The 88645-nt window shown below is 60.2% G+C and carries 72 protein-coding genes, 1 tRNA gene and 1 rRNA gene (1 of these 74 running past the window's edge); 28 read left to right on the top strand and 46 right to left on the bottom strand.

Annotation, left to right across the window (positions count from 1 at the left end):
* The 11 genes from ACESWY_RS03925 to recJ form a co-directional block, all read right to left on the bottom strand.
* Positions 1-65 (bottom strand): 16S ribosomal RNA (locus ACESWY_RS03925); the annotation flags it as partial.
* Between the two features lie 446 nt (positions 66-511).
* Complete coding sequence (locus ACESWY_RS03920) at positions 512-1120, bottom strand: helix-turn-helix transcriptional regulator (protein WP_373093096.1); 609 nt, start codon at positions 1118-1120, stop codon at positions 512-514.
* Between the two features lie 272 nt (positions 1121-1392).
* A complete protein-coding gene (rplT, locus tag ACESWY_RS03915) occupies positions 1393-1752 on the bottom strand; it encodes a 50S ribosomal protein L20 (protein ID WP_022094123.1) in 360 nt (119 codons plus the stop codon).
* A 46-nt stretch (positions 1753-1798) separates the two neighbouring features.
* Entirely contained in the window at positions 1799-1990 is a 192-nt protein-coding gene (rpmI, locus tag ACESWY_RS03910; protein ID WP_006234422.1) for a 50S ribosomal protein L35, read from the bottom strand.
* Positions 1991-2022: 32 nt separating this feature from the next.
* A complete protein-coding gene (gene infC / locus ACESWY_RS03905) occupies positions 2023-2592 on the bottom strand; it encodes a translation initiation factor IF-3 (protein ID WP_006234423.1) in 570 nt (189 codons plus the stop codon).
* Between the two features lie 431 nt (positions 2593-3023).
* Positions 3024-3110 (bottom strand) — tRNA-Leu (locus ACESWY_RS03900).
* A 39-nt stretch (positions 3111-3149) separates the two neighbouring features.
* Positions 3150-4583: a transglutaminase-like domain-containing protein gene (locus ACESWY_RS03895; protein ID WP_373093094.1), complete on the bottom strand. Its 1434-nt coding sequence runs from the start codon at positions 4581-4583 to the stop codon at positions 3150-3152.
* Between the two features lie 250 nt (positions 4584-4833).
* Positions 4834-5700 (bottom strand): class II fructose-1,6-bisphosphate aldolase, encoded by an 867-nt coding sequence (fba, locus tag ACESWY_RS03890; RefSeq protein WP_006234429.1) that lies wholly within the window; start codon positions 5698-5700, stop codon positions 4834-4836.
* A 194-nt stretch (positions 5701-5894) separates the two neighbouring features.
* The gene (locus ACESWY_RS03885; RefSeq protein ID WP_373093089.1) at positions 5895-6578 is read right to left on the bottom strand and encodes an MBL fold metallo-hydrolase; all 684 of its coding nucleotides are present in this window, start codon (positions 6576-6578) and stop codon (positions 5895-5897) included.
* 84 nt (positions 6579-6662) lie between these two features.
* Positions 6663-9023 carry a RelA/SpoT family protein gene (locus tag ACESWY_RS03880; protein ID WP_346981435.1) on the bottom strand — a complete coding sequence of 787 codons (2361 nt, stop codon included), beginning with the start codon at positions 9021-9023 and terminating at the stop codon, positions 6663-6665.
* Positions 9024-9038: 15 nt separating this feature from the next.
* Entirely contained in the window at positions 9039-12326 is a 3288-nt protein-coding gene (recJ, locus tag ACESWY_RS03875; RefSeq protein WP_373093087.1) for a single-stranded-DNA-specific exonuclease RecJ, read from the bottom strand.
* 276 nt (positions 12327-12602) lie between these two features.
* Here recJ and ACESWY_RS03870 point away from each other — a divergent pair, with 276 nt between their 5' ends.
* On the top strand, positions 12603-13601 hold the full coding sequence (locus tag ACESWY_RS03870; protein ID WP_373093085.1) for a bile acid:sodium symporter family protein: 999 nt from the start codon (positions 12603-12605) through the stop codon (positions 13599-13601).
* A gap of 30 nt (positions 13602-13631) precedes the next feature.
* Here the strand turns inward: ACESWY_RS03870 and ACESWY_RS03865 are convergent, their stop codons facing one another.
* From ACESWY_RS03865 to ACESWY_RS03830, 8 genes are all read right to left on the bottom strand, one after another.
* Complete coding sequence (locus tag ACESWY_RS03865) at positions 13632-14429, bottom strand: DUF4931 domain-containing protein (RefSeq protein WP_260699352.1); 798 nt, start codon at positions 14427-14429, stop codon at positions 13632-13634.
* A 3-nt stretch (positions 14430-14432) separates the two neighbouring features.
* A complete protein-coding gene (locus ACESWY_RS03860; RefSeq protein ID WP_196032236.1) occupies positions 14433-15110 on the bottom strand; it encodes a copper homeostasis protein CutC in 678 nt (225 codons plus the stop codon).
* Positions 15111-15285: 175 nt separating this feature from the next.
* Positions 15286-15999 carry an ABC transporter ATP-binding protein gene (locus tag ACESWY_RS03855; RefSeq protein ID WP_443984546.1) on the bottom strand — a complete coding sequence of 238 codons (714 nt, stop codon included), beginning with the start codon at positions 15997-15999 and terminating at the stop codon, positions 15286-15288.
* Positions 16000-16860, bottom strand: coding sequence for an ABC transporter ATP-binding protein (locus ACESWY_RS03850; protein WP_373093082.1), 861 nt, complete (start codon positions 16858-16860; stop codon positions 16000-16002).
* Positions 16850-17929 (bottom strand): branched-chain amino acid ABC transporter permease, encoded by a 1080-nt coding sequence (locus ACESWY_RS03845; protein ID WP_373093080.1) that lies wholly within the window; start codon positions 17927-17929, stop codon positions 16850-16852. Before ACESWY_RS03845 ends, ACESWY_RS03850 begins: the two co-directional genes overlap by 11 nt.
* A gap of 9 nt (positions 17930-17938) precedes the next feature.
* Entirely contained in the window at positions 17939-18820 is an 882-nt protein-coding gene (locus ACESWY_RS03840) for a branched-chain amino acid ABC transporter permease (protein WP_035137220.1), read from the bottom strand.
* 139 nt (positions 18821-18959) lie between these two features.
* The gene (locus tag ACESWY_RS03835; RefSeq protein ID WP_117758807.1) at positions 18960-20147 is read right to left on the bottom strand and encodes an ABC transporter substrate-binding protein; all 1188 of its coding nucleotides are present in this window, start codon (positions 20145-20147) and stop codon (positions 18960-18962) included.
* A 271-nt stretch (positions 20148-20418) separates the two neighbouring features.
* Positions 20419-21585, bottom strand: coding sequence for an ABC transporter substrate-binding protein (locus ACESWY_RS03830; RefSeq protein ID WP_373093077.1), 1167 nt, complete (start codon positions 21583-21585; stop codon positions 20419-20421).
* A gap of 250 nt (positions 21586-21835) precedes the next feature.
* On the opposite strand from ACESWY_RS03830, the gene ACESWY_RS03825 reads away from it, so the two are divergent.
* Complete coding sequence (locus tag ACESWY_RS03825) at positions 21836-23179, top strand: homoserine dehydrogenase (RefSeq protein WP_195192932.1); 1344 nt, start codon at positions 21836-21838, stop codon at positions 23177-23179.
* A 209-nt stretch (positions 23180-23388) separates the two neighbouring features.
* Here ACESWY_RS03825 and ACESWY_RS03820 read toward each other — a convergent pair whose 3' ends face one another.
* On the bottom strand, positions 23389-24951 hold the full coding sequence (locus ACESWY_RS03820; protein ID WP_373093075.1) for a cation:proton antiporter domain-containing protein: 1563 nt from the start codon (positions 24949-24951) through the stop codon (positions 23389-23391).
* Between the two features lie 184 nt (positions 24952-25135).
* Here ACESWY_RS03820 and ACESWY_RS03815 point away from each other — a divergent pair, with 184 nt between their 5' ends.
* A complete protein-coding gene (locus ACESWY_RS03815) occupies positions 25136-28882 on the top strand; it encodes a phosphoribosylformylglycinamidine synthase (protein ID WP_316364677.1) in 3747 nt (1248 codons plus the stop codon).
* A gap of 99 nt (positions 28883-28981) precedes the next feature.
* The gene (locus ACESWY_RS03810) at positions 28982-29917 is read left to right on the top strand and encodes a DMT family transporter (protein WP_373093072.1); all 936 of its coding nucleotides are present in this window, start codon (positions 28982-28984) and stop codon (positions 29915-29917) included.
* Between the two features lie 190 nt (positions 29918-30107).
* Here the strand turns inward: ACESWY_RS03810 and ACESWY_RS03805 are convergent, their stop codons facing one another.
* The 4 genes from ACESWY_RS03805 to ACESWY_RS03790 all read right to left on the bottom strand — a co-directional run bounded on the left by ACESWY_RS03805 (position 30108) and on the right by ACESWY_RS03790 (position 33581).
* A complete protein-coding gene (locus ACESWY_RS03805; protein ID WP_316364674.1) occupies positions 30108-31250 on the bottom strand; it encodes a GGDEF domain-containing protein in 1143 nt (380 codons plus the stop codon).
* Between the two features lie 189 nt (positions 31251-31439).
* A complete protein-coding gene (locus ACESWY_RS03800) occupies positions 31440-32462 on the bottom strand; it encodes a 2-keto-3-deoxygluconate permease (RefSeq protein ID WP_316364673.1) in 1023 nt (340 codons plus the stop codon).
* A 149-nt stretch (positions 32463-32611) separates the two neighbouring features.
* A complete protein-coding gene (locus ACESWY_RS03795) occupies positions 32612-32935 on the bottom strand; it encodes an AzlD domain-containing protein (protein ID WP_035137063.1) in 324 nt (107 codons plus the stop codon).
* Entirely contained in the window at positions 32925-33581 is a 657-nt protein-coding gene (locus ACESWY_RS03790) for an AzlC family ABC transporter permease (RefSeq protein WP_316364710.1), read from the bottom strand. The genes ACESWY_RS03795 and ACESWY_RS03790 overlap by 11 nt, the downstream gene beginning before the upstream one ends.
* Before the next feature lie 162 nt (positions 33582-33743).
* Here ACESWY_RS03790 and ACESWY_RS03785 point away from each other — a divergent pair, with 162 nt between their 5' ends.
* Complete coding sequence (locus ACESWY_RS03785) at positions 33744-34556, top strand: HD domain-containing protein (protein WP_373093069.1); 813 nt, start codon at positions 33744-33746, stop codon at positions 34554-34556.
* On the opposite strand, the gene ACESWY_RS03780 is transcribed toward ACESWY_RS03785, so the two are convergent.
* The 3 genes from ACESWY_RS03780 to ACESWY_RS03770 are packed head-to-tail and all read right to left on the bottom strand — an operon-like array spanning position 34553 to position 38178.
* Positions 34553-35758: an FAD-binding protein gene (locus ACESWY_RS03780; RefSeq protein WP_373093067.1), complete on the bottom strand. Its 1206-nt coding sequence runs from the start codon at positions 35756-35758 to the stop codon at positions 34553-34555. The genes ACESWY_RS03785 and ACESWY_RS03780 overlap by 4 nt on opposite strands.
* Complete coding sequence (locus ACESWY_RS03775) at positions 35759-36574, bottom strand: electron transfer flavoprotein subunit beta/FixA family protein (protein ID WP_316364667.1); 816 nt, start codon at positions 36572-36574, stop codon at positions 35759-35761.
* 2 nt (positions 36575-36576) lie between these two features.
* Positions 36577-38178: an FAD-binding oxidoreductase gene (locus ACESWY_RS03770; protein ID WP_373093064.1), complete on the bottom strand. Its 1602-nt coding sequence runs from the start codon at positions 38176-38178 to the stop codon at positions 36577-36579.
* A 345-nt stretch (positions 38179-38523) separates the two neighbouring features.
* Between ACESWY_RS03770 and ACESWY_RS03765 the strand changes: the two genes are divergently transcribed.
* From ACESWY_RS03765 to ACESWY_RS03725, 9 genes are all read left to right on the top strand, one after another.
* Positions 38524-38820, top strand: a complete 297-nt coding sequence (locus tag ACESWY_RS03765) for a hypothetical protein (protein WP_316364664.1) — start codon at positions 38524-38526, stop codon at positions 38818-38820.
* The gene (locus ACESWY_RS03760) at positions 38817-39326 is read left to right on the top strand and encodes a hypothetical protein (protein ID WP_316364663.1); all 510 of its coding nucleotides are present in this window, start codon (positions 38817-38819) and stop codon (positions 39324-39326) included. Before ACESWY_RS03765 ends, ACESWY_RS03760 begins: the two co-directional genes overlap by 4 nt.
* An 89-nt stretch (positions 39327-39415) precedes the next feature.
* A complete protein-coding gene (locus ACESWY_RS03755) occupies positions 39416-40015 on the top strand; it encodes a hypothetical protein (protein ID WP_117763713.1) in 600 nt (199 codons plus the stop codon).
* 49 nt (positions 40016-40064) lie between these two features.
* Positions 40065-40280: a hypothetical protein gene (locus tag ACESWY_RS03750; RefSeq protein ID WP_138111941.1), complete on the top strand. Its 216-nt coding sequence runs from the start codon at positions 40065-40067 to the stop codon at positions 40278-40280.
* Between the two features lie 18 nt (positions 40281-40298).
* On the top strand, positions 40299-41729 hold the full coding sequence (locus ACESWY_RS03745) for a hypothetical protein (protein ID WP_373093061.1): 1431 nt from the start codon (positions 40299-40301) through the stop codon (positions 41727-41729).
* 49 nt (positions 41730-41778) lie between these two features.
* The gene (locus ACESWY_RS03740) at positions 41779-42564 is read left to right on the top strand and encodes a DUF554 domain-containing protein (RefSeq protein WP_233540345.1); all 786 of its coding nucleotides are present in this window, start codon (positions 41779-41781) and stop codon (positions 42562-42564) included.
* Between the two features lie 88 nt (positions 42565-42652).
* Complete coding sequence (locus ACESWY_RS03735; RefSeq protein WP_373093059.1) at positions 42653-44413, top strand: TerB N-terminal domain-containing protein; 1761 nt, start codon at positions 42653-42655, stop codon at positions 44411-44413.
* Positions 44406-45710 (top strand): ATP-binding protein, encoded by a 1305-nt coding sequence (locus ACESWY_RS03730; RefSeq protein WP_052044044.1) that lies wholly within the window; start codon positions 44406-44408, stop codon positions 45708-45710. The genes ACESWY_RS03735 and ACESWY_RS03730 overlap by 8 nt, the downstream gene beginning before the upstream one ends.
* A gap of 116 nt (positions 45711-45826) precedes the next feature.
* Positions 45827-48271 (top strand): DEAD/DEAH box helicase, encoded by a 2445-nt coding sequence (locus ACESWY_RS03725; protein WP_373093056.1) that lies wholly within the window; start codon positions 45827-45829, stop codon positions 48269-48271.
* Between the two features lie 26 nt (positions 48272-48297).
* Here the strand turns inward: ACESWY_RS03725 and ACESWY_RS03720 are convergent, their stop codons facing one another.
* The 4 genes from ACESWY_RS03720 to ACESWY_RS03705 all read right to left on the bottom strand — a co-directional run bounded on the left by ACESWY_RS03720 (position 48298) and on the right by ACESWY_RS03705 (position 52796).
* A complete protein-coding gene (locus ACESWY_RS03720) occupies positions 48298-49176 on the bottom strand; it encodes a spermidine synthase (RefSeq protein WP_373093054.1) in 879 nt (292 codons plus the stop codon).
* Positions 49177-51084, bottom strand: coding sequence for an elongator complex protein 3 (locus ACESWY_RS03715; protein WP_373093052.1), 1908 nt, complete (start codon positions 51082-51084; stop codon positions 49177-49179).
* A gap of 99 nt (positions 51085-51183) precedes the next feature.
* On the bottom strand, positions 51184-52083 hold the full coding sequence (locus tag ACESWY_RS03710; protein WP_373202139.1) for a DUF4097 family beta strand repeat-containing protein: 900 nt from the start codon (positions 52081-52083) through the stop codon (positions 51184-51186).
* Positions 52080-52796, bottom strand: a complete 717-nt coding sequence (locus ACESWY_RS03705) for a helix-turn-helix domain-containing protein (RefSeq protein ID WP_373093048.1) — start codon at positions 52794-52796, stop codon at positions 52080-52082. The genes ACESWY_RS03710 and ACESWY_RS03705 overlap by 4 nt, the downstream gene beginning before the upstream one ends.
* A 267-nt stretch (positions 52797-53063) precedes the next feature.
* On the opposite strand from ACESWY_RS03705, the gene ACESWY_RS03700 reads away from it, so the two are divergent.
* The 3 genes from ACESWY_RS03700 (at position 53064) to ACESWY_RS03690 (ending at position 57879) form a co-directional block, all read left to right on the top strand.
* The gene (locus ACESWY_RS03700; protein ID WP_022094355.1) at positions 53064-53936 is read left to right on the top strand and encodes a class I SAM-dependent methyltransferase; all 873 of its coding nucleotides are present in this window, start codon (positions 53064-53066) and stop codon (positions 53934-53936) included.
* Between the two features lie 118 nt (positions 53937-54054).
* Positions 54055-54894, top strand: a complete 840-nt coding sequence (gene trmB, locus ACESWY_RS03695) for a tRNA (guanine(46)-N(7))-methyltransferase TrmB (protein ID WP_373093046.1) — start codon at positions 54055-54057, stop codon at positions 54892-54894.
* A gap of 303 nt (positions 54895-55197) precedes the next feature.
* Entirely contained in the window at positions 55198-57879 is a 2682-nt protein-coding gene (locus tag ACESWY_RS03690) for a DEAD/DEAH box helicase (RefSeq protein WP_373093044.1), read from the top strand.
* A gap of 78 nt (positions 57880-57957) precedes the next feature.
* On the opposite strand, the gene ACESWY_RS03685 is transcribed toward ACESWY_RS03690, so the two are convergent.
* From ACESWY_RS03685 to ACESWY_RS03660, 6 genes are all read right to left on the bottom strand, one after another.
* Complete coding sequence (locus ACESWY_RS03685; protein WP_373093042.1) at positions 57958-59715, bottom strand: DUF2130 domain-containing protein; 1758 nt, start codon at positions 59713-59715, stop codon at positions 57958-57960.
* 150 nt (positions 59716-59865) lie between these two features.
* Positions 59866-60411 (bottom strand): metallophosphoesterase, encoded by a 546-nt coding sequence (locus ACESWY_RS03680; protein ID WP_373093040.1) that lies wholly within the window; start codon positions 60409-60411, stop codon positions 59866-59868.
* A 66-nt stretch (positions 60412-60477) separates the two neighbouring features.
* Complete coding sequence (locus ACESWY_RS03675) at positions 60478-60657, bottom strand: hypothetical protein (RefSeq protein WP_035137042.1); 180 nt, start codon at positions 60655-60657, stop codon at positions 60478-60480.
* Positions 60658-60675: 18 nt separating this feature from the next.
* The gene (locus ACESWY_RS03670; RefSeq protein ID WP_161145005.1) at positions 60676-61002 is read right to left on the bottom strand and encodes an HIRAN domain-containing protein; all 327 of its coding nucleotides are present in this window, start codon (positions 61000-61002) and stop codon (positions 60676-60678) included.
* Between the two features lie 425 nt (positions 61003-61427).
* The gene (locus ACESWY_RS03665) at positions 61428-62807 is read right to left on the bottom strand and encodes an aldehyde dehydrogenase (protein ID WP_195246468.1); all 1380 of its coding nucleotides are present in this window, start codon (positions 62805-62807) and stop codon (positions 61428-61430) included.
* Between the two features lie 9 nt (positions 62808-62816).
* Complete coding sequence (locus ACESWY_RS03660; protein ID WP_373093037.1) at positions 62817-64037, bottom strand: iron-containing alcohol dehydrogenase; 1221 nt, start codon at positions 64035-64037, stop codon at positions 62817-62819.
* A 256-nt stretch (positions 64038-64293) separates the two neighbouring features.
* Here ACESWY_RS03660 and ACESWY_RS03655 point away from each other — a divergent pair, with 256 nt between their 5' ends.
* Positions 64294-64854 (top strand): ferritin family protein, encoded by a 561-nt coding sequence (locus tag ACESWY_RS03655; RefSeq protein WP_022094328.1) that lies wholly within the window; start codon positions 64294-64296, stop codon positions 64852-64854.
* Between the two features lie 241 nt (positions 64855-65095).
* On the opposite strand, the gene ACESWY_RS03650 is transcribed toward ACESWY_RS03655, so the two are convergent.
* Together ACESWY_RS03650 and pdxR are read right to left on the bottom strand one after the other, a co-directional pair.
* Positions 65096-65977, bottom strand: coding sequence for a putative endonuclease domain-containing protein (locus ACESWY_RS03650; protein WP_138111895.1), 882 nt, complete (start codon positions 65975-65977; stop codon positions 65096-65098).
* A gap of 545 nt (positions 65978-66522) precedes the next feature.
* Positions 66523-67956 (bottom strand): MocR-like pyridoxine biosynthesis transcription factor PdxR, encoded by a 1434-nt coding sequence (gene pdxR / locus ACESWY_RS03645; RefSeq protein WP_195569137.1) that lies wholly within the window; start codon positions 67954-67956, stop codon positions 66523-66525.
* 145 nt (positions 67957-68101) lie between these two features.
* Between pdxR and pdxS the strand changes: the two genes are divergently transcribed.
* The 3 genes from pdxS to ACESWY_RS03630 all read left to right on the top strand — a co-directional run bounded on the left by pdxS (position 68102) and on the right by ACESWY_RS03630 (position 71124).
* Positions 68102-68992 carry a pyridoxal 5'-phosphate synthase lyase subunit PdxS gene (gene pdxS / locus ACESWY_RS03640; RefSeq protein WP_138111889.1) on the top strand — a complete coding sequence of 297 codons (891 nt, stop codon included), beginning with the start codon at positions 68102-68104 and terminating at the stop codon, positions 68990-68992.
* Between the two features lie 20 nt (positions 68993-69012).
* Entirely contained in the window at positions 69013-69600 is a 588-nt protein-coding gene (pdxT, locus tag ACESWY_RS03635) for a pyridoxal 5'-phosphate synthase glutaminase subunit PdxT (RefSeq protein WP_195569138.1), read from the top strand.
* A gap of 336 nt (positions 69601-69936) precedes the next feature.
* Positions 69937-71124 (top strand): IS110 family RNA-guided transposase, encoded by a 1188-nt coding sequence (locus tag ACESWY_RS03630; protein WP_254668721.1) that lies wholly within the window; start codon positions 69937-69939, stop codon positions 71122-71124.
* A 238-nt stretch (positions 71125-71362) separates the two neighbouring features.
* Here the strand turns inward: ACESWY_RS03630 and ACESWY_RS03625 are convergent, their stop codons facing one another.
* Positions 71363-72274: a hypothetical protein gene (locus tag ACESWY_RS03625; protein WP_035137032.1), complete on the bottom strand. Its 912-nt coding sequence runs from the start codon at positions 72272-72274 to the stop codon at positions 71363-71365.
* Between the two features lie 152 nt (positions 72275-72426).
* Positions 72427-73776, bottom strand: coding sequence for an MFS transporter (locus ACESWY_RS03620; protein ID WP_229066824.1), 1350 nt, complete (start codon positions 73774-73776; stop codon positions 72427-72429).
* 270 nt (positions 73777-74046) lie between these two features.
* Between ACESWY_RS03620 and ACESWY_RS03615 the strand changes: the two genes are divergently transcribed.
* Positions 74047-74457, top strand: a complete 411-nt coding sequence (locus ACESWY_RS03615) for a peptide deformylase (protein WP_138111874.1) — start codon at positions 74047-74049, stop codon at positions 74455-74457.
* A 75-nt stretch (positions 74458-74532) separates the two neighbouring features.
* Here ACESWY_RS03615 and ACESWY_RS03610 read toward each other — a convergent pair whose 3' ends face one another.
* Positions 74533-76014, bottom strand: a complete 1482-nt coding sequence (locus tag ACESWY_RS03610; protein WP_138114232.1) for an aminotransferase class I/II-fold pyridoxal phosphate-dependent enzyme — start codon at positions 76012-76014, stop codon at positions 74533-74535.
* A 201-nt stretch (positions 76015-76215) separates the two neighbouring features.
* Complete coding sequence (locus tag ACESWY_RS03605) at positions 76216-77073, bottom strand: LysR family transcriptional regulator (protein ID WP_238057535.1); 858 nt, start codon at positions 77071-77073, stop codon at positions 76216-76218.
* 118 nt (positions 77074-77191) lie between these two features.
* On the opposite strand from ACESWY_RS03605, the gene ACESWY_RS03600 reads away from it, so the two are divergent.
* Together ACESWY_RS03600 and ACESWY_RS03595 are read left to right on the top strand one after the other, a co-directional pair.
* On the top strand, positions 77192-78103 hold the full coding sequence (locus ACESWY_RS03600; protein WP_373093031.1) for a DMT family transporter: 912 nt from the start codon (positions 77192-77194) through the stop codon (positions 78101-78103).
* 141 nt (positions 78104-78244) lie between these two features.
* Positions 78245-80494, top strand: coding sequence for a KUP/HAK/KT family potassium transporter (locus ACESWY_RS03595; protein WP_138111865.1), 2250 nt, complete (start codon positions 78245-78247; stop codon positions 80492-80494).
* A gap of 79 nt (positions 80495-80573) precedes the next feature.
* On the opposite strand, the gene bsh is transcribed toward ACESWY_RS03595, so the two are convergent.
* Together bsh and ACESWY_RS03585 are read right to left on the bottom strand one after the other, a co-directional pair.
* Positions 80574-81539: a choloylglycine hydrolase gene (gene bsh, locus ACESWY_RS03590; RefSeq protein ID WP_138111862.1), complete on the bottom strand. Its 966-nt coding sequence runs from the start codon at positions 81537-81539 to the stop codon at positions 80574-80576.
* 131 nt (positions 81540-81670) lie between these two features.
* Positions 81671-82090: a peptide deformylase gene (locus ACESWY_RS03585; protein WP_117746174.1), complete on the bottom strand. Its 420-nt coding sequence runs from the start codon at positions 82088-82090 to the stop codon at positions 81671-81673.
* A gap of 193 nt (positions 82091-82283) precedes the next feature.
* Here ACESWY_RS03585 and ACESWY_RS03580 point away from each other — a divergent pair, with 193 nt between their 5' ends.
* The 4 genes from ACESWY_RS03580 (at position 82284) to ACESWY_RS03565 (ending at position 88507) form a co-directional block, all read left to right on the top strand.
* Complete coding sequence (locus tag ACESWY_RS03580; RefSeq protein WP_138111859.1) at positions 82284-83594, top strand: NCS2 family permease; 1311 nt, start codon at positions 82284-82286, stop codon at positions 83592-83594.
* Between the two features lie 208 nt (positions 83595-83802).
* Positions 83803-85578 (top strand): carbohydrate-binding domain-containing protein, encoded by a 1776-nt coding sequence (locus tag ACESWY_RS03575; RefSeq protein ID WP_161145036.1) that lies wholly within the window; start codon positions 83803-83805, stop codon positions 85576-85578.
* 271 nt (positions 85579-85849) lie between these two features.
* Complete coding sequence (locus ACESWY_RS03570; protein ID WP_161115311.1) at positions 85850-87634, top strand: carbohydrate-binding domain-containing protein; 1785 nt, start codon at positions 85850-85852, stop codon at positions 87632-87634.
* Positions 87635-87841: 207 nt separating this feature from the next.
* On the top strand, positions 87842-88507 hold the full coding sequence (locus tag ACESWY_RS03565) for an alpha/beta hydrolase (RefSeq protein ID WP_117716506.1): 666 nt from the start codon (positions 87842-87844) through the stop codon (positions 88505-88507).
* 61 nt (positions 88508-88568) lie between these two features.
* Here the strand turns inward: ACESWY_RS03565 and ACESWY_RS03560 are convergent, their stop codons facing one another.
* A protein-coding gene (locus tag ACESWY_RS03560; protein ID WP_138111850.1) for a uracil-xanthine permease family protein crosses the window boundary here: on the bottom strand, positions 88569-88645 show its final stretch. 1258 nt of this gene lie beyond the right edge of the window; only the last 77 of its 1335 coding nucleotides appear in the window; its start codon lies beyond the right edge, outside the window; the stop codon is at positions 88569-88571.

The following is an 88645-nucleotide window of genomic DNA, read 5'->3' as shown; positions in this document are numbered from 1 at the left end:
TCGACTTGCATGTGTTAGGCGCGCCGCCAGCGTTCATCCTGAGCCAGGATCGAACTCTCCGTCCAAAATATATGGGCCTCGAGCCCGTCCGGTCCTCTCAGTCCATCGCTGATCGGTTCCGTTCGATTCATATGGTTTTAGTATAGGAAAAGGAATTTCTCGGGGCCGCCTCTCGGCGGCCTTGCGAAAAACAAATCCAAGTTAGACCATTTCAAATGGTTCGATGTCTGCCCGGATGCGACACTCGGAAGTGTCCATCCTCGCAGTATCCGGTTCTCAAGGTGCACGCTCTGCGGCTGATCCGGTTCGACCGGGCCGCGCGGCAAGGAGATATATTGCCAGACCGGAGGGGCCCCGGGGGCGGGAATCTGGGACTCCACGGTTCCTACACAAATGAGGATGGGACCCTCTCTGTGAGAGCCTAGAAAGAACAGGGCCGCGGCCCCCTATTAGAGCGGCCCTTCGGTTTTCCAACGGTTAAGCTTCGGCCGCATTAATGGCTGTATACCCATTAGAAATGGGACATAGCAGCGTTAACGAGTTCAAAAACGATTAGTCCAATAAGAGCCGCTGCGGCAAACTTGATGGCATTCGCAAGCTGTGGATGCTCATAAGCCCAGCCCGTCCTCGTCTCTTCGCTGCCCGCCTTCTTTCCGTCCAAGAAGTCGGATATCTCTTGATACGTCACCAAATCATTCTTCTTCTTGATATGTTCCGCTGCAAGCGCGCAGCACATTGCGCCAGCACCAAAGACGCCTGCCAACACCATCGTCGGAACGCACTGGACCATCCCCCACCCGTGGTTTTGTTGCCACATGAGCCAGGCCATAGAGACGGTAAACGCAAGAAGCCCAGCCAACATCCCCGCACCCAAGCGATAGAGCGTGCCCCTATCGCGTTCAACCCTTTCTCTAATTATTGAAATGTCGCCTTTAACAAGCTCGTCAATCGTTACATCCAGTTGTTCAGACAGCAGTAGGAGACTCTGGATGTCGGGGTACGTTTTACCGCGCTCCCAATTACTGATGGTCTGACGTGTTACAAAAATGCGCCTTGCAAGATCCTCCTGGGACAAACCAGCATCGAGTCGATACTGTTTAAGGTGTTTTGGCAGCTGCATGGCGTTCCCTTCGAATGCATCTCAACTCTTATTGGGCGGCTACACAACAGAAGCCGGCAAGCAAAGCGTAATCCCAAAATCAAACCCATACGGATGGCTGCGCGCAGATTAGAGTGTCAAAAATCTTTGACACATACGCTACCTGCTCTTTCTTGCAACTCGGACACTATCGAATTGATCGGTTTGGCTACGTCCCAAATCGATCACATCCCTAATCAATCAAAAAGGGGCGCTTCCGGATTGGAAGCGCCCCTTTAAGATGCAAGAAGCAATTAAGCCTCGAGAGCCTTCTTGGCAATGGCAGCCAGCTCGTTGAAGGACTCGATGTCCTCGTAAGCCATCTGAGCCAGGACCTTACGGTCGAGCTCGATGCCGGCAACCTTCAGGCCGTGCATGAACTGAGAGTAAGAGATGTCGTTCAGGCGAGCGGCAGCGTTGATACGGGTGATCCAGAGAGAGCGAATCTCGCGCTTCTTGTTGCGGCGATCACGATACTGATACTGCAGGGAGTGCTGGACCTGCTCTTTAGCATGCTTGTAAGTACGCGAAGCGGCACCGTAGTAACCCTTCGCACGGTGCATAACGGTACGGCGCTTCTTCTTGGCGGCAACAGCGCGCTTAATACGTGCCATGTTCTATCAACTCCTAGACGGTAAAACGAAAAACGGGAACGCGAACTTAGGCGAGACGCGACTTGATGACCTTGCGGTCGGCAGCGGCGATCTCGGTCTCCTGACGGAAGCCACGCTTACGCTTGGTGGACTTCTTGCTCAGGATGTGGCTCTTGAAAGCCTTGGCGCGCATAAGCTTGCCGGTACCAGTCTTGCGGAAACGCTTCTTGGTGCCGCTGTGGGACTTCATCTTAGGCATGAAATACTCCTTAATCGGTTACAGAACACTAGTTACTTGGTATCGCTTGCCGCTTTATCCTCATCGAAGGCGCCCTTAATCGGGGCGAGCAGCATAAGCATGTTACGGCCTTCCATCTTAGGCTTGGACTCGACCGTAGCGTAAGGCTTGAGATCCTCGGCGAGACGCTCGAGAACGTTAAGACCCTGCTCCGGGTGAGCCATCTCACGGCCGCGGAACATGATGGTGATCTTAACGCGTGCGCCCTTCTTGAGGAAACGCAGAACGTGGCCCTTCTTGGTCTCGTAATCGCCAACGTCAATCTTGGGTCGGAACTTCATTTCCTTGACCTCGACCTTAGACTGGTTCTTACGAGCGGCCTTGGCCTTCATGGCCTGCTGGTACTTGAACTTACCGTAGTCCATGACCTTGCAGACCGGCGGCTCCGCGTTGGGAGCGATCTCGACCAGGTCGAGACCCTGATCGTCAGCGACGCGCTGGGCATCGCGGATGGCGAACAGGCCGAGCTGAGAGCCATCGACGCCAATCAAACGGCACGAAGATGCAGTGATCTCGTCGTTGATGCGGGTGTCATCAGACTTAGCTATTTTCCCTACCTCCATTCATAAAAAAATAACCCGGCGCTTCTTTGCAACCAGGTCGTACACATAGACATCCTCGATACGAGGAAGGGAATCTAAGTTGTATGACCAGTCAGCTGCTCGTTGGCGCCAAAAGGTGGGAACCCTCGGGTTCCTCTTTAGGGCATTGCGGGAACAACGCCTTGGGCATAATAACACGTACAGCGCGCTATCACATTACGTACACGAAAAAGGGGCCTTGACCCCCTTGAAGCGCAGGTGCATGTATGGTGCCCGAGACGAGACTCGAAGGGCCTTCGCTTCGCGAAGCCCCGGGCTTCGGGCGCATGGCGTCCTCACCACGCTCCGTTACAAACAGGCCACAGGCCTGTTTGCTTAACGCTCCGCGCGCTCACGCGAGTTCGGCACGAAAAAAGGGGGCATCGACCCCCTTGAACGCTCACTTGCATGTATGGTGCCCGAGGCGAGACTCGAACTCGCACGTTGTTGCCAACGGTGGATTTTGAGTCCACTGCGTCTGCCAATTCCGCCACTCGGGCACGTAATGCGTGAGTTAGTTTATCACAGCTTTCTGTTGATTAGTCCGAAAATGGAACTTCGAGCATTTCGATAAGCTCAACCTTGCGCAACATCTCCCGCTTACGACATCCACGCCCATCAACCGAGGCCTCGCCCATCTGGTTGTCATAGGGATCCTCGCGCATGCCATCGAAAGCAGGCACAAATTCAGCCTGGAATCGATTGTTGGCCACCATACGCCACGGGTCGAGATTGCCAAAGTAGTGACGACGACGCCACTCCTCCCCCATCCTGCGTGCCGAGGAACCAAACGATACGTCGGCGTTAAGCCAACCGGTCTGGGGTGTGAAGAACTCGGCCCAGTCGTGCGGTCCCACCGAATCGGGCGCAACATATAGGCCGCTCTGCCAACGAGCAGGCACGCCCGCGATACGGCACATGGTGATAAACGTGAGCGCCATAACGCCGCAATCGCCGCGGAGCGAGTGTGCACAGTCGTCGGCAATAGATTCCAAAAGCAGGTACGGTGGCTGATAGCGATAGTCGATATGCTGTGTCAGGTAATCATAGATTGCACGAGCGCGATCGAGCGGATCCTCGAGCCCGTCAATGACACGCTCCGTCAACTGTCGCAGATACGGCGTAAACGCAATATGCGGACGGTCCTCGGAAGTGTCCTCGGGCAGCGGCGTGTCCATGCACGCATGCGATGGGAGCGCGCCACCATAGATATCGCAATAGGCAGCATCGATGTGATAGCGATAGGTCACCGAGAATGAATGTTCAGTCGAAGATATCCAAGAGGCAGTACGAGCCGAAACGTTTTCAGAGGCAACGGTACCCTCCGACGTCATATCGAGAACCTCGATTTGAGACTGTTGACGACAGGCGGCGGCAACGGGAAGCCACGCGCGAACGGCCTCTCCCTCCAGAGCCCCGGGGACAGACACGGATGCCTTAAGCGTGATGACGCGAGTCAACCCGTTTTGCGACTCCATCTCCCTGAGCATCTGGTTACGCAGCGCAATGCCGTCCGTAGAATCGGGACGCAGGCCCGGAACCTCCTTAGGGTACACGCGAAGCGAATCGAGGAAGTTGTCGAGAACGAACAGCTCGCCATCGATAAAGCGCCAGTCAATACGCTTACGATTAATCAGGTCATCAAACTGCTCTTCGGTAAACTTTGGCCACTCCTCGCGAATCATCGCAATAGCCTGATCGCGCGACACCGAAAAATGAAGCGGCGTCTCGAGCATGCGATACCGCTCGGCACGAATACAAGCAGCCAGCGAAGGCTCAGGATTCTGCTCCAAAAGGCGATCGCAAGCAGCAACAGCCTGCGTCAAATAGCCGGCATCCTTAAGACGAAGAATCTCGGGCGGCAGTCCAATATCGAGATGACGAAAATCATCACAGCAAACATCAACAGAGCAACCAACAGGACCTTCGTCAATAACCTTCCCATCCGAAGGCAGCACATCAATAACAGCCATACCAAACTCCAAGTCACTAGAACGCTTGAAGCCCATTGTAGCGAGATAAAAAGAAAGCCCCAACAAGGGAGCCATCAACGCCGCCGAACGGTAGTCAATAAATAAATTCAGCCCAGTAACCCTGCGGCGTTAAACGAAGGAAGCCCCGTCCCCCGGAACTGTTTCCTTGGCGCGACTTCTGGCGAAGCCAGGTGAGCGCAAAGGAAACAGTGTAGGGGGACGGGGCTTCCGACGGGAAGTTTAGCGACGCTTACGCCTTGTTGACGGAGCCAAACTCCTCCATGAGCTCCTTGGTGCGGGCAACGATGTTGTCGCGACCAGGCTTGAGGAGCTTGCGGGGGTCAAAGCCCTTGCCCTGCTGATCCTTGCCAGCCTCGATGTACTCGCGGACGCCCTTGGCGAAGACGAGCTGCAGGTCGGTGTTGACGTTGATCTTGGAGATGCCCAGGGAGATGGCCTTCTTGATCTGATCCTCGGGGATGCCGGTACCACCGTGCAGAACGAGGGGCAGGTCGCCGGTCTGAGCCTTAATCTCGCCCAAACGCTCGAAGGAAAGGCCAGCCCAGTCGGCGGGATACACGCCGTGGATGTTGCCGATGCCGCAGGCGAGGAAGTCGACGCCCAGGTCAGCAATCTGCTTGCACTCAGCGGGGTCAGCGAGCTCGCCGTTGGAGGTCACGCCGTCCTCGGTGCCGCCGATGCCGCCGACCTCGGCCTCAATGGACATGCCCTTGGAGTGGGCAAGCTCAACGAGCTCCTTGGTGCGGTCGAGGTTAAGCTGGAAGGTCTCCTCGTGAGAGCCGTCATACATGATGGACGTGAAGCCGGCCTCGATGCACTTGAAGCAGTCCTCGTAAGAACCGTGATCGAGGTGAAGGGCGACGGGAACGGTAACGCCCGTGGCCTCGACGGCAGCCTTGACCATGTCGGCGCAGACCTTGAAACCGCCCATCCACTTAGCGGCACCAGCGGTGCACTGAAGGATCAGCGGAGACTTGGCCTCCTCGGCGGCCTGGAGAATAGCCAGGGTCCACTCGAGGTTGTTGGTGTTGAAGGCACCGAGAGCGTACTTGCCGGCCTCGGCCTTCTTGAGCATGTCTGCTGCGTTGACGAGCATAAAAGAAACCTCCTGTAAGGTTGCTCCGATAACGCCTGAGATTTTACCACGGCGCACCCGAGCATAAACGTTCGTTTGTTCACGAATATCGTCCAAACAGACTTTTTTGACCGTTTGCCCTACGGAATCGACCCGTTGGGGAAAAATAGCTTGACGTTTGGACGCTTCTCGTGCTTTAGAAGCTGACTATAAAGCTACACCTGCATGAAAGGGTTCTGCATGAGCTCGCGTGCCATGGTGGTCGAATCACCATGGCCGGTTAAGCAAACGGTATCGGGTGGAAGAAGCCGGGCGAGCTTGGAGAGCGAGCGCAGAATCGCCGCCTCGTCGCCACCGGCAAGATCGGTGCGGCCGTGGCTGCCCGGGAACAGGGTGTCGCCAACAAAGGCGATGCTTCCCTGCTCGGTGGCGGCGAACAAGACGATCCCGCCCGGCGTATGCCCTGGTGTCTCGATCACCTGCAGGCAGATATCGCCCACCTCGATAGCATCGCCCTCGGCGAGCAGGCACGTCGGCTCCCCGGGGTCGGGCGTCTCAATGCCCCACATAGCTCGCTGTTCCTCGATATTCGCATGCGGCACCGCCGCATCCTTAGCACACAGCTCATACTGACAACCCTCGCCAACGGTGGTTCGCACGCCGGCAACACCACCAACATGATCGGCATGGCCATGAGTGCATACGGCGCCAAGCACGCGTACGCCGGGATGTTCGGCTCGAATATGCTCCACCAGGCGCTCGCCTTCCCACGCAGGGTCGATAATCACGCACTCATTGCCCGAAATAAAAGCATAGCTATTGGTCTGAATGGGACCGTTTACGAGCGTCTCAATCTCGACCGATCCCTTGGGAGTTACATCCAAGGACACAGCACTCATGTCCCTCTCCTCTCTATAGAACTCGAGGCATCAAACGATGCCTCGAGTGTAGCGAATATTGATAATGTGGCGCGTTCGTCGCGACTAAACGCGGCGCTTAAGCTGGGCTCCACCCTCGCCGGGCATCAGGCGGCGTGCGTCGTAGACCGAGTCAACGCTGCTGATAGAGGCCAGCAGCGGATCCAGACCACTCGCATCCGAGATCTCGACCATAAAGCGCAGGGTTGCAATACCCTCGCGGTTGGTCGACGTGGCGGCAGAAAGGATATTGCCGCCCGCATCGCCAATGGCAATGGTGACATCCTTGAGCAGGCCCATGCGGTCCAGGCACTCGACCACGATCTCGACCTGGAAGAGGGTGTCGGCTGCGCCGTCCCACTCCACTTCGATCATGCGCTCGGGATGCTCCATAAGACCCTTGACGTTGGGGCAGTTGGCGCGATGCACCGAAACGCCACGACCGCGCGTGATGAAGCCGACGATATCGTCGCCCGTCACCGGATTGCAGCAATGCGCCAGACGGACCAGCAGGCCGCTGTTGCTCTCGCCCTTGACGATAATGCCGTTGCTGGCGCTCTTGCCACGCTTTTGCGGCTTGCGGTTGGAGCCTCGGGCCGGCTGTTTCACGACCTCGGCGATAGCCTCGGCTTTGGTGAGCTGTTCCTCGGGCTTGGGGTCCAAGATTTGCTCGACCTTGTTACCCACAGCGCGCGGGGCAACCTTGCCGGCGCCGACGGCGGCAAACAGGTCCTCGAGCTGCTTGTAGTTAAACTGCTCCGCCACGGCGTTGAGCGCACGCGTGGATCGCGGCGTAGAGATGCCATACCCGCGCTTGCGCAGGTCCTTGGCCAGTATATCGCGGCCGGCAGCAGCGTCATCGTCTTTGGTCGCGGCGGCGAAATAACGGCGAATCTTTGACTTGGCGGAAGGTGTCTTAACGATCTTGAGCCAATCACGCGACGGCTTGGAACTCTTGTTGGTCAGGATTTCAACGCGGTCGCCCGTCTTGATCTCGTGCGTGAGCGGGGCCACCGCACCGTTGATCTTGGCGCCGACGCAGTGGTTGCCCACCTCGGTGTGAACGGCATAGGCAAAGTCGAGCGGCGTGGAGCCGGCACGAAGCGCCATGACCTCGCCCTTGGGCGTAAAGACGAAGATCTCTTGATCGAAGAGGTCGACCTTCAGCGAATGCAGGTATTCCTTGGCGTCGGTGATCTCATCAGACGCAGCCCAATCGAGCGAATGCTTAAGCCAGTTGATCTGATCGTCCAAACGTTGAGCGTCATTGGTCTTGGAAGCAGACGATCCGCCCGATTTCTTATAGAGCCAGTGGGCGGCAATGCCGTACTCGGCCTGCTCATGCATCTCATAGGTTCGAATCTGAATCTCGAGCGGACGAGCCGTGGGACCGATAACCGTCGTGTGGAGCGACTGGTAGTTATTGACCTTGGGCATGGCGATATAGTCTTTAAAGCGACCGGGCATGGGGTGCCACAGCGTATGCACCGCGCCGAGCGTGGAGTAGCAATCGCGCACCGAATGGGTGATGACGCGCAGCGCCACCAGGTCGTAGATCTCGGAGAATTCCTTGCCCTTGCGCTTCATCTTTTGGTAGATGGACCAATAGTGCTTGGAGCGGCCATTAATCTGGAAGCCCTCCAGGCCAATGCGGTTGAGCTCGTCGGTGAGCGTCTTGATGGTCTCGGCCAGATAGCGCTCGCGAACCTCGCGCGACTCAGCCACCATGCGCGCAATGCGCTGGTAGGCATCGGGCTCCAGATAGAAGAAGGACAGGTCCTCGAGCTCCCACTTAATAGAGCTCATGCCCAGACGGTCGGCCAGGGGCGCATACACGTCCATGGTCTCGCGGGCCTTAAACAGGCGACGGTCCTCGCGCAGAGCTGCAAGGGTGCGCATGTTGTGCAGACGGTCGGCAAGCTTAACGATAATGACGCGGATGTCCTTGGACATGGCGAGGAACATCTTGCGCAGCGTAAGCGCCTGCTTCTCGTCCATGCTATCGACTTCGATGTTGGTGAGCTTGGTCACGCCATCGACGAGCTCGGCCACCGTATCGCCAAACAGACCGGAAACATCGGCGAGCGAGGTCTCGGTATCCTCGACGGTATCGTGCAGCAGCGCGGCGCACACCACATCGCAGTCCATCTTGAGGTCGGCCAGAATGATAGCCACCTCGACGGGATGGTTGATGTACATCTCACCCGAGCGCCGCTTTTGGTTGCAGTGCTTCTCGGCAGCAAAGCAATAGGCCTGCTCCACCTTAGAGAAGTCGTCCTCATTCATATATTTGAGGCACAGGCGCTCCAGCTTGTCGTAGCTGTCCGCCATAATCTCGGGCGGCAGCTCATCGGCATGCTTATAGTGCTCCATCTCCGAGAACGGTTGGAGGGTGGAATCATGGGCGGTACGGGCTGCGGCATCCATCGAGGTCCCCTTCCCCTAGGCCCGCGGTACGATCGGGCGGTTAACTTTGGCTAGCATATCAGAAGCGCACGAATCAAGCGCCCAACTCCGGAAAGCCGAGAACTCCATACGCGAGCGCAAGCCCTCCAAATAGCGGATTGACCTGCTCAATTGCACACGGCCGGGGTTTTCGGCCATCGCAATGCGACGGGTGTCATCAAACCCCGAAACGCGACAGAAGCCAAGCTCTTCGAAGATTCCCAGACCGCTTGCCACCGAGCGCTCGTCAACCGGCGTGCGGGCATCGATGGCAAGGCACATCTGCGCGATGTCGATATCGCTCGCACTAAATGAGTCGGCTCCGGTCTTGCCGCGGTTGGAGCGCCACATAGTCTGCAGCGCGCGATAGAGCGTGACGAGCTCGTCGCGCTCGGGCGCGTAGCAGTCGAGCAGGCGCTCGTTAATGCGAGCGTCACGCGACGAATAGAGCAGGTGAATCACGGCAGGTTGCCCGTCGCGACCGGCGCGTCCGCTCATCTGGTTGAACTCGATGGCGCCAAACGGCATGTGGTAGAGCACGACATGGCGGATATCGGGCAGGTTCACGCCCTCACCGAAGGCAGAGGTCGAAACGATGCAACTGAGGCTTCCGTCACGAAACGCTTCCTCGACACGGCGACGATCGGAGCGCGCAAGCCCCGCGTTATAGAACGCGATGCGGGTCGCGCAATCGGGCACCCGCTTGCGCAGCGTCTTAGCAAGCGCCACGGACTGGTCGCGCGAGTTGACGTAGATGACGGTCTTCTCCCCCGTCGCCACGATTGACACCAGGCGGTTCTCGCGGCTCGCAAGATCTCGGTCATCCTCGAGCTGCAAGTTCTCGCGCACCGTCTCGTCGACCACCGTGCGGGTAATCGGTAGCACGCGGGCGAGCTCGGCCACAACCGGAGCCGTTGCGGTGGCAGTCGCGGCCAGAACGACCGGGTCGCCCAGGGCCTTGAGGATATCAGGCATGTCGAGATAGGCGCTGCGGTCGCCGCCCTTGGCAAGACCGGCATGATGTGCCTCATCGATAACGACAAAACCGATGCGCCCCGAACGCGCAAAGCGGTCGCGGTGAATGGACAGGAACTCGGGCGTCGTGAGCACGATGCCGGTGCGGCCCGAAGCCAAGCCGGCAAACACGTCATCGCGCGCCGCCTCCACGGTCTCGCCAGTCAACACGCCTACGCCAATACCGAGTGCGGCCATCGTCGACGAGAGGTGATAGGCCTGGTCGGCAACGAGCGCGCGCAGCGGATAGACAAAGATGCTCGCACGCCCGCGAAGGACCGCCTCGCGCGCGGCATGCACATGGAAGATAAGAGACTTGCCGCGCCCCGTTCCCATAACGGCCAGAACACTTTGGTGATCGGCCAGGGCATCGAGCGCCTCGACCTGCGCGCGGTGCGGCCGGTTCGAGCCGATAAAGCTATGGATAAGCGAGCGCGTCAGCTCGGTATAGGAAAGCTGGGCGAGCGTTTGGCGCTTTCGGGACTCCAGACGAAGACCGGCGTCCGCAGGCTCCACGCCGCGGCGAAGCTCACATGCCGGGTCGTCAACGCTGGGCGCTGTGGTATCGCGGACCAAGACATCCTTGATCATGAGCTTTGGCTTTACGCGACCTTGCCAATGCTCGGCCACGGCCTCGAACACCAAATCGACGGCGCTATCGCAATTGATGAGCTTATCGATCTGCGGCACGCGGAACATAATGGCCGGCACACTCGCGGCGCCATCGGTCGCCACGAAGCGCATGTGCTCGCCGGTTTTGCCCACCACGGCGCGATCGCACATTGTCACGCCCTCGGCCGCCAACAGCGGCACCTTGTTGCCCTGGCCAAACGGCTCAAGACGGGAGATCTGCTCGATGGTCTCGATATTTAGCTCGGAGAGGTCAACGATGGCGGCGACCTCGTCAGTGTCCTCAAAGTCCTCGGCGGGAAGCTCCGATAGCACGGCCGAAAGGCGACGGCGGAACTCATCGAGCTTGGACGCCTCGATGGTCACGCCCACCGCACCGGCATGCCCGCCGCGACGAATCAGCAGGTCGGAGCAGCGTTCTACGGCGTCGAACAGGTTGACTTTGCCCACCGAACGACCCGAACCGCGAGCGATACCGTCTTCGATCGAGAACAGCAGCGCCGGCACGTGATAACGGTTGGTCAGACGGCTCGCCACGATGCCCTTGACGCCCTCGTGCCAGCCCTCGCCACCCACGACGATTGCGCGCCCACCGTCATAAGTCTCCTCGACCTTTGCCATGGCATCGCGCGTAAGCTCGGCCTCAATCTCGCGGCGTTGGCGATTGATTTCCTCGAGCTCGGCGGCAAGCGCGCTCGCTTCGATGGGGTCGCGGGCAAGCAGCAGGTCGAGCGCCAGCTTGGGATCGGCCATGCGGCCGGCAGCATTCAGACGAGGGATGAGCGAAAACGACAGGCCGTCGGCCGTAATGGTAGAAAGGTCGGCCTTGGCAAGTGCGGCAAGCGCGATATAGCCGGGGCGGGCCGTCACGCGCATCTGCTGGATGCCCTCGGCGACCAGTGCGCGATTCTCGGGCGTGAGCGGCATCATGTCGGACACGGTGCCCAACGCCGCGACCTCTATCAGCGAACGCCAATACGACGGCTTGCCCAAACGCTCGCCCAGGACTTGCACCAGCTTGAGCGCCACGCCGGCACCGGCAAGCTCGCGCGAGGGACCCTCGTCCTCGAGCTTGGGGTCGGTCAGGGGCACGCCCTGCGGCACCTGGTCGGACGGCTCGTGATGGTCCGTGACCACCAAATCGATCCCCAGGCTCTCCAGATAGGAGACCTCTTCCTTGGCGGCAATACCGTTATCGACGGTCACGATCAGGTTGGGTTGGGCGAGCTCGTTGACGCGGTCGAGCGCCGCACGCGACAGGCCGTAGCCCTCGTCAAAGCGATGCGGAATAAACGGTGTGACATCGGCGCCAAACGAACGTAGCGCCTCGGTCAACAGACAAGTCGACGTAATGCCGTCGACGTCAAAATCGCCAAAGACGGCGATGCGCTCGTGGCTGCGAATAGCACGCTCAACGCGGTCGGCGACGGCCGCCATGCCCGGAATAACGAGCGGGTCCGCCCAGTCGCGATCGAGCGAAGGCGTCAAAAACAGCTGGCCTTCCTCGATGGATGTAATGCCGTGCGCAACCATAATGCGCGCCACCAGCCCGGGTATGCCCAGGTCAGCCGAAAGCTCCTTTTCGAGCTCGGGGTTTTGCTGAGCGACCGCCCAGCGATGCGTCGTCTTAAGCGATGACATAGGCGCCCACCCCCGATAGGGGCAGGTCGCCGCGATACCTCTCACGGTTCATAGCGATGAGTCCTCTGTGTATGCCCGCTTCGGCAGGCAGATCTGTTGAACGGATTTATTATACCGTGCAGCGCGGACGCAAATCGCCGCAGCACGCCGCGGTTTCGGTAAACGATGCCGGTAATCGCCTCGAAATATTCGAGCGTTTCTGACGCGCGGACGCATGCGAGCGTCTAGCATATCCATTCAAAACGAATTCACGAGCAAAGGGAGTCACAAGAGTATATGAAACAATGGGTTGGACTGGGCAAGTTTCTCGCGGGGCACATGCAGGCCATCGTTCCGATTTGTGTGGCGCTCGGCGTGCTCTTTCCCCAGCAGATCGGCGTTCTCAAGCCCATCGTTCCCACCTTGTTTGCTTTCATGACGTTTCAGGGTGCGCTCAGCAACACCTTTCATCAGGTGGCTGAGGTGTTCCATCGTCCCCTGCATCTGATTTTGGCGTTATTTGTCTCGGCTGTGATCATCCCCATCGCAGCGTATGCCATGGGCTCACTGTTCTTTGGCTCCAATCCCAACCTTGTCTGTGGCATCGTGCTCGAGTACAGCGTACCCGTGGCAGTCACTGCCTTTATGTGGATTAGCATGTTCGGCGGCAACGGCCCGCTCGCGCTCACCATCATCCTGACGTCCTCGGTCATCTCACCTGTGACGATTCCTCTTACGCTCAAGCTCCTGCTGGGCGCCACCGTCTCGATCGACGTGCCGAGCATGATGCAGAATATGGCCTTTATGATCGCCATACCCGCCGTGCTCGGTATCGTCATTAACGAACTCACGCGCGGCTGGGGTCATGAGAAACTCTCCCCCGCGCTTTCGCCCGCCTGCAAGTTCATGATGATGGGCGTCATCGCGTCCAACTCCACCGCCATGAGCGAGTACGTGCTGCACATGAACATGGTACGCCTGGAAGTCGCCCTCTTTATCCTGGCGTTCGCCATCAGTGGCTTTATCATCGGCATCCTGGTCGCACGTGTCCTGCATCTGCCGTATAGCGAGACGACCACCATGTGCTTTACCTGTGGCATGCGCAATATCTCTTCGGGCGCCGTCATCGCCACACAGTATTTTCCCGGCGAGGTCGTGTTCCCCGTCATGTGCGGCACGATGTTTCAGCAGGTACTCGCCTCGCTTATCGGACATCTCTTTGAACGTCTGACCGGCGAGGAGCGCGCCAAACAGCGCAAGCGGGTCGAGGCCGGGCGCGACGCGATGGCACGCTAAGCAGCACTCTTTTCGCAGGCGCTCGCCTTGCTACGCGAGCGTTTCCAGATGCGCACGCAGGCGCTCAGCATCGATATCGAGCGTGGTCTCGGCATTGACCTGGGCCAGACGATAGCCCACAAAGTAGGGCGAAACCACCCAACGTGGCAGAGCCTTGGCAATGGTCCGGCCGTCCATGTGGTAGAAGAACAAGTTGTACGACTCCGCGCGACCGCCATGGTGCTCGTGCAGGATATAGCGCAGGGCCACCTGAATCGCATCGGCAAACAGGTCCGCTTCGGCTTGGTCGCGGGCGTCGTCGCTGGCGGCGATTCCCTGTGGAGCCGAGACGTTGACCTCAAAGAACCCCATGATCGGTTCGGTTGAGATGTCGACCGAGATTCTCCCCTGTTGCCAGACACTGATGCCTTCAAAGTTGGCTGAGGTCAGCGCCGCATAGCCGTCCTCCTGTTCCAGGCCCACAATCTGCATGTGTGGATGGACGAGGCTGCCGCCCGAAAGCGGGCCTTTGTTCTTGTACATGAGCACACTGCGGTACTGTTGGGAATCGATCATCTGCTGCCAACAGCCCAGGGCAAACCGCATCACATGATGCAGCTCATCCGGTTCATAGGTCACCAGGTCGGCGTCGTGATTGGCAGACTCGATCAATACGGTCTGACGTGTGGCCCGCAAGGTCTTGAACTTATTCTCGAGCCAGATACAGTCACCATCGCGCTGGATGATGTTGGCAAGTCCCTCCGTGTCGCAAAAGGGGCACGCGGTGCCAGGGCGACGATTATCGTCGGGCTTACCGCTCGCCTGCTGAACGTCAAATACCAGCGCCACGGGTTATACCTCCAGCGGCACGATCTTGGTGCCATGGAGCTCGGAGACGCCTAGCGCCGCCGCGACCGCGTCGCGATTTGCCGTAGTGATGCCGCCGCCGGGAAGGATGGTCAAACGATCGCCCGCATACTCGATTAAACGAGCCAGGTAATCGAAATTATCCTCGATCGACGTACCGGCAGCGCCGCCATGCGTGAGGATGCGCGTAACGCCGCAGTCGGCAAGTGTATCAATCGCATCGAGCTGAGCCTCGGGCGAGAGCTGGTCAAATGACATGTGGAAGGTGATGTCGATGGGATCACGCTTACATTCCTCGGTCGCGCAGCCCGCAGCCATCACGAGGGCGCCAAGCGTAAGCTCGTCGAGCGCCCATCCGCCAGCGCAGGGTTTGCAGCAGCCAAAGACCAAGCCGTCAACGCCCGCACTCACGGCAAGGCCCAAGTCCATCTCCATCATGCGCAGCTCATCCTGGTTGTAGTGAAAGTCGCCGCCACGCGGACGGATCATGCACATCACCCGTGCATCGTGTTCGTGGGCATAGTTGGTTGTAGCGCTGATAACGCCGGCCGAAGGCGTGGTGCCACCGACGGCGAGGTTGTCACACAGCTCAATGCGCCTCGCACCGGCCTCGATGGCCGCTGGCACTCGCTCAAAGTTCTCGGCACAAAACTCGTACAGCATAGATGGACCCCCAAAGACAACAGACGTTTTCCGACGGGCATTGTCACACATCCCCATGAAGTTGCGGTGGAATAGGGACTGTTTTGGCCTCTGAGACTCCCATTTAGTCCCTATTCCACCGCAACTTAAAAGGGGGCGCTGACCGGGTTGGTCAGCGCCCCCTTTGTTGAATGGATTAACCACCCAGGTAGGCTTTGCGGACGTTGTCGTCGTGCAGGAGCTCTTGGCCGGTGCCGGCCATGGTGATCTTGCCGGTCTCGAGCACGTAGCCGCGTGTGGCGATGGAAAGAGCCATCTGTGCGTTTTGCTCGACCAGAAGCACCGTGGTGCCGGCCTTGTGCAGGTCCTCGACAATCTGGAAGATCTGCTCAATCAGAATCGGCGCCAGGCCCATGGAGGGTTCGTCGAGCATGAGCAGCTTGGGGTTACTCATAAGGGCGCGGCCCATAACGAGCATCTGCTGCTCGCCGCCCGAAAGGGTGCCGGCGACCTGGCGACGGCGCTCCTTAAGACGCGGGAACTGTTCGTAGACACGCTCAAGGCCCGGAGCCACCGTGGACTTGGGCTGCGTATAGGCGCCCATTTCCAGGTTCTCCTCAACCGTCATCTGCAAAAAGGCGCGACGTCCCTCGGGCACCTGGGCCAGGCCCTTGCTTACCAGCTTATCAGCGGGCGTATGAGTAATGTCCTCGCCCATAAACTTGATGGAGCCGGTCTTGGAACGCAGCAGGCCCGAGACAGTCTTGAGCGTTGTGGACTTGCCGGCACCGTTCGCACCGATCAGGGCCACGATCTCGCCCTCGTTAACGTTAAAGGAGATGTCCTTGATGGCGTGGATGGCGCCGTACCAGACGTTGATGTTGTAGACGGAAAGCATCGGCTCTGCCATTTAGTTCTCCCCCTTATCCTGCTTGCCCAGATATGCCTCGATAACGGCGTCGTTGTTCTGGATTTCCTCGGCCGTGCCCTTGGCGATGACCTTACCAAAGTTGAGCACGCAGATACCCTCGCAAATATTCATGACGAGCGACATGTCGTGCTCGATAAGCATGATGGCAATGCCGAAGGTGTCGCGAATCTTGACGATGTTCTCCATGAGCTCCGCGGTCTCGGACGGGTTCATGCCGGCGGCAGGCTCGTCGAGCAACAGCAGTTTGGGGTTGGTGGCAAGCGCGCGGACGATCTCCAGACGACGCTGGGCGCCGTAAGGCAGCGAGCCGGCCTGCTCGTTTGCCAGATGCTCCATATCAAAGATGGACAGCAGCTCCATGGCGCGCTCGTGAGCAGCCTTCTCGTGCTTCCAATACGTCGGCAGGCGCAGCACGCCCTCAAAGCCGGAGTAACGCTCCTGGTTATGCAGGCCGACCTTAACGTTATCCTCCACCGTCATGGTATTAAACAGGCGAATGTTCTGGAAGGTACGGGCAATACCCATGCGGTTGACCTGGTAGACCGACTTGCCCGAGGTGTCCTCACCGTCGAGCAGGATGGTGCCGTGCGTGGGCTGATACACCTTGGTGAGCAGGTTGAAGACCGTGGTCTTACCGGCGCCGTTGGGGCCGATCAGACCGGCAATCTCGGTCTTGCCGATAGTCAGGCTAAAGTCGTCGACTGCCTTAAGGCCACCGAACTCAATGCCCAGGTGGATGCACTCGAGTGCCGGGCGCTCGCCTAGGTCACGGTCGGGAACGATGGCGCCAGAAGGATACGGGACCATCTTGCCCTTGTTGAACTCAAATTTACCGGGCATCGGCTGCCACCTCCTTCTTGGAAGCAAAGCGGTCCTTGACGCGACCGAAGAACGCCTTGAGCTGCGGGTTGTTGGTAAAGATCATGACCAGGATCAGCACGATGGCGTAGATGAGCATGCGGTAGTCCGAGAACTGACGGAGCAGCTCGGGAAGCACCGTGAGCAACGCCGCCGCGATGACGGAACCGCGCATGTTGCCCAGGCCGCCCAGAACCACGAACACCAGGATGAGGATCGACGTGTTGAAGTCGAACTTGGTGGCGGAGAGCTGCGAGAAGTTACCGCCGAAGAGAGCTCCGGCAGCACCGGCGAGGGCAGCGGAAACCACGAAGGCGATCATGCGGTACTCGGTGACGGAGATGCCTACGGACTCGGCTGCAATCTTGTTATCGCGCACGGCCATAATGGCACGGCCGGTACGGCTGCGAACCAAGTTGAGCACGATCACGAGTGCGACCATGACCAGGATGGCACCGGCGAGGAAGGTCGAGTACGTCGACACGCCCGAGGCACCCTGGGCGCCCTTGATGATGGCGGTGCCGTCCTCGAGCAGGTGCAGGTCGTCGATTGTAGAGTTGCCCGTGATGTTAAAGATCACGTGCAGGCCGCGGGAGTCGACGCCCACAATGAGGCAGGTGACGATCTCTTTGATGATCTCGCCAAAGGCCAGCGTCACGATAGCCAGGTAATCGCCGCTCAGGCGCAGGACCGGGATACCAATCAAGAAGCCCAAGATGGCAGCGGCGATGGCGCCGACCACGATACTGATGATAAGGCGCACCGGATCGGAGGGAACGGCGCTCTCCAGCGCGACCGCGGTGACGATGCCCGTGTAGGCACCGACACTCATAAAGCCCGCATGGCCCAGCGACAGGTCGCCCGCGATGCCGACGACGAGGTTGAGGGAAATGGCCATGACGATGTAGGCCGTAATAGGAACCAACTGACCGGCGATCATGCGCGGAATCATGTGGTTCGACTGCATAAAGAACACGATGGCGAAGGCCACGATACACATGGCGTACGTGACAAAGTCGTGACGCGTCTGCTTGTCTTTAAGAAACTTCATAACGCTCACCTACACCTTCTCGGGGACGTACTTGCCCAAGAGGCCGGCAGGCTTGACGAGCAGGACGATGATCAAAACACCAAAGACGATGGAGTTGGCAAGGCTCGTGGAAATGTAGGCCTGCGCCATCGCCTCGATGATGCCGATGAGAATGCCACCGACAAAGGCACCGGGAATGGAGCCGATGCCGCCGAAGACGGCGGCGTCGAAGGCCTTGATGCCAGGCATGGCACCCGTCGTGGGCTGCAGCACCGGCGAGTAGGAGCACAGGAGCACGCCGGCGATGGCGGCAAGCGCCGAGCCGATGGCAAACGTCATCGAGATGGTGCGGTTGACGTTGATGCCCATGAGCTGAGCGGCGGCCTTGTCCTCGGACACGGCGCGCATGGCCTTGCCCATCTTGGTCTTACCTGTAAAGAACATCAGGCCGGCCATGATAACCAGGCAGGCGACGATGGTGACGAGCGAGACGGCGCTTACGTTGAACTTGGCCAAGAACTCCGGCACCTGGAAGGTGACGAGCGAAGTGAAGTTCTTGGGCGTGGCGCCCCACAGAAGCTGCGCGGCGTTCTGCAGGAAGTAAGACACGCCGATAGCCGTGATCAGAACGGCCAGCGGGCCTGCTTGGCGCAGCGGCTTATAGGCCAGACCCTCGATGAGAACGCCGAGAACCGTGCAGACCACACAAGAAAGAATTACAGATACCCAGCCCGGGAGGCCGAGATACGACGTGGCGCAGAACGAGACATAGGCACCGACCATGATGACGTCGCCGTGAGCGAAGTTCAGCATCTTGGCGATACCGTAGACCATGGTGTAGCCCAACGCGATGATGGCGTAGACGCTGCCCATGGACAGGCCGTTGACCAGGTATTGGATAAAGACCGTCATGTTCCACATCCCCCTTTCGAATAGGTTTCCAGTTGATGTATGAAACAGGGACGTTACATCGTCCCTAGATACCAAGCAAGCAGGGAAGGCCAAAACCTCCCCTGCTTGGGATCAAAACCGCTCTATGTAAGGCGGCCAATTAGGCCTGTACGTACTTGCCGTCGGTGATGACGTACGCCGTGGGCTCCTTCTGGACCTGGCCCTTATCGTTCCAGGTGAGCTTGCCGGTCAGACCGTCAACGGTAATCTTGAGCATAGCCTTGGACAGCTTCTCGGCGGCCTCGGTCGGGTCGGCGTCGACACCAAGACCGGCCTCCTTGAGGGCCTCGGCCACCGCGTGCACGCCGTCGTAGGCGTCGGCGGCAAACTGGTCGGGGGTATCGCCGTACTTATCCTTGTAAGCGTTGACAAAGTCGGCGTTCTTCTCGTCGTCGGCGGAGAACGGGGTCATGAGCAGCAGACCCTCAGCAAGAGAGGTATCGAAGCCCTCAACGCCCAGGATACCGTCCATGCCGTCGCAGCCCATCATCTTGACGTCGTAGCCCATGTCCTTGGCGTTCTTGAGCAGGACGGACGCCGGCGTATAGTAGATCGGCGCAAAGATCATGGTGGCGCCGGCCTGCTTGGCCTTGGTCAGCTGGTTCGTAAAGCTCGTGGCGGAGTCGTCCTTAAAGGTCTCCTCGTCAACAATCTCGAGCTTGGACTCAGCGGCCTGGGCCTTAAAGGAATCTGCGATGCCCGAAGAATAGGCGTCGCCGGAGTTATAGAACAGCACGAACTTCTCGTCCGCATACTTCTGCGCCAGGAACTTGGCAGCGTTGACACCCTGGTTGGGGTCGGTGAAGCAAACCTGGAAGACGCAATCCTTGCCGTCGGTGACGTCCTCGGAGGACGCGGACGGGGTGATCATGAACGTCTTGGGGTCGTTACCGCACTCGGCGGCAACGGCAACCGACGCACCCGTGGTGGTCGGGCCGACGAGGGCCTGCATGCCCCAGTCGAGCAGGGTGTTGAAGGCGTTGACGGCCTTCTCGCCGTCGGCCTGGTCATCCTCGGCCTTGCTGGCAAGCGGCAGCTCCTTGGTCGAGAAATCCTTGCAGCCAAGCTCGACACCCTGGGTAACGGACTTGCCGTAGGACGCGTTGGCGCCGGTCAGCGGGCCGATGGTGCCGATCTTAAACGAAGCGTCGCCCGAAGCGGAACCACTGTCGCCGCCGTTGGAGGAGCAGCCAGCTAGAATGGACATCGCCCCCAGACCTGCTGCGCTCGCGATAACGCTCCTGCGATTCATAACAGGGTTCAATGACTTACCGGTGAGGCTCGACATGCGGCTCTCCTCTCAAATCTCGTCGGGTTTCGGTTACCCGACAGGCCATCCTTCGCCGTGTTCGGCGTTCGCAAAATACTAGACGCTTTAGTTAAGGAAAGTGGCGATTATTTCAACTTTTCTTTGGATTTGTTCATTTATCCATAATTCTGCGTATTTCTATTACTTTATGCAGTAATGCCACTTTATTGTGTGAAAGTAATGTTTCCGTTCTGTTACAGGCGTCCCTGCCCTGAATAAAACGGCCTCACCGGTCGCGCTTTATGCGCACTTAGGCGGCGATGTACTTGCCGTCCTGAATCACATAGGCTGTGGCGGGCTTTTCGACCTGGCCCTCGTCATTCCACGTCAGCTCGCCTGTCAGGCCCTCGATCTTGATCTTGCGCATGGCCTTGGCAAGGTCGCCGGCAATGTCGGCACCGTCGGCCGTAATGTCAATCCCCGCCTTGTCGATGGCCTCGACAATGGCGTGGACGCAATCGTAGGCGTCGGCGGCAAACTGGTTGGGTGTCTCGTCGTAGGCATCCTTATAGGCTTTGACGAAGTCGGCATTCTTCTCATCGTCAGCCGAAAACGGGGTCATGAGCAGTACGCCCTCGGCAAGAGAGGTATCGAAGCCTTCCACAGAGAGTAGGCCGTCCATGCCGTCGGTACCCATGAGGGTCATGTCGTAGCCCATGTCCTTGGCGTTCTTGAGCAAAACGGACGCCGGCGTGTAGTAGATCGGCGCAAAGATGAGCGTGGCGCCGGCCTCCTTGGCCTTGGTGAGCTGGTTGGTAAAGCTCGTGGAGGAATCGTCCTTAAAGGTCTCGGTATCGACGATATCAAGTTTGGACTCCTTGGCCTGCTCGGCAAAGGCATCGGCAACACCCGAGCTGTACGTATCGCCGGAGTTGTAGAACAGGGCAATCTTGGCATCCGCGTACTTCTCGGCCAAGAACTTCGCGGCGCTGGCGCCCATGGTGGGATCGGTGAAGCAAACCTGAAAGACCGTGGTCTTATCCTTGGTGACGTCGAGAGACGAGGCCGAGGGCGTGACCATGAGCATGTCGTCGGCAATCTCGCCCGAGACAGCGACGGCAGCACCGGTGGTGACCGGACCGACGAGCGCCTGCATGCCCCAGTCGCACAGGGTATTGAAGGCGTTGATAGCCTTCTCGCCGTCAGCGACGTCATCCTCGGACTTAAGCGAGAGTTTGAGGTCCTTGGTCGAGAAATCTTTGGCGGCGAGCTTGGCACCCTTCTCGGCCGAAACGCCATAGGTTGCCGCGGCGCCGGTCAGAGGTCCGATGACACCGATCTTGAAGGTCTTGCCGTCATCGGCGGAGCCGCCATCCGAGCCACCCGACGAGCAACCAGCGAGTGCCACGGTGCTGCCGAGCGCCGCGGCACCGGCGAGAAAGTTCCTACGGCTGAGCGTGCTGTTGATGTTGAACATGGTGTCCCCCTTTTCGCTGACCGCAGTGCGGCCGTCTTGCGGTACGGGGCAAACCTTATGGCGCAAACGTTGACAGTTTGTTACGGAGTTTCGTTTGTAGCGAGCATGTTTCCAATGTTTCCGCAGCGTTTCGGGGGTGCCGTTTTGTGCGACTCCCGCTGCCAGGCAAGCACGCGCCCGCACTTCACGCTAGAATGCACTCAACCTTTAAGCGGTTAATCCATCCATAAGATGCACGAAGGAGCTATCTATGAGCGAACCCATGCGCACCGTGAACGTCGGTCTGATCGGTCTGGGAACCGTCGGCGGCGGCGTGGCCCGTCTGATCAAGAGCCACCACGATGAGTACCTGGCCGCCTACGGCATCGACCTTAAGCTGACCCGCGCCTGCGCGCTTGCCTGGGAGCAGGCCGAGGCAGCCGGTATTGAGCGCGAGGCCTTTACGAGCGACTGGCACGACGTCGTCACCGACCCCGCCGTCGACATCGTCGTCGAGCTGATCGGTGGCGAGCATCCCGCAACCGAGATCTTTACCACTGCTTTCGAGAACGGCAAGCACGTCGTCTCTGCCAACAAGGCCCTGCTGGGCCGTCATGTCGAGACGCTCGCCGAGAAGGCGCGCGCGTGTGGCGTGCAGATTAAGTGCGAGGCCAGCTGCGGCGGCGGCATCCCCATCGTGAGCACGCTCGAGCACGACCTGGTGGGCAACAAGATCCTGACCATCGCCGGCATTCTCAACGGCACCACCAACTATATCCTGTCGCGCATGGACGCCGAGGGCGCCGATTACGCCGACGTCCTTGCCGACGCGCAGGCCAAGGGCTATGCCGAGGCCGACCCATCCGCCGACGTTGACGGCTTCGATGCCGCCAGCAAGACGGCGATCCTCGCCTCCATCGGCTTTGGCACCCGCGTGACCACCGACGATGTGTACCAGCAGGGTATCCGCACCATCGGTGCCGAGGACATCGCCCAAGCCCGCGAGCTCGGCTACACCATTAAGCTGCTGGGCATCGCCCGCAACACCGACGCCGGCGTCGACGTTCGTGTGCACCCCACGCTCATTCCGGCAGACCATATGCTCGCCAAGGTCAACGGCGCCATGAACGCCGTCTACGTGGTGGGTGACGCCGTGGGCGAGACCATGTTCTACGGCGCGGGTGCAGGCTCCTTCCCCACCGCGAGCGCCGTCGTGGGCGATATCCTGTCGCTCTCCGAGCAGATCAGCCGCGGCGTGGCTCCGCTGCCCGAGATTGAGCCCTATGGTCACAACCTCGCCTTTAAGCCCATGGACGAGCTCCAGACCAAGTACTATGTGCGCCTGAAGGTCGCCGACCGCGTGGGCGCCCTGTCCGAGACGGTCGATATCTTTGCCAAACACAACATCTCGATCTCGCTCATCAACCAGGTCGAGGACGGCAAGTCGGGCGTCAGCGATGCCTGCTCGGTCATCTTCCTGACGCACCGCGCGCTCGAGAAGGACGTCCAGGCTGCCGCCGCCGAGCTTGCCAGCGTCGACTGCGTGGCCGAGGTCGCCAACGTCCTGCGCATCGAGGACGTTGAGGCTTGGACCGAAGGCGTCATGGCCAACTAGTCCACCACTTCGAACCTCAACGAAGCTCAACGCAAAAGGCGCGCTGCCTGCATCAACCACAGGCAGCGCGCCTTCCTCTGTTTGCAGGGGAAGCTGCGTCCCGGTATTTCAGCTTAGAACGGGGCGAAGCTTCCCTCAGGGCCTTCTTTCAGAAACTATGTCCCATTCTGGGCGCGGATTCTGGGATGCATTTTCCGCGGCGGCGTTGGCTACCTGCCGTCGTCGTCCTGGGCTTCATCGCGCGTATAGAGCTCCAACATGCGGCGGCGGTATTCGCGCACGGCGAGCTTGGCGCGCTCCAGGCGGCGACGCTCGCGCGGAGTCAGCTCGGACGGGTCGACCTCGTCTCCATAGGTCTTATCGGCAAGAAGATGTGCCGCGTCCACAATACGGGCATCGATATGGCCGCTCGCCGCCTCGGCGGAAAGACGCTCGGCAATCGTATCGAGCGTAGGCAAGCCCTCGAATACGCGACCATGGCCATGCGAAGTCAGCAGCTCGTGCTCACGTGCGAGCAGGCTCGCCAAATCGTGATGGGCGCGCAGGATGTCGAGCGCATCGGATGGATGCTCGGCAACTTCTGCCACGGCGGCGACCGGCGCGGCGTCGACCACGCGGTAGAAGAGCTGCGCGAGCAACGGCATCAAGAACACCGTGATGGCACCGGCGGCAACCATGACCGACGCAATATCTTGCGACAGCGCGCCCGCGTTGACGGCAACGCTTGTCACGGCAACGATGATCGGCAGGGCCGTGGTGCAGTACAGGGCCACGGTAATGCGACCATACGCCGACACATCGCGCGTCGCAGGACAAATGCTCATAGAGATGAGAATGGGAACGGCACGAATAATCAACAACGCCACGATAAAGCCCACGAGCAGACCCGGGCGCGACGCCACGGCCGTCAGATCGATCTTTGCGCCCGATACGGTAAAGAATACCGGAATCAAAAAGCCGTAGGCCAGGCCATCGAGCTTGGTCTCGAGCGTATGGTTGCCCTCGGGGATGATGTAGCGCAAGACAAAGCCGGCGGCAAAAGAACCCAACACGATGTCGAGATCAAAGACAGCCGAGAACGCCACGAGCGTGACCAGGATGAGCACCGTCAGGCGCACGAAGGTCTGCGACGTGGTATCGGCGCGTTCCTCGACAAACGCAAAGAAGCGGCTGCCGACGCGCTTGGAGCGGCTCGGGACCACGGCCAGCAACACGCAGACCACCGCAAACAAGCCAAGGATTACGAGCGTTTGGATGCCGGTGCGGGCAGACAGCAGCACCGACATGGCGAGCACAGGGCCGAGCTCGCCCCAGGTGCCATACGCGAGAATCGAGTCGCCCACGCGCGTGCCGGTGAGCGAGCGCTCACGCATGATGGGCACGAGCGTGCCGAGCGCCGTCGAAGTGAGGGCAAGCGTCACGGCGATACCGTCGAAATGACTAACCGAGAACCACGGGGTAAAGCGCACGGCAAGCCAGGCGATACCAAACGTGACGACCCACGTCGCCAAGCCGTAGCGCCCCTCGACGCCCGTGATGCTCTTGGGGTCGATCTCAAAGCCGGCAAGCAGGAACAAGAAGGCCAGACCCAGCTCGGACACAAGCGAGACCTCGGCATCTACATGGATGACGCCGAGCATATGGGGTCCCAGCACCGCGCCGAGCACGAGCAAAAAGACCGTCTCGGGAACGGGTTTTCTGGGAATCGCCGAGGCGATGAAGGGGCTTGCAAAGGCCACGAGCGCGATGATGGCGAGTGAAACGAATGCCATGTGATGCCTTTCTCTTGTTTGCGCTTCACTGTAGCACCCTCGCCGTCCTCAACGCGCCGCGAGCTGTCGTATCATAGTGAGGTTTACAAACATGTGGCTCAAGGCGACCGCGAGGCTTGTCCCGTAAACCGACCGCTGCCGCATACCGTACCGTACGCCCAACCGATCAGGAAGGCAGGAACCAATGGTCTCTCGTATCTACGTGGAGAAGAAACCCGGGTTCGACGTCGAGGCTCAGCAGCTCAAGGGCGAGCTGACCGAAATTCTCGGCATCAAGGGCATCGAGGCCCTGAGGATCATCAACCGCTACGACGTCGAGGGCATCGACGAGGAGCTTTTCCGCTCCTGCGTGCCGACCGTCTTTAGCGAGCCCCAGGTCGATGTGACCTACGACGAGCTCCCCGCAAGCGATGGCGCCGTCTTTGCCGTCGAATTCCTGCCTGGCCAGTTTGACCAGCGCGCCGACTCCGCCAGCGAGTGCGTGCAGCTCATCAGCCAGGGCGAGCGCCCCGCCGTGCGCTCCGCCAAGGTCTATATCATCTCGGGCGCTCTGGACGAAGCCGCCATCGAGGCCATCAAGCACTACGTGGTGAACCCCGTCGAGGCGCGCATCGCCTCGCTCGACCTGCCCGAGACGCTGTACATGGAGACTCCCGAGCCCCAGCCCGTCGAGGTGCTCGACGGCTTCCGCGAGCTCGACGAGGCCGGCCTTGCCGCCTTTATTTCCGAGCGCGGCCTTGCCATGGACGAGGCGGACATCGCCTTCTGCCAGCAGTACTTCCGCGATGAGGACCGCGACCCCACCATCACCGAAATCCGCGTGATCGACACCTATTGGTCCGACCACTGCCGCCACACCACCTTCGGCACCGTCCTGGATGACGTGACGATCGACGACGCTGTGGTGCAGCAGGCCTTCGACCGCTACATGGAGATGCGCCACGAACTCGGCCGCGACGCCAAGCCCGTCTGCCTCATGGACATGGGCACCATCGGCGCCAAGTACCTTAAGAAGACCGGCGTCATGACCGATGTCGACGAGTCCGAGGAGATCAACGCCTGCACCGTCAAGGTGAAGGTCGATGTCGACGGCGAGGACCAGGACTGGCTGTTCCTGTTTAAGAACGAGACCCACAACCACCCGACCGAGATCGAGCCCTTCGGCGGTGCCGCCACCTGCGTGGGCGGCGCCATCCGCGACCCGCTCTCGGGCCGCAGCTACGTGTACCAGGCCATGCGCGTCACCGGCGCCGGCGACCCCACCGTCCCGGTTTCCGAGACGCTCGAGGGCAAGCTGCCGCAGCGCAAGCTCGTGACCACTGCCGCCGCCGGCTACTCCAGCTACGGCAACCAGATCGGCCTTGCCACCGGCCAGGTCAACGAACTCTATCACCCCGGCTACGTGGCCAAGCGCATGGAGGTCGGCGCCGTCGTGGGCGCTACCCCGGCAAACCACGTGCGCCGCGAGTGCCCCGCCCCCACCGACAAGATCATCCTGCTGGGCGGCCGCACCGGCCGCGATGGCATCGGTGGCGCCACCGGCTCCTCCAAGACCCAGAACACCGAGTCCATCGAGACCTCGGGTGCCGAGGTCCAGAAGGGCAACGCCCCGGTCGAGCGCAAGCTGCAGCGCCTGTTCCGCCGCGGCGACGCCTGCCGTCTGATCAAGCGCTGCAACGACTTTGGCGCCGGCGGCGTCTCAGTCGCCGTGGGCGAGCTTGCCGACGGCCTGTACGTGGACCTGGACACCGTGACCAAGAAGTACGACGGCCTGGACGGCACCGAGCTCGCTATCTCCGAGTCCCAGGAGCGCATGGCTTGCGCCGTCGCCGACGGTGACGTCGAGGAGTTCATGGGCTACGCCGCCGAGGAAAACCTGGAGGCGACCGTTATCGCCGAGGTTACCGCCGAGCCGCGCATGCGCATGGCATGGAACGGCGTCGCCATCGTCGATCTGTCCCGCGAGTTCCTCAACTCCAACGGTGCGCCCAAGCACCAGGTCGCCCACGTCTGTGCCCGCAGCGTGTGGCAGCCCAGCTGGGCCGGCACCACGCTCGCCGAGCGCATGACCTCGCTCGTCACCGACCTCAACGTCGCTTCCAACAAGGGCCTTTCCGAGCGCTTCGACTCCACCATCGGCGCCGCGACCGTGCTCATGCCCTTTGGCGGCAAGACGCAGCTCACCCCAAGCTCGGCCATGGTCGCCAAGTTCCCCGTGGACGGCGAGACCACCACGGCGAGCGCCATGGCATGGGGCTTCAACCCCTATCTGATGGAGGCCGACCAGTTTGCGGGCGCCTACCTGTCCGTGGTCGAGTCCATCGCCAAGCTCGTTGCCGCCGGCTTTGAGCACAAGCGCGCCTACCTCTCCTTCCAAGAGTACTTCGAGCGTCTGCGCACCGAGGCCGAGCGCTGGGGCAAGCCCACGGCAGCCGTCCTGGGCGCCCTCATGGCCCAAGTCGACCTGGGTGCCGGCGCCATCGGCGGCAAGGACTCCATGAGCGGTTCGTTTGAGGACGAGACCGGCGAGCTAAACGTTCCGCCGACCCTGATCAGCTTCGCCGTCGCCGTGGGCAAGGCCGCCCGCGCCGTCTCGCCCGAGTTCAAGGGCCTCACGCACCGCGTCGTCCGCATCGCCCCCGCCACCTATGGCGAGGACTACCGTCCCGACGCCCAGCAGTTGCTCGCCGCGTTTGACGCCGTCGAGGCGCTCACTGCTACCGGCAACGCCCTGGCCATATCCACGCCCGGCTACGGCTGCGGCGCCGAGAGCCTCTTTAAGATGTGCGTCGGTAACCAGATCGGTATCGAGCTTGCCGAGGATGTAGACGTGGAGAGCCTCTTCACCCCGCTCTACGGCAGCTTTATCGTCGAGCTCGCCGAGGACGCCGAGCTGCCCGAGGTCGCCGACGGCGTTGTCGTCGAGCCCCTGGGCACCACCGTCGAGGGCTATGTCATCGACACCGGCTCCGAGGTCATCGAGCTCGCCGAGCTCCAGGAGGCCTGGGAGAGCGGCATCGAGGGCGTCTTCGCCTACCGCAGCGCCGGCGAGACCCCCGAGGTCGAGACCATCGACTTCCGCGCCAAGGATATCCACGTGTACGGCGGCGCCAAGATCGCCCGCCCGCGCGTGATCATCCCCGTGTTCCCCGGCAACAACTGCGAGTACGACAGCGCCCGCGCCTTCCGTGCCGCCGGTGCCGAGGCCGACACCTTCGTGATCAACAACCTCACGCCCGAGGCCGTCGCCGAGAGCACCCACGAGCTTGCCCGCCGCATCCGCGCAAGCCAGATCGTCATGATCCCCGGCGGCTTCTCGGGCGGCGACGAGCCCGACGGCTCCGCCAAGTTCATCACGGCGTTCTTCCGCGCTCCCGAGGTCACCGAGGCAGTCCGCGACCTGCTCAAGGCCCGCGATGGCCTGATGCTGGGCATCTGCAACGGCTTCCAGGCCCTGATCAAGCTCGGCCTGGTGCCCTACGGCGACATCGTCGACGCCACGCCCGATGCGCCCACGTTGACGTTCAACACCATCGGTCGCCACCAGAGCCGTCTGGTGCGCACCCGCATCTCGTCCAACTTGTCCCCGTGGCTGTCGCAGTGCAGCCTGGACGACCCCTACACCGTCGCCATCAGCCACGGCGAGGGCCGCTTTGTCGCCAATGACGAAGTGCTCGCCCAGCTGATCGCCAACGGCCAGGTCGCCACGCAGTACGTGGGCGAGAACGGTAAGCCCAGCATGGACCTTTCCGTCAACCCCAACGGCTCCGCACTCGCCATCGAGGGCATCACGAGCCCCGACGGCCGCGTCCTGGGCAAGATGGGCCATGCCGAGCGTCGCGGCGACAACCTGTACCGCAACGTGCCCGAGCATGTCCCCGGCGATAAGTTCATGCCGATCTTTGAGAGCGGCGTGGCCTACTTCGCTTAAACCTTTCCCATCGGGTACAATCCCTTCGGGTAACAACACCCGCCACCGGCACATCCGGTGGCGGGTTCTTTTTTGCTTCGCGCATGTAGGAAGGACATCATGGAAAGCCGCAAGCCGTATCTCGCCACCCTGCCCGGACTCATCCTGGGCTGCCTCGTCTGCTGTGCACTCTGGGGATCGGCCTTTCCCTGTATCAAGATCGGTTACGCACTCTTTGGTATCCCAGCGCACGATAGCGCCTCGCAGCTGCTCTTTGCGGGCTTGCGCTTCACGCTTGCCGGCGCCCTGGTTATCGTTGGGATGAGTGCGGCCCAACGCCGCCCCCTCATTCCGCAGGCTCGCGACATCAAGCCCATCTTTGTCTTGTCGCTCTTCCAGACTATCGGGCAGTACTTCTTTTTCTATCTGGGCCTCTCGCGCGCCAGCGCCATGTCGAGCTCCATCATCGAGGCCAGCGCCAGCTTCCTCGCAATCCTCTTTGCCGCCCTGGCGTTTCGCACCGAGAAGCTCAATACGGCCAAGGTGCTTGGCTGTGCGCTGGGCTTTGCCGGCGTCGCTCTCGTCAACCTTTCGGGCGCGGATGGCACCTTTGGCTTTACGCTCGATGGCGAGGGCTTTATCCTAGCCTCCACCGTCGCGGGTGCCCTTTCGACCTGCCTGATTGGCATCTTCTCGCGCGAGCACGACGGCGTCTTGCTTGCCGGGTGGCAGTTCTTGGTCGGCGGCCTTGTCCTCACCGCCATCGGCTTTTTGATGGGTGGCGCGCTCTCCCCCACGGCGATTGCCCCCGCCATCGCGCTCATCATCTACATGGCGCTTATCTCCGCGGTCGCCTACTCGCTGTGGTCGCGCCTGCTTGCCGTCAACCCCGTCAGCCGCGTCTCGGTCTTTGGGTTTATGAACCCCGTCTTTGGTGTGCTGCTGAGCGCGCTGCTGCTCGGCGAAGGCGCGGGCACGAGCCCCGTTACCGTCATCGTTGCCCTGCTGTTGGTCTGCGGCGGCATCATCATCGTCAACAAACCCAAAAAAGCCTAGCGAACTCACCTTTTTAGGGAGGGCATTCGCATACTTTAGCTTAATGGAGCACACTGGTTCTCGTTGATTTCGTACCGAGTCGCGGCGGCAGACGCCCGTCTTGCCGCACCGCGCCTGGGCATTATGGCCGGTGGCCCCCACAAACGCAAAAGGGGCGCACGACCATCGCAACGGTCGTGTGCCCCTTTTCCTAGCGTATCTGAACGCCAGCTTTCTTTTTCTCGGCCTTGACGCGGTAAAGCTCCGCATCGGCAGCGCGAAGTAAGTCTTGCCAGGTATCAACACTATCGCCGACCCGCGCGTAACCGATGGACATCCGCAATGCATACGGCACCTCGGCATGCGCGAGCTCGTCGTTGATTGTCGCGCACAGATGCATGATATCCCGTTCCGCCACTGCCTTTTGGAGCACCACGAACTCATCGCCACCGTAGCGTGCGATAAAGCCACCAGACGCCGAGCAGACCTCTTTGAGCGCAGCAGATAAGACCTGAAGAGCATGATCACCCTCCACATGTCCATAGCGATCGTTAATCTGCTTAAAGCCGTCAGCGTCCATCATGAGAAGATACACATCGTCCGTATGACCAACATTTGAGAAGAGCGACAGCATATAGGTCTCAAAACGGTTGCGATTGTTGAGACCAGTCAACGGATCGGTCGAGATAAGCTGTTCCTGGCAGATGATGTAGAGCAGCAACATGCTAATCATTATGCCGACACAAAGGCCGGGCACCGAGCATACGACCTGAAAGGTACCGCCCACCAGGGCCGGAATGGCGAAAAACGCCAAGGTTCGATAGATAGCCTTCGTCTGCAAGCTCTCGACCCTGCGAGATTGCACAAACGCATGCAGGGACGTATGTATAACGTAACAGTAGCTGACAATGGGCTGGATCATATAAGCAAAGCCGCGACGATACACGCCCTGCGAATCGATATAGAACAGGGCATGCGTCCAGTAACTGGTAAACGCCAGCACGACCACCAGAGCCGTAGGCAACGTTACAAGCACCACCCTATAGCGCGAGGTCACAAGGCGAGAACCCTGCATCGTCTCGGAATAGATAAACCAAATGAGACACGCGATAGCAAAGAGCGAGAACGAAACCGCGTTGGAAATCCAGTTGGTAGCAATGCCCAACGTGCCGTCCGCACCATCCGAAAGCGTCCAGATCATATCGAATAATACGTACGCAGCAGAGGTGTAGCCAAGCATACTAAACAATAGTTGCAGGGTGCTCGAGAACAAGGAGCGACGACTTCGCGCGGCAAGCCCGATAAGAACAATCATGCATAGCAGGAATATCTCAATCTTGAGTGCCTTAACCACTAGACGCCCTCCCTTCAATATCCGAATGGTCAGAATCGCCCAATTCGAATCTGGGCAATAAACACCCCTTTACTCCGCAGGGGTAAAGGGAATCATAGCAAAGCGCCCGAACATCACTGCAAAACAGTTTCTGTTCGGGCGCTCGGACGGCGCGAATTGCACGCCGGAATCAATTATCGGTAACGGCCGTTACTCACCGTCGATGTCGGTCGCGACGGCCTCCTCGATGGCCTCGACACCGGCAGGCGACAGGTCCTCCTTGCCCTGGCAGAACTTCTTGTCGACCCAGCCGGTCAGAATCGGAGCCATGATTGCCGTGATGATAACGGCAGTGGCGATCTGGGCGTACGCGGTGGGCGCAAGCTCGGCGTAGCGCGGCGCGACCTCGGCGAGAGCAACCGGCGTGGTCATGGCCGTGCCGGCAATGGTGGAGCATGCCACAGCCGCCTTACCGTTGCCGCCACACAAGCGCTCGAAGGCAAAGGTAATGGGACCGACGATAAAGAGCGTGATGAGGCCCAGCAGGATACCCGAAATACCGCCGGTGATAAAGCTCGAAAGGCTCATGGACGCACCGAGCTGAAAGCCGATAACGGCGATCGCGGGGTTGGCACCGGGAACTAGCAGGTTCTTGATAAACGGGAACAGGTTGCCCAGAACCATGCCGATAACGAGCGGCAAAATGGAGCCGATGATAGTACCGACAGGGATGTTGGCAAGACCCGAAACACCAAGGATGATCATCGTGACGGCGGGGCCGGCCGTAAAGAACAGGATACCGACGGCGCCCTGCTCGGACTCATCGCCGAACTCGCCCATGATGCCCGTATAGAGCGCCATGTTGCAAAACGTAATGCCGCCGATGATAGACACGGAGCTCAGACCCAGGAAGTTATCGTTAAAGAAATATGCCACACCCAGGCCGAGAGCCGCTGCGACGACCAGCTTGGGAATCAGCACGACGATGCCGGTCTTGATGGCGCCCGGCGTGGACTTAAAGCTGATGCCGGCGCCCACAAACAGCAGGATCGCGGCGACGATGGTATTGGAGCCACCGCGGCAGGCAGCCGTAAAGAAGCCGCCGACCTCAAAGACCTGCGGGCAGAAGGTGTTGAGCAAAAGACCGACGATCATCGGATAGATCATGATGTCGCCCGGAATGCGCGGGACCTTGAATTTCTTTTGCTCGTTGGTGGTTGCTTCCTGTGCCATGAAACCCCATTTCCGCTGACGGGGTACAAAAGCCCACGTCACGCTTTGCTACAGTAAAGTTTGACCATGGTACCAGAAGAAATAGACCAGCTCGGTGAAAAATCCGACAAGTTGGGATGGAACGAGATTCGGCGCCCGCGACGCCACCCCTATATAAGGCTCAAGACAATATAGAGTACGATGCCCGAGACGCAGCACCACAGCATCGATTTTGTCTTGACCGCCACGACCACGACGCCGGCGGCCGCAATCCAGGGAACCAAGGCAGGCCAGAGTCCCGCGTCGAACGCGCCGGGGCTCACCAAGTCGTTGGCGACCAGCGCGGCAAAGGCAGCGGGCGGGATATAGCCCAGGGCCTCGGTAATGCGGGGCGACAGGGTCCGCCCGCGCAAGGCGAACGCCGGCGCGATGCGAAAGAACGCGATAGCAGCCCACGACGACAGCCACAGAACCAAGAACTCGTTAACGGGCATCGCGGGCACCTCTTCCGTCAAATACAGCATCGCACGCCAACGCAATGGCAATGCCGGCCACGACGCTTGCCGGCACGGCAATATTCGTGAGGCCCAAGAACTTGCATACGACGACGGACACCGCGCCCGAAACCGCCGCGACAACGTTGCCGCGCGACAGCCGCTGCGAAAAGAGCAGGCAGATAAAGAGTGAGGTGCAGACAAAGGCTGCAATGGCGGTGGGAACATCGACAACGGCGCCGACGATGGCGCCCGTCGTACACGAAACGCCCCATGTTGCGATAAGGATCACGTTGAGCACGAAGGACTCACGCGGGCCCCAATCCTCCCCTTCAACCAACTTGGCAAGCGAGATGCCGTATGCCTCCTCGGTAAGTGTCGCGGCAACAGCCAGCGTCTGACGCTTCGAGGCACCCCTCAGATGCGGTGCGATCGATGCCGAGTAAAGCGCAAAGCGCGAGGAGATTGCGGCGACGCTCGCGACGATCGATGCTGCAGGCACACCCGCCAGCCACAGGTTGCAGATCATAAACTGCCCGCTGCCCGTCACAAACGTGCTGCTCAGGGCAAAGACCATCCAGGGCTCCATTCCCGTCTGCCCCATGATCATTCCGCACGGCGCGCCTATTGCAACATAGGTAAGCATCACCGGCCAGACGGTTCTAACGATTTTGAGCACCATACGCTTCTCATCCTGACAAGGTCTCCGAGCCGCATGTAGCGACACGGCAGAATCATCATCCGACAGCAACCGAGTTCACCTACAATTGCCACCGGATCGAAAGACACAACTTTTTAGGAAGTCATTATGACAGCTATCGATCGAGACCGGGCGCGCGCGGCCTTCAAAAGCTACACCGATGCCTACGACGCCACCAACCCACGCATCGCGCTCAAAATCGAGCATACATACCACGTGGCCGAGGCATGCGATGCCGTTGCGCGCGAGCAGGGCTGGTCGTCAGAAGATATTGACCTGGCATGGCTTTGCGGCCTGCTACACGATATGGGCCGCTTTGAGCAGCTGCGACGCTGGGACACCTTTAAGGACGCCGAGAGCATGAGCCATGCGGCGCTGGGCATCGAGGTCCTCTTTGGCGAGAATCCCGCCGATACACCCGCCGTAACGAGCATCCGCGACTTTATCGATGACCCGGCAGAAGATGGGCTCATCCGAGCGAGCATTGCCTATCACAGCGATTTCCGCCTACCCGCGCAGCTCGACGTGCGCACGCGGAGCTTCTGCGATATCGTGCGCGATGGTGACAAGATCGACATTATGCGCACCATCGCCGACAGCACCGTCGACACTATCCTCAAGGTGGACGAGAAGACGTTTCTCGGCAGCCGTTTCTCGTCGCCGACACTTGCCGCCTTTGACGAGCACCGCTGCGTCGCACGCGATGAGCGCGATGAGCCCGCCGACTTCTTGGTGGGGCTTATCTGCTTTATGTTTGAGCTCGTCTATCCAGCAAGCCGCGCGCTGGCGCGCGAACAGGGCGATATCCACCGCCTGCTCGACGCGCCCTTTGGCATTACGCGGCCCTTTACCGACCCCGCCACGCAGGCAACTTGGAGCCGCCTAAAGGACGAGATGCGCGACTGGCTGGCGCGCGCCTAGCGCTCAAGCTGGGCCAGCAGCTCCTCGACGACCTCGACGGCGTCCCCAACAACCTTGTACTGGGCAGCACCGAAAATGGGGGCATCCGGGTCCTCGTTGATGGCGATAATGCACTCCGCCCCACCGATGCCGGCAAGATGCTGAATGGCGCCCGAAACACCGATACTCACGAGAAGCTTGGGCGAAACCGATACGCCCGTCTGGCCAATCTGATGGCGATACTCCAACCAGCCGGCCTCCACGACGGGTCGCGTGCAGCCAAGCTCGGCTCCCAGAGCCTCGGCGAGCCTTCGCATCAACGGCAGGTTTTTCTTGGAACCAATGCCGCGACCCACCACGACCAGGCGCTCGGCATTGGCGATCGAGGGCTGCTGTCCCCACTCCTCGGCGGGAATCGAGATCTCGACACGAGCCTTAGCATCATCCGCAAGCGATATCTGGGTGATCGTGCCAGAGCGGCCGTAGTCGAAGTCGGGAGCCTTAAAGATACCGGGGCGCACCGTTGCCATCTGCGGACGGTGGTTGGGGCAAATGATGGTGGCCATCAGGTTGCCGCCAAACGCCGGACGCGTCTGTTGCAGCAGTCCCGTCTCTGTATCCATCGAAAGTACGGTGCAGTCAGCCGTAAGGCCCGTCTGCAAACGCACGGCAACGCCGGGTGCCAGTTCGCGACCAAAAGCGGTCGCGCCGTACAGAATTGCCTCGGGCTTGCGCTCGGCTACCAAATCACAGATCAGGCGAGCGTAGACTTCGGCATCGCTCTGACGCAAACGCTCGTCGCGACAGACCAGGACCTCGTCCGCGCCGGCGCAAACCAGATGCTCCAGGTCTCCGAGCGAGCCCTCGGGGCTCATGCCGACCAATGCCACCAGACGGCAGCCGCGAGCATCGGCAAGCTCGCGCCCCTTGCCCATGAGCTCGTAGGCCACGGGAGCCACGGCGTCGTGCTCGTCAGTCTGCACGAAGACCCAAATGTCTCGATATGCATCAAGGTCCACCGCACCAGCGGCCTCGTCACGCTCGATCGAGATAGCGTTGACGGGGCAGGCGTCGACGCACCCACCGCACAGGATGCAGCCGTCGGTTACGTGGGCGCATCGGTTGGGTCGCTCGCCTTCCACTACGATGCCGCCCGAGGCACAGGCGCGAACGCAGCGACCGCAGCCGATACAGGCCTCGCTATCGATAATCAGTCCGCTCATCTATGCCATCCCCTCGATAATCTTGGCAAGCTTTGCCGCCTGCTCGGACGCCGTCCCCTCAACGGTCTCGCACGTTTGGTCACGGTCGGGCACAAACGAGCGCACGACCTGTGTCGGCGACCCGGCAAGGCCGCAACGCGCGGGGTCGGCGTTCACGTCGGCGGCACTGACCACGCGCACGTCCGCCTCCTCTGCCGCGCGAATACCGGCAATACTCGGCATACGCAACTGGCCAATCTCCTTGGCAGTCGTCATCGCGCACGGCATCTCCAGATAGACCGTCTCCTCGCCGGCATCGCAACCGTGAACGAGCGAAAGCGCACCGCACGTCGTAAAACCTGCGCTCTGCACGCAGCTCACATCGGTCACGCAGGGAATCTCAAAGGCGCCGGCAAGCTCGGGGCCAATCTGGGCCGTATCGCCATCCACCGCCATCTTGCCGCAGATGAGCAGGTCGAAGTCCTCGTCGAGCGCCTCGATGCCGCACTTGAGGGCATAGGTGGTTGCCAGGGTATCGGCACCCGCAAAGGCGCGATCGGTTAGCAGCAGCGCGTCGTCGGCGCCTCGGGCGATGCAGTCGCGCAATAGCGATTCAGTCGCGGGGATGCCCATCGACACCACCGTTACGCGCACGTCCATGCCAAAGCCGATAAAGTCGTCCTTCAGCGCCAGCGCGCATTCTAGGGCACTTGCATCGAAGGGATTAATGACCGCCTGCTTGCCATCACGCACGATGGTATTGGTCTTGGGGTCCATCTTGACCTCGGTGCTGCCCGGCACCGCCTTGACGCACACTACCATATGGAAATCGCTCATCTTCACGCGCCCCCTTTCTGGACGAGCTCATCCAAGAGCTTCTCCGAAAACAGGTTACCGCGACCCAGCTGCCCGGCAGGATCGAGCTGGAGCTTGAGCCGCGCCGACTCGACCATGGCCTCGTGACCGTACATCGTCTCCAAGAAGCCCGCCTTGATCTTGCCGACGCCGTGTTCTGCGGAGACGGCGCCGCCCATGACCGTGACCTCGGAAGCCCACTGGGCAAAGAGTTCTCCGCCGCGGCGATAATCCTGCGCATCGCGCGGCAGAATGTTCACATGCAGATGGTTGTTACCGATATGCCCCCAGGCGGCAGATTCAAGCCCACTTTCCGCCAGCGTGCGGCGATAGAGGGCGATAACATCGGCCAAGTGCGCGTTGGGCACCGACATGTCCGAACCCAGTTTGGTGATGGTGGGATCCATGCGGCGGCGCTCGTCGATGAGCATGTTGACGCTCTCGGGCACCGCATGGCGGAAGAATCGCTGACACTCGCGATCGACCTCGGTGCGCGCGACCCATGTCGCATCGTCACTGCCACCCGCAAGCTCCAGTACCCACCCCAAGTGATACAGCTCCTCAGTCGCCTGGGCTTCGTCGTCGCAGTCGAGCTCCACGTAGACACAGACCTTGGCGTCTTTGTCGAGCGCAGGCAGCGAGGCAAACGCCGTCGACTGCTCGCGCTGGCGACGTAGAATATCCAGGGCGCCAGCATCGAAGTACTCGATGGCAGCCGCATGGGACAGGACGGGACGCACAGAATCGGTGAAGGACACGGCCTTGTCTTCGCTGTCGAAGAAGCAGCTCACGCCCCAAACGACCGCGGGTGCCACCTGCAGGGCAATCTCGAGTTCGGTGATGACGCCGATTGTGCCACACGCACCGATAAACAGATCGATGGCATCCATATCGTCAACAACGAAATAGCCCGAAGCATTTTTTGTCTTGGGCATGGTATAGCCGGGAAGATCGAGCTCGAGTGTACGGCCCGCTGCCGTCACGAGCGACAGGTGGCGGCCCTGGGCAAAAGCCTCGCAGCGTCGAAGCTCAAGCAAATCGCCATCAGCCAGCACGACGTGGAGTCCCGTGATATGTGGGCGCATGGGGCCGTAGGCGTAGCTGCGGGCACCGGAGGCGTTACATGCCGCCATGCCGCCCAGACAGGCAGACGCCTCGGTGGGATCGGTGGGAAAAAACTGCTCGGGAGCCTCTTGGAACTCCTCGTAGGCCTCAAGCGATGCCTGGTCCCAACCAGCGGTCGGCAGCACCTTCTTGCTCAGCTGCTTGCGCAGCTCCGAGAGCACAACGCCCGGCTCCACGCGCAGCAGAAATTGGCCTTGTTCATCGCGGCGAAGGCCCAAATAGCGATTCATACGGGAAGTATTGAGGATATGCCCGCCGTGGGGCACGGCGCCGGCGGCAAGGCCGGTTCGGGCGCCCTGAACCGTTACCGGAACACGCTCGACATGGAGCTTTTCCAAAATGGCACGGACCTCGTTTTCCGTTGTCGGAAACGAGATGCTCGAGGCCTCGCCCGATGCGCGAGATTCATCGCGGCCATACTCTTCGAACTCGTCGGTGAAGGGTTTGATGGTTGCAGACACGCGAACTCCCCCTTTAGCTAACTACAGTGTTTGCAGGGAGATGTTACCGCATCGTTTCGTCAACGTGTTCGAGACCGTCTCCATAATTGGCGTTTTTTACGTTCGTGCAATTCGGCGAGCGGCTTGATTTCCTCGGCAGACGATGCTTTTGACACATATGGCCCCGCCGTCGCCGACCGCGCGATTGTCGCTCGAAAAAAGTTGGAGTATTTTTTGCCGCCTTTTACCTGCGGAGACGCCAATCCGTCAAGCATTTGGTCAGAAATTGGTCAAGTAGCGGCTGATACGGTCGGCGTCGACAGCCAAAACCGATAGAAGTTTTGGCCCAGAAGCAGGGAGGTTCCCATGGCATATTACTGGCCCCAGTACGGCATCGCCATCGAAGTCGACGACGATCCCCATCTCCTGCCTTTCGACGAAGAGGCATTCCCCGATACGACGGTCTACCACGTTACCACCGATGTGATCTGCGACCCCGAGTCGTTCTCGGCGCTCGCCCACCACATCGCGCATATCCACGACATCGAGCTCCCTCCCGACTTCGAAGAACTCGTCTACTCGCGCCGCCTGATGCTTCACATGCTCTTTGGAGCGGACCCGTCCACCTTTGCGCGCATCTATGCCGCCAAGGATGCCGCATGAGCGCGAAGAAGCCGCCCCACTTTGCAGGTCTGGGGCATCGCAGGAAGCTCATCGTTGCCTGCTTGGCCATCGTCTGTGCCCTTGTCGCCGTAGGACTATACACTTGGCAGTCGCAGCCCGTACCCGAGGCGGGCGCTTCGGTTACGACGGCCGAGGGCAAAACGCGTCAGGAAATCCAAGATGAGCTCGACGCCATCGTCCGCGACAACATGATGACGATTTCGGTCGCACCGGTCGCTCAGCTGCAGGAGGACGGCAAGCTGCGCGTCAACGTGCAAAACGTCCAAGACAATAAATTTCCCCAGCGATTCCGCGTCATCCAAAACGACGAGACCATGTACGAATCCGGTGTGGTCGAGACCGGCAAGACAATCGAAACGTGCCCCGCCGGCGACATCAAAGAAGGCGAGGCGTACATCGAGATCCAGGCACTCGATGCAAAGACCCTCGACAGCCACGGCAATCCGACACGTGTCAAGGTACGGGTTGAGCAAGCCGAGAACTAGCTTTCCGGCCGACGCGGCACCGCACGCAATTCACCAGCATTCGTCCAATCATCGCGGGGACGGCCCGCGGCGAATAGAAAGGAACGACCATGGACATCACCAGGAACATGAACGGAGCCAGAGCGCTCGTCGTGGGCGCAGGGCTCGCGCTCGCGCTCGCAATGGGCGCCGCCCCGACGCCAGCTATGGCAGCCGGACGCGTTGGAACCACGAAAGTAATGGTCAGGACCGAGATCGACAACGTTGAGTTCAAAGTTCCGACGGTTATTCCCTTCGTCGCCAAGGCCGACGGCACGCTTCAGGGCCCCTCAGAAGACGCGACCACCATCGACAATCATTCGGCCTACGGCATCCATGTCACCAACATGAAGATCGACGCCATGAACACCTGGACCATTGCTGCCGACGCCAAAGCCGGAACCGCACAGAACTCCATCGACTTTAAGGTCGGCCCCGACGGCGCACTCCAGAACGCCAGCGCCGCAATGCAGGAGACGGGCCTCGATCTTTCCAAGAACGCAGCCTTCGACATGGGCTACCAGGGCATTGCCGGCGGCACGGACAAAATTAAGCTCAAGACAAGCGGAAACGTCGCCCGCGTCACGCGCGACATCTTCCGCGTAACCGGCGAAGGCGATCAGGTTGCAACGATCACCTGGACGGTCGAGCCCGGTGCGCACACGGCATAAGGCCGTCGCCCTGGCCGCCGCCGTCAGCATCCTAGCGTTTGGGCCAGCCATGGCCTTTGCCCAGCAAGAACAGGCGCAGGCCGCCACGCAAGTGACGGTCGACCTCTCGGAGCTCGACCGCAGCGACCGCGAGGAACCGTTGGCGCAGACAGGCGACAAACGATGGCTCTTGGCAGCAGGCGCCGCAGCAGCAGGCGCGGGAACCGCCGGCCTCGGTCTGCACATCAAACACAGCCAGAAACAAAACATGAACAGGCCGCACTAAATTAGCTAAGGAGACCCCATGGCATCGAAGAACCTTTTGCCCGTCGTCGCACTCTGCGGCGCGCTCGCAACCGGAACGCCTGTCGCCGCTTGGGCGACTCCTGTCATGGCAGACTCCTTACCAGCGGCCCTAAGCTCCGCACCAAATCCGTCGAGCGCCATTGCGTGCAAGCGTTTTTCGATCGCACAGGCCGCAATCTCAACCTCGGGATGCCTTCGTCGTAATACGGACGGCTCGATAGTCGTGGATATCAATCGTTCGAACAAGGCAAACGGCTCCCAGGCGGGGTGCGCCGTCTGCACGTGGCGCTCGGTTGCGCTCGATGCAGATGGCGATCCATGCAATTTAGAGCTGCGCATCGACATCGCTTCGGTCGATGACTCGGCGAACGGAGCGAAGGTCGCCTTCGACGGTACGTTTTTTGAGAAAGGAGGCGGTATATGTCTGGGCTGCGCCGCCGCGAATGCAGACGACACGCAGCCCACCCTCTCATTCACGGCATCGTTGCGGCTGACCAAAGCCGGTACCGATGCCATCGCGGCGGGAGAAGCGTCTCTGCTGTTCTACGCCGTCAGTACCAAAGACACAGACGCTCATTTCGAGAAGCCAGCCGGATCACTCAGCCTTACACGAGGGATAGAGGCAGGCCCTATTGAAATCGATGCCCGCGCGCAAAGCAGGCAACGCATTCTTGCCGACCCGGCGCTTCTCGAAATGGAGTGGAACGGATCCGGAGCCATCGGAATTCTCCCCTCCGCGTTTGACGCCAAGACGCTCCCCCCAAACGACGAACCCATCAACGCAACCATACAAGAAGAGAGCGCGGACAAAGAAGCAGGTGCGGGCGACACGCCGTCGCCGACAAACAGCGTCCCAGCTTCTTTCGAAGCGCCGAATGAGCCCGCTGCCGATCCAAACGATCCCGAGTTCGCGGACAGTCTGGGGCTTGCTGATCCTCAAGAGATCGATGAAGGCAACTGCTGCGTGCTTGCCGCGCTCGACCACACAGAGGTCGTCGACGCTGCGAACATCGAAGTTGCCGCCGCCAATCAGCCCGTCCGCAAGTCAGCCATCATCGCATTTCCTGAATCCATCGAAGTCGTCTTTTTGCCATCGGGCGAGGTCGTGGCCCCAACACTGCTCACCTTGTTGGGCGCCAAGAATACTCGAAACGAAATTAAAAAGGTCACGGTTGTCGACCCTGCAACCACCGCCAAGCTGCGTTTATACGCCGTTGCTCCAGACGGAGGCAAGACCTTAGAATTCGATGGTGACACACTCCTAGCCTGGCGACGTCTGGACATTATGCAAGACGTCTCGTATCAGATCGAACTCGAAGGGTTTGATCGTGCCCGCGATGCCAATATCATTGCCGCGGCTATTGAATCCCCACAGCGGCTTATGACACTGCGCTTTGAATACTATCCCTATGTCCCGACAACCACCTGAGGCTTAAATGCTGCGCGTCGTTGCTAATGCCACTTATATAACGTATTAGATGAGTCGCGATGTACCTCGCATTCCACTCTGCTACGATTGCCACGTTGGCATCAATACGGGAGGGCTCATGCCGGGCTTGGGAACAATCATCAACGTTGTGCTTTTGATTGCGGGCGGTCTTTTGGGATTAGCGGGCGGCCGCTTCATTACACCGCGCATCCAAGACACGCTCATGAAAGCATCGGGGCTGTGCGTCCTGTTTATCGGCCTTGGCGGCACCATGCAAAAGATGCTCCTTATCGATGGGAAGGCGCTGGCGACCACCGGTACCACCATGCTCATCGTCTCATTTGCGGTCGGTTCGCTCATCGGCGAGGCCGTCAACTTGGAAGCCGCCATCGAGAACCTTGGCGAATGGCTCAAGCGCAAGACTGGCAGTGAGGGCGATAACGAGTTCACCAACGCTTTTGTCTCGACTTCACTCACCGTGTGCATTGGCGCCATGGCCATTGTGGGATCGATCCAGGACGGCCTGCTCGGCGACTGGTCAACGCTTGCCCTCAAGGGCGCACTGGACTGCATCATCGTCTGCACCATGACGGCCTCGCTTGGCCGCGGCTGCATCTTCTCGGCCCTGCCCGTCGCCGTGTTCCAGGGGACGATCACGTTGTTTGCCGGCGCGCTCTCCCCCATCATGACCACAGCGGCCCTCAACAGCCTTTCGCTCGTAGGCTCCATGCTCATCTTCTGCGTCGGCGTCAACCTCATCCGTCCTCAGACCTTCCGTACGGCCAATATGCTTCCCTCCGTCGTCATCGCCGTCATCTACGCCCTCCTGTTCTAAATCTATCTACGCAGCAGTATCTCGAACACCTGTTTGATGCTGTGCTATGATATGAGGTCACCGAAGCTGCGTTAGGAGAGGAGAAGCGGTGGCCGACCAGGACATCAAAATGCTCATCGAGCGCATTATGGCCGAGGCTCGGACCCATCAGTCCGCCCGTTTCTCAAACGAAATCTACGCAGACGAGCCGATTCTCAAAACCGGCCGACAGATGCAGAATTTCCTCCCCGACCAGTACCGCAAAATGCGCGAGATATCGCGCTGGCAGGATGACCCCAAGGGCGGTGCGGGCCGCTGGCTTTCGGAAGCCGAGCTTTTTTACCGCCAGGGCCTGCTGATGGCCGACTTTGAGGACGACTGTCCCTACAACGGCACCTTTAAGTCGTACTTTCCCACCTACAACGCCATGAGCGACCGGCAGCTGCGCGGCTACTTTACCTGGCGTGCCCAAGTGCGCCGCGGAACCGTCGAGGAAACGTCTACGTCCTTTGCCTTCCTGTATCTCTATGAGCTGATCTGCGGCATCGGCGTTGATGACCCGCTCGATGGCTTTAGCAAGATCAAGGCCTTTTGGGATGCCTACCGTGCCTTCGAGCCCGGCATCGACCGGTTTGCACGCGTGTGGTTGCAGGACTACGCCGTGTTCCACGGGCTCGACCCCAAGCTGCTTCGCGACTCTAAAACCGTCATGTTCGATAACGCCCTTATCGAGCTGCGGCGCGCGGCTCGAGACCTTGTACCAGCACAGGCACCGTCCGGCCAGACCCCTAAGCGTCGCAAAACCTCCGAGCCCACGCTCCCCCTTCCGCCCGACGAGGCAGGCGAGGAGCGACTCATGACCGCTATAAACGCCCTCTCCACGTACAACCTGAATAACTCACGGCTCGACCGTTCCCACCATCGCGACCTGCGCCACGTGGCATGCGCCGTGTATGTCCGTATGGCGCGCTACTATGACACGCACCGAAAGACCGGCATCGTAGCGAGCTTGTTTGGGGAGGAGACGGCCATGCCCTACACCATGTTTGCCTCGGCCGTATTCTTTGCGCCCGAGCGCCACGAGGACTGCGAATACCGCCTGGATCCTATCCATATCTACCGTTGCCAAAACGGCTTTTGGGAATGCATGCGTATCCACGGCAGCAGGCAAAAGAGCAGCAAACTCGGCGAAATGATGCGCGCCTGCGACCAACGCCTACGCCTGGCGCTGGACCCCGCCCACCCCCTAAAGGAGGAGAAGGTCCCCAAATATCTGACCAAGATCATCGATGACGAGATCGTGGCATGGCTTTCGTGGGATGCCGCGCACCAGCCCGTCAAGATCGATATCGATTTGAGTCAGCTGGGACACATTCGGAGCGCCGCCGCACAAACGCGTGAGGCGCTTTTGATCGATGAGGAGCGCGAGGACGATGCGCTCGCAGAGGTCGATACGGTGGACTCCGAGCAGCCGAAAGCCGAGCCCGCAGCAGACGCGTTTGTCGAGCCGGTCACGGCGGCCGCAGAGCAGGACAAGGCCGACGAGCCAACCATTTCCACCGAACAGTTTGGTGTCGTGGCGCCGCTTCTTGCGCCGACGCCCCCGCGCGCAGCGGCTGCGCCCACTGACGCCGCGAGCGAACTCGCACCCGCCGCAACCGCGTATCTGCGCGCACTGCTCGAGCAGAACGCAGCGCAAGCGACATCGGCAGTGGCGCACTCGGGCCAGAGCGAGGACATGCTCGTCGATAGCATCAACGAGGCGCTCTTTGACCTGGTGGGTGACACCGTAATTGAATTTGGCGCGGCAGGACCGCAAATTATCGAGGACTACGAAGCAGACGTGAGAGGATACCTAGACTATGAGTGATACCGCATCCGCAGCACCCCGCGTGCCCAAGCGCGTCGCCGCCGTCATTCTCAACTCGCTCAAGGGCGGCGTGGTCCCGCGCATCGGCCTTCCCTACATCACCGTAGGGCGCGAGGTCGAAATCCGCGCCCTGCTCACCGACCTGAGTCTCATCGCCGACGGCGGCGCGAGCTTCCGCTTTCTGGTCGGTCGCTACGGAGCCGGCAAGAGCTTTTTGCTCCAGACCATCCGCACGCACGCCATGGGCGAGGGATTCGTCGTCGCCGATGCCGACCTGTCACCCGAGCGCCGCCTACAGGGCGGCCAGGGGCAGGGCCTTGCCACCTACCGCGAGCTCATCCGCAACATATCGACTAAAACGCGCCCCGAGGGCGGTGCGCTCAACCTAATCCTCGATCGCTGGGTCGCCTCGTGTGCCGATGCCGATGAGTCTGCCGTCAATGCCCAACTGGCCCCGCTCGAGGAAATGGTCCACGGCTTCGACTTCGCCCGTATGCTCCGCCGCTACCGCGCGGCCGTATCCGAGGGCGACGAAGAAGCTATGAGCCGCGTGACCAAATGGATTCGCGGCGAGTACCGCACCAAGAGTGAGGCACGCGCCGAGCTGGGCTCCTCGACCATCATCAGCGATGACGACTGGTACGACTACGTTAAGCTCATTGCGCGCTTTTTGGTCTGCGGCGGCTACAAGGGCATGCTGGTGCTCATCGACGAGCTCGTGAATCTGTATAAGATTCCCAACGCCATCACGCGCCAATACAACTACGAGAAGATCCTAACCATGTACAACGACACGCTCCAGGGCAAGGCGCAGTACCTGGGCATGATCATGGGCGGCACGCCAACCTCCATCGAAGACCGGCGCCGCGGTGTGTTCTCCTACGAGGCCCTGCGCAGCCGACTCGCTCAGGGCCGCTTTGCGCGCGAGGACCTTAAGGACATGCTCGCGCCCATCATCCGTCTGCAGCCACTCACCTACGAGGAGCTGCTGGTGCTCATCGAAAAACTCATGCAGATCCATGCCGGCTACTTTGGCTGGACGCCCACGCTTACCGAGAACGACTTGGTGGACTTCCTCAAGATTGAGTTTGGCCGCGTGGGAGCCGACACGCATCTGACGCCGCGTGAGGTCATTCGTGACTTTATCGAGCTGCTCGACATCCTATGCCAAAACCCCGACGCCAACGTGGCCGAGCTACTGCAAAGCGTCGGCGGCGACGCGCTGGCGCCGGCAACAGCAACAGGCGACACCGGCACCGCAAGCGGCGACCGCAATTTCGCCGAATTCACCATCTAACCTGCCAAAAAGGGACAGGTTTATTTTGGCAGGCTTTATCTGGGCAAACGTCGAGGCAGTAATGCAGCAAGCCACTGCCCACCGCGTTGAGAGATTCGTTTTTGAAAGGAGGCCCCGTGAACGCCTTTGACCGCTACGCCCCGTTTATCCAAGACTTCATCTACTCCCACGATTGGGAGAGTCTACGCTCCATCCAGGTTGCAGCAGCTGATGCCATCTTTAACACTCAGGACAATGTGCTCCTGACGGCATCCACGGCTTCCGGCAAAACCGAGGCAGCCTTCTTTCCCATCCTGACCGAGTTTTGGGAGAACCCGCCCGCGAGCGTTGGCGCCCTCTACATCGGCCCCCTCAAGGCACTCATCAATGATCAGTTCGTCCGCCTCAACGACCTGTGCGAAGAGGCCGATATCCCCGTCTGGCACTGGCATGGCGATGTTTCGCAGTCGCACAAGGCTAAGCTCATCAAAAAACCGAGCGGTATCTTGCAGATTACGCCCGAGTCGCTCGAGGCGCTCCTGATCCATAAGCACATGGCAATCCCTCGTATGTTCTGCGACCTGCGCTATGTGGTTATCGACGAGGTTCATTCGCTCATGCGCGGCGACCGCGGCGGTCAGACGCTCTGCCTTATCGAGCGCCTCTCGCGCATGGCGGGCGTGCAGCCCCGCCGCATCGGCCTTTCTGCCACCATCGGCGACCCCGAGCGCACGGGCGCCTTTCTCTCACAGGGAACAGGACGCGATTGCATCATCCCCCGCTTTGAGGAACCGCGCCGCGTGTGGCGCATCTCCATGGAGCACTTCTACAACTCGGGTCCCCAGGCACAGCAGCGGGGATTCGAGAGCACGGGTCCACAAGAAGCCGAGATGCTTGCTTGCGAGCGTATTGAGCCGGCGGCGCCCGCGGCGCTGCCGGCTGGCGCCCAAGACGTGCGCCACAGCGGACAGCTTACACAGGAGGAACGCCGTCAACGTCGTGAGCGGGCACGGGGCAAGGCCGCTCCCAAAGACCGTCGCACTTCTTCGGCCCCCGAGGGCGAAGTCGATATCCCCCGGGCCGATGAGCAGGCGCTCCTCAACCCCACCGACACCGCGCCCGAAAACGCCGATCCCGGCATGGGCTATATCTTTGAACACACCCGCGGGCGCAAGTGCCTGGTCTTTGCCAACTCGCGCGAGGAGGCAGAGGCCGTGTGCTCCATGCTGCGCAGCTACTGCGAGAGCCGGCACGAGCCCGACCGTTTTCTCATCCACCATGGCAATCTTTCGGCATCGCTGCGCGAAACGGCCGAGGAACTCATGCGCGATGAGGAGCAGGCACAGACAACCGTCACCACCTCCACGCTGGAACTCGGTATCGATATCGGCCGTCTGGAGCGTGCGTTTCAGATCGACGCGCCGTTTACCGTCAGCTCCTTTTTGCAGCGAATGGGCCGCACGGGGCGCCGCGATCTTCCGCCCGAGATGTGGTTTGTCATGCGCGAGGAGGAACCCGAGCCGCGCACGATGATGCCCGAGACCATTCCGTGGAAGCTCCTGCAGGGCATCGCGCTCGTACAACTCTATCGCGAGGAAAAGTGGGTCGAGCCGCCCGAGCTCGATCGACTCCCCTACAGCCTGCTCTACCACCAGACTATGTCGACGCTTGCCAGCACCGGCGAACTCACGCCGGCAGAGCTTGCCCAGCGCGTGCTCACACTCAGCTATTTCCATCGCATCTCGGCCGATGACTATCGCGTGTTGCTGCGTCACCTCATTAAGATCGACCATATCCAAGTCACCGAGGGCGGCGGGCTCATCGTGGGTCTCGCGGGCGAGCGCATCATCAACAACTTTAAGTTCTACGCCGTGTTCCAGGAAAACGAGGAGTTCACCGTTCGCAGCGAATCGGCCGAGCTGGGCACGATTGTCAACCCGCCCCCGCCCGGTGAGCGCATTGCCATCGCCGGCCATTGCTGGATTGTCGAGGAAGTGGACTGGAAGCGTCACACCGTCTTTGCCACGCAGGTCAAGGGCCGGGTGCCGGCCTACTTTGGCGACTGCCCCGGCGACATCAATACACACGTACTCGAGCGTATGCGCAAGGCGCTCAACGAGCACGCGGCGTATCCGTACCTGATGGGTAACGCGCGGGCCCGTCTGGCGCAGGCTCGCCATACGGCCGAGATTTCGGGCGCGGGAACTAAGCCGCTCATCAACCTGGGTGGCGACACCTGGGTGCTCTTCCCCTGGTTGGGCAGCTACGCCTTTTTGGCGCTCGAGCGCATGCTCAAGATTAAATGCGCCGCTGAGTTGGGCCTTCGCGGACTCGACCCGTCACGCCCGTACTTTATGCAGTTTAAGATGAAGGCCGACGAGGAGACGTTCTTTGAAGTGCTCGCCGCCGAAGCCGAGAAAGACTTCGACCCCATCGACCTCGTCTATCCCGGCGAGGTGCCTTACTTTGATCGGTACGACGAATTCGTTCCAGAAGAGCTCGTGCGCAAAGGCTTTGCCGAAGGCGTGCTCGACATCGAAGACATGAAGCAGCGCGTTCTCGGCTGGCGCGACCACGCCTAAGACCAGTCTTTTTGGGACGGGGAGACCTATTTGTCGTGAAGAACGGTGCCGAGGAAGTCGGTGTCGAAGGGCACGGCTTCGGCAAAGGCGTAGTTGCCGTCGCTGGCGATGAGCAGGTAGTTCTCCTCGCCGCCGAACTCTGCATCGCCACATGGGACCACCCAAGAATGGTCGAACACCTCAAGCGCCGTGGCGGCACAGTCGCGCAGGAACGTCACATCGCTCCCCTCGTTTGCACTCACGATATTGGCAACGTAGACGCCACCGACATTTAGGCTGCCCCGCACCAAACGCAATGCCTCAACCGTCGCCAGCTCGCGTACGGGCTCGGCACCGCCAAAGCAATCGCTCACGACCACGTCGTAGCGACGATGGCCCACGCTCGTCACACCCAAATACGAGCGAGCCTCAGCGGTTATCACCCGCAGGCGATCGCCCGCCGCGCGCTCCAGCTCGTCTAGGTAGAACCAGCGGCGCGCCAGGCGCGTAATCTCTCCGTCATACTCGATGACGTCCATGCGCAAGCCCTCGTGCGACATCAGCGCGAACTTAGGATAGGCAAACCCGCCGCCACCCAGCACAAGCATGCGGTTGATGCCGTGACCATAAGCATCGTGCATCGCATCCTCGGACTCAAACACGTCGTCAAACGCACGATAGTACGCAAAGACGGGCTCCGCCCAACGCTCACCAACGTAGCTTGCGCTTTGGTAGACGCCGCCTTGCACCAACACGCGAATCTCATCGCCGTCCCCATCGTGCACGCGTTTCACACGCGCCAACCCATTGCGGGTTCGCGCAACCTGCAGACAGGCAGCACGAACAGCGACGGCGGCCGCACCAAGCGCCGCGGCTCCCAGGGCAACGCCGGCAACGACGCCAGCAGAAACACTCGGCTTGTTCATCTAGAGCTCCTTTTGCAGATAGAGTCCATGATCGTAAAAACCCAAATGGCGATAGTACTCGCGCGTACCAATCGCGCTGATCACGTTGATGCGCGTATAACCCGCATCCCGGGCAATCTCGCACGCACGCTCTACGAGCAGACGCCCCAACCCATGGTGCTGGGCCGCCTGGCCTTGATACCCCACGCGCGCCGCCATGCCATACACGTGTACCTCGCGAATCATCGCCTCGTCCGGCATCGTCAGCAACTCGTCCGCATGCGCGGCAACAAACGAATGGTCGGGCAGCGACAACCGCAAAAAGCCCGCGATCTTGCCCTGCGGCGTCACCCACTGCAAAAAGCACTCGTGCGTCACCGGCGTCTCGTACGCCACCTCCTCATCAAGAGATAGCTCATCCAAGTCGGCACCCGCCGTGCTGATCTCGCGATAGCGAATCTCGCGCACCGTCGCACCATCACCCCGAGCAGCCAGACGGTTCTCAACGAGCTGACGCAGGTTGGGTTTCTTGTTGCCCACCATAATGTCGTCGGAACTAAAGTCGCGGATCATGCGACTGATACGGCAGAACGCCGGCGTCACCACGATGTCGTCGGCCAGCACATCGAGCAGCTCTTCCTCGGTATAGGGACGCCACTCGCCGCGCTCATAGCAGCCCACCAGACGCGAGCCCTCGATGAGCGCACACGGGTAGACCTTGACCTCGTCGGGCATAAAGGCCCCTTCGGTCATAAAGCGTTCGTAGTCGCGCTTATCCCCCTCCGGCGTGGCGCCCAGCAGGTTAAGCATAAAATGCGCATGGATCTTAAAGCCAAACAGGCGCGCAAGCGAAAACGCCCGTTCAATCTGCGCCACCGAAATGCGACGCTCGTTGATATCGAGCAGGTGTTGGTCGAGACTCTGAATACCCATCTGGATCTTGGTGCAGCCCAGGCGGCGGATGAGCGTGAGGGCCTGCGGCGTTACGGCATCGGGGCGCGTCTCGATAACGAGCCCCACCACGCGATGCTTCGCCGTCTCGTTGATGCGCTGCTGACGCTCAAGCTCCTCCATCGTTGCCGTCTGCCACTCGGCAGCCTCGCCCCATGGCGTACCGGGGCCGTACAGACGACGCACTGCGCGGTTATAGCCACCAACGACAGCATCCACACGCCCCTGCTCGTCGGCAACGCCGGCAGCAAGCTCAGCCTCGTCTGTCGCAATGCCGGCAGCCCGATAGCGCTCGCGGCGCTCTGTTACCACCGGCGGCAGGGCATCGGCGGGAGCGTCATCGAGCAGGCGCCCTGCCTCGGCACGGCTGATGCCCGGACGCGCCAACATGGGGTTGGCCGCCACGCCCGCCACCGCATCATCATTGAGTGCACGAAAGAGCTCCGACATAAACCATGTCTGGTACCCTTGCGGATAGTCGCTCCAGGTGCCACCGAGCACGATGAGCTCTATCTTGTCGGTCGTATGCCCCATCTGCGAAAGCGCGGTCAGACGAGCGCTCACCTGCAGATACGGGTCAAAGCAATTTTGCTCTGCACGGGCGCACGCCGGCTCGGCGTGCAGATAGCTTTTGGGCATGCGCAGATCGTTGGGGCAAAACAGGCAATCGCCCGAGCACGGCCAGGGCTTGGTGATGACGGTAATGGTCGCCACGCCCGAAGCCGTGCGACGAGGCTTCATGCGCAGGACCTGCAGCAGTTGACGCTCCAATTCGGCATCGACATTCCACCCAGCCCAACGAGCCGGCTCCTCACGTTTTACCCGCTGGTAGAACGGCAGCAGACGGCGCTTGGCCAAATCGCGTTTGTCGGCGCCCTCACGGCGCGCCTCGGCATGTATCAGTTTGACGAGCGCTTTGTCGTCTACGGTCTCGCCGCGACGCAGAGCCTCGAGTATGTTCAAGATAATCTGTTCCATGCCCCCATTGTAAAGGCAAAGGCGCCGAAGCCGATCTCGGCTTCGGCGCCTTCATCAAACAGCGCGTCTATATCTTCGCTTAGGCTTTCGTCTGCCTCACTACTCCGAATCAAACGACATGTCGCCCGAACCGACCTCAAAACGATACGTAGCAGACTTATCGCCGTTATCGAATTCAAGATTCAAAATGGTCTCGCCGTCGTAGCCAAGCGGAAGGAAATCGCTCTCGAAGTCGCCGCTGCCCAAGGTGAGACTCGCCTTAAAGCCCGTCGAGTTCGGAACCATCATCTCCACATCGCCCGAGCCCACACTCACGTCCATCGACTTCGCGGGGGCCTGGTAAAGCTCGAACGTCACATCGCCCGAACCGACCTCGGCACTGAGCGCATCAGTCACGCTGCCCGTAAACTCTACATCTCCCGCACCCAGGAAAAGGTCGAAACCATCACAGATGACACCGACAATCTGCAGATCACCCGAGCCCACGTGCGCGTTGACTCCCTTCAGATGTTCGGCAACACGGCGCGGCAGCTCGACCGTAACTGTGCGATCGATTGCCTTACCGTCATCACTTCCAAACTGAGAAACCTTGAGCGTCGAGTCCTCGACGGATGCGATGTTTTGCGTCGCGGCCTTGGAGGCATCCATACCCTTGGCAACGCGCCCCCGCTCGATAACGCGAGCCTTGTTGCCGTCAACAACCTTGACGTCCACCGACGCCGCATTGATATCGAAATCGAGGTAGCGGAACTCATCGGCATCAAAGGTCGCACTCGAAAGTTGCTGAGGCCGAGCGGAATAGCTGCCGCTATTCAAGGAATCGTCCTCGTCAAACATATCGTCAAAATCAGACAAATGGCCAGATAGAATACCGGTCGTACGTACCATATCGGAATGAGCCAATAGCCGCGAAGTGCCAAAGACAAGCCCGATAATCAGTACAAACGCTCCGATGCCAACGCCCAAGCGTACCTTGGATTCATGCGAAAGCTTCATCATTCATCGCCCTCTTTGGCAATCGGCTCAGCGGTAGTCGCGGTAGCCACGTCAGCATCAACCGAAGCGGAAACATTCTGAGCCCTAGCTGTCACCGGCGCCGGACCAACCTGGATATCCCCGCGCGCCCAATCGCCATCGAGCGCACGTGCCACCCAGTGATAGATGGGGATCGTAAAGAAAATCAGTGCGGCAAAGGGACCGGCACCAAACAGGAACATCAGCAAAAAGAACAGTAGCCAGCACACGGCCCAATACGGGAACGACTGGAACGGGCCCTTCGCCGGAGTCGAGCCAACTGCGCCGCCACTCGTCGCCTGAGCCGTCGCCGCATTGGCAGCCTGCGCACTCCAGCTTGCCGCCTGCGCCGCCTTGGCTGCCGCGTCACTCGCCTGTGTTGCCGCCTCGGTGGCGCGCGCTGCCGCCTCATGGGTGCGTGCGCGCTCTGCTGCCTCGGCCTCGCGCTGGCGGGCGCGGTCCTCGTTCTCAAACTCGATATCGTCCTCAATCTCGTCGCTCGGATTGAGCAGCTCGTCCAGGCTCACACCGTAGAGCTTGGCGAGCGAGATCAGGTTCTCGGTATCGGGCGAGCTTTCTGCACGCTCCCATTTACTGACCGCCTGGCGCGACAGCCCCAGCTTTCGCGCCAGCCCTTCTTGGCTAAAACCCTTGCTGCGACGAAGGTCGGCGAGCCGCTGCGCAGTTTCTACATTCATGGTTCCTCCTATGTGATGCCAGCCGTGCCGCCGGACCGTTTTTGTTCTAAAGGCGCCTTGCACAGTTAAAAATGTATCCGCCACCGCCAAAAGCATGCCACCTATTCTAGTGAGATTTTTGACAACCGGCGGTTGCGGGCACATATGAGCTGCGGAAATGTGTCCAAACAAAGCAATGACCCGTAGCTTGGTTGTCCCCGTTGCAGCGTTAACGGTAGTATGGTCGTACTGTTTATTTCGCACCGCTAACGGAGGGAGTTCCGCGCCGTGAACCGCGATTTCGCCTCATCGCTCATCCAGCTCAACAACACGTTCTATCGCGAGCACTCCGCTTCCTTTTCCGATACGCGCCAGGCCCCGTGGCCCGGCTGGGTACGTACCATGGATATCGCGCTCGAACAGCTCGACGTCGCCACGATCGAGCATCCCGTCCGCGTCTTCGATCTTGCCTGTGGCAATATGCGATTCGAGAACTTTGCCGCCGGCGGCGCACTTGCCGCCAAGGGCGTCGATGGCGCAAACCCCTCGGCAGATGCCAGCTGCCCGTTTGAGTTCTATGGTGTCGACTCGTGCCAAGACCTGGCCATCGATGCACATGGCCACGCGCTGCGCATTCCCAACCTGCACTTCCAGGAACTCGACGTGCTCGACGCCCTTATGAAGCTCAACCCCGCCGAGACGCCCGACGTGCTTTTCGACGCCCCGCTCGCCGACATCTCGGTCTGCTTTGGCTTTATGCACCATGTGCCGTCGTGCGAGTACCGTGTACGCGTGCTCGACGCTCTGGTGCGCCAGACGCGCCCGGGCGGCATCATCGCCATCAGCTTTTGGGAGTTTATGAACGACGAGCGCATGGCGCGCAAGGCTGTTCGCGCCGAAGCCCGCGCCGAGCTCACCCCGCCGTTTGAGGGTTACGATTCCGCCCAGTTTGAAGCCGGCGACCACCTCATTGGCTGGCAAAACGACCGCCACGCCTACCGCTATTGCCATCACTTTGACGATCAGCAGATCACCGACCTGGTGCGCGGCGTCCGTACGTTCTACAAGAGCGGCGAGGTTCCCGTGCGCGAGCTTGAGCGCTTCCATGCCGACGGTCGCAGCGGCGAGCTCAACCGCTATGTGATCCTCAAGCGCCTGTAGGCATCGACAACTCGTCGCCGAGCCGCACCACATCTTTCGGGCAAACTATGCCCACCCCTTTTCAACCCATTGACGGAACGCGCAGCCATGCGTTCCCTACTTATGACCAAGGAGCCTCATGGGAGCCGTCCACGTTCGCACGCCTAAGAACTTTGTGCTCGAGGAGCGCCTAGAGCGCTACGCCGATGCGATTGAGACGAACCCCGAGGCCTATGTCGGAGATTGGCGCGCGGCTTGCGCGCCAGTTGGCAGCGTCTCGTTCACCCGCCTTCATCTGGATCTGGGCTGCGGCAAAGGCACCTATCTGGTTGAGCGCGCTCGCCGCGAGCCCGACACCCTCTTTATCGGTATGGACCAAGAGCCCATCTGCATCGCCTATGCCGCACAGAAAATCTGCGAGCATGAACTGACCAACGCACTCGTTCTGCCTCGAGGCGCCGCATCGCTGCCGCAGCTATTTGCCACAGGCGAGCTCGATGCCATCACCATCAACTTTCCCACGCCGCAGCCCAAGGCCAAGTACGCCAAAAAGCGCCTCGTCCATGTCGACCATCTGATGCTCTATCGCCCGCTCTTTGCAGCCGGCGCCACCGTAACGCTGCGAACCGACAGCAAACCGTTGCGCGATTACGCCCTGGGACAGTTTGCCGCAGCCGGCTACGATACGCTTTGGGTAAGTGACGACGTCCGCCGCGACCATCCCGAGCATCCCGAGACCGAATATGAATGCCGCACGCGCGAGATGGGCGCCGCCGTCTATGGCATTTGCGCTACGCCCGGCGCGGAACCCATCGAAGAGCAGCTCGCGGCGGGCCGCGCGCAGAAGCAAAGCCTTGCCTGCTACCTGCCCGAAAACCTCGATGAGCTCACCTACGTGCCTCTCGGCATGGAAGAGGCCGTCGAGAACTTCAGAAACCGTGCCCGCAAGGGCAAGAAGCGCCTGCCGCAAGAGTCCTAGGGGCTTCTGATGGTCGCGGCGTCAGCAAATAAGCGCGAATAGGCGCCAGCAAACAACCCTCAAACCTAAGTGAGTAGACTTTTTTGCAATAGCCAAGCACAACCCGCATAACTAAAACCGCAGATAGAACCCTTGTGCAAAATCCATGTGCTCGCGACATCGCAAAAAGTCTACTCACTTAGCTGGCAACTGCACCAAACGGCCGGGCAGAACGCCCATTTCCTGCATTTTCTTGCCTGCAAACGCATCGATGCGCCGCTACGCCATAATAGTTGGCGGACAATCGCGAGAGAAAGCAACCACATGGCACAGACCACGACAGATACCGCCGCCAGCACCGTCTCCGGCGCCGGCGCCGCCAGCTCATTCTCGGGCGGCACGGGAACCGAAGCCGAGTTTGGCTCGCTCGGCGCGCTCTCCCCCACCTGGTGGGAGCCCGAGGACGGCAGCGAGCCCGAACCGTGGCTCACGCCCGATCAAGCCTTCGAACGCTTCTTTGAATGGACGAGCGATCGCGGTATTGAGCTGTGGGACCACCAAGAAGAGGCCCTCATGGACCTGGCCGCCGGCGATCACGTCATTTTGGGAACACCGACCGGATCGGGTAAATCGCTCGTCGCGCTGGGCATGCTCTTTATGGGCATGGCGCAGGGCAAGCGTTGCTATTACACGGCCCCTATCAAGGCCCTGGTCAGCGAAAAGTTCTTCGATCTGGTACAGGTGCTCGGCCGCGATAACGTCGGTATGATCACCGGCGACACGCATATCAACACCAAGGCGCCCGTCATCTGCTGCACGGCAGAGATCCTTGCCAACGACGCACTGCGCGAGGGCGAAGATGCCGACGTGGGCTGCGTAGCCATGGACGAGTTCCACTACTTTGCCGACCCCGACCGCGGTTGGGCCTGGCAGGTGCCGCTGCTCACCCTGCCCCACACGCAATTCATGCTCATGAGCGCCACGCTCGGCGATGTCACTGCCATCGCCGCCTCACTCGAGGAGCACACCGGTGCTGCTTGCGACTTGGTTGTCGACGCCCCGCGTCCTGTTCCGCTGAGCTACGACTATGTGACGACCTCCCTCGAGGGCACGGTCGAGCTCGCCATGCGCCGCGGCGAGGCCCCGCTCTATATCGTGCACTTTAGCCAGGATGCCGCCCTTGCGACTGCGCAGTCGCTCGCCAATTTTGGCATCGCCAGCAAGGAGCAGCGTGAGGCCATCAAGGAAGCGGCAAAGGGAACGAGCTTCTCCACGGCCTTTGGCAAGATCCTCAAGCGCTTGCTCGGCTGCGGCGTCGGCGTGCACCATGCTGGCATGTTGCCGCGCTATCGCCTGCTGGTCGAGCGCTTGGCGCAGCAGGGCCTGCTGCCCGTCATCTGCGGTACCGATACGCTTGGCGTCGGCATCAACGTACCCATCCATACCGTGGTGCTCACCGCGCTCACCAAGTTCGATGGCTACAAGATGCGTCGTCTGCGCGCCCGCGAGTTCCATCAGATTGCCGGTCGCGCCGGCCGCTCGGGCTTCGATACCGAGGGCATGGTCATCGCCGAGGCCCCGGAGCACGAGATCGAGAACGCCAAGCTCATGGCCAAGGCGGGCGACGACCCCAAGAAGCTCCGCAAGATTAAAAAGAAGAAGGCCCCCGAGGGCTTTGTCACCTGGAACAAGCAGACCTTTGAGCGCCTGATCGAGACGCAGCCTGAAACGCTCAAGCCACGCCTTCGCATCACACACTCCATGGTGATTAGCGTGGTCGAGCAGGGCGGCGATGCCCGAGCCCGCGTGCACGACCTCATCGAGACGAGCTTGCAGACCCCCGAGGAAAAGGCCAAGCTCGAGGTTCGCGCCGACGAAATCTTCGCCACGCTCATCGATTCCGGCGTCGTCGTTCGCACCGAAGTGCCGCCCGCACCCGATGCCCCGACTGACGCCGCACCAGACATCGACTATGCGCTGACGGTCGATCTGCCCGAGGACTTTGCGCTCGACCAGCCGCTCTCGCCGTTTTTGCTTGCCGCGTTGGAGCTGCTCGATCCCGAGAGTGAGACCTATACCATGGATCTGATCTCGATGGTCGAGGCAACGCTCGAGGATCCCAAACAGGTGCTGCGCGCACAGGAGCGTGCCGCACGCGATCGCGCTATGGCCGAGATGAAGGCCGACGGCATCGAGTATGAGGAGCGCTTGGAGCGCATCCAAGACGTCACATACGAAAAGCCGCTCGAGGACTTGCTGGACGCCGCCTTTGACAAGTACTGTCAGGAGGTTCCTTGGGCCAACGACTACCAGCTCTCGCCCAAGAGCGTCCTGCGCGACATGCTGGAGAGCGCAAGCGATTTTAAGGGCTATATTCAAAAGCTCGGTATCGCCCGCTCCGAAGGCATTCTGCTGCGCTACCTGGCAGAGGCCTACCGCTCGCTCGACCGCACCGTGCCGATCGAGAAACGCGACGAGCGCCTGTGCGACATTATCTCGTGGCTGGGCTTTGTGGTGCGGTCGGTGGACTCGAGCCTGGTGGACGAGTGGGAGAACGCCGGCAACCCGGCAGCCCTCGATGCCGCGCCGCCGCAGGGCATCGACGAGGTCGTGGCGGACCGTCGCGGCTGCACGCTGTTGGTGCGCAACGCACTCTTCCGCCGCGTAACCCTTGCCGCCCGCGGACACGTGCGCGACCTGGGCGAGCTCGACGACGACTGGGGCATGAGCGAGATCCGCTGGCAAAAAGCACTCGACGCTTACCACGAGCAGCACGAGGAAATCCTCACCGATGGAGATGCCCGCAGCGCCGCGATGTTTTCCATCGACGAGTCCGACGAGAAGACCGCGCACGTATGGCACGTGCACCAGATCTTTGCTGACGAGGATGGCGACCACGACTTTGGCATCATGGGCGATGTCGATCTGGACGCCACACAAGACGGCGGCGAGGTCATCTTCAAGAACTATCGCGTCGGCTTTATCGAGGACCTGCTCGAGGACTAGCCGAGCACAATGGGCAAAACGAAGCGGGGCCGCTGGCAACATCGCCAGCGGCCCCTGTTTTGCCTTATCCGCTATGCCCTACTCGGCATCCTCGACCTCATACGAATCTGCCTCGGCAGGCTCATCGCCCGCGTCTGTCGCACCCTCGCGTGCCTCGTCAAACGCCACCTTCATGGTCTTGTTGCCCCAGGTGAGCTTACGAATGGTAAGCTCATCGGCCTTCTTGTTGGCTAGGCGCAGATTGTTCTCGGAGGACAGCAATGCCTCCTTGGTTTTCTGCAGATGGCTAATCGTCTTGTCAATCTCCTCGATCGCCGTCTGGAACTTACGGCTCGCAAGCTCGTAGTTGCGACCGAAATCATTCTTGAACTTTTCCATCTTGGCTTCGAAGTTCGTGACGTCGATATTCTGCTGTTTGTACTCCGCCAGCTCCTGCTTATAGCGCAGCGAACCCATGGCGGCGTTGCGAAGAAGCGTGATCATGGGAATAAAGAACTGTGGGCGAATCACGTACATCTTCTCGTAGCGATAGCTCACGTCCACGATGCCGGCGTTGTAAAGCTCGCTCTCGGGTTCGAGCAACGTGCAGAGCACCGCGTACTCACAGCCTTTCTGGCGACGATCGTGATCGAGTTTCTTAAAGAAGTCCTCGTTTTTATGTTTGGTCGCGGTCTCGTCGTTCTCGTTTTTCATCTCGAACATAATCGAAATGACCTCGTTACCGCTTGCGTCGCACTCGCGGAAGATAAAGTCGCCCTTGGTGCCCTCGGACGCATCGTTATCCTTCTCGAAGTACGCGTTAGGAAACGCCGTCATGCGCAGACGGTTAAACTCGGTCTCGCAGTGCTGCTCGAGCGACTCGCCCACCATCTTGGTGGACAGGCGGACCTTCATGTCCTTAAGGCGCTCGATCTCTTCATCCTTGTAGCGAATCAGGTCATCGCTCGCACGCTTGGCCTGCGCAAGCTCGAGCTCGTGTGCCGCCTTGGCCTGTTCCTCGCGAGAATCGCGCACAGCCAGCTCGCTCGTCAGTTTGGCACGTGCCTCATCGCGCTCTCGCTCCGCCGCGGCGACCGCCTCTGACAGGTTCATTTTTGCCATCAGTTCCTGCTCGCGCAGCTGGGCACGCAGGCCCTCGGCCTCTTGCTCGGACTGAGCCTTTGCGGCGGAAAACTTCTCCTGCGCCTTCGCGCGATAGTCAGTAAGCGCGCGCTCGGCCTCGCTGCGAGCGGCATCGAGCTCACGCTGCGACTCTGCCGCGGCAGCGGCAAGCGCCATCTCCTGGGCTTTGTCCGCCGCGGCGAGCCTGGCCTGCAGCTCAGCAATCTGAGCGTCGCGCGCAGCTAAATCGTTTTGAGCAGCGTTGCGCGCCGCCGACTCGGCAAGCTTTGCTTCGTCATCTTTGCGCCCAAGCTGCGCACGCAGGCTATCAATCTCACGCTGGAGTTCGGCATTTTCCTTTTGAGCATTGGCTCGTGCCTCTACCGCCGCGCGCTGGCTTGCACTCTCGCGCTCTGCGGCAGCGCCCTCGAGCTTAGCGCGCAGCTCGGCAAGCTCAGCATCGCGCTTGGCAACCTCTTGCGCCAGTTTCTGATCCGCAGTGTTCTTCTGCTCAACGAGCTGAGCGTTGCGCTGAGACTCTGCCTCCTGCAAAGCAGCCGTCGAACGCGAGCGCTCAAGCTCCAGCGCTTGCTCGCCCTCGCGCTGGACTGCCTTCACACGCTCGTCCAGGTCGCGCGAAAACTCGGCATCGCGTACTTGCTTGACAATATCCGCATAGCCGGACGCATCGACCTTAAAAACTTCGCCGCAATGCGGGCACTTAATCTCGTTCATAGCAGCTCCTCGATGGACGCAAATTTCGACCGCCTACACTCTACCGCGCCGCACGGACAAAAAAGGCGCCGCCGCCATAATGGCAACGGCGCCAGAACCACCACAAAGGTGCCTGTCCCCTTTGTGGTGGTTTGAGTGACAGTTTGAAAATTACAGTCCAAAGAAGTCAAGGATTTGGTCACGGCTTACGGGTCTGTAGTCGTTGGCATCAAGGCCAACGTCATAGCGCAGGATCGGGCGCTCGCGATCGCGGTTGCGTGCGTTGGCGCGGTCACCCCTGCTGTGGATATGCCCATGCAGCATAATGGCGCCACGTGCCTTGCCGTTCCAGCTGAGCATGGGGTAGTGGCTCATAACCAGACGATGGCCCTTGGCATAGCCGGGAGCAATCTCCAGGTAATCGCGCACGTTTTCCCAAATCTGCGGTACGTCGGAATCTTCCCAGTCGCCGTCATGGTTACCGCGGATGAGCGTCACGTTCTGGCATTCGATACGCTCGCGCAGGCGCACCGCCTCCGCCAGGGGCAAACGATAGGTAAAGTCACCCAGAATATAGAGGCGGTCGTCCGCAGCCACGCACTCATTGATGGCATCGATGACCTTGCGGTTCATCTCCTCGACCGAGTCAAACGGCCGGTCCATGTCGTGCAAGATATTCGTATCGCCCAGGTGCAGGTCGGCGGTAAACCACATCATCGTCTATGCCCTCATTTCGCAACGTGCTCAACTCGTGCTAAGTATACAGACGTAGCGATGCGGCGGTTATCCAAAGAGCCCGCCGAACAGTCCGCGGCGGCGCTTGTCTTGCTTTTTCGAAGCGTCACCCTGAGTTTTCTTGTCCTGCCGCATCTTACGGTCCTGTTCCAGCTCATCGTCATCGAGTAGCACATCCCACTCAAACGGATCATCTGCCAGATCAAACAGGTCATCGTCATCAAACATGGCAGCCTCCATTGCCGACTAGCGAGCATCCACCACGTAGAGCCCAACGCGCACCTGATGCCACGGGCTGCGCTCGGGGGCAACCTGTTGCACACGGGCCTCAAATACGTCCTCGTGGCCGTAATACATCATCAAGGACAGTGGGCCGACCTCGTTTCCCGGAACATAGCCAAGCTTGGTGTTGCCGTAATAAATCGCAACCGCCTCAGGGTCATGGGGATTATCGCGCTCGTCACACAGCGTCAGCTTATCGCCCGCTTTAAGATCGCCCAAGACCAAGGCGCCATCGGCATACTGAAATCCTGCAATGTGAAATGACAGAAGAACACGCGAAGGCTCGTACATAGCAGCTCCTCTAACGGCCGGATAAACCGGTGTGTAACCTTATTGAGAAGTCTACGGTCCCGTGCGGACACAAATACATCCTGTCTGCGTCCTTCAATCGTTTGCCTCAACGCTTGCGCGACAGAACGCTTGCAGATAAGATAGGAACACGGATGGCACCCGTTGCCGCGGGTCTTGCCAACTCCGATACACGTTTTCATCGTGAGAAGTGGCCGTCTTCGCTTACGCGGGGGCGGCTATTTCATTCGGCCGATAAACAGACCGAGTTCGATAGCCGCAATCAACAACGCCAATAACGAAATAACATCGCTTACGTTCATACCAAATCCCTTCTAAAGGGAGTTGGCCCATCCGTGCTCCATAACAGTAGTCTAACGCAAAATGCAGGTAATAGGAACACTTGTTCGTATTACCTGCGCCCTTTTCTAATGCACAAACATGCGCACGAATTTGTGCTTCCAGCTTGCGTAGGGCGCATACCGAAACGGCACGTCCAGCCAGGTTGCCTTGTTCACGATACTCTTCTTGTGGCTAAACGTATCGAAGCTCTCGCGGCCATGGTACTGTCCCATGCCGCTCGCGCCCATGCCGCCAAAGCCCATATGACTCGTAGCCAGATGCATGATGGTATCGTTAACGCAGCCGCCGCCAAAGGGCACGTAGCGCACAAAGCGCTGCTGAACCTCGCGATCCTGACTAAAGATATACAGGGCCAGCGGCGTCGGACGATCCGTAATAAACGCTTCGGCCTCGTCAAGGCTCTCAAACGTCAGCACTGGCAAAATGGGGCCGAAGATCTCCTCCTGCATCACGGCGTCATTGGGGGACACGCCGTCCAAAATCGTCGGCTCGATCTTGAGCGAGGCCTCGCGCGCGGTACCTCCCAGCACGACCTTATCGGGATCGATCAGCCCGCGCACGCGCGCAAAATGCTTGGCGTTGACAATATGACCGTAGTCCTCGTTATCGAGCGGATACTCGCCAAACATACGGCGGACCTCCTCCTTGATGAGGCCCAGCAGCTCGTCGTGCACGCGCGTATCGACCAGCAGGTAGTCGGGCGCCACGCAGGTCTGCCCCACGTTGAGCCATTTACCAAAGGCGATACGCCGTGCCGCAACCTTCAAGTTTGCCGTCGCATCCACGATGCAGGGACTCTTTCCGCCCAGCTCAAGCGTCACAGGCGTAAGGTTTTTACTTGCGCGCTCCATAACGAGTTTGCCGACCGGAACGCTACCGGTAAAGAAGATCTTGTCCCAGTGCTCATCGAGCAGCGCTTCGTTCTCGGCGCGCCCGCCCTCGACAACCGTCACCAGGCGCGGATCAAATGCCTCTTCACAGATTTGCCTGAGCACCGCGCTCGATGCCGGAGCATAGGCGCTCGGCTTGATGACCACGGTATTGCCCGCGGCAAGGGCGCCAGCGAGCGGCTCGAGCGTCAGCAAAAACGGATAGTTCCAGGGCGCCATGATGAGCGTGACGCCATAGGGCACGGTTTGCGTTTTGCACACGCTCACGGCGTTAGCGAGGTCGCACGGACGCAGGCGCGGACGACTCCATCGGGCCACATGCGCAATCTGATGTCGAATCTCGGAAAGCGATGTGCCAATCTCGCACATATAGGCCTCGTCATGCGACTTTCCCAAATCGGTCTTGAGCGCATGAGCGATATCGGCCTCGTGGGCCCGCACCGCATCGCGTAAACTCACGAGCGCGCGACGTCGAGCATCGACATCAAACGTGGCGTGCGTCTTAAAGTAGGCGCGCTGATCGCCGACGATGCGCGCAATTTCCTCGGTGTTCATGGCACCCTCCTAGTTCTCGTCCTCAAACATACCACCCGCGACGACCTCGTACATATGCTCGAGCTCCGAGCGGTCCATCAAAAGTGGAACGGGGTACAGGGGATTGGCCTCGGCATCGGCATGGGCCGCCATTTGCGGAATATCGGAGCGGCGAATACCCGAGACATATTTGGGGATTCCCAGGGCCTCGTTCATGCGGTCGACCCAATCGATAAAGGCCTCGACCGCAAGACTGTCCTGCGCGGTAGCCGGCGCAATGCCCGCCATGCGAGCAAGATCGGCAAGCTTGGGGGCGGCGGCGTCACCATAAGCGCGAAGCATGTGCGGCAGGATGATCGCGTTGGCCAAACCGTGCGGAATTCCGTATCGGCCGCCCAAACTGTGCGCGATGGCATGCACATATCCGACATAGGAGCGGGTAAACGCAACGCCCGCCTTATACGCCGCCGAAAGCATATTGCGACGCGCACGCATGTCGTCGCCATGCTCATAGGCCTCGAGCAAATTGTCGTGGATGAGCTGCACCGCCTGTCGCGCCATCTTGCGCGTATAGGGCGTGGTGCTTCGCCCGATAAAGGCCTCAACGGCATGCGTCAGGGCGTCCATGCCCGTCTGCCCCGTAATGGAAGCGGGCAAGCCGCACGTAAACTCGGGGTCGTGGACTGCAAAACGCGGGATGAGCACAAAGTCGTTAATGGGGTATTTGTAGTGCGTCTCGTCATCGGTGATAACCGCCGCGAGCGTGACTTCGCTTCCCGTACCGGCGGTAGTGGGAACCGCAATAAGCAGCGGCAGGAGACGATGAATCCGCAGTAGGCCGCGCATCTTGTTGATGGGCTTGTTTGGCTGCGCAATGCGTGCGCCCACGCCCTTGGCACAGTCCATGGCCGAGCCACCGCCAAAGCCGATAATGGCCTGGCAGGCGCTCTCTCGATACAGGGACGCCGCTTCTTCCACGTTTGAAACCGTGGGGTTTGCACGCGTTTCGGCATAGACCGTAACGCCAATCCCCCTGCATGCGAGCGCCGTCTCGAGCGGTGCCGTGAGCCCCAGACGGGCAATGCCGGGATCCGTCACGATAAGGACCTTCTGGATCGAGCGCTTTTGAAGCACCGCGGGCACATCCTCGGCATGCTCTAAAATGCGCGGCTCGGTATAGGGCAGGATCGGCAATGCAATGCGAAAAACCGTCTGATATGTTCGGCACCAGGCACGACGGGCTAGATGCATAAAGGAAACTCCTTCATTTGTTGATAGGTCAACATTTGCTCGCCCGATTGTACTCAGCGGCGGTCAAAGACGGCCTGCCAATCGTTAATCAATCAACATCTTCATATCTCAAAATTGTTTTATTAAAAATCATTCCTAATAGGCTTCACATTTGGTTGCATTTATGGATAATAGAACTCGTCAAGACGCACGTCCGGAGAGGGCCCTTACGGGACCGGACGAGCGCACAATCGCCATAGATCGAAAGGATCGAATCATGAAGTTTGTTTGCCCCGTTTGCGGTTATGTGGAAGAGTTCGACGGCGACCAGCTGCCCGAGGACTTCAAGTGCCCCCAGTGCGGCGTTCCCGGTTCTCGCTTCCTGAAGCAGGAGGAGGGTCAGCTCGAGTGGGCTGCCGAGCACGTCGTGGGCGTCGCCAAGATGGAGGGCGTCTCCGAGGACATCGTTGCCGACCTGCGCGCCAACTTTGAGGGCGAGTGCTCCGAGGTCGGTATGTACCTGGCCATGGCGCGCGTCGCTCATCGCGAGGGCTATCCCGAGATCGGCCTGTACTGGGAGAAGGCTGCCCACGAGGAGGCCGAGCACGCTGCCAAGTTCGCTGAGCTCCTGGGCGAGGTCGTGACCGACTCCACCAAGAAGAACCTCGAGATGCGCGTTGAGGCCGAGAACGGCGCCACCGCCGGCAAGACCGATCTTGCTAAGCGCGCCAAGGCCGCTGGCCTCGATGCCATCCACGACACCGTGCACGAGATGGCTCGCGACGAGGCTCGCCACGGCAAGGCTTTCGCCGGCCTGCTCAAGCGCTACTTCGGCTAAGCCAGCAACCTGAGACATAACCTCTAGCTCGATGAGGCCCGGACCGCATGGTTCGGGCCTTTTTCGTGCCTCACAAACTTGTTAACTACCTGAAATAGGACCGCCTTCGGCATCGGCTTCTCGTCAAAAACTAAGTGAGTAGACTTTTTGGAACTTGCCGAGCAGACCATCCATATCACTTTATAAAGCCGCAGGTAAATGCCTTGTTGCAAAACGACCTAGTCGCCAAAGTGCCAAAAGTCTACTCACTTAGATTCGCAGCCGTCCACGATCGAGCCATTTTGTGTCTAGCGGGCATCTTTCCGTCGATTACTCCCAATTTTGTCCAGTCAACGAATAGTTCAGACCTGAGTAATGTCTCAGCCCTTTGCTCATCTGAGCTTTTATCACGATATTCAGCATCGAGCATCCTGCATATGGCCTTAACGATCGCGCGGAATCTATCCTCATCCGATATCTGTCTGTGTGTAAGGAGAAGCACATCGTAGCCCATGGCCTGAAGGGCCGTCATGCGGTCAGCGTCACGCAAGCCATCCCCTGCGCGTCCGTGCGAGGCCTTTCCCTGACATTCAATGGCCACCTGTCGCCTACCGTCCGGCGAAGAAAGAAGTAGGTCGATATATACACGGGACTTTCCCACAATCGCTCGAGCACTTGTGCTTAACGTCACTTCGACATTGAGCTCTATGCCGCAAAACCCTTCGCCTCCCAGGGCTCGCGGCAGTCCAAGCAACAAAAACGCCTCGACCTCAAAAGGCGACGCGGCACCCAATGGAACGAGTTGCGATACCGCCATAAATCTATTGCCGTAACGCATCCCGCAAACATCTGAACAAAAACGGTCAAGGTCTCCGCCCAAAACCAAAGCGTCTCGACGCCATAAATTTGAGGCGATGCCGTCCTCGGACGGGCAGCGCACCCAACCGAACGTTGTCGAAATCGCGCCCGAATCAATTGCACGCGAAAGATCCGCCTCAAGTGCCGCCGGCAGGGCACACACCGCAAACAAGCCACACATCTCCGCCAATACCAAAAGAAGCTGAAGATCCGTCAGATGCCGCGACATGATGAATGTCGTCAGTAGAGGAGATGTAACCAAAAACCCATGCTCCGTTTCCAGCACGGATTCCCTGGGGAGCTCACCAAGAAACAGCCGCTGCCTGATACTGGCAGGACAAGTCCGCTTGTTTCTCGTCCGGACCAATGTATACAACGGAAAGCCGAGCACAACCGCAGCCGTCGGGTTACGGGCAAGGTCATATCGCTGCCGGTCTTCTTCCGGCCGTGGAAGCGGCGGACACAAAGCGCGGACTTGAGGAGGCAAACGCCAGTACCTAAAAGCCGATATGTCACAAAGTAGATCCTTCATAGGCACAGGAAAACACGAATTTCAACCCAGTCAGTCACGTATTGGCGCGAACGCACCAAAAATGGCGCCGAACGGACTGCCAAGTTTTCAACAGCACTCCCCAACTGGCCAAAAGCTTGCCGAGAGCTGGACGAAGCCCTGTTGAAAACCCCATTTTTTCTCATGCAGGAGCTTTGCGCGGCAAGTGAGTAGACTTTTTTGAACATCCCGAGCAGGCCGGTCATCCTGCTTTTCAAAACCGCAGGTAGATAGCTTGTTACAAAACTGCCTGGTCGCCAAAGTGCTAAAAGTCTACTCACTTAGGTTGCAGAGTGCCCCCCCATTAGCTGCAATTCCAAGCTAGTTAGCACTTTTGGACTCAGATCGTCATACTGAACAAGAATTTGAGTTGAGTTTTCAGGGACAGATGCGCCATCGGCACACCAAAAACAGTCACCAATATCGATAAAAGGGATGCTCGAGCGCGTGAGGGCCCGTGCAAAAGTGCTTCCGCCCGTTCCACGCTCCGCAACCACGATACAGTAAAGGCCCGCGTCTGCATGCTCGATCGAGACTTCCCCTGCCGGAAACGCCTTCCGCACAAGCGCCGCCAGGCCATCGCGCGCCTCGCGAGCGCGCACGCGCACGCGGTTCACATGTCGCTCGTAATCACCCGATTCCAGCAAACGAGCCAAAGCGACCTGGTCAACAGAGCTAACCGACGAGGCGTAAAAACCAAGGTTGCGCCTAAACCGCTCCATTAGCTCATCGGGCAACACCATGTACGCTAGACGCAACGCCGATGACAGGCTCTTCGAAAACGTGTTGGTGTAAATAACCGACTGGGCGGCATCGATCGATGCGAGCGCAGGAATCGGCTTGCCAGCAAGGCGAAACTCACAATCAAAGTCATCTTCGATGAGATACCGACCTGGTCGCTCGGCGGCCCAGCTCAGAAGCGCATAGCGACGCGCAATGCTCGTCACAAGGCCGGTCGGATACTGATGGGACGGCATCAGGTGAAGGACATCGGTCCCGCTTTTCTGCAGAGTGCTCAAGTCCACGCCCTCATCATCCAACGGGATATGTCGAACTTGGCAGCCCATAGCCTGATAGATACGCGTCAGACGCAAATAGCCCGGATCCTCAACCGCATACACCTTGTCCGCGCCAAGCAACTGAACCAACATGGTATCGAGCAGCTGGGCGCCCGCACCGATAACGATGTTGTTGGGGTCGACATTCATACCCCTTGTCCCGTGCAGATGGTGAGCAATTGCGCGTCGCAGCCGAGCAGTGCCCTGCGCCGGTGCGGGCGAAAAGATTTCGCGCTCGTCTTCGGATGCCAGCGTCGCCCGTAGCGCGCTTTGCCAAAGCCGCGCCGCCTCCAAAGCAGAAGGAGAAAGCGCATCGAATCGCTCGACCTGTCCGTTGACATCATGCACGCTGGGGCCCACAGAGACGGCATCTCGGTCGATGCCCTCCGCAGCCGAAGCCAAAACCGGTGCATCCGGAAGCTCGCAAGCGTAGTAGCCACGACGTGGTATTGAGCAAATATAGCCCTCAGCGAGTAACTGGCTATATGCATTCTCGATGGTAATAACACTGATTCCCAGATGACTGGCAAAGGCGCGCTTAGACGGCAAATGCTCCCCCGCCACAATGCGTCCAGCTACGATATCATCTCGAATTTGCTGGTAAACATACTCATAGAGCGATGCTTCGCCGCGTTTTTCCAAATTGTAGTCAAGCATGAGCCTATCACCTGACCTTATTAAGTCATTCAATCTGGTATTAGTCTGACCTTGTAATTATCTCGAAAACTGAGTATTTTGTCATACCCAGCTCCCCGATAGGATGTTCCGTCAAGCAATGCACATGCCAACCAAGGGAGCAACCATGGCAGAACAGAACAGCAAGGCCGACCGCGTCAAACTCAATCGCGAGCTCGCGCAGATGCTCAAGGGCGGCGTCATCATGGACGTTACCACGCCCGAGCAGGCACGCATCGCCGAGGAGGCAGGCGCCTGCGCCGTCATGGCCCTCGAGCGCATCCCGGCCGACATCCGTGCCGCAGGCGGCGTCTCGCGCATGAGCGACCCCAGGATGATCAAGGGCATCCAGGAGGCCGTCTCCATCCCCGTCATGGCCAAGTGCCGCATCGGTCACATCGTCGAGGCGCAGGTCCTGCAGGCCATCGAGATCGACTACATCGATGAGTCCGAGGTTCTCTCCCCTGCCGATGACGTCTATCACATCGACAAGACCCAGTTTGACGTGCCGTTTGTCTGCGGCGCCCGTGATCTGGGCGAGGCGCTGCGCCGTGTTGCCGAAGGCGCCACGATGATTCGCACCAAGGGTGAGCCGGGTACGGGCGACGTCGTTCAGGCCGTGCGTCACATGCGCAAGATCCAAAAGCAGATCCGTGACGTTGTTGCCCTGCGCAACGACGAGCTCTTTGAGGCAGCCAAGCAACTGCAGGTTCCGGTCGAGCTGGTGCGCGAGGTCCATGCCACGGGTAAGCTTCCCGTCGTGAACTTTGCCGCCGGCGGCGTAGCGACCCCCGCCGACGCCGCGCTGATGATGCAGCTGGGCGCCGAAGGCGTGTTTGTCGGCTCGGGCATCTTTAAGAGCGGCGACCCCGCCAAGCGCGCAGCCGCCATCGTCAAGGCCGTGGCAAACTTCACCGATGCCAAGCTCATTGCCGAGCTTTCAGAGGACCTGGGCGAGGCCATGGTGGGCATCAACGCCGACGAGATCGAGATTATCATGGAAGAGCGCGGGCGCTAGTCCAGCAGAAAGGATCGCACATGAGTGATTATGCAGACCAAACGGTCGCCGTGCTGGCGGTCCAAGGCGCATTTGCCGAGCACGAGGCAAGACTATCCGAGCTGGGCGCGCGCTGTATTGAGCTGAGGCAGGCGGCTGATTTAAAGCAGGACTTTGACCGTCTGGTACTTCCCGGCGGCGAGTCTACCGTTCAAGGGAAGCTGCTAGATGAGTTGGGCATGCTCGAGGAGCTTCGCACCCGCATTGTTGAAGGCATGCCCGTCCTGGGCACCTGCGCCGGCCTGATTCTGCTGGCTCACGACCTTGCCGCCCATGACGATAAGGGCACGCCGCGCCTGGCAACCATGGATGTGCTCGTTGAGCGCAATGCCTACGGCAGGCAGCTCGGCAGTTTTCGAACCAAGGGGCAGGTAGCTGGCATCGACGGTGAAGTGCCGCTGACGTTTATCCGCGCGCCCCGCATCGTCGAGGTCCACGGCGACGCAAAGGCCTTAGCGAAAGTCGACGGCCGTATCGTCGCCGCGCGCCAGGGCAACCAGCTCGGCGTAACCTTCCACCCCGAACTCGACGAAGACACCCGCCTCCACGAAATGTTTCTACAAATGTAGGCATCGAAATCAACAAACAAAATGAGAGTGGATAATCTCCCACTTTGAGCTTGAATGCAGACTCAAACCGGGAGATTATCCACTCTCATGCTATGCAATCGTTGGGGACGTTCTTAAACGACTAGTCAAACAAGAACGTCCATTACAGTCGAAATTGTCAGCCCGGGCCCGTCTCGGGCTACGATTGAGGCGCGCCCAGAACGGGCCGCCGACCGGGCGCCCGCGCACGGCCGAATGTCCCTGCCCCCGAGAGGGCCTGTTGGGTGCTGCCGGCGCGGGACGCGCCGCCCCCGACGGCTGATAGGAAAGTGCCGGGCAGGCGCCGCGGCTGGTAATGTGAGTGCCGAGGGGGAGGCCATCCGGTCGAACGACTACCGGAAGGATACCACCGTGAAAGCGCCATCGACCAGGCCCGCGGCCGTGCTCGGCCTAGACGTCGGCAAGTCCTCCCACTGGGCCTGCCTGATCGACCGCGACGGGGAGGTGCTGTCCAGCGCCCCCGTCCGCAACAGGGAGGCCGAGCTCGACGCGCTGTTCGCCTCCGTGCCCGCCGGCACGCTCGTCGTGGTCGACCAGTTCCGCAACATAGGGTCCCTCGCCGTGAGGCGCGCCCGCGCCGCGGGTCTGGGGGTCGCCCACCTGCCCGGCCTCGCCGCCAGCCGCGCCGCCGGGCTGTTCGCCGGCGAGGCCAAGACCGACGAGCGCGACGCCGCGGTGATCGCGCGGACCGCCCTGGGTGTGCCGGACTCCCTGTCGGGGGTCCCGGGCCGCGGCGAGGCCCTCGAGGCCGCGCGCGCCCTCTCGTCGCAGCGCGACCACGTCGTCGCCTGCGCGACCAGGGACAAGAACCGCCTGCGCGCCGTGCTGCTCGAGTCCTGCCCGGCCCTCGAGGCCGCCGTCGACCTGTCGGACCGCCGGTGGCTGGAGCTACTCGCCGGGTTCGGCGGGGCGTGGGGGATCGCCCGCTCGGGGGCCGAGGGGCCGCAGGCCGAGGCCGCCGGGGAGGCCGCGGCCGCCTCGACTGCGCCCCCGCCGGCGCTCATCGAGGCCGAGAACAGGCAGGTCAGGTTCCTGGCCGCCCGGATATCGGAGGCCCTCGACGAGGCCGGGGCCCTCGAGGCCGAGACGGCGGCGCTGCTCGAGGGCGACGAGACCTACGCGTGCCTGCTCACCGTGCCCGGCATCGGCCCGAGGACCGCGGCGCAGCTCGCGGTGTCGGTCGACATCGGGAGGTTCCCGGACCACGACCACCTGGCCTCGTACTGCGGCATAGCCCCGAGGGTGAGGAGCTCCGGAACGTCGGTGAGGTCGGTCAGGGCGTCCAGGCGCGGCGACGCGAGGCTCAAGTCCCTGCTGATCTTCTCGTGCAACAGCCTGGTGAGGTCCTCGGGGCGCTACGGCGAGTACTACCGGGCCTGCAGGGCGCGGGGCATGGGGCACGGGCGGGCGCTCAAGGCCGTCGCGAGGAAGCGGCTCAGGGCGATATACGCCGTGATGCGCGACCGGGTGCCCTACCGGGAGTAGCCCCGACGGTTGACAAAACTATAGGAACACCCAACGACTATCTTTTAGCAGGTCTGGATCATGGCAATGCCGATGTTTTGGCACCGACAGCGAGCGCCTACCAGAGCGAACAAATTGGCATGAAAAGAGGACGGCATAGACCTTCTGGTCATGCCGTCCTCTTTGAATGACAAGTTGTCGCTCTGGTGGGCGCGCAGCGTCAACTAGTTACGCGGTTTGGTAAAACCGCGTAACCCAACTAGAAGCGGTTACCGCGGAAGCCGCCACCGTTGCGGCCGCCACGGTCGCCACCGCGACCGCCGCGGTCGTTACCACGGTTGCCGCCGAAGCCGCCACGGTTGCCGCCGCGGTCGCCATAGCCACCACGGTTGCCACCAAAGCCGCCGCGACCGCCACGGTCGCCGCCACGGTCACCAAAGCCGCCACGGCCGCCACGGTCGCCACCGCGACCGCCGCGGTCGCCACCACGGCCACCACGATCGCCAAAGCCGCCGCGGCCGCCACGGTCGCCGCCACGGCCACCACGGTCGTCACGGCCGCCGCGAGGACCGCGATCCTCGTCCAGGCCCATGGCGACGAGCGGAGCGATAACCTTATCGAGAGCGGCCATCAGCTCGGTGGCCTCCTCGTAAGAAAGCTCGGGCAGGAGCTTCTCCTTCTTGTTGGCAAGCTCGACCAGGCCCTCAGCGGCATCCTCGGCGGCGAAGACAACAATCTTGCGCATATCGCCCTCGGCGTCGTCGATGCGGCCGACCAGATCGGCAGCCTCGGCCTCGGCCATCAGGCCATCGAGCTCACGAAGGCGCATGCCCAGCAGGTCGGACATTTCCTTCTGCTCCATCTTGGGCTTGAGGTCAAGAAGCTTGATGGCGCGCTCGATGTTCGCCATGCGCTCGGCCTTGGCCTCCTCCTCCTTGGAAATAGCAAAGCGACGGCTACGCAGCAGGCGGGCGGCCTTCTGCATCTTGTCCATCAGCTCTTCGTCATCGTAATCAACGGCGGCCTCGACAACCTCGGCCTCCTCCTCGGCGGAAACCTCGTCAGCAGCCTCAACCTCGGCAGCTTCGGTCTCCACGGTCTCGACTGCCTCGACCTCGGCAGCCATGGTCTCGTTCTCGGTCTCGTTCATGATCTCTTCGTTCTCGGACATGAGACTCCTTCTTGGCCCTCTCGGGCATCATCGCCCCATTCGCGGGGCCCGTCGCGCACTCTTTGCGCTTTAAACAATCATGCCTCTCGGCAAAACGTCCATTAGTTTATGGTGTCGCCATCCAATCTAGCTGCAGAATCTATGTGCACACATTAATGCGACATGTGTGACTCGCGACGAGCGTACACCAGCGACGCCACGAACCCGACCGCGGCAATTACAGCCGCCACACGCACGGCAGCTGCAAATCCAATCGCCTGGGCAACGTCCGTCGCAACGCCAGCGGCGCCGGCAGTCGCCGCAGAACTCGAGAGCAGGCCGATAAACAGCGACGGGCCAAACGATGCGGCAATCATGTTCCACGTATTGAGCAATGCCGTTCCGTGAGGATGCTCGGCGGCAGGCAGCGTCTCCAAGCCGGCCGTCTGCGAGGGGCTCAGCACCAAACCGACTCCGGCATACACCACAACGGTCAGTGCCACGACGACGCCGATGTTCATACTCGCCGCCGTCATCGAGATTGCAGTCTGCCCCACGGCAATCAGGGCAAAGCCGACCGGCAGCAGCGGCCATGCGCCACGGGCGTCCATCACGCGTCCGCCCACAATCGAGGTCACGGCGTTGCAGGCAATCGCCGGCAAAATGAGCAAGCCCGCAGCAAGTGCGGTCATGCCGTATGCGCCCTCAAAATAGAGCGGCAACAAAACGCTCATCGAGAACGTCGTCATCATCGACACCACCACAAGCAGACACGCAGGCCAATAACGAACGCTCGCCATGGGACGCACGTTAAGCACCGGATGCTCGAGCTTGAGCTGGCGGGCCGCAAACAGGCCGAGCAGCACAATGGCGGCGAAAAGCGTCACGATACCGGCAATCAGATTGGTCGAGAACTCGCCTACGGAATACACAAATGCCGTAATGCCGGCGGCGAGCAAAACAACCGACAGAATATCAAGCGTGGTGTTCGAGCGCTCTCCAACATTCTGAACAAGCTTTACGCCCGCCGCAGCGACCGCAATGCCGCCCACCAGCGGTACTACGAACACCGCCCTCCAGCCAAACAACGTGCACATAAGACCGCTGATCACGGGTCCAAACGCCGGCCCTAGCGTAATGCAGGCACCGCCCAGGCTCAGATACAGACCAAGCTTCTCGCGCGGGGCGCAAGACAGCACCACGTTCATCATGAGCGGGAACAAGATGCCCGATCCCGCAGCCTGCAAAATACGGCTTGGCAGCAAAACGCTAAACGACGGAGCGAACAGGCACAGGACTTCGCCGGCGACCATGCATCCGCATGCGAAAAACAGCAGCTTGCGCGTCGAGAAACGGCCGGACAGGAAGGCCATGATGGCCGTAAAGATCGACGTCACGATCATGTAGCCCGAAACGAGCCACTGCGCCGTGGTGGCACTCACCGAAAAGGCCGCCATAATGTCGTGCAACGCCACATTAATGATGTTCTCGTTAAACGCGGCAACAAAGGCTGCGATATACATTACGACGAGAGACGCCGCAGTGGCCGATGGCGTTTCTTGAACTTGTTGCTGAGATTTGCTCCCCATGCATTTCCTTCCTCTTGGAACGACAGTCGCATCGCCCCAGAGGAACAGTCCAGGGCGAAAATGAGCCCTAGACTTACGCCAGACGCCGTACACGACGAGTCTGGCAACATGGTCCAACGTCGAAAAATTGTAACGCGAACGCGCAGCTTTCCTTCCGCGCTATTATTAAAAGTCCACGAAAGCATGAGACATGAGGAGCCCGCCATGATTAAGCCCATCATGAAATCCGAGTTCTTTTTGCGCCTGCCTTCCGAAGACGCGGGACCCGACGATGCCGCGACCGGGCAGGATCTCCTGGATACGCTCCACGAGCATGAGCACGAGTGCGTGGGCCTCGCCGCCAACATGATCGGCGTGCGCAAACGCATCATCTGCATAAAGGACGGCAACAGGACGCTCCTGATGTACAACCCTCAAATTCTTGAGCAGGTCAATGCCTATCAGACGAGCGAAGGATGCCTCTCGCTGATCGGCGAGCGTCCCTGCACCCGCTATCGCCGCATTAAGGTGGAGTATTTGGACGAGAACTTCGTCCACCGCATCAAAAACTTCTCGGGCTACACCGCCGAGATCATCCAGCACGAAATCGACCACTGCAACGGGATCGTTATTTAGTTCCGCCGATTCAAGAAAGCTCCCTGCAGCAAAGCAACTGCAGGGAGCTTTTCATAGTGCGGAACTTCTATCCCACTAGCTCTGGCGGTAATGGTCAAAGAAGTCGGCGAGGTCTTCGAGCGACTCTTTGAGCACTTCCATGCGCGGCAGGTACACGATGCGGAAGTGATCGGGCTCGGCCCAGTTAAAGCCGCCGCCGCGCGTGATCAGAATCTTCTTCTCGTGCAGCAGGTCGAGGGCAAACTGCTCGTCATCGGTGATGTTGAACTTCTTAACATCCATCTTGGGGAAGATGTAGAACGCCGCACGCGGCTTAACCACCGAGATGCCGTCAATCTTGCTGAGTGCCTCATACACAAAGTTGCGCTGCTCGTAGACACGGCCGCCGGGACGGATGTAGTCGTTAACGGACTGATGGCCACCGAGTGCCGTCTGAACGATCGACTGAGCCGGCACGTTGGAGCACAGGCGCATGTTGGAGAGCATGTTGATGCCCATGATGAAGTCGCTCATGCAGCGCTGGTTGCCCGAAAGCACCATCCAGCCTATACGATAGCCCGCAATCATGTGCGACTTGGAAAGGCCACTAAAGGTAACGCAGGGCAGGTCGGGGGCGAGCGAGGCAATCGAGACGTGCTCGTAGCCGTCCATGCACAGGCGGTCGTAGATCTCATCGGCAAAAATCATCAGCTGATGCCTGCGTGCAACCTCGACGATGCCCTCGAGCACCTCGCGCGGATAGACGGAACCCGTGGGGTTGTTGGGGTTGATGATGACGAGGGCTTTGGTCGCGCTCGTGATCTTGGACTCCATATCCTCCAGGTCGGGATACCAATCCGCCTGCTCATCGCACAGATAGTGCACGGGATGACCACCGGCAAGTGTTGCGCACGCCGTCCAGAGCGGATAGTCGGGGCTGGGGATCAGAATCTCGTCGCCATTGTCGAGCAGCGCGTTCATCGAAAGCTGAATGAGCTCGGACACGCCGTTGCCTGTGTAGATATGCTCCATCTGAACGTTGGGCAGACCCTTGATCTGCGAATACTGCATAATCGCCTTGCGCGCGGAGAACAGGCCGCGCGAGTTGGAATAGCCTTCGCAGTCGGGCAGCTGCTGGCGCATGTCCTTGATAACCTCGTCGGGCGTGCGGAAACCGAAGGGCGCCGGGTTGCCGATATTGAGCTTGAGGATGCGCTCGCCTTCGTCCTCCATACGGGCAGCCTCGTCGACGACGGGGCCGCGCACGTCATACAGAACGTTCTCGAGTTTGGTGGATTTGGAAAAAGTACGCATGGTGGTGCTCCTTGGAATTTGAGCTGAGGGATGGGGTTCGGGCTTGGAAACGTTGCGGGACGATGATGCCTCGCCCTGATCGGCGTCACCGGCGAGCAGCCAGGTAACATCGACCTCCAAGATGCGGGCGAGCAGCTCTGCCACGTCGCGCCGCGGAATCGTCTTGCCGCTCACATATTGGCTCATCTGACTCTTGCCGAGTTTTTTGCCGAGCATCTCCGATGCGCGGATTACGTCCGACTGGCGAACGTCGCGATCGGACATAGCCTGTCGCAGGCGATTACTAAACGTCTCTTGGGCCACAGGAACCTCCTTGCTGGCAAAGTTCAATTTATAGAACACGAATTGAACCAAGGTTCAATTTAGCAAGCAGTATAGCGCCGTACCTCATTCGAAAGTTCAATTTCATAAGAAAACGTACCGAACTTCGAGATTTGCCCAAAGCGGACAATGACGTGCACGCGTTTAGAGGTATTCAAGGAATCGAGCGGCGGCAAGCGAAACGTCGGCCGTGCGATATATCGCATTGATCTGCCGATGGGGATGCCCCTCGAGCGGACGCACGGCAACATCGAACTGACAGCGGCGCAAGATGAGCGCAGGAAGAACGCTCACGCCCAGGCCATCCTCCACCATAGCCATAATCGCATAGTCATCCCAGGTCGACAGCTTGGAGCGCACCGTCAGCCCCGCCCGACGAAACAGCGGCGTAATCTCATCATCGGTGCCGCGTTCCAGCAGAATAAACTGCTCGTTGGCCAAATCGGCAAGAGAGACGACCTCTTCAGTGGCAAGCAAAGAGTCTGCCGGCACTACCGCCATCAACTCGTCGCGCACCAAAGACCGCGACGTCATGCCATTTTCTCGGGGCTCATGCGGGATAAAGCCCAGATCGCAGCGGCCCTCTGCCACCCATTGTTCAATCTCTGAATAGTCGCCCATCAGCAGCTCGTAATCAATGTCTGGATAATCGGCACGAAAACGAGCAATCACCGGCGGCAGCACGTGGGTCGCCACGCTCGAAAACGTACCGATGCAGATTTTGCCGCGCATGAGCCCACGCATCTCATCCACGCGTCGCTGCAAGCGAACGAATTCCTCGCAGAGCGCCTCGACAGCCGGCATGACCTGTCGCCCGTCAGCAGAAAGAGCCACGCCCTCGCGACTGCGGTCGAGCACCTTAAAGCCCCAATCGGCCTCAAGATCGGCCACCATACGGCTCACGCCCGATTGCGAATAGCTCAGGCGCTCGGCGGCGCGCGTAAAGCTTCCGGCGCGCACTGTCTCGAGCAGCACCTGCATCTTTTGAATATTCGTTTCCACGGCAGTCCTCCATCCTTGCATGAGCTTTTGTCATGTCAGCCATGCATTATATTCGCTTTTCTTCTAAAGCCAGTTCACCCATAGTGAAGTTGCTCGGATATAGAGGGGATGTCAGCGCATGAACAACGGTCTGTTTACGTACTTAGCAGCATTGCTATTGTTTGGCTCCAACGGCATCATCGCCGCTGCCATCGCACTGCCGAGCTCCGATATCGTGCTACTACGCACGTTTTTGGGCGCACTCTCGCTTGTCACCATCCTCGCCATCACCCAACGCCATAAGTTGCAGGCGCCATCTCGCCCCCGCGAAGCCGCAGCCCTCCTCCTCTCGGGAGCCGCGCTGGGCGCCAGCTGGATTTTTCTGTTCCGCGCCTACCAGACGATCGGCGTCGGCGTATCCTCGCTGCTGTACTACTGCGGCCCCATCATTGTCATGGCGCTCTCCCCGCTCATCTTTGGCGAAAAGCTGACCGGAGGCAAAATCGCCGGCTTTATCGCCGTTGCTTGCGGTGCTTTTCTCATTGCAGCGCAAGGTCTAGGCGGCAATATGCCCATTGCGGGTATCGCCTGCGGCATCGCCTCGGCATTTTGCTATGCGCTGATGGTCATCGCTAGCAAGGGTGCGCCACACATCGAAGGCCTCGAGAACTCCACGCTCCAGGTGAGCGCCGCCTTTGTGACCGCACTGGTCCTCACGCTCATCACGCAGGGCGCTCCCTCGTTCCTGTCCGCCGGCGTCGCCGCCAGTATTGATTGGCACGCCGTCGCTATGCTCGGCGTCGTCAACACCGGCATTGGTTGCCTGCTCTACTTTAGCGCCGTCGCCAAGCTGCCCGTCCAGACCGTCGCCGTCGTCGGCCACCTCGAGCCGCTTTCGGCGGTCGTGTTCTCGGCCGCCCTTTTGGGTGAAGCCATAACACCGGTCCGCCTGCTGGGCGCCGCGCTTATCATCGGCGGCGCGATTTTTTGCGAACTCGCCGGCAAACGCGCAAACGCCAAGGCTGGCATCGCCCAGACAGTACGTGCTTAAAAAGCCCCTGCTTTGAAATGCTACCTGCGTAGATAAATAATCCCCAGCTGAGGATTATTGTCTAAAATAACCCGATGTGCCAAACTGCTCTTGTATGTATAAAGACGGCATAAAGATTATCTGTCCTAGACAGATAACCGGATGTCAAAGGGAGTCCACGTGGCACACAACAAACTGGAGGCAAGCCCCCAAGACCAGCGTGGTCAAGGCGGGCACGGAGCCATCCCCCTCTCCGCTGGCATGCTGCTCGTAACGCTCGGCGTCGTCTATGGCGACATCGGCACGAGCCCCATGTACACCATGAAATCAATCGTCGCCAACAACGGCGGCATCGGTACCGTCAGCGAAGACATGATCTTGGGAGCGCTTTCGCTTGTCATCTGGACCATGACGCTCGTGACCACGGTCAAGTACGTGGTTATCGCCATGAAGGCCGATAACCACAACGAGGGCGGCATCTTCGCCCTGTTTAGCTTGGTGCGCAAAGTGGCGCCGTGGCTGATCCTTCCCGCCATGATCGGCGGCGCGGCGCTGCTCGCCGACGGCATCCTCACCCCCGCCGTCACGGTTACCACGGCCATCGAGGGCTTGCGCACTATCGAGTGGGGCCACGCGCTTTTGGGTGACGGCCAGACCAACGTAATCATCATCACCATCATCATTATCTGCGGCCTGTTTGCCATGCAGCGCGCCGGTACCTCGTCGATCGGCAAGCTGTTCGGCCCGCTCATGACGCTGTGGTTCCTGTTCCTGGCAGGCGCCGGCCTGTTCAACATGCTCGGCAACCTGTCCATCTTGCGTGCGCTCAACCCCATCCGCGGCATCATGTTCCTGTTCTCGCCCATCAACCACTCGGGCATTATGGTGCTCGGCTTTGTCTTTCTGTCGACGACCGGCGCCGAGGCCCTCTACTCGGACATGGGCCACGTTGGCAAGGCAAACATCTATGCATCCTGGCCGTTTGTTAAGGCGGCCCTTATCCTCAACTACCTGGGTCAGGGCGCTTGGCTGCTCGCCAATAACTCCAACCCCCAGATGCTCGCGATGGATATCGTCAACCCGTTCTACATGATGCTTCCCGAGCCCCTGCGCCCCTTTGCCATCGTGCTTTCGGCCGTAGCGGCCATCATCGCCTCGCAGGCGCTCATCACCGGCTCGTTCTCGCTGGTATCCGAGGCAACGCGCCTCAACCTTATGCCGCACCTGCGCATCCACTACCCCAGCGACACCAAGGGCCAGCTCTATATTCCGCTCGTCAACAACATCATGTGGGTCGGCTGCATCTTCATCGTGCTGCTGTTCCAGAACTCCGAGCGCATGGAGAGCGCCTACGGCCTCGCCATCACCGTGACCATGCTCATGACCACGACGCTTTTGACGAGCTATATCGCCGGCATCCTCAAGCACAAACTGGGTGCCTGCGTCTTCGCACTGCTCTTTGGCGCCATTGAGCTGTGCTTCTTTGCCTCGTGCCTCACCATGTTCTTTGACGGCGGCTATGTCATGATCTTCTTGGCCGCGCTGCTGTTTGGCCTTATGTACGTGTGGCGCCGCGGCACCGCCATCGAGCGCACGCAGACCATCCTGCTGCCCGTCTCCAAGTACATTGACCAGCTCGACCGCCTGCGCAACGACGAGACCTATCCCGTGCTTGCCGACAACCTGGTGTTCCTCACCAACAGCCCCGACCCGCTCACGCTCGACCGCGATGTGCTCTATTCCATCTTGGATAAGCATCCCAAGCGCGCCAAGGCATACTGGTTCATCAACGTGTACGTTACCGATGAGCCCTATACGCACGAGTATTCCGTCGAGACCTTTGGCACGGACTTCCTGTTCCGCGTGCGCCTGGACCTGGGCTTTAAGGTCAACCAGCGCATCAATGCCTACCTGCGCCAGATCGTTGGCGACCTGATGGCATCGGGTGAGCTGCCGCCGCAGCATCACACCTACTCCATCTACGAGACACGCGGCAACGTGGGCGACTTCCGTTTTTGCATGCTGCGCAAGATGCTCGCCCCCGAAACGGACATCAACCGCAACGACCACCGCGTGATGGCCATCAAGTACGCCGTCCGCCGCGCCTGCGGAAGCCCGGCACGCTGGTACGGTCTAGAGAACTCGGCCATCATCATCGAGTACGTGCCCCTCTTTGCCCGCATGCGCCCGGCAGTCAAACTCGTGCGCACCCAGGTGCCGCTCGAAGTTCAGATCGAGGAAGCCGAGGAAATGGAAGTCGACATCTTCTCGGACGACTTGGTCAACGGCAACGAGGCCGGTAGAAACATGAACGTCGATCCCACCGAGCTGCTCGAGAGCGTCGCCGATACGCCCGAACAGCAACAGCTCGACGGCCTCGAGAGCGAACAACTCAACGACGTCAACTTCTAGTGACGTCACAAATCAACGACAGCGGCCCTGCACCTCACGAGAGACGCAGGGCCGCTTTGCATTGCAGTAAAGCTAGCGGCTACGAACGGCGTGGCTCGGGAACCACGAGCCTATCGGAGCTCGCGCCCTCGGCATCCATCAGGCTCACGTAGCGAATCGACGGATCCCCATACATCGCGTAGTAATAATTGCCCGTGCGCGCGCTAAAGCATCCGGTGTAGATAGTCTTCTCGAACTTGCCATCGCCCATCCTGGACGCTCCCTCGATCATCACCACGCCCTCGAGCGAGCGGAACATGCGAACGACGTTTTCGGTCTCGCTCTCCTTTTGTGGGTAATTGGCATTGAGGTACGCCGCCTTTACAAAACGGCTCGGCGAATAGCAATCGCCCGGAATGCCGCGCATGCCGGCACCGGCTCCATAGGGCTTAAGCTCGGCGCCACGCCATGTCGCCGTCTGCGGAAAATCGCTTGTGGCGGTGATATAGGTGCGGAGGTTTTCCATGTGCCACGGGAAGGTGGGCTGATTGGCGAGGGTGTCGACCGGATCGCCGTATACATGCAGGCCGTCAGCCATCATCTCGACCACGATGCTACGCTGGCTGTCGCCGATAATCCAATGGAGCAGCGACACGCCCAGCCCCTCTCCGGCAGATTTGGCGACAATCACCGTATCGCGCAGCGCAGCCTCGACCTCATCGACCGTCGAGAACGTCGCTGCCACCCACAGGGGAAACTCATAGGCCGCGATATTGGTCTTGCCGTCGACAGGGTCCTCGGCATACTCGGCATAACCCGGGAAATTGAGACCCGCCACGGCAAGGCCTGCATCGTTGCCGCAATCGAAGAACATAGGGTAGTTCTTGTAATCGATGCACATACCGATCACCGCGTGTGCCGCTGTCGCGTCGTCGATAAACGAATACGGAATGTGAAACCCGCGCGGCATCACGCGAACCTGTTGGCCGTAGTCAAAGCTCCAGTCGAGATTGCGGCCCAGATACATGTGGCCAGAATTATCGGTAAATCGAATACTCGTACACATAGCGCCTCCTAGCTTTACGTTCTTGCTAATTTCATTGTCTCCAAACAAAAAGGCGCTAAACACAAAAGCCCGGACATGACAACAATGTCATGCCCGGGCCAAAAGAGACGAAGTGCGGTGCTTTGGTCCCCTTAGACCAACTTTCCAAGACAGTGGTCAATCATGTGTTGAATCATCTGCGCCTCGAAGCCCACAAAGTCCTGCTTGCGCTCGCGCATCTTGCCGTCGACGATCACGTCATAAGCGACCTTGCACTTGATATAGCGCGTGGACTTGGTGACCTCCTCGTGCGTCAGGCAGCTCTCCTCCATCTTGCTGGCACCCAGGCCAAACACCAGACGGGGGTTGTAGAGCACGTGGGGCTCGCCGGCGTCGTCCAGGTAGACGCAGACCTTCTTGGTAACGCCAATCTGGTTAGCGGCAAGGCAGCCGGCATCGTCGAGCGACTTGATGGTATCGATCAGGTCCTGTGCCACCGACTCGTCCTCGACGGTCGCAACCTCGCAACGCTGGGACAGAATAGCCTCGTCGTGGCAGAGCTCTTTAATCATACGTTCCTCCATAGGGGTCGTTGTAACTGTTTAAGTATACGGTACCCACACATTTTCATGCGAAAAATACCGTCTGTCTGCTACAAAGCGCCGAACATCAACATGCGAGGAACATCAGCCTTTCAAAGGCGATATAGTAGTTGAGTTCGTGTCAATCGGCCTAAACTCGGGGCCGAGCAAGGAAAGGGTATGCATGGACGAACTATTTCACGTCAGCGAGCGCAAGTCCACAATCGGGACCGAACTCCGCGCTGGACTGACAACATTCCTGGCGATGGCCTACATCATCGCCGTCAACCCCGCGGTGCTCTCGGGCGCTGGCATCGATGCGGGAGCGCTCGCCTGCGCCACCTGCCTGGGCGCCGGCATCATGACCATCTGCATGGGCATCTTCGCCAACCGCCCGCTCGCCTGCGCGTCGGGCTTAGGCGTCAACGCGATGATCGCTGGAATCACCACCACCGTCTGCGGCGGTGACTGGCACGTGGCCATGAGCGTCATCTTCCTCGAGGGTATCGTCATCTTGCTGCTCGTGCTTTGTGGCCTGCGCGAGGCCATCATGGACGCCATCCCGGTTGTCCTGCGTCACGCCATCTCGGTGGGTCTGGGCCTGTTCATCGCCATGATTGGCCTGTGCGATGCCGGCATTATCACCGCTGGCGCCGGTACACTCGTCGGTCTGGGCGACATCACCTCCCCCACCTTCATCGTCGGCATCATCTCCATCCTGGTGACAGTCGCCCTCGCCTGCCGCAACGTCCCCGGCTCGCTGCTCATCGGCATCGTCGTCGCCGTCATCGCCGGTATCCCCCTAGGTGTGACCCATGCTCCGACCGGTATCATCGCCCCGCTCGACTTCTCGAGCATCGGTGGCCCCATCGCCGACGCCGGCGGCGTGCCCGCCATCGTCAAGGTCCTTACCGACCCCGCGCTCCTCGTCATCTCGTTCTCGCTGCTCATGAGTGACTTCTTCGACACCATGGGCACCGCGATGGCCGTGGCCAAGCAGGGCGAGTTCCTCACCGACGACGGCAACGTCGAGAATATCAAGGAGATCCTGATCGTCGACTCCGCCGCCGCTGCTGTGGGCGGTTTCATGGGTGTCTCCTCCATCACCACCTTCGTCGAGTCCACTTCCGGCGCCGCCGACGGTGGCCGCACGGGCCTCACCTCCGTCACCACCGGCGTGCTGTTCATTCTCGCCGCGTTCTTCTCCCCCATCGTCACCATCGTTTCCAGCGCCGCCACCTGCGGTGCTCTGGTCTACGTCGGCTACCTCATGATGAGCGAGGCCTCCGAGATCGACTGGTCCGACGTGTCGCAGGGTTTCCCGGCGTTCATGATTGTCGCCGGCGTGCCCTTCACCTACTCCATCTCTGCCGGCATTGGCCTAGGCTTTATCGCCTACGTGATCGTCGCGCTCTTTAAGGGCGAGGCCTCCAAGATCAAGCCGCTCATGTGGATCGCAGCTCTCGCCTTCCTCGTCTACTTCTTCGTAGCGTAACGGCATAGTCTGCTAAAACAGAACACCAAAGCGCGGAGTCGCATCGAGCGGCTCCGCGCTTTTCTTTTAAAGCCAGGCAACGCACAGACGCGCGATGTTTTGCTTCCCAAGTTTTGGACATTTTGCCCTCCAAACGGCACTACCGCCGGCTACATCCTGCAGATATGCTGGGCTTAATCGCATAGGCCCTATGAGGATGGGAGTAACCATGGCCGCCTTGTTCACGACCCCCAATCGCAATGACAAAACCTCTGGAGCCCATTTTGTCGAGCCCGACGTGTGCCGTCGCACGCTGCTCGCACACGGCAGCTGGCGCCGCGTGACGCGCCGCATCGTCTGCGGCCTGGCCTGCGCGCTCACGGTGAGCTCGCTGCTCATGCCGAGCGTCTCGCTCGCGGCCGAGTGGGTGGACGTCGGCGGCGTCCGCCACGAAGCGGCCGCGGGGCCCGCGGGAGACGCCGCCGGCACCTGGAGCTGGGACGGCGCCGATGACATGAAGCTCAACGGCTATAACGGCGGCGCGATCGAGGCAGCGGGCAAGCTCAACGTGAGCTACGAGGGCGACAACATCGTCACTAACGGCGACGGCCGCGGCATCAAGGTTAAGGATGGCGCGAACGAGAACGCCGAGCTTAATATTCAGGGCGACGCGTCCAGCACGCTCAACGTGACATCTTCTCGTGACGCCATCACTTCCGTCGGCAGCATCAACATCGACGGCGCTGGCACTGTCAACGCCACGAGCACCGAGCACGATGCCATCGATGCCGGGGGCGATGTCACCATCAAGGGCTCGGGAAACGTTAACGCCACGGGCGATTCGGATGGCATCAGGGCCGACGGCAACATCACGATCGACAACAGCGGAACCGTCACCGCCAAGGCCACCGAGGATCAGGGTATCGATGCTAACGAGAACCTCATCATAAAGGGCGGCGGCAAGGTAGAGGCAAGCTCTATCAAAGACAATGCGATTTGGGCCGACGGCAACATCGAGATCTCGGGTGGCAGCCAGGTCAAGGCAAGCTCCGAGGAAGACGCCACCATCGACGGTAAAAACAGCCTCACGGTCACGAACGCTTCCCTCAACGCAAGTGGCGTTGGGTATGGCATCTATGTCTACAAGGGCATCACGTTCGATGGCGCAACCGTAACGGTCCGTGCAAGTGCAGGGAACGATGAAGCCAGCGCCCTCTTCACCGACGAGGACGACATCGTCATCAAGAACGGCTCGATCGTGGATGCGTTCGCAGAAGGCCAGTTCTCGACCGCAATCTTCACCAGAAACTACTACCCCAACGAAGCGGGTGGTCACATCTACATTAGTGACTCCGTTGTCAAGGCTATAGCCCGCTATGTCGAGTCCGGTAGCGACGGCCCCGATCACTACAGCAACGACCAAAGTGGCGCGGTCATTCCCGAGCATAGGGGCATGAACATCGGCATCTTTGCCCGGACCAAGGAGGGCATCACGCCCGCGACCATCTCGATTGTCCGCAGTAAGGTCACAGCTGAGGGAGACACGGCGGCAATCTTCGCCCTTGCCGTGAGCGCGGACGGCGAGACAATCGGCACCATCGAGATCGAAGGCGCTCCCATACAGACGCCCACAGGCGGCAAGATCATTGGCTATCGCAACAAGGAAGAACTCGATGACGGCATCTTCTACGTGGTGGGTCAAACCATCGGCACGGGCGACGCTGTGATCGACTCCCCCTATAACGAAGCTGTCGCCAAGAGCACGGTCATCGCGCCTCCCGAGGAGATCAAACCCGAGGAGAAGCCAGGCGAGACCAAGCCCGAGGGTTCCAAGTCCGAGGGCACGAAGACGACCAAGACCGTTGCAGTTGCAGCCACGGGAGCAAAGATCGCCGGCAAACTCGCAGCAACCGGCGACGCCTCGAGCGCAGCCATCGTGGCAGCCGCCCTTGCGGGAACAGCCGCCATCGCCGCGGGCGCCGTGGTGAGCCGCAAGCGCTCGTAAACACTTTTTCGCACGGGACGGGTGGATCGCGGCCCTTGCCTTCCTCGTCTACTTCTTCGTAGCGTAAGGGCAAGGCTGCAAAAGCTGAACAATAAAGCGCGGAGTCGCCATGCGGCCCCGCGCTTTTCTTTTAGCGCCGGTCCCTGCGCCGGCGTGCGGCCTATTTCTCCCCCATTTTGGCCATTTTGCCCTCCAAACGGCACTACCGCCGGCAACATCCAGCAGATACGCTGAATCTAGTCGTATAGGCCCTATGAGAACGGGAGCAACCATGGCAGCCTTGTTCACGACCCCCAAACGCAATGACACTACCGCCGGAACCCATGTTGCCGAACCCGACGTTCGCCGTCGCATAGGACTCGCGCACGGCAGCTGGCGCCGCGTGACGCGCCGCATCGTCTGCGGCCTGGCCTGCGCGCTCACGGTGAGCTCGCTGCTCATGCCGAGCGTCTCGCTCGCAGCGGAATGGGTCAAGGTCGGCGGCAACAAGTACAACACCGCGGCGAGCGACGAGGCCGGTACCTGGTCGTGGGACGGCGCCGACGACTTGAAGCTCAACAACTATAACGGCGGCGAGATCCAGGCCGCAGGCAAGCTCAACGTGAATTACTCGGGAACCAACATCGTCACTGCCGAATGGATCGAAAGCATCAACGTTTCTCATGGCACTAACGAGAATGCCGAGCTCAATATCCAAGGCGACGAGGGCGGCACGCTCAGCGTGACATCTACTGAGGACGCTATCCTCACCACGGGTAATATCAACATCGACGGAGCCGGATCCGTCAACGCCACGAGCACTGGGTTTGATGCCATCAATGCCGGAGGTGATCTCGCTATCAAAGGTTCGGGCAACGTCAACGCCACGGGTGCATCGGATGGCATCAGGGCAAACGGCAATATCACGATTGACGACAGCGGAGCCGTCACCGCCAGGGCTACCAAGGACAAGGGTATTGGAGCCGACAAGAACCTCACCATCAAGGGTGGCGGGACGGTCGAGGCAAGCTCAGCCGATGGTGAGGCCCTTTGGAGCGGCGACAATATCAACATCTCGGACGGCAGCCAGGTCAAGGCAAGCTCCGAGGAAGACGCTGCCGTCGAGGCCAAGGGCAGCCTCGCAGCCACAAACGCCTCCCTCAACGTAAACGGTGTTGAATATGGCGTCTATGCCCACAAGGGCATCACCCTCGATCATGCAAACGTGACGGTCCGTGCAAGTAAAGGCAGATACGGTGGCGCCAACGCCCTCTTCACCTACCAGGACGACATCGTCGTCAAGAACGGCTCCACCGTGGACGCGTTTGCGGAAGGCGAGGTTTCGGCTGCATTCTCCACCAGAAACGATCGACCCAACGAGAAGGGCGGCCACATCTACATCAGCGACTCCGTTGTCAAGGCCATAGCCCGCTATGTCGAGAACGGCGACGGCCCCATCCCCTACAGCGAAAACCAAGATGGCGAGACGAGGCGCGAACCCCAAGGCGAGAACATCGGCATCATCGCCCAGACCAGCGAGGGCGTCACACCCGCAGTCATCTCGATCATCCGCAGCAAGGTAACGGCCGAAGGAGATACAGCGGCAATCTTTGCCCGTGCCATGAGCGCTGACGGCAAGACAATCGGCACCATCAAGATTGAGAACGCCGCCATCCAGACGCCCGAAGGCGGCAAGGTCATTGACTATCGCAAGCTCCGTGACGGCATCTACGAGGCAGGCCAAGCCATCGGCACGGGCGACGCCACGGTCGACTCCCTCTATATCAAAGCAGTCGCCAAAAGTACGACCATCGCACCTCCCGAGGTAGCCAAGCCGGAAGACCCCAAGCCCGACGAGACCAAGCCCGCAGAAAGCAAGCCCGCGGAGTCCAAGCAGAACCCCAAGCCTGAGGGCTCAAAGCCGACCAAGGCCGTTGCGGCTTCAACCACGAAAGCCAAGACTACCGGCGTGCTCGCGGCAACCGGCGACACCTCGGGTGCGGCCATCGTGGCAACCGTCCTTGCGGGAACAGCCGCTATCGCCGCAGGCACCATGGCGAGCCGTAAGCGTTCTTAGACGCCTCTGCGCACATGGCAGCTCCCGCGAAGGCCCCGAGCCCCAGCACCGTTTAACAACGCCACCGCCGAGCTCCCCTCCGGCGGTGGCGTTTTCCATATGCGTCCGCAGGGGATGCACGAGATTGTCTTTGGTCTAGCCCAACCGGCATACGCTGGCGTGCGACAATTGGGGCTGCCGATATCACAACACTGAGAGAAGCCCGTCATGGAAGCGCATCAAAAGCAGATAACCGTTTATTCGAATCATACGGAAAGCGCGCCTGTCATCTACCTTCCTGTGGTCGTGGGCGACGGCAGCGAGGTTTATAAGTGTTGCCGAGAGCTCGACTGTCCGCCTTTCGCCCTCGTCACCATTGGCGGGCTCGATTGGAATCGCGAGCTGAGCCCCTGGGCATGCGACGGGACCGTACGCGATGCCGAGCCTTTCGGCGGCCAAGCTGCCGATTTTCTTGATGAGCTGCTGAATCAGATAATCCCCCAGGTCGAGTCGTCGCTTCCTCAGCCGCCCACCTGGCGCGGCATTGCCGGCTACTCGCTCGCGGGCCTCTTCGCACTCTGGTCCCTCTGGCAAACCGACGCCTTTGACCGCGCTGCGAGCGCATCGGGGTCGCTATGGTTTCCCGACTTTGTCGACCGTGCCAGCACGGCCCCTTTTGCCGGCAGCCCGCAAGCCGTCTACCTGTCACTCGGCAAAAAGGAAACCAAGACGCCCAACCGCATGATGCGGCATGTACTCGACGACACACGCGCGATGGAAGCGTTGCTCGTCGAGCGCGGCATTCCAACAACGCTGGAGCTCAACCCCGGCAATCACTTTGCCCAAACCGACTTACGCATGGCCCGCGGCATCCACTGGATACTGACGCATTAAAAATGGTGCCCACACGCATATACGCATGGGCACCATATCTTGTTTTAGCTGAACGCAGCTGCTACTCAGCAGCCTCCTCAAGCTCGGAGACATCAAACTCAAAGTCGTTACCCGGCAGGATGGCGTTGAGCACGATGC

It is taken from the genome of Collinsella aerofaciens ATCC 25986, from assembly GCF_964237925.1.
Lineage (GTDB): Bacteria > Actinomycetota > Coriobacteriia > Coriobacteriales > Coriobacteriaceae > Collinsella > Collinsella aerofaciens_BJ.
This window is presented reverse-complemented; position numbering and strand designations above follow the sequence as displayed.

What these genes read in the sequence shown, in the direction of transcription:
- ACESWY_RS03920 (WP_373093096.1), bottom strand. Translation starts at nt 1,120, where the DNA reads ATGCAGCTGCCAAAACACCTTAAACAGTATCGACTCGATGCTGGTTTG.
- rplT (WP_022094123.1), bottom strand. Translation starts at nt 1,752, where the DNA reads ATGGCACGTATTAAGCGCGCTGTTGCCGCCAAGAAGAAGCGCCGTACC.
- rpmI (WP_006234422.1), bottom strand. Translation starts at nt 1,990, where the DNA reads ATGCCTAAGATGAAGTCCCACAGCGGCACCAAGAAGCGTTTCCGCAAG.
- infC (WP_006234423.1), bottom strand. Translation starts at nt 2,592, where the DNA reads ATGGAGGTAGGGAAAATAGCTAAGTCTGATGACACCCGCATCAACGAC.
- ACESWY_RS03895 (WP_373093094.1), bottom strand. Translation starts at nt 4,583, where the DNA reads ATGGCTGTTATTGATGTGCTGCCTTCGGATGGGAAGGTTATTGACGAA.
- fba (WP_006234429.1), bottom strand. Translation starts at nt 5,700, where the DNA reads ATGCTCGTCAACGCAGCAGACATGCTCAAGAAGGCCGAGGCCGGCAAG.
- ACESWY_RS03885 (WP_373093089.1), bottom strand. Translation starts at nt 6,578, where the DNA reads ATGAGTGCTGTGTCCTTGGATGTAACTCCCAAGGGATCGGTCGAGATT.
- ACESWY_RS03880 (WP_346981435.1), bottom strand. Translation starts at nt 9,023, where the DNA reads ATGGATGCCGCAGCCCGTACCGCCCATGATTCCACCCTCCAACCGTTC.
- recJ (WP_373093087.1), bottom strand. Translation starts at nt 12,326, where the DNA reads ATGTCATCGCTTAAGACGACGCATCGCTGGGCGGTCGCTCAGCAAAAC.
- ACESWY_RS03870 (WP_373093085.1), top strand. Translation starts at nt 12,603, where the DNA reads ATGAAACAATGGGTTGGACTGGGCAAGTTTCTCGCGGGGCACATGCAG.
- ACESWY_RS03860 (WP_196032236.1), bottom strand. Translation starts at nt 15,110, where the DNA reads ATGCTGTACGAGTTTTGTGCCGAGAACTTTGAGCGAGTGCCAGCGGCC.
- ACESWY_RS03855 (WP_443984546.1), bottom strand. Translation starts at nt 15,999, where the DNA reads ATGGCAGAGCCGATGCTTTCCGTCTACAACATCAACGTCTGGTACGGC.
- ACESWY_RS03850 (WP_373093082.1), bottom strand. Translation starts at nt 16,860, where the DNA reads ATGCCCGGTAAATTTGAGTTCAACAAGGGCAAGATGGTCCCGTATCCT.
- ACESWY_RS03845 (WP_373093080.1), bottom strand. Translation starts at nt 17,929, where the DNA reads ATGAAGTTTCTTAAAGACAAGCAGACGCGTCACGACTTTGTCACGTAC.
- ACESWY_RS03840 (WP_035137220.1), bottom strand. Translation starts at nt 18,820, where the DNA reads ATGACGGTCTTTATCCAATACCTGGTCAACGGCCTGTCCATGGGCAGC.
- ACESWY_RS03835 (WP_117758807.1), bottom strand. Translation starts at nt 20,147, where the DNA reads ATGTCGAGCCTCACCGGTAAGTCATTGAACCCTGTTATGAATCGCAGG.
- ACESWY_RS03830 (WP_373093077.1), bottom strand. Translation starts at nt 21,585, where the DNA reads ATGTTCAACATCAACAGCACGCTCAGCCGTAGGAACTTTCTCGCCGGT.
- ACESWY_RS03825 (WP_195192932.1), top strand. Translation starts at nt 21,836, where the DNA reads ATGAGCGAACCCATGCGCACCGTGAACGTCGGTCTGATCGGTCTGGGA.
- ACESWY_RS03820 (WP_373093075.1), bottom strand. Translation starts at nt 24,951, where the DNA reads ATGGCATTCGTTTCACTCGCCATCATCGCGCTCGTGGCCTTTGCAAGC.
- ACESWY_RS03815 (WP_316364677.1), top strand. Translation starts at nt 25,136, where the DNA reads ATGGTCTCTCGTATCTACGTGGAGAAGAAACCCGGGTTCGACGTCGAG.
- ACESWY_RS03810 (WP_373093072.1), top strand. Translation starts at nt 28,982, where the DNA reads ATGGAAAGCCGCAAGCCGTATCTCGCCACCCTGCCCGGACTCATCCTG.
- ACESWY_RS03800 (WP_316364673.1), bottom strand. Translation starts at nt 32,462, where the DNA reads ATGGCACAGGAAGCAACCACCAACGAGCAAAAGAAATTCAAGGTCCCG.
- ACESWY_RS03795 (WP_035137063.1), bottom strand. Translation starts at nt 32,935, where the DNA reads ATGCCCGTTAACGAGTTCTTGGTTCTGTGGCTGTCGTCGTGGGCTGCT.
- ACESWY_RS03790 (WP_316364710.1), bottom strand. Translation starts at nt 33,581, where the DNA reads ATGCTTACCTATGTTGCAATAGGCGCGCCGTGCGGAATGATCATGGGG.
- ACESWY_RS03785 (WP_373093069.1), top strand. Translation starts at nt 33,744, where the DNA reads ATGACAGCTATCGATCGAGACCGGGCGCGCGCGGCCTTCAAAAGCTAC.
- ACESWY_RS03780 (WP_373093067.1), bottom strand. Translation starts at nt 35,758, where the DNA reads ATGAGCGGACTGATTATCGATAGCGAGGCCTGTATCGGCTGCGGTCGC.
- ACESWY_RS03775 (WP_316364667.1), bottom strand. Translation starts at nt 36,574, where the DNA reads ATGAGCGATTTCCATATGGTAGTGTGCGTCAAGGCGGTGCCGGGCAGC.
- ACESWY_RS03765 (WP_316364664.1), top strand. Translation starts at nt 38,524, where the DNA reads ATGGCATATTACTGGCCCCAGTACGGCATCGCCATCGAAGTCGACGAC.
- ACESWY_RS03760 (WP_316364663.1), top strand. Translation starts at nt 38,817, where the DNA reads ATGAGCGCGAAGAAGCCGCCCCACTTTGCAGGTCTGGGGCATCGCAGG.
- ACESWY_RS03755 (WP_117763713.1), top strand. Translation starts at nt 39,416, where the DNA reads ATGGACATCACCAGGAACATGAACGGAGCCAGAGCGCTCGTCGTGGGC.
- ACESWY_RS03750 (WP_138111941.1), top strand. Translation starts at nt 40,065, where the DNA reads ATGGCCTTTGCCCAGCAAGAACAGGCGCAGGCCGCCACGCAAGTGACG.
- ACESWY_RS03745 (WP_373093061.1), top strand. Translation starts at nt 40,299, where the DNA reads ATGGCATCGAAGAACCTTTTGCCCGTCGTCGCACTCTGCGGCGCGCTC.
- ACESWY_RS03740 (WP_233540345.1), top strand. Translation starts at nt 41,779, where the DNA reads ATGAGTCGCGATGTACCTCGCATTCCACTCTGCTACGATTGCCACGTT.
- ACESWY_RS03730 (WP_052044044.1), top strand. Translation starts at nt 44,406, where the DNA reads ATGAGTGATACCGCATCCGCAGCACCCCGCGTGCCCAAGCGCGTCGCC.
- ACESWY_RS03720 (WP_373093054.1), bottom strand. Translation starts at nt 49,176, where the DNA reads ATGAACAAGCCGAGTGTTTCTGCTGGCGTCGTTGCCGGCGTTGCCCTG.
- ACESWY_RS03715 (WP_373093052.1), bottom strand. Translation starts at nt 51,084, where the DNA reads ATGGAACAGATTATCTTGAACATACTCGAGGCTCTGCGTCGCGGCGAG.
- ACESWY_RS03710 (WP_373202139.1), bottom strand. Translation starts at nt 52,083, where the DNA reads ATGATGAAGCTTTCGCATGAATCCAAGGTACGCTTGGGCGTTGGCATC.
- ACESWY_RS03705 (WP_373093048.1), bottom strand. Translation starts at nt 52,796, where the DNA reads ATGAATGTAGAAACTGCGCAGCGGCTCGCCGACCTTCGTCGCAGCAAG.
- trmB (WP_373093046.1), top strand. Translation starts at nt 54,055, where the DNA reads ATGGGAGCCGTCCACGTTCGCACGCCTAAGAACTTTGTGCTCGAGGAG.
- ACESWY_RS03690 (WP_373093044.1), top strand. Translation starts at nt 55,198, where the DNA reads ATGGCACAGACCACGACAGATACCGCCGCCAGCACCGTCTCCGGCGCC.
- ACESWY_RS03685 (WP_373093042.1), bottom strand. Translation starts at nt 59,715, where the DNA reads ATGAACGAGATTAAGTGCCCGCATTGCGGCGAAGTTTTTAAGGTCGAT.
- ACESWY_RS03680 (WP_373093040.1), bottom strand. Translation starts at nt 60,411, where the DNA reads ATGATGTGGTTTACCGCCGACCTGCACCTGGGCGATACGAATATCTTG.
- ACESWY_RS03675 (WP_035137042.1), bottom strand. Translation starts at nt 60,657, where the DNA reads ATGTTTGATGACGATGACCTGTTTGATCTGGCAGATGATCCGTTTGAG.
- ACESWY_RS03670 (WP_161145005.1), bottom strand. Translation starts at nt 61,002, where the DNA reads ATGTACGAGCCTTCGCGTGTTCTTCTGTCATTTCACATTGCAGGATTT.
- ACESWY_RS03665 (WP_195246468.1), bottom strand. Translation starts at nt 62,807, where the DNA reads ATGAACACCGAGGAAATTGCGCGCATCGTCGGCGATCAGCGCGCCTAC.
- ACESWY_RS03660 (WP_373093037.1), bottom strand. Translation starts at nt 64,037, where the DNA reads ATGCATCTAGCCCGTCGTGCCTGGTGCCGAACATATCAGACGGTTTTT.
- ACESWY_RS03655 (WP_022094328.1), top strand. Translation starts at nt 64,294, where the DNA reads ATGAAGTTTGTTTGCCCCGTTTGCGGTTATGTGGAAGAGTTCGACGGC.
- pdxR (WP_195569137.1), bottom strand. Translation starts at nt 67,956, where the DNA reads ATGCTTGACTACAATTTGGAAAAACGCGGCGAAGCATCGCTCTATGAG.
- pdxS (WP_138111889.1), top strand. Translation starts at nt 68,102, where the DNA reads ATGGCAGAACAGAACAGCAAGGCCGACCGCGTCAAACTCAATCGCGAG.
- pdxT (WP_195569138.1), top strand. Translation starts at nt 69,013, where the DNA reads ATGAGTGATTATGCAGACCAAACGGTCGCCGTGCTGGCGGTCCAAGGC.
- ACESWY_RS03625 (WP_035137032.1), bottom strand. Translation starts at nt 72,274, where the DNA reads ATGTCCGAGAACGAAGAGATCATGAACGAGACCGAGAACGAGACCATG.
- ACESWY_RS03620 (WP_229066824.1), bottom strand. Translation starts at nt 73,776, where the DNA reads ATGTATATCGCAGCCTTTGTTGCCGCGTTTAACGAGAACATCATTAAT.
- ACESWY_RS03615 (WP_138111874.1), top strand. Translation starts at nt 74,047, where the DNA reads ATGATTAAGCCCATCATGAAATCCGAGTTCTTTTTGCGCCTGCCTTCC.
- ACESWY_RS03610 (WP_138114232.1), bottom strand. Translation starts at nt 76,014, where the DNA reads ATGTCCGATCGCGACGTTCGCCAGTCGGACGTAATCCGCGCATCGGAG.
- ACESWY_RS03600 (WP_373093031.1), top strand. Translation starts at nt 77,192, where the DNA reads ATGAACAACGGTCTGTTTACGTACTTAGCAGCATTGCTATTGTTTGGC.
- ACESWY_RS03595 (WP_138111865.1), top strand. Translation starts at nt 78,245, where the DNA reads ATGTCAAAGGGAGTCCACGTGGCACACAACAAACTGGAGGCAAGCCCC.
- bsh (WP_138111862.1), bottom strand. Translation starts at nt 81,539, where the DNA reads ATGTGTACGAGTATTCGATTTACCGATAATTCTGGCCACATGTATCTG.
- ACESWY_RS03585 (WP_117746174.1), bottom strand. Translation starts at nt 82,090, where the DNA reads ATGATTAAAGAGCTCTGCCACGACGAGGCTATTCTGTCCCAGCGTTGC.
- ACESWY_RS03580 (WP_138111859.1), top strand. Translation starts at nt 82,284, where the DNA reads ATGGACGAACTATTTCACGTCAGCGAGCGCAAGTCCACAATCGGGACC.
- ACESWY_RS03575 (WP_161145036.1), top strand. Translation starts at nt 83,803, where the DNA reads ATGGCCGCCTTGTTCACGACCCCCAATCGCAATGACAAAACCTCTGGA.
- ACESWY_RS03570 (WP_161115311.1), top strand. Translation starts at nt 85,850, where the DNA reads ATGGCAGCCTTGTTCACGACCCCCAAACGCAATGACACTACCGCCGGA.
- ACESWY_RS03565 (WP_117716506.1), top strand. Translation starts at nt 87,842, where the DNA reads ATGGAAGCGCATCAAAAGCAGATAACCGTTTATTCGAATCATACGGAA.